This is a genomic window from Roseinatronobacter sp. (assembly GCF_051859525.1).
Taxonomy (GTDB): Bacteria; Pseudomonadota; Alphaproteobacteria; order Rhodobacterales; family Rhodobacteraceae; genus Roseinatronobacter.
Map to the genome: position 1 here is coordinate 196,674 of NZ_JBHYFM010000002.1, position 99,313 is coordinate 295,986.

The 99,313-nt window shown below is 59.0% G+C and carries 97 protein-coding genes (1 of these 97 running past the window's edge); 47 read left to right on the top strand and 50 right to left on the bottom strand.

What is annotated here, in order from left to right:
- On the bottom strand, positions 1–496 hold the beginning of the coding sequence (gene dsbD / locus ACTIE1_RS03875; RefSeq protein ID WP_439561772.1) for a protein-disulfide reductase DsbD. 1,286 nt of this gene lie to the left of the window's left edge; 496 of the gene's 1,782 nt are visible here — the first part of the coding sequence; it begins with the start codon at positions 494–496; its stop codon lies beyond the left edge, outside the window.
- A gap of 90 nt (positions 497–586) precedes the next feature.
- Between dsbD and ACTIE1_RS03880 the strand changes: the two genes are divergently transcribed.
- Positions 587–1,252: a winged helix-turn-helix domain-containing protein gene (locus ACTIE1_RS03880; protein ID WP_439561773.1), complete on the top strand. Its 666-nt coding sequence runs from the start codon at positions 587–589 to the stop codon at positions 1,250–1,252.
- A complete protein-coding gene (locus tag ACTIE1_RS03885) occupies positions 1,249–2,610 on the top strand; it encodes an ATP-binding protein (RefSeq protein WP_439561774.1) in 1,362 nt (453 codons plus the stop codon). Before ACTIE1_RS03880 ends, ACTIE1_RS03885 begins: the two co-directional genes overlap by 4 nt.
- A gap of 64 nt (positions 2,611–2,674) precedes the next feature.
- On the opposite strand, the gene xylA is transcribed toward ACTIE1_RS03885, so the two are convergent.
- From xylA to xylF, 5 genes are all read right to left on the bottom strand, one after another.
- Positions 2,675–3,976: a xylose isomerase gene (xylA, locus tag ACTIE1_RS03890; RefSeq protein WP_439561775.1), complete on the bottom strand. Its 1,302-nt coding sequence runs from the start codon at positions 3,974–3,976 to the stop codon at positions 2,675–2,677.
- A complete protein-coding gene (gene xylB, locus ACTIE1_RS03895) occupies positions 3,973–5,412 on the bottom strand; it encodes a xylulokinase (protein WP_439561776.1) in 1,440 nt (479 codons plus the stop codon). Before xylB ends, xylA begins: the two co-directional genes overlap by 4 nt.
- A complete protein-coding gene (locus tag ACTIE1_RS03900) occupies positions 5,412–6,158 on the bottom strand; it encodes an ATP-binding cassette domain-containing protein (protein WP_439561777.1) in 747 nt (248 codons plus the stop codon). The genes xylB and ACTIE1_RS03900 overlap by 1 nt, the downstream gene beginning before the upstream one ends.
- Before the next feature lie 3 nt (positions 6,159–6,161).
- Positions 6,162–7,475 (bottom strand): sugar ABC transporter permease, encoded by a 1,314-nt coding sequence (locus ACTIE1_RS03905; RefSeq protein WP_439561778.1) that lies wholly within the window; start codon positions 7,473–7,475, stop codon positions 6,162–6,164.
- A gap of 128 nt (positions 7,476–7,603) precedes the next feature.
- Positions 7,604–8,629: a D-xylose ABC transporter substrate-binding protein gene (xylF, locus tag ACTIE1_RS03910; RefSeq protein ID WP_439561779.1), complete on the bottom strand. Its 1,026-nt coding sequence runs from the start codon at positions 8,627–8,629 to the stop codon at positions 7,604–7,606.
- Positions 8,630–8,859: 230 nt separating this feature from the next.
- Here xylF and ACTIE1_RS03915 point away from each other — a divergent pair, with 230 nt between their 5' ends.
- Together ACTIE1_RS03915 and ACTIE1_RS03920 are read left to right on the top strand one after the other, a co-directional pair.
- Positions 8,860–10,161: an ROK family protein gene (locus tag ACTIE1_RS03915; RefSeq protein ID WP_439561780.1), complete on the top strand. Its 1,302-nt coding sequence runs from the start codon at positions 8,860–8,862 to the stop codon at positions 10,159–10,161.
- On the top strand, positions 10,158–11,645 hold the full coding sequence (locus ACTIE1_RS03920) for a CRTAC1 family protein (RefSeq protein ID WP_439561781.1): 1,488 nt from the start codon (positions 10,158–10,160) through the stop codon (positions 11,643–11,645). The genes ACTIE1_RS03915 and ACTIE1_RS03920 overlap by 4 nt, the downstream gene beginning before the upstream one ends.
- A 273-nt stretch (positions 11,646–11,918) precedes the next feature.
- On the opposite strand, the gene ACTIE1_RS03925 is transcribed toward ACTIE1_RS03920, so the two are convergent.
- From ACTIE1_RS03925 to ACTIE1_RS03975, 11 genes are all read right to left on the bottom strand, one after another.
- Positions 11,919–13,250 (bottom strand): cytochrome-c peroxidase, encoded by a 1,332-nt coding sequence (locus ACTIE1_RS03925; RefSeq protein ID WP_439561782.1) that lies wholly within the window; start codon positions 13,248–13,250, stop codon positions 11,919–11,921.
- Between the two features lie 71 nt (positions 13,251–13,321).
- Entirely contained in the window at positions 13,322–14,464 is a 1,143-nt protein-coding gene (locus ACTIE1_RS03930; protein ID WP_439561783.1) for a Gfo/Idh/MocA family protein, read from the bottom strand.
- Positions 14,461–15,522, bottom strand: coding sequence for a sugar phosphate isomerase/epimerase family protein (locus ACTIE1_RS03935; protein WP_439561784.1), 1,062 nt, complete (start codon positions 15,520–15,522; stop codon positions 14,461–14,463). The genes ACTIE1_RS03930 and ACTIE1_RS03935 overlap by 4 nt, the downstream gene beginning before the upstream one ends.
- 50 nt (positions 15,523–15,572) lie before the next feature.
- The gene (locus tag ACTIE1_RS03940) at positions 15,573–17,165 is read right to left on the bottom strand and encodes a glycoside hydrolase family 43 protein (RefSeq protein ID WP_439561785.1); all 1,593 of its coding nucleotides are present in this window, start codon (positions 17,163–17,165) and stop codon (positions 15,573–15,575) included.
- A complete protein-coding gene (mgrA, locus tag ACTIE1_RS03945; RefSeq protein ID WP_439561786.1) occupies positions 17,162–18,211 on the bottom strand; it encodes an L-glyceraldehyde 3-phosphate reductase in 1,050 nt (349 codons plus the stop codon). The genes ACTIE1_RS03940 and mgrA overlap by 4 nt, the downstream gene beginning before the upstream one ends.
- Positions 18,208–19,329, bottom strand: a complete 1,122-nt coding sequence (locus ACTIE1_RS03950; protein ID WP_439561787.1) for a Gfo/Idh/MocA family protein — start codon at positions 19,327–19,329, stop codon at positions 18,208–18,210. The genes mgrA and ACTIE1_RS03950 overlap by 4 nt, the downstream gene beginning before the upstream one ends.
- Positions 19,330–19,339: 10 nt before the next feature.
- A complete protein-coding gene (locus ACTIE1_RS03955) occupies positions 19,340–20,089 on the bottom strand; it encodes a sugar phosphate isomerase/epimerase family protein (RefSeq protein ID WP_439561788.1) in 750 nt (249 codons plus the stop codon).
- A gap of 33 nt (positions 20,090–20,122) precedes the next feature.
- A complete protein-coding gene (locus ACTIE1_RS03960; RefSeq protein WP_439561789.1) occupies positions 20,123–21,208 on the bottom strand; it encodes an ABC transporter ATP-binding protein in 1,086 nt (361 codons plus the stop codon).
- A gap of 4 nt (positions 21,209–21,212) precedes the next feature.
- On the bottom strand, positions 21,213–22,100 hold the full coding sequence (locus ACTIE1_RS03965; protein WP_439561790.1) for a carbohydrate ABC transporter permease: 888 nt from the start codon (positions 22,098–22,100) through the stop codon (positions 21,213–21,215).
- A complete protein-coding gene (locus ACTIE1_RS03970) occupies positions 22,097–23,008 on the bottom strand; it encodes a carbohydrate ABC transporter permease (protein WP_439561791.1) in 912 nt (303 codons plus the stop codon). Before ACTIE1_RS03970 ends, ACTIE1_RS03965 begins: the two co-directional genes overlap by 4 nt.
- A 73-nt stretch (positions 23,009–23,081) precedes the next feature.
- Positions 23,082–24,317 (bottom strand): ABC transporter substrate-binding protein, encoded by a 1,236-nt coding sequence (locus tag ACTIE1_RS03975; RefSeq protein ID WP_439561792.1) that lies wholly within the window; start codon positions 24,315–24,317, stop codon positions 23,082–23,084.
- Between the two features lie 218 nt (positions 24,318–24,535).
- Here ACTIE1_RS03975 and ACTIE1_RS03980 point away from each other — a divergent pair, with 218 nt between their 5' ends.
- Positions 24,536–25,639, top strand: a complete 1,104-nt coding sequence (locus tag ACTIE1_RS03980; protein ID WP_439561793.1) for a LacI family DNA-binding transcriptional regulator — start codon at positions 24,536–24,538, stop codon at positions 25,637–25,639.
- On the opposite strand, the gene ACTIE1_RS03985 is transcribed toward ACTIE1_RS03980, so the two are convergent.
- Positions 25,602–26,519, bottom strand: coding sequence for a LysR family transcriptional regulator (locus tag ACTIE1_RS03985; RefSeq protein WP_439561794.1), 918 nt, complete (start codon positions 26,517–26,519; stop codon positions 25,602–25,604). The two genes, ACTIE1_RS03980 and ACTIE1_RS03985, sit on opposite strands and share 38 nt — an antisense overlap.
- Positions 26,520–26,665: 146 nt before the next feature.
- Here ACTIE1_RS03985 and chvE point away from each other — a divergent pair, with 146 nt between their 5' ends.
- From chvE to ACTIE1_RS04015, 6 genes are all read left to right on the top strand, one after another.
- Positions 26,666–27,715 carry a multiple monosaccharide ABC transporter substrate-binding protein gene (gene chvE, locus ACTIE1_RS03990; protein ID WP_439561795.1) on the top strand — a complete coding sequence of 350 codons (1,050 nt, stop codon included), beginning with the start codon at positions 26,666–26,668 and terminating at the stop codon, positions 27,713–27,715.
- A gap of 85 nt (positions 27,716–27,800) precedes the next feature.
- Positions 27,801–29,333, top strand: a complete 1,533-nt coding sequence (mmsA, locus tag ACTIE1_RS03995; protein ID WP_439563268.1) for a multiple monosaccharide ABC transporter ATP-binding protein — start codon at positions 27,801–27,803, stop codon at positions 29,331–29,333.
- A 1-nt stretch (position 29,334) separates the two neighbouring features.
- Positions 29,335–30,564 carry a multiple monosaccharide ABC transporter permease gene (mmsB, locus tag ACTIE1_RS04000; protein WP_439563269.1) on the top strand — a complete coding sequence of 410 codons (1,230 nt, stop codon included), beginning with the start codon at positions 29,335–29,337 and terminating at the stop codon, positions 30,562–30,564.
- A gap of 19 nt (positions 30,565–30,583) precedes the next feature.
- Positions 30,584–32,326, top strand: coding sequence for an L-arabinonate dehydratase (gene araD, locus ACTIE1_RS04005; RefSeq protein WP_439561798.1), 1,743 nt, complete (start codon positions 30,584–30,586; stop codon positions 32,324–32,326).
- Complete coding sequence (locus ACTIE1_RS04010; RefSeq protein ID WP_439561799.1) at positions 32,326–33,240, top strand: Gfo/Idh/MocA family protein; 915 nt, start codon at positions 32,326–32,328, stop codon at positions 33,238–33,240. Before araD ends, ACTIE1_RS04010 begins: the two co-directional genes overlap by 1 nt.
- Before the next feature lie 10 nt (positions 33,241–33,250).
- On the top strand, positions 33,251–34,168 hold the full coding sequence (locus ACTIE1_RS04015) for a dihydrodipicolinate synthase family protein (protein ID WP_439561800.1): 918 nt from the start codon (positions 33,251–33,253) through the stop codon (positions 34,166–34,168).
- 84 nt (positions 34,169–34,252) lie between these two features.
- On the opposite strand, the gene ACTIE1_RS04020 is transcribed toward ACTIE1_RS04015, so the two are convergent.
- Together ACTIE1_RS04020 and motA are read right to left on the bottom strand one after the other, a co-directional pair.
- The gene (locus ACTIE1_RS04020) at positions 34,253–34,678 is read right to left on the bottom strand and encodes a flagellar FliJ family protein (RefSeq protein WP_439561801.1); all 426 of its coding nucleotides are present in this window, start codon (positions 34,676–34,678) and stop codon (positions 34,253–34,255) included.
- 249 nt (positions 34,679–34,927) lie between these two features.
- Entirely contained in the window at positions 34,928–35,794 is an 867-nt protein-coding gene (gene motA / locus ACTIE1_RS04025; protein ID WP_439561802.1) for a flagellar motor stator protein MotA, read from the bottom strand.
- 129 nt (positions 35,795–35,923) lie between these two features.
- Here motA and ACTIE1_RS04030 point away from each other — a divergent pair, with 129 nt between their 5' ends.
- From ACTIE1_RS04030 to ACTIE1_RS04060, 7 genes are all read left to right on the top strand, one after another.
- A complete protein-coding gene (locus ACTIE1_RS04030) occupies positions 35,924–36,961 on the top strand; it encodes a hypothetical protein (protein WP_439561803.1) in 1,038 nt (345 codons plus the stop codon).
- 319 nt (positions 36,962–37,280) lie between these two features.
- Complete coding sequence (locus tag ACTIE1_RS04035) at positions 37,281–37,727, top strand: MucR family transcriptional regulator (RefSeq protein WP_439561804.1); 447 nt, start codon at positions 37,281–37,283, stop codon at positions 37,725–37,727.
- 95 nt (positions 37,728–37,822) lie between these two features.
- On the top strand, positions 37,823–38,845 hold the full coding sequence (locus ACTIE1_RS04040) for a flagellar motor protein MotB (RefSeq protein WP_439561805.1): 1,023 nt from the start codon (positions 37,823–37,825) through the stop codon (positions 38,843–38,845).
- A gap of 537 nt (positions 38,846–39,382) precedes the next feature.
- Complete coding sequence (locus tag ACTIE1_RS04045) at positions 39,383–40,072, top strand: hypothetical protein (protein ID WP_439561806.1); 690 nt, start codon at positions 39,383–39,385, stop codon at positions 40,070–40,072.
- A gap of 110 nt (positions 40,073–40,182) precedes the next feature.
- On the top strand, positions 40,183–40,923 hold the full coding sequence (locus tag ACTIE1_RS04050; RefSeq protein WP_439561807.1) for a sigma-70 family RNA polymerase sigma factor: 741 nt from the start codon (positions 40,183–40,185) through the stop codon (positions 40,921–40,923).
- A 232-nt stretch (positions 40,924–41,155) separates the two neighbouring features.
- The gene (locus ACTIE1_RS04055) at positions 41,156–42,172 is read left to right on the top strand and encodes a flagellar hook-length control protein FliK (RefSeq protein WP_439561808.1); all 1,017 of its coding nucleotides are present in this window, start codon (positions 41,156–41,158) and stop codon (positions 42,170–42,172) included.
- Between the two features lie 8 nt (positions 42,173–42,180).
- On the top strand, positions 42,181–42,849 hold the full coding sequence (locus tag ACTIE1_RS04060) for a flagellar hook assembly protein FlgD (RefSeq protein ID WP_439561809.1): 669 nt from the start codon (positions 42,181–42,183) through the stop codon (positions 42,847–42,849).
- A gap of 25 nt (positions 42,850–42,874) precedes the next feature.
- On the opposite strand, the gene ACTIE1_RS04065 is transcribed toward ACTIE1_RS04060, so the two are convergent.
- The 5 genes from ACTIE1_RS04065 to ACTIE1_RS04085 all read right to left on the bottom strand — a co-directional run bounded on the left by ACTIE1_RS04065 (position 42,875) and on the right by ACTIE1_RS04085 (position 46,586).
- Entirely contained in the window at positions 42,875–43,360 is a 486-nt protein-coding gene (locus ACTIE1_RS04065; RefSeq protein WP_439563270.1) for a hypothetical protein, read from the bottom strand.
- Between the two features lie 67 nt (positions 43,361–43,427).
- On the bottom strand, positions 43,428–44,150 hold the full coding sequence (locus ACTIE1_RS04070; protein WP_439561811.1) for a flagellar basal body L-ring protein FlgH: 723 nt from the start codon (positions 44,148–44,150) through the stop codon (positions 43,428–43,430).
- An 86-nt stretch (positions 44,151–44,236) separates the two neighbouring features.
- The gene (flgA, locus tag ACTIE1_RS04075) at positions 44,237–44,965 is read right to left on the bottom strand and encodes a flagellar basal body P-ring formation chaperone FlgA (protein ID WP_439561812.1); all 729 of its coding nucleotides are present in this window, start codon (positions 44,963–44,965) and stop codon (positions 44,237–44,239) included.
- Between the two features lie 4 nt (positions 44,966–44,969).
- Positions 44,970–45,755, bottom strand: a complete 786-nt coding sequence (flgG, locus tag ACTIE1_RS04080) for a flagellar basal-body rod protein FlgG (protein WP_439561813.1) — start codon at positions 45,753–45,755, stop codon at positions 44,970–44,972.
- Positions 45,756–45,833: 78 nt separating this feature from the next.
- A complete protein-coding gene (locus tag ACTIE1_RS04085; RefSeq protein ID WP_439561814.1) occupies positions 45,834–46,586 on the bottom strand; it encodes a flagellar hook-basal body complex protein in 753 nt (250 codons plus the stop codon).
- Between the two features lie 119 nt (positions 46,587–46,705).
- On the opposite strand from ACTIE1_RS04085, the gene ACTIE1_RS04090 reads away from it, so the two are divergent.
- The 4 genes from ACTIE1_RS04090 (at position 46,706) to ACTIE1_RS04105 (ending at position 52,598) form a co-directional block, all read left to right on the top strand.
- Complete coding sequence (locus tag ACTIE1_RS04090) at positions 46,706–48,652, top strand: hypothetical protein (RefSeq protein WP_439561815.1); 1,947 nt, start codon at positions 46,706–46,708, stop codon at positions 48,650–48,652.
- A 116-nt stretch (positions 48,653–48,768) separates the two neighbouring features.
- Positions 48,769–50,058: a flagellar hook protein FlgE gene (locus ACTIE1_RS04095; protein WP_439561816.1), complete on the top strand. Its 1,290-nt coding sequence runs from the start codon at positions 48,769–48,771 to the stop codon at positions 50,056–50,058.
- A 21-nt stretch (positions 50,059–50,079) separates the two neighbouring features.
- Positions 50,080–51,495 carry a flagellar hook-associated protein FlgK gene (gene flgK, locus ACTIE1_RS04100; RefSeq protein ID WP_439561817.1) on the top strand — a complete coding sequence of 472 codons (1,416 nt, stop codon included), beginning with the start codon at positions 50,080–50,082 and terminating at the stop codon, positions 51,493–51,495.
- 17 nt (positions 51,496–51,512) lie between these two features.
- Entirely contained in the window at positions 51,513–52,598 is a 1,086-nt protein-coding gene (locus ACTIE1_RS04105) for a flagellin (protein WP_439561818.1), read from the top strand.
- Here the strand turns inward: ACTIE1_RS04105 and ACTIE1_RS04110 are convergent.
- A complete protein-coding gene (locus tag ACTIE1_RS04110; RefSeq protein WP_439563271.1) occupies positions 52,555–53,493 on the bottom strand; it encodes a response regulator transcription factor in 939 nt (312 codons plus the stop codon). The genes ACTIE1_RS04105 and ACTIE1_RS04110 overlap by 44 nt on opposite strands.
- An 81-nt stretch (positions 53,494–53,574) precedes the next feature.
- On the opposite strand from ACTIE1_RS04110, the gene ACTIE1_RS04115 reads away from it, so the two are divergent.
- The 7 genes from ACTIE1_RS04115 to ACTIE1_RS04145 all read left to right on the top strand — a co-directional run bounded on the left by ACTIE1_RS04115 (position 53,575) and on the right by ACTIE1_RS04145 (position 58,212).
- Positions 53,575–54,660: a flagellar basal body P-ring protein FlgI gene (locus tag ACTIE1_RS04115; RefSeq protein WP_439561887.1), complete on the top strand. Its 1,086-nt coding sequence runs from the start codon at positions 53,575–53,577 to the stop codon at positions 54,658–54,660.
- Positions 54,660–54,959, top strand: a complete 300-nt coding sequence (locus ACTIE1_RS04120) for a rod-binding protein (RefSeq protein WP_439561820.1) — start codon at positions 54,660–54,662, stop codon at positions 54,957–54,959. The genes ACTIE1_RS04115 and ACTIE1_RS04120 overlap by 1 nt, the downstream gene beginning before the upstream one ends.
- Entirely contained in the window at positions 54,956–55,354 is a 399-nt protein-coding gene (locus ACTIE1_RS04125; RefSeq protein WP_439561821.1) for a hypothetical protein, read from the top strand. Before ACTIE1_RS04120 ends, ACTIE1_RS04125 begins: the two co-directional genes overlap by 4 nt.
- Before the next feature lie 125 nt (positions 55,355–55,479).
- Positions 55,480–56,313 carry a flagellin N-terminal helical domain-containing protein gene (locus ACTIE1_RS04130; RefSeq protein ID WP_439561822.1) on the top strand — a complete coding sequence of 278 codons (834 nt, stop codon included), beginning with the start codon at positions 55,480–55,482 and terminating at the stop codon, positions 56,311–56,313.
- Positions 56,314–56,451: 138 nt separating this feature from the next.
- Positions 56,452–56,907, top strand: a complete 456-nt coding sequence (locus ACTIE1_RS04135) for a flagellar biosynthesis regulator FlaF (protein WP_439563272.1) — start codon at positions 56,452–56,454, stop codon at positions 56,905–56,907.
- Positions 56,908–56,911: 4 nt separating this feature from the next.
- Positions 56,912–57,385 carry a flagellar biosynthesis repressor FlbT gene (locus ACTIE1_RS04140; RefSeq protein WP_439561824.1) on the top strand — a complete coding sequence of 158 codons (474 nt, stop codon included), beginning with the start codon at positions 56,912–56,914 and terminating at the stop codon, positions 57,383–57,385.
- Complete coding sequence (locus tag ACTIE1_RS04145) at positions 57,382–58,212, top strand: DUF1217 domain-containing protein (protein WP_439563273.1); 831 nt, start codon at positions 57,382–57,384, stop codon at positions 58,210–58,212. The genes ACTIE1_RS04140 and ACTIE1_RS04145 overlap by 4 nt, the downstream gene beginning before the upstream one ends.
- A gap of 13 nt (positions 58,213–58,225) precedes the next feature.
- Here ACTIE1_RS04145 and ACTIE1_RS04150 read toward each other — a convergent pair whose 3' ends face one another.
- Genes ACTIE1_RS04150 through fliF form a run of 5 tightly spaced genes read right to left on the bottom strand, consistent with a single transcriptional unit; the run spans position 58,226 to position 62,941 of the window.
- A complete protein-coding gene (locus tag ACTIE1_RS04150) occupies positions 58,226–59,278 on the bottom strand; it encodes a flagellar motor switch protein FliG (protein ID WP_439561826.1) in 1,053 nt (350 codons plus the stop codon).
- 45 nt (positions 59,279–59,323) lie between these two features.
- On the bottom strand, positions 59,324–60,154 hold the full coding sequence (gene fliP, locus ACTIE1_RS04155; RefSeq protein WP_439561827.1) for a flagellar type III secretion system pore protein FliP: 831 nt from the start codon (positions 60,152–60,154) through the stop codon (positions 59,324–59,326).
- A 6-nt stretch (positions 60,155–60,160) separates the two neighbouring features.
- Entirely contained in the window at positions 60,161–60,574 is a 414-nt protein-coding gene (locus ACTIE1_RS04160; protein ID WP_439561828.1) for a FliM/FliN family flagellar motor switch protein, read from the bottom strand.
- A 2-nt stretch (positions 60,575–60,576) separates the two neighbouring features.
- Entirely contained in the window at positions 60,577–61,233 is a 657-nt protein-coding gene (locus ACTIE1_RS04165; protein WP_439561829.1) for a FliH/SctL family protein, read from the bottom strand.
- A 4-nt stretch (positions 61,234–61,237) separates the two neighbouring features.
- Positions 61,238–62,941, bottom strand: coding sequence for a flagellar basal-body MS-ring/collar protein FliF (fliF, locus tag ACTIE1_RS04170; RefSeq protein WP_439561830.1), 1,704 nt, complete (start codon positions 62,939–62,941; stop codon positions 61,238–61,240).
- 110 nt (positions 62,942–63,051) lie between these two features.
- Between fliF and ACTIE1_RS04175 the strand changes: the two genes are divergently transcribed.
- The 4 genes from ACTIE1_RS04175 to ACTIE1_RS04190 all read left to right on the top strand — a co-directional run bounded on the left by ACTIE1_RS04175 (position 63,052) and on the right by ACTIE1_RS04190 (position 65,648).
- Positions 63,052–63,624, top strand: a complete 573-nt coding sequence (locus ACTIE1_RS04175) for a flagellar basal body-associated FliL family protein (RefSeq protein WP_439561831.1) — start codon at positions 63,052–63,054, stop codon at positions 63,622–63,624.
- Positions 63,621–64,607 carry a flagellar motor switch protein FliM gene (locus ACTIE1_RS04180; RefSeq protein WP_439561832.1) on the top strand — a complete coding sequence of 329 codons (987 nt, stop codon included), beginning with the start codon at positions 63,621–63,623 and terminating at the stop codon, positions 64,605–64,607. The genes ACTIE1_RS04175 and ACTIE1_RS04180 overlap by 4 nt, the downstream gene beginning before the upstream one ends.
- A complete protein-coding gene (locus tag ACTIE1_RS04185) occupies positions 64,591–65,001 on the top strand; it encodes a flagellar motor switch protein (RefSeq protein ID WP_439561833.1) in 411 nt (136 codons plus the stop codon). Before ACTIE1_RS04180 ends, ACTIE1_RS04185 begins: the two co-directional genes overlap by 17 nt.
- Before the next feature lie 101 nt (positions 65,002–65,102).
- Entirely contained in the window at positions 65,103–65,648 is a 546-nt protein-coding gene (locus ACTIE1_RS04190) for a MotE family protein (protein ID WP_439561834.1), read from the top strand.
- Positions 65,649–65,682: 34 nt separating this feature from the next.
- Here ACTIE1_RS04190 and flhB read toward each other — a convergent pair whose 3' ends face one another.
- The 8 genes from flhB to ACTIE1_RS04230 all read right to left on the bottom strand — a co-directional run bounded on the left by flhB (position 65,683) and on the right by ACTIE1_RS04230 (position 72,170).
- Complete coding sequence (gene flhB / locus ACTIE1_RS04195) at positions 65,683–66,804, bottom strand: flagellar biosynthesis protein FlhB (RefSeq protein WP_439561835.1); 1,122 nt, start codon at positions 66,802–66,804, stop codon at positions 65,683–65,685.
- Between the two features lie 9 nt (positions 66,805–66,813).
- On the bottom strand, positions 66,814–67,623 hold the full coding sequence (locus tag ACTIE1_RS04200; protein ID WP_439561836.1) for a flagellar biosynthetic protein FliR: 810 nt from the start codon (positions 67,621–67,623) through the stop codon (positions 66,814–66,816).
- The gene (gene flhA, locus ACTIE1_RS04205; RefSeq protein WP_439561837.1) at positions 67,571–69,670 is read right to left on the bottom strand and encodes a flagellar biosynthesis protein FlhA; all 2,100 of its coding nucleotides are present in this window, start codon (positions 69,668–69,670) and stop codon (positions 67,571–67,573) included. Before flhA ends, ACTIE1_RS04200 begins: the two co-directional genes overlap by 53 nt.
- An 11-nt stretch (positions 69,671–69,681) precedes the next feature.
- Positions 69,682–70,416 (bottom strand): lytic transglycosylase domain-containing protein, encoded by a 735-nt coding sequence (locus tag ACTIE1_RS04210; protein WP_439561838.1) that lies wholly within the window; start codon positions 70,414–70,416, stop codon positions 69,682–69,684.
- Between the two features lie 209 nt (positions 70,417–70,625).
- Positions 70,626–70,895 carry a flagellar biosynthetic protein FliQ gene (locus tag ACTIE1_RS04215; protein ID WP_439561839.1) on the bottom strand — a complete coding sequence of 90 codons (270 nt, stop codon included), beginning with the start codon at positions 70,893–70,895 and terminating at the stop codon, positions 70,626–70,628.
- A 120-nt stretch (positions 70,896–71,015) separates the two neighbouring features.
- On the bottom strand, positions 71,016–71,342 hold the full coding sequence (locus ACTIE1_RS04220) for a flagellar hook-basal body complex protein FliE (RefSeq protein ID WP_439561840.1): 327 nt from the start codon (positions 71,340–71,342) through the stop codon (positions 71,016–71,018).
- A gap of 9 nt (positions 71,343–71,351) precedes the next feature.
- On the bottom strand, positions 71,352–71,762 hold the full coding sequence (gene flgC, locus ACTIE1_RS04225) for a flagellar basal body rod protein FlgC (RefSeq protein ID WP_439561841.1): 411 nt from the start codon (positions 71,760–71,762) through the stop codon (positions 71,352–71,354).
- A 12-nt stretch (positions 71,763–71,774) separates the two neighbouring features.
- Complete coding sequence (locus ACTIE1_RS04230; RefSeq protein ID WP_439561842.1) at positions 71,775–72,170, bottom strand: flagellar basal body protein; 396 nt, start codon at positions 72,168–72,170, stop codon at positions 71,775–71,777.
- A 67-nt stretch (positions 72,171–72,237) separates the two neighbouring features.
- Here ACTIE1_RS04230 and ACTIE1_RS04235 point away from each other — a divergent pair, with 67 nt between their 5' ends.
- The 9 genes from ACTIE1_RS04235 to ACTIE1_RS04275 all read left to right on the top strand — a co-directional run bounded on the left by ACTIE1_RS04235 (position 72,238) and on the right by ACTIE1_RS04275 (position 83,029).
- Positions 72,238–73,587 (top strand): FliI/YscN family ATPase, encoded by a 1,350-nt coding sequence (locus tag ACTIE1_RS04235; protein ID WP_439561843.1) that lies wholly within the window; start codon positions 72,238–72,240, stop codon positions 73,585–73,587.
- 206 nt (positions 73,588–73,793) lie between these two features.
- Positions 73,794–74,687: a LysR family transcriptional regulator gene (locus ACTIE1_RS04240; protein ID WP_439561844.1), complete on the top strand. Its 894-nt coding sequence runs from the start codon at positions 73,794–73,796 to the stop codon at positions 74,685–74,687.
- Positions 74,688–74,784: 97 nt separating this feature from the next.
- Entirely contained in the window at positions 74,785–75,798 is a 1,014-nt protein-coding gene (locus ACTIE1_RS04245; protein ID WP_439561845.1) for an ABC transporter ATP-binding protein, read from the top strand.
- Positions 75,788–76,816 carry an ABC transporter ATP-binding protein gene (locus ACTIE1_RS04250; protein ID WP_439563274.1) on the top strand — a complete coding sequence of 343 codons (1,029 nt, stop codon included), beginning with the start codon at positions 75,788–75,790 and terminating at the stop codon, positions 76,814–76,816. Before ACTIE1_RS04245 ends, ACTIE1_RS04250 begins: the two co-directional genes overlap by 11 nt.
- Positions 76,810–77,754: a nickel ABC transporter permease gene (gene nikB, locus ACTIE1_RS04255; RefSeq protein ID WP_439561847.1), complete on the top strand. Its 945-nt coding sequence runs from the start codon at positions 76,810–76,812 to the stop codon at positions 77,752–77,754. The genes ACTIE1_RS04250 and nikB overlap by 7 nt, the downstream gene beginning before the upstream one ends.
- A gap of 38 nt (positions 77,755–77,792) precedes the next feature.
- Positions 77,793–79,328 carry an ABC transporter substrate-binding protein gene (locus ACTIE1_RS04260; RefSeq protein ID WP_439561848.1) on the top strand — a complete coding sequence of 512 codons (1,536 nt, stop codon included), beginning with the start codon at positions 77,793–77,795 and terminating at the stop codon, positions 79,326–79,328.
- Between the two features lie 109 nt (positions 79,329–79,437).
- Complete coding sequence (locus ACTIE1_RS04265; protein ID WP_439561888.1) at positions 79,438–80,256, top strand: ABC transporter permease; 819 nt, start codon at positions 79,438–79,440, stop codon at positions 80,254–80,256.
- A gap of 36 nt (positions 80,257–80,292) precedes the next feature.
- Positions 80,293–81,840 carry a gamma-glutamyltransferase gene (locus ACTIE1_RS04270; RefSeq protein WP_439563275.1) on the top strand — a complete coding sequence of 516 codons (1,548 nt, stop codon included), beginning with the start codon at positions 80,293–80,295 and terminating at the stop codon, positions 81,838–81,840.
- Positions 81,841–82,090: 250 nt separating this feature from the next.
- Entirely contained in the window at positions 82,091–83,029 is a 939-nt protein-coding gene (locus ACTIE1_RS04275; protein ID WP_439561850.1) for a DMT family transporter, read from the top strand.
- 94 nt (positions 83,030–83,123) lie between these two features.
- On the opposite strand, the gene ACTIE1_RS04280 is transcribed toward ACTIE1_RS04275, so the two are convergent.
- From ACTIE1_RS04280 to ACTIE1_RS04305, 6 genes are read right to left on the bottom strand one after another with little or no spacing between them, the layout of a single operon-like run.
- Positions 83,124–83,801, bottom strand: coding sequence for an RraA family protein (locus ACTIE1_RS04280; protein ID WP_439561851.1), 678 nt, complete (start codon positions 83,799–83,801; stop codon positions 83,124–83,126).
- A gap of 27 nt (positions 83,802–83,828) precedes the next feature.
- A complete protein-coding gene (locus tag ACTIE1_RS04285; protein ID WP_439561852.1) occupies positions 83,829–84,692 on the bottom strand; it encodes an ABC transporter permease in 864 nt (287 codons plus the stop codon).
- Complete coding sequence (locus ACTIE1_RS04290; RefSeq protein WP_439561853.1) at positions 84,685–85,617, bottom strand: ABC transporter permease; 933 nt, start codon at positions 85,615–85,617, stop codon at positions 84,685–84,687. The genes ACTIE1_RS04285 and ACTIE1_RS04290 overlap by 8 nt, the downstream gene beginning before the upstream one ends.
- Positions 85,614–87,293 carry a dipeptide ABC transporter ATP-binding protein gene (locus ACTIE1_RS04295; RefSeq protein WP_439561854.1) on the bottom strand — a complete coding sequence of 560 codons (1,680 nt, stop codon included), beginning with the start codon at positions 87,291–87,293 and terminating at the stop codon, positions 85,614–85,616. The genes ACTIE1_RS04290 and ACTIE1_RS04295 overlap by 4 nt, the downstream gene beginning before the upstream one ends.
- A gap of 3 nt (positions 87,294–87,296) precedes the next feature.
- Entirely contained in the window at positions 87,297–88,868 is a 1,572-nt protein-coding gene (locus tag ACTIE1_RS04300; protein WP_439563276.1) for an ABC transporter substrate-binding protein, read from the bottom strand.
- Between the two features lie 48 nt (positions 88,869–88,916).
- Complete coding sequence (locus ACTIE1_RS04305) at positions 88,917–89,807, bottom strand: carbon-nitrogen hydrolase family protein (RefSeq protein WP_439561856.1); 891 nt, start codon at positions 89,805–89,807, stop codon at positions 88,917–88,919.
- A 131-nt stretch (positions 89,808–89,938) separates the two neighbouring features.
- Between ACTIE1_RS04305 and ACTIE1_RS04310 the strand changes: the two genes are divergently transcribed.
- Positions 89,939–90,832 carry a LysR family transcriptional regulator gene (locus ACTIE1_RS04310; RefSeq protein ID WP_439561857.1) on the top strand — a complete coding sequence of 298 codons (894 nt, stop codon included), beginning with the start codon at positions 89,939–89,941 and terminating at the stop codon, positions 90,830–90,832.
- 172 nt (positions 90,833–91,004) lie between these two features.
- Positions 91,005–91,358 carry a hypothetical protein gene (locus ACTIE1_RS04315; protein WP_439561858.1) on the top strand — a complete coding sequence of 118 codons (354 nt, stop codon included), beginning with the start codon at positions 91,005–91,007 and terminating at the stop codon, positions 91,356–91,358.
- On the opposite strand, the gene ACTIE1_RS04320 is transcribed toward ACTIE1_RS04315, so the two are convergent.
- Complete coding sequence (locus ACTIE1_RS04320) at positions 91,355–91,999, bottom strand: Crp/Fnr family transcriptional regulator (protein WP_439561859.1); 645 nt, start codon at positions 91,997–91,999, stop codon at positions 91,355–91,357. The genes ACTIE1_RS04315 and ACTIE1_RS04320 overlap by 4 nt on opposite strands.
- 276 nt (positions 92,000–92,275) lie before the next feature.
- Positions 92,276–92,797, bottom strand: a complete 522-nt coding sequence (locus tag ACTIE1_RS04325) for a CIA30 family protein (protein WP_439561860.1) — start codon at positions 92,795–92,797, stop codon at positions 92,276–92,278.
- 663 nt (positions 92,798–93,460) lie between these two features.
- On the opposite strand from ACTIE1_RS04325, the gene ACTIE1_RS04330 reads away from it, so the two are divergent.
- Positions 93,461–93,826: a DUF4399 domain-containing protein gene (locus ACTIE1_RS04330; RefSeq protein ID WP_439563277.1), complete on the top strand. Its 366-nt coding sequence runs from the start codon at positions 93,461–93,463 to the stop codon at positions 93,824–93,826.
- Between the two features lie 154 nt (positions 93,827–93,980).
- Here the strand turns inward: ACTIE1_RS04330 and ACTIE1_RS04335 are convergent, their stop codons facing one another.
- Entirely contained in the window at positions 93,981–94,652 is a 672-nt protein-coding gene (locus ACTIE1_RS04335) for an SGNH/GDSL hydrolase family protein (protein ID WP_439561862.1), read from the bottom strand.
- Between the two features lie 296 nt (positions 94,653–94,948).
- Here ACTIE1_RS04335 and ACTIE1_RS04340 point away from each other — a divergent pair, with 296 nt between their 5' ends.
- The gene (locus tag ACTIE1_RS04340) at positions 94,949–95,041 is read left to right on the top strand and encodes an SEC-C metal-binding domain-containing protein (protein WP_439561889.1); all 93 of its coding nucleotides are present in this window, start codon (positions 94,949–94,951) and stop codon (positions 95,039–95,041) included.
- Positions 95,042–95,265: 224 nt separating this feature from the next.
- Here ACTIE1_RS04340 and ACTIE1_RS04345 read toward each other — a convergent pair whose 3' ends face one another.
- Positions 95,266–97,068 (bottom strand): PHA/PHB synthase family protein, encoded by a 1,803-nt coding sequence (locus ACTIE1_RS04345; protein ID WP_439561863.1) that lies wholly within the window; start codon positions 97,066–97,068, stop codon positions 95,266–95,268.
- 3 nt (positions 97,069–97,071) lie between these two features.
- The gene (gene ftsH, locus ACTIE1_RS04350) at positions 97,072–98,907 is read right to left on the bottom strand and encodes an ATP-dependent zinc metalloprotease FtsH (RefSeq protein WP_439563278.1); all 1,836 of its coding nucleotides are present in this window, start codon (positions 98,905–98,907) and stop codon (positions 97,072–97,074) included.
- Between the two features lie 209 nt (positions 98,908–99,116).
- Here ftsH and ACTIE1_RS04355 point away from each other — a divergent pair.
- The coding region (locus ACTIE1_RS04355) for a hypothetical protein (RefSeq protein WP_439563279.1) at positions 99,117–99,313 on the top strand (197 nt) is incomplete at its 3' end.

The window sequence follows — 99,313 nt, forward strand, 5'->3', positions numbered from 1 at the left end:
GCTGCGGGCCTGCGCCAATGGTCGCGGGGGCGGCGGATGCGGCGGCGTCAAGGCTGATCGTCCGGCTTTGCGGGGCATAGCAGATCCCGCCATCCTGACAGCCCTGCCATGTCACGACAAGTGTGCCTGCCACAGGGGGCAGATCAATGCTTATGTCATCGCGGTAGATATAGACTGTCCCGAAGGTAAGATCGTCGGTCAATTCGGCCTGCGGCAGGTCAAGGGCAACTGGGCCATCGGGCGCATCCACCTGCAACTTGTCCTGATACAGGTAATATCCGGGCGTCACCTGCCATGTCAGCGTCACCCGCCCGTCAGGGTCCGACTCATGATGCAAGACAAACGCCTGATCGGGTGGCAGCGGCGCATCGCCCGCGGGCGTTGACCACTGAACGCCCTGACCTGCGGCAAGGGTCGCAAGCATCATCAGCACGATGACTGACATGGCAAGGCGGGCAAGGCGCATAAACACGCAAGAGGGGGTAATTCTGATCATTTTGTCCTTTCACGCGTTCCAGCTTAAGACAGGCTTAAGGCTGCCGCCGCAGCACTGGCCAGTCCGGTAAAACCCCTATAGGCATCACATATGCGTATCCTGATTGTTGAAGATGATGAAACCCTTGCTGACGGTCTGGCCGCCGGATTGCTGCTGAACGGGTTTTCCACTGAAGTTACAACAACTTGCGCAGATGCCGATTTTGCATTCCAGCAAGGCGGGTTTGCCGCTGTGGTGCTGGATTTGATGTTACCGGACGAATCAGGGCTGGATTTACTGGCCCGATGGCGTAAGGCAGGCCATCACATACCAGTGATCCTGCTGACCGCGCTGGATGCAGTGGCCGACAGGATCGCGGGGCTGGATCGCGGGGCAGATGACTATCTGGGCAAACCGTTTGATCTGGATGAACTGGCCGCGCGGTTGCGTGCCATCGGACGCAGGGGCGAAGGACGCGCCGACCCGCTGGCACGCTATGGCGCGCTGTCGCTTGATCCTGCGCAACAAACGGCATGGTGGGGGGACCAACAGATTACCCTGTCGCGGCGCGAATATGCCCTGCTTGCCGCATTGATGGACCGGCCCGGCGCGATTGTCGCGCGCGCCACGCTGGAAGAACGGCTGTATGGCTGGCAGGATGGCGTCGAAAGCAACGCGTTGGAAGTGCATGTGCACAAGCTGCGCGCCAAACTGGGGCCGCAAGTTATTCGCACTGTGCGTGGTGTGGGCTATCAGTTGCAAAAGGGGACACCATGACTTCCCTAAGAATGCGCCTGTTTGCGCTGCTTCTGCTGGCCACAGGGCTGATCTGGCTGTCGGCAGTCGTCTGGTTGCAATATTCGACCAAGGCACAGATTGAACGTGTGCTGGATTCGAGGCTGGCCGAAGCAGGGCATATGGTGTCGTCATTGCTGTCGGATCAGGGGCTGGCGCATGCGGTCAGCCTTGACGCCGAAGGCAGCCTTAGCCTGCCGGATTTTCGTGTCATCGACGGGGGCATTGAACGCCAGTTGCATTGTCAGGTCTGGTCCATGCGCGGCACCTTGCTGGGGCAATCGGGCGGCGGCCCTGCACAACGGCTGGCACAATCCGAACCGGGGTTCAGCGCATCTGAAATGGATGGCGGCAAATGGCGCGTCTATACGGTCGTCAATGACGCGCTTGGCGTGGAAATTGTTGTCGGCGAAAGCTATGCCATGCGCGAAAATCTTGTCGCTGATGTGCGCGCCGGACTGATCTGGCCAATACTTGTGATTGCGCCGCTGCTGGCGGCGGCCATCTGGCTAAGTGCGGGCCGCGGGTTGCGCCCGTTGCAGGTATTCGCAACCGCGCTGACCGCGCGAAGTGATGACAACCTTGCCCCTGTTGCCGCAACCCCGTTGCCGCCGGAAATGCGCCCTGTGGGCACCGCGCTTGACGGGTTGCTGGCGCGGCTGGCGCAGGCCCGAAAACGAGAGCGCGATTTCATCGCCTATGCCGCACATGAACTGAAAACGCCCCTTGCTGGCATCAAGACCCAAGCGCAGGTCGCGCGATCGGCCCCGTCGGGTGTGGTTCAGGACAATGCGCTGGACAAACTGACCGGCGCTGTGGACAGAACCGGCCGGCTGGTGGGCCAGTTGCTTGATCTGGCCCGTGCCGAGGATGAGGGCGCCGTAAGCGCGGGGTCCGAACATCTGGACAATATCGCCCGCAGGGTCTGTGATGAGGTTCAGGAACTGGCACAGCGCAAGGGGGTGACATTGCACCTGACGGGCCGTGCCGGGGAAATTTGCGCTGATCCTGTTCAGTTGGGGGTCGCATTGCGCAATGTGCTGGAAAACGCGCTGCATGCCGCACCCGCAGGCAGTGTGGTGACTGTTCTGGTGTCCGATACCGGCGTGGAGGTGCGCGATCAGGGTGCAGGCATTTCACCCGCAGACCTGCCGTATGTGACACAGCGTTTTTTCACCGGCGCGGGCGCGCGCGAAAAGGGCAGCGGTCTGGGTCTTGCCATTGCGGCAGCGGCGCTGAACAAACTGGGCTGGACGCTGGAATTTCATCCGGCACACCCCAAAGGGCAGATCGTGCGGCTGCTGCGTTGCGAAACCAGCACAGGGCAGGACGGTCGCTGACTCAATAGGCCGTCTTCACGCACAATGCGGGCTTGCCCTGTTGCAGGGCAAGCCGCTTGGGTGCTTACATGAACCGGTTAACCAGATTTTCCAGCTTTTCCTGCTTGCCCGAACAGGGTTGCGGGTCAATGCCGCGGGCCAGAACGTCCGCCGTTATGCTGTCCAGATCGCTGGTCAACAACGCCTGCGCTTCGGGTTTGGCCCAGCCCGCGTAACGTGCGGCGCGTGCGGATTCCAGCCTGCCGTCTTCCAGCATTGCGGCAGCCGCCTTCAGCCCGCGTGCGCAGACATCCATTGCGCCTGCATGTGACAGGATCAGGTCTTCGGGGTCCAGTGATTGCCGGCGCAGTTTGGAATCGAAATTCGTGCCACCGGATGTGAACCCGCCCGCGCGCAGGATTTCGTAATAGGCCAGCGCGATTTCTGGCACGTTATTGGGGAACTGGTCCGTGTCCCAGCCGGATTGATAATCGTTGCGGTTCATGTCGATGGACCCGAAAATCCCAAGGCTGGACGCCAGCGCCAGCTCATGCTCGAAACTATGACCGGCCAGAATGGCGTGGCCCTGCTCGATATTGAGTTTAACCTCTTTTTCCAGCCCGAAACGCTTCAGGAAGCCATAGACTGTGGCCACATCATAATCATACTGGTGCTTGGTGGGTTCCTGCGGTTTCGGCTCGATCAGGATGGCCCCTTTGAAACCGATCTTGTGCTTGTAATCGACCACCATCGACAGGAAGCGGCCCATATGGTCCAGTTCCTTGCCAAGGTCGGTGTTCAGCAGGGTTTCATACCCTTCGCGCCCGCCCCAAAGCACATAGTTTTCGCCCCCCAGACGCTGCGTGGCATCCATGCAGGTTTTCACTGTCGCCGCAGAGAAGGCGAACACATCGGGGTCAGGGTTGGTTGCGGCGCCTGACATAAAACGACGATGGCTGAACAGATTTGCCGTCCCCCACAACAGTTTCGGCCCGCCCGCTTCCATCTTGGCGGCGAAGTAATCTGTCATTTCTTCCAGATTGCGCGTGGTTTGCGCGAAACTGTCGCCTTCGGGGCGCATATCCGCGTCATGGAAACAGTAATAGGGCGCATTCAGGATACGGAACATTTCAAACGCCACATCCGCCTTCAGCTTGGCGTTTTGCATGCTGTCGCCAAACCATGGCCGCAGGAATGTCTGCCCGCCAAACGGGTCGCCCCCCTGCCATGCGAAGCTGTGCCAATAGCAGATGGCAAAACGCAGATGGTCCTCCATCCGGCGGCCCAGCACGATTTCATCAGGGTTATAGTGGCGGAATGCGAAATCATTGTCGCTGTCCGGCCCCTGATAGGTGATTTGCGGGATACCTTTGAAAAAATCGGTCATGTCAGATCCTTTATTGCAGTTTGCGCCTTGCGGTAGCGGGCATAGCCGTCCTGAAAGGCCTGTGTTTTACCGGATACGGGGTCGAAACTGCGGGCAATGGGCGGCAACGGCATGGCCTCTGCGCCGGCCCCTGTGGCCGCCATCAACCCCAGCCGCGCGGCCCCGAGGGCGGCACCATAATCGCCCGCTTGCGGCACATGGATTGGCAGGTCCAGCGCGGTCGCAAGGGCTGAAAGCCAGTATTCGGACCGCGCCCCCCCGCCAGCAGCCAGCAGCGTGTCCAGCCGTGTGCCCGTCGCCGCAAGGGCCTGCTGGCAATCCACCAACGCGTAAACCACGCCCTCCATTACGGCGCGGGTCGCGGCCATGCGGTCGGTTGCGTGGTCCAGCCCGATGAATGCCCCGCGAATGCCCGCATCGTTCAACGGCGTACGCTCGCCGCCCAAATAGGGCAGAAACAACGCGCGACCGGGGGCCTGCAAGTCGCCCAGATCGGCCGTCAGGTCAGCGGCGCTTGCGCCTGCGATCCCTGCAAACCAGTTCAGCGCATCGGTCGCGGCCAGAATGACGCCCATCTGGTGCCATGTGTCCGGCAGCGCGTGGCAGAACGTATGCACAGCCGTTTCGGGCGCGGGCGCATAGCCATCGGTGGCCGCAAACAACACACCCGACGTGCCAAGGCTGACAAAACCCTGCCCGCCCCGTGCAATGCCCAGCCCGATGGCGGTCGCGGCATTGTCGCCTGCGCCACCTGCCACCGGAATACCCGCGCGCAGCCCGAATTCCTGCCCAAGCTGGGACCGCAACCCGCCTGATGGCGCGGACCCTTCGACAAGTGCAGGCATATGGTCGCGCGTCAGGCCGGTTGCGGCAAGCAAATCTTCGGACCAGTCGCGCGCCCCCACATCCAGCCAGCTGGTGCCCGCCGCATCCGACATTTCGGCGACATGCGCGCCTGTCAACCACAAGCGCAGATAGTCTTTTGGCAACAAAACCTTGGCCACTTGCGCAAACAGGTCGGGTTCTTCCTCGGCCATCCAGACAAGTTTGGGGGCAGTAAAACCCGGAAAGACGATATTGCCGCTGATCGCGCGGAATTGCGGGTCGGCATCCAGCTGCGCGGCCTGCGCATGGGCGCGGGTGTCGTTCCACAATATGCACGGGCGCAACACCTTGTCGGCGCGGTCCAGCACAGTTGCACCATGCATGTGCCCCGACAGGCCAATGCCCCCAACCGCGCCCAGATCCACCTTGGCCGACAAGGCGCGCAAGACTGTTCCCGCCGCCGCGATCCAGTCTGCGGGGTCTTGCTCGGACCAGCCGGGGGCGGGGCGCGCGACGCTTAAGGGCGCCGTGGCTTCGGCCAGCACCGCGCCGCCGTCATCTATGACCAGCCCTTTCAGACTGGAGGTGCCAAGATCAAGTCCCAGATACATCACGCCGCCTTTTCTGCCTTCTTGCCCATGATAATCATCGACAGGATGTCATCCTCGGTCACATCCTCGACCCGTTCGGTCCCGATAAGCTGGCCGTTCTTCATGACGCTGACGCGGTCGCACAGGTCCATCATTTCGCGGGTGTCATGGCTGATCAGGAAAATACCAAGGCCCTGGGCCTTCAACTCCATGATCAGGTCGGCCACCATCTTGGTTTCATGCACCCCCAGCGCGGCAGTGGGTTCGTCCATGATCAGGATACGGGCATTGAAATAGACCGCGCGCGCAATCGCCACAGACTGGCGCTGCCCCCCTGACAGGGCGCTGACGGGTTCCGCGATTTTCTTGAAATTCGGGTTCAGCCGCGCCATGATCTTGGTGGTTTCGGCCTCCATGCGGCTGTCATCCAGAAACCCGAACATGGTGCGCAATTCGCGCCCCAGAAACAGGTTTGCGGGCGCAGGCAGGTTGTCGGCCAGCGCAAGCGTCTGGTGAATGGTTTCGATATTATAGGCGCGCGCATCGCGGGGGCTGTTGATCGTGGCGCGTTCGCCATCGATCCAGATTTCCCCGCTATCGGCCTTATAGGCCCCCGACAGGATCTTGATCAGCGTGGATTTGCCTGCGCCGTTATGGCCCAGCAGCCCCACAACCTCGCCGGGGTAAAGGTCGATTGATACATTATCGACCGCCTGAACCCCGCCAAATGCGATCGAGATATTCCGAATATCTACAAGTGGCGTCATGGCCTAGCCCTTTCCTGTGCGGCGGCGATAGATGATGTCGATCAGCACGGCCAGAACCAGCACGCTGCCCACAACGATGTTTTGCAGCGGTGCATCAACACCGACCATTGCCATGCCCGATTGCAGTGACTGCATGATCAGCGCGCCAAGGATGGCCCCGTAAATCGTGCCAATGCCGCCCGCCAGTGCGGTGCCGCCAATCACGGCAGCGGCGATCACGCGCAATTCGTCCAGTGTGCCGATGTCGTTGGAATGGTTGGTCAGCCGCGCCGAGGCCACGACCGCGGAAATCGCACAAAGCGCACCCATGATGGCAAACACCTTGACCGTCAGCATGCGCGTATTGATGCCCGACAATTCAGCCGCTTGCGGGTTGCCCCCGGTGGCAAAGATATAGCGCCCCAATGCCGTGCGCCGTGCGATGACGGTCATGACCACCGCGACGACAATCAGCAACAGCACCGAAATCGGCAGGCCATAGGCGGCGGTGAACCCCTCGGGCATGGTTTCCCCCCGCGCGGCGAAATCACGTTGCAGCCGTGCAGCCGGCACCTGATAGGAATTCAACACCGCGATCAGGCCCAGAATGGCCCCTGCAATAACTGCGCCAAGGGCAATTTCCGCCCAAAGCGGCTTTACCGGAAACTCATGGCGCAGTTTGTCGCGCCGTTTCGCCCAAAGTGCGGCCAGCGCGGCCAATGTGGCGACAATGCCCACCACCCATGACCAGAATTCGCCCATCGTGCCGTTAATGCCCCCGAACATCTGGAATGTCTGGTCCAGCGGGCCGATGGTCTGCCCGTTGGTCAGGTACCACGCGGTATTGCGCCAGACCAGCAGGCCGCCCAGCGTGACAATGAAGGCAGGTATCAGCAGATACCCCGTCAACCACCCCTGAAATGCGCCAATCAGTCCGCCCGTCAGAATGCCCGCCGCGATCGCCAGCCACGGAATAAGCGGGTGCCCCAGTGGCAGTCCCAACAGTTGCGGTAGCCACGCGGTTTGCATCATCGCCATGACCGCCGAACAGGTTGCCAGCAGCGCCCCTACCGACAAATCAATGTGGCGTGTGACAATCACGAACACCATGCCAGTGGCCATGATGGCCACGCTGACGGTCTGGATGGTCAGGTTGAATATGTTGCGCGGCGTCAGAAAACGCCCGTCGGTCAGGACATTGAAGACAATGGCCACCAGAATAAAGGCGCCAATCATGCCCAGCAGGCGGGTGTCCAGTTCCAACGCGTCAATCAGACTTTTCTTATTGGCGCTTTGCCCGCCGGATTGTGTGCGGTTGGGGGTGTCGGGGGTACTCATGGGGGAATGTCCTGAATGTCGTGGCCATGCGCAATGCACAGGCGAAGGACCAATAGGGCGCGCGGGCGCGGCTATCGAGAGTGGGGCGGCAGATATGCCGCCCCGTGCCGGTTTTCGTGGCGATTACCTTAGTTACAAGGCGCAGGTCCGCCGCTGACGCCCTGACACAGGGCTTCAAGGCTGATCCAGCCCGCATCGACAACCAGCGACAGGTTGTCGGCAGTCACCGGAACGGGTTCAAGGAACATGGACACCATTTCGGTCCCTGCGGGCGAGGTCCACATTTCAGCACCTTCAATATCAGTCATCGCAGTGCCTGCGGCCAGTTCAACAGCGATTTCTGCCGCAGCACGACCCAGATCGCGCGCATCCTTCCAAACCGAAACAGTTTGCGTGCCCTGCGCGATGCGGTTCAGCGCCGCGTGGTCGCCATCCTGCCCCGATACGGGAATGCCGTCCATGCCTTGCGCCGTCAGTGCCGCAACAACGCCACCGGCAGTACCGTCATTAGAGGCCACGACCGCATCGACATTGTTGTCCTGTGCCGTCAGAATCTGTTCCATGTTGCGCTGTGCATTCGCGGGCAGCCATGCATCGGTATAGGCTTCGCCAACGATGGTAATGTCGCCTGCGTCAATCGCGGCTTGCAGGACTTCCTGCTGGCCACCGCGCAGGAAATCTGCGTTCGGGTCGGTGGGCGAACCTTTGATCATGACGTAATTGCCGCTTGGTGCCTGCTCCAGCACCGCGCGCGCCTGCATGCGCCCCACTTCGACATTGTCGAAGGTCAGATAGAATGCGCGGTCATCCTCGATCAGGCGGTCATAGGCAACAACGGGGATACCTTCATCGGCAGCGGCCTGAACAGCCGGGCCAATAGCGGCCGCGTCCTGCGCCAGCACGATCAGGGCATTGGCGCCCTGCGCCAGCAAGCTTTCGATATCCGACAACTGCTTGGACGAGGATGATTGCGCATCCGCGGAAATATAGGTGGCGCCCGCAGCGTCCAATGCCGCGCGAATCGCGGCCTCATCCGTCTGCCAACGCTCTTCCTGGAAGTTGGACCAGCTGACACCGACAGTCAGCGACTGGGCCAGTGCGGATGTGCTGAAACCAAGGGTTGCGACGATTGCCGCAGTCATAATTTTTTTCATGCGTTCCTCCCTGAACAAATCACGGCACGCAACATCAGGGCGCGTCCGGACGTCGAAATAATGGCCGTATATTTTTCGCCTGTCAAATAAAATCAGGTGATTTGCGTCAGGATTCCTGACTATTTCCCGCATATTTTTGAATTTCTCCCGCTTTTTCCAGATGCCTTTCGCCATATTCGGTGTTATTAATTTATCCTGTGAAGTTATTGCTGCGCTGGGGAGGGCAAAGTATGACGCCGCATCTTGTCGGGACAATCGCATCTGATGCGGAAGATCAGGGTGGTTGCGGGCCGGTTCTGGCCAATATTGCGCCCGTGCCACGCCCGCTGCGTCAAACGCTGTTCGACTACACGCGCGCCCATGGGAAAACCAGCCGCGCCGATATGGTGCGCGCCCTTGGTGTCAGCGCGGCGTCCATCAGCGCAGTCACCGCCGAACTGATTGCCGAAGGGTTCCTGCGCGAAACCACCCCCGCGCCTGTGCCCGACCCCGACCAACCGCGCACAGGGCGTGGCCGCCCGCCCGTGGAACTGGAAGTGGTGGCCGAAGCCTATCATGTTGTCGGCATGAAGCTGGGTGACCAGCGCCACACGGCCGTTCTAAGTGATTTTGCCGGTCGCAGGATCGCCGAAGCCAATGTGCCCACCCGCCCGAACCGCAAAAGCCCCGCCATACTGGTGGCCGAAGCGCGCGCGCTTATGGACAAACTGCTGTCGTCCCAAGGCATGGCTCTGCGCGATATCGACTCTATCGGCGTGGGTATGGCGGGCATGGTGGAACACGCGACAGGCAATGTCCCATGGTCGCCCATGCTGGATTCGCCCGGAACCGCCCTGAGCACGCAGTTTCAGGACGCGTTCGGTGTGCCCACATATCTGGACAATGACGCCAATTTGCTGACGTTGGCCGAATTGTGGTTCGGGGGCGGGCGCCGGAAATCGGATTTTGCGGTTGTCACCATTGAACATGGGGTCGGGATGGGGCTGGTGCTGTTCAACCAGCTTTATCGGGGTGCGCGCGGGGTAGGGCTGGAACTCGGGCATACCAAGGTGCAACTGGACGGGGCTTTGTGCCGCTGCGGCAAACGCGGCTGTCTGGAAGCCTATGTCGCCGATTACGCCCTTGCGCGCGAAGCGGCCACGGCGCTGGACCAGCATGCCAGCCTGTCCGAAAGCCCGCTTGCCCTGCTGGAAGACCTGTTTTCCGAAGCACGCCGCGGCAATGAGGCGGCGTTGTCCATTTTCCGGCGTGCGGGGCGGTATCTGGCGCTTGGGCTGTCAAATGTCGTGCAGATGTTTGACCCCGAAGTGGTTATTCTGTCCGGCGGGCGCATGCAATATGACTACCTGTACGCCCGCGAGGTGATGGCCGAGATGCAGGCCATGACGCTGATTGGTGCCCGCCCGCCTGCCCGCGTCGAGATTCACGCATGGGGTGATCTGGTCTGGGCGCAAGGGGCGGTTGCATTGGCCTTGGGGGCCTTGACTGAGAACCTGCTGGGCGGTGCTGCCACGCGCGGCAGTGCTGCATGAAGGGCGCGCTTTTGGCGGCCTTTGTCATGGCCACACCCGCCCTGTCACAGACACCGCAATTCGCGGACCTGAGCGACGCCATCCCCGAACACCATTATAGCGGCGGGTGGGAACATTTTGTGGGCGGCGGTGTGGCGGCCTTTGATTGCAGTGGGAACGGGCTGCCCGATCTGTTTCTGGCGGGCGGCGAAGGGCCTGCCCTGTTATTGCGTAACACGGGCGGCATGGTGTTCGCACCGCAGGACACCGGCCTACAGGGTGTGACGGGGGCCTATCCGCTGGATATTGACGGCGATGGCGTACTGGATCTGTTCGTCTTGCGGGTCGGGCCGAATGTGGTGCTGCGCGGGCTTGGGGATTGCCAGTTTGAAGATGCGACCGACGCGCTGGGCATTGATGCAGGCGCGGGCTGGTCCACCGCGTTCAGCGCATGGTGGGATGCAGGCGCGGACCGGCCCAGTATGTTTGTCGGCAATTATGTGGACCGTGACGACCCCACAGGCCCCTTCTTTGCCTGTGATGACAACCAGATATTGCGCCCCGATGGAACGGGCTGGACATCCGCTGCATTCGGTCCGGGGTTCTGCCCGCTTTCTGCCCTGGCCGCACGCGATGCCCGCGACCGCATGACGCTGCGCCTGTCCAATGACAGGCACTATTATGTGCGCGGCGGATATGAACAGATGTGGGACATAGAAGACGGGCGGTTTCTGGGGGCCGCAGATGGCTGGCCGGACCTGATGCTGTGGGGCATGGGCATTGCAAGCCGCGATATAACGGGCAACGGGTTGGCGGATGTATACCTGACATCGATGGCCGACCAGATGCTGCAACTGGCCCAACCGGATGGCACCTACCGCGCCGCCCCCTTCAGTCTGGGCCACACCGCACACCGCCCGTTTGCCGGCGATGACGGGCGCCCGTCAACGGGCTGGCATGCGCAATGGGGCGATGTGACCAACAACACGCGCGCGGACTTGTTCGTGGCCAAGGGCAATGTGGACCAGATGCCCGATCTGGCCATGGCCGACCCCAACAACCTGCTGCTGCAAGGGCCGGATGGCACATTTACGGAAGCTGCGCATCTGGCGGGGCTGGCAGATCCGGCACGCTCACGCGGGGGGGCGCTGGTTGATCTGGACGGCGACGGGCGGCTTGATCTTGTGGTTATTAACCGCCGCGCACCCGCGCGGTTGTATCGCAATGTCACTGACGGGGTTGGCAACTGGCTGGCGGTTGATTTGCGGCAGGACGGCGCGAACCGCTTCGCCATTGGTGCCCGCGTGACGGTGGACACAGCAACGGGCCGCCAATGGCAGGATGTCACAATCGGCGGCGGGCATGCAGGCGGGCAACTGGTGCCGCTGCATTTCGGGCTGGGGGAGGCTGTGGTCGCGGATGTGCACATCATCTGGCCCGACGGGCACGAGAGCCGGCACAGCGTTGACACGGTCAATCAGGTGCTGACATTGCGGCCCGAGTAGCGCTGGGTCTTGTCAGACGGTCCTTAAGGGGGGCTGATACTGGAGTGAAACGCACGTTGGGAACTTTCCAAGGCGCGGAATCGAGGGCGCAGCCCGCCGCGCTATCGGTGGGCCGTCCCGCGGCCTGCCGATTTGGCTGATGAGCTTCCCGCCTTGAAAGCCGGAGTATGCCGCTGGCATAAAGTGAACTTCTATCACGCCGGATCGGCAGACCCCGGCCCACCGATAGCGCGGGCTTAATCCAAGTGCGAATGACCACAACAGCCCCCCGCATCACGGATTGGGCACATCCAGCCCGCTGGGCACGAAAGGCGGCACGCCCAGCCGCCCAGCCAGTGCCTGCGCATCGCTAAGACTGTCCAGAAAGGCCACGATATCGGCAATGTCGTCATCACTCAGCGCGATGGGCGGGGTTTGCACGGCATCCGCGATGGCCCCCAGTTCAGCGGGGTCATCCATGATCTGCCAGTCATCTACGGGCAAATCCGGCAAGATAACCTGCGCGCGGTCATAGCGGGGCAAGGCCGCCACAGGGTCGGCATGATCGCGGATGAAACCCGCAAGCGTCGCATGCGACCCCGCATGCCCATAGGGCGCCGTATGCGCCACATTGCGCAAGGACGGCGTGCGGAATGCGAACGCATCCTCATCACGCCCTGTCACGCGCATGCGTCCGGTGTCGCGGCGGTGCGATTCAAACCGCGCGGCCTTGCCCGGTCCCAGTTGCGGCACGCCGCGCGCATGAAACCCGTGATCCGTCTGGAACGGGCCGGAATGGCAACTGGCGCAAGTCGCGCTGCCATAAAACAGCCCCATCCCGCGCGCGGCATCATCGGCCAGATCGCCCTGACCGCGCAGATAGGCGTCAAAGGGACTGGTATCGGACCGGAATTCGACCGCCACAAACGCCGCAATCGCATCGGATATATGGGTAAATGCAATATCATCGGGGGCAGAAATACCCTCATGCGTGGCAATGAACCGTTCGGCATAGTCTGGAATGTCACGCACCCGCTGCGCAATAAGATCCCACGCACCACCTGCGCCGGTAATGCGACCCTGACGCACGGCCTGCGCGATCTCGTTCTCGCTGTAATGCCCTGCCATCTCATCGGGGCTAAGCACCGGAAACATGTTCTGCGCCGACAATAGCGAGGCAAACCCCGCCATCATGTCCCCTTCAAGGGGCGTGCGCAGGCCGCTGTCGCGGTTCGGGTCAACCTCGATGCGGCCATCATGGAACATACGGGTGAATTCATGCGCACCAAGGTTCCACAGCGCAGGCGAATTGCGGGGAATTCGCTGTTCGGGCATATTGTCCGGATCGGCCACGCGCGCGGGACCAAGGCCCCTGCCCCCGTCGCCCAACCCCAGCGACACCCCGTCAGATGTGCCGAAGGCGGGGTGGTGGCATGTGGCGCAGGCCACTTCACGGTTGCCCGACAGGATGGGGTCATAGAATAAATGCCAGCCCAGCCGCACCAGTTCGGGCGGATGGCTGGCAAAATCAGCGTCACTTACCGCCGCCGGCAAGGGCAAGTCTGCCAGTGCGCTGCCGCAGCCCAGCCCCGCCACGGCCACCAGTCCCGAAACGACCCTGCGCATTCTGCCCCCCATCCCCGTTGGTGCCGCACACAATGGCGCATCAACGGGGGCGGCGGCAAGGGGCAACGCGATCACCCTTGCGGGACAACCTGTGTCCATGCCCCGTCTGCCTGTGACGACCGTAAACAGGCATCAATGAAACGCATGCCCGACAGCCCGTCCGCAATTCCCGGCAAAACACCACCGGCAGCGGTGTCGCCCGCAGCATGGGCGCGAATGGCGTCGGCGGCTTCGCGGTAAAGCGTGGCAAACCCTTCCAGATAGCCTTCGGGGTGGCCTGCGGGGGTGCGCGTTGTGGCAAGACCCGCATCCGTGGCCCCCGCGCCTGCGCGCGTCAGTATCTGTGTGGGCTGGCCGAAGCGGGTGAATGTCATCTGGTTGGGGTTTTCCTGCGCCCAGTCCAGCCCGCCCTTGTCTCCATGAATGCGCAGCCGCAGCGCGTTTTCATTGCCAACGGCCACTTGCGATGCCCAAAGCATGCCCTTCGCCCCGCTGGCATAACGCAGCATCACATGGGCGTTGTCATCCACCGCACGCCCGTCCACAAAACTGGACAGATCGGCGGCCAGTGCGTCTGGCGTCTGGCCGGTGACGAACTCGGCCAGTTGCCACGCATGGGTGCCGATGTCGCCAATCGCCCCACCCGCGCCGGAACGTGCAGGATCAGTGCGCCATTCGGCCTGTTTGCCGGTTGCCGACTCAGTCAGCCAGTCCTGCACATATTCGACATGCACCAGCCGCAAACGCCCTAGTTCCCCGCGCGCCACCATATCGCGGGCCTGCCGGATCAGCGGATAGCCCGAATAATTATGTGTCAGCACAAACAGCTTGCCCGATTGTGCAAGCGCCTGTTCCAGTTCCAGCGCATCTTCCAGTCTGGACGCCAGCGGCTTGTCGCAAATCACATGGATACCCGCACGCAAAAAGGCCAGCGCGGCGGGGACATGCATATGATTGGGCGTGACGATTGCAACTGCGTCAATGCCATCCTCGCGCGCGGATTCCGCCTGCGCCATCTGCGCGAAGCTGTCATAGCTGCGATCCGGCGCAATACCCAAGGCCTGCGCGGACGCATGCGCGCGCGCAGGGTCCGATGACAGCGCGCCCGCGACCAGATCCCATTGCCCGTCAATGCGCGATGCAATGCGGTGAACGCCCCCAATGAACGCGCCTTCGCCGCCGCCCACCATGCCCAGTTTCAAACGCGCACTCATTGGTTGATCCCCAGCATGGCGCGGATTTGCGCGATATCGGTTTTTGCCCCTGCAAAATCATCGAATGCCTTGTCGGTGACATCAATAATATGCTGCGCGATAAAGGGTGCCCCTTCGGCAGCACCCTGTTCGGGGGATTTCAGGCAGCATTCCCATTCCAGCACGGCCCAGCTGTCGTAATCATATTGCGCCAGTTTGGAAAAGATCGCGGCGAAATCGACCTGCCCATCGCCAAGGCTGCGGAAACGGCCTGCGCGGTTCAGCCATGGCTGATAGCCGGAATAGACGCCTTGTCGTCCGTCAGGGTTGAATTCCGCATCCTTGACATGAAATGCGCAGATGCGGTCGTGATACAGATCGATGAACGCCAGATAATCCATTTGCTGCAACAGGAAATGTGACGGGTCATAGTTGATGCGCGCGCGGGTGTGGCCGTCCAGCGCGTCAAGGAACATTTCCCATGTGGCCCCGTCGAATACATCTTCGCCAGGGTGGATTTCATAGCCGATATCCACGCCCTGTTCGTCATAGACATCAAGGATCGGACGCCAGCGTCGGGCCAGTTCGGAAAACGCCTCTTCAATCAGGCCGGCGGGGCGCTGTGGCCACGGGTACAGGAACGGAAACGCCAGCGATCCGGTAAAACTGACGGATGTATCCAGTCCCAGATGGCGGCTTGCGCGCGCGGCTTTCTTGACCTGATCGACGGCCCATTCCTGCCGTGCTGCTGGCTTGCCATGCAGCGCTGCGGGGGCAAACCCGTCAAATGCGGCATCAAAGACGGGGTTCACCGCCACAAGCTGGCCTTGCAAATGCGTGGATAGTTCAGTGATTTCCACGCCTGCCTCGGCGCAGATTCCGGCGATTTCATCGCAGTAATCCTTGCTGTCGGCAGCGCGGTCCAGATCGAACAGATGCGGGACAAATGTCGGGATCTGCACGCCTTTGTAGCCCAGTGATGCAGCCCATCTGGTGATGTTTTCCAATGAATTGAACGGCGCGTCCTCGCCTGCGAATTGCGCCAGAAACAGCGCGGGGCCTTTGATCTTTGTGGGCATGATCTTTCCTCGTCTTTCGTGATGTGTCCAAAGGGCCGCAATCGGGGCCGCTATGCTTCGGGGATGTAGTCGAAACTGCGATACAGCGCCGGTTGCGCGCGTCCGGTGATGTCAAATGCGGCCATACCGACAAAGGCACCGGTGAAAGAGCCATGCTCCCCGCGTCCGCCTTCGTCGGAAATGACGGATGCATCCAGCGCAGGCCCAAGGGCCACCCAGTCGCCACCCTGATGCCAGTAGAATTGCTGCACCGCGCGGCTGACCTTGACCGCCAGCCACACAGGCCCATCCTTCAACGCCACCGGATCGCAGGGCCAGTGCAGCGCGCCATCGGGCCAGTCACCGGCGCAGGACATGATTGTCAGACACCGGCCCAGTTCTTCGTCCCATGTCACGGCGGCGAAATGGAACTTGCTGCGATTGTAGTAGGTGACCAGCCCCGCCGCCTGCTGGTAGGTATCGGGCGCAAATTCGGCCAGTTCGGTTTCTGCGCGGTATTGCAGGTGTTCCTGCCTGCGCGCGACAAGCGATTGTTCAAACCAGCTGCCAATGCTTTCGCGGGCGTGCAGGCACAGCCCATCGCCGGTCAGGGTGAACAGGCGTTCCGGCTGCGGGCTGCGCAGCCACTGGAATTCCGGCGGCAGGTCCGGTTCGTCAAACCTGCGGTGTATCGCGGCCGCAGGCCTTGGGTCCACATCGACAGGGGCGGGCACATCCAGCGCGGGCACCGGCCCGCCATGCGCCAGATACAACCAGCCATCATCGGCCCAGATACATTTCTGAATCGCGGTTTCACGCCCCAAGGGGGAAAACCGCCCCGGCAACGGACGCGAGCATAGATGCGTGTGATACACGTCGCCCTGCGGGGTTTCCACGATCTGGCCATGGCCTGCGCGTTGCAAGGGCGCATCGGGGTGGTCCTTGGACGTGATCAGATGCGTGTCGGGGTGCAATTCATACGGGCCGTCAATTTGCGTGGCCCGCGCCATTGTGACCGCATGGCCATAGCCTGTGCCCCCTTCGGCGGTGGTCAGGTAATAATAGCCCCCCCGCTTGAACAGATGCGGCCCTTCGACCAGCCCCAACGCGCTGCCCGGAAAAATGTTGCGCACCGGACCTGTCAGCCCGTGTTCGGAGTGCCATTCCTGCAACAGGATTCCGTCGAAGGCGGGGCTTTTGGGCTGCCCGCCAACGGACCGGCCACGATGGTTCCATTGCATGTTCACAAACCATTTGCGCCCGTCATCATCATGGAACAGCGACGGGTCAAACCCTGATGAATTCACATAGATCGGGTCCGACCACGGCCCCGAAATGTCGGGTGCCGTGACGATGTAGTTATGTGCGTCCTTGAAATTGCCGTCCAGTCGTTTGACATCGGTATAGACCAGCCAGAACAGCCCGTCCGCATAGGACAGGCAGGGCGCCCAGATGCCACAACTGTCGGGATTGCCGCGCATGTCCAACTGGCTGGCGCGCGTCAATGGCCTGCACGCCAGATCCCAGTTCACCAGATCGGTGGAATGATGGATCTGCACACCGGGGAACCATTCAAAGGTCGATGTGGCGATGAAGTAATCATCGCCCACGCGGCAAATCGACGGATCGGGGTTGAAACCGGGCAGAATAGGGTTGCGGATCATGGGGTTGCGTCCTTGTCCAGTTCTGATGATTGCGCCCAAAGGTTGATGTTCTCCTCATCGGCCCAGCGGTCAATCTGCGCCAGTTCCGCATCGGTAAAGTCCAGATTGCCCACCGCACCCGCGCAATCCACCACCTGCGACGGGCTGGAGGCCCCGATCAGCGCGGTGGTAATGCCGCCACCGCGCAGCACCCATGCGATGGCCATTTGCGCCAGTGTCTGGCCACGGGTGGCTGCAATGTCGTTCAGCTTGCGGATATTTTCGATCGCGCGTTCACTGATCATGCCAGTGGCCAGCGATTTGCCCTGACTGGCGCGGCTGCCTTCGGGAATGCCGTTCAGGTATTTGGTGGTCAGCATGCCTTGTGCAAGGGGTGTGAACGCGATGGATCCGATACCCAGATCCTGCAATGTGGTTTTCAACCCGTCGCGTTCCACCCAGCGGTTCAGCATGTTGTAGCTTGGCTGGTGGATCACGCAAGGCGTGCCCAGATCCTTCAGAATGGCCACCGCCTGACGGGTGCGTTCGGAATTATAGCTGGATATGCCCGCATAAAGCGCGCGCCCCGAGCGCACGATGTAATCCAGCGCGCCCATGGTTTCTTCCAGTGGCGTGTCGGGATCAAAACGATGGGAATAGAAAATATCCACATACTCCAGCCCCATACGTTTCAACGACGCATCGCAGGATGATACCAGATATTTGCGGCTGCCCCATTCGCCATAAGGCCCCGGCCACATACGGTAGCCTGCCTTGGTGGAAATCACCAACTCATCCCGGTAGGGCGCGAAATCCGTGCGCAGGATTTCCCCGAAGGCGGATTCCGCAGCCCCCGAACGCGGGCCATAATTGTTGGCCAGATCGAAATGCGTGATGCCATGGTCAAATGCTGTCTGGCAAATGCTGCGTTTCACCTCATGCGGGGTGTCATCGCCGAAATTGTGCCACAGCCCCAGTGACACAGCCGGCAGCATCAACCCGGACGCGCCGCAGCGGCGGTATTGCATCCGCGTATAGCGGTCGTCATTGGCGCAATACACACTCATGCCAGCAACGCCTGCGCACCTTCGGGCGACAGGGCCTCGGGGCGGTCGCACGTGGTGGTGATGTCCAGAACCTGCCCGGCCTCGGCCGCGTTCAGGATTGCCGTCATCACATCCACCACATGCAACGAGAATTCCAGCGAACACCGATGCGCGCGCCCCTCCACAATGCCCAGCGCCATATCCGCCAGCCCTGCGGCGCGGTAATTGGCATTTGCGCCGTCATTGGCGCGCCCGAACGGGTGGTCCCATGCCACCCCTGCCGATGTGAACACGGCCTTGGACGTCATGCGCACCTCGCCGCCGAAGAAATTGGGATCGGGCACATGCAGCGTGCCATCCGCGCCATAAAGTTCCATTGGCGCATGCCCGTGCTGCCACACGTCCCAACTGGCGCAATAGGTGACCTGCGCGCCTGAGTGGAACTGCAAGATTGCATGGATGGTGGTCGGCGTTTCCACGGCAATCTTCTCGCCATGGCGGGGCTGGGACGTGATGGTGCGTTCGGCCTGCGCGCTCATGCTCATGGCGGTCACACGCGCGACTGGACCCAGAAGCTGCACAAGGTTGGAAATATAATATGGCCCAAGATCCAGGATCGGCCCGCCGCCGGGCTTGAAGAAGAAATCCGGATTGGGGTGCCACATTTCCATGCCGGGGCTTTGCACGAAACAGGTGCCGGAACTGACCTTGCCCACGCGCCCCGAATCCACCAGATGGCGTGCCAGTTGATGTGCGCCGCCCATGAATGTGTCGGGCGCAGAGCCTACGCGCAGGCCCTTCTGCGCGGCTTTTTCCGCCAGTTTCTGCCCTTCTTCCAGTGACAGGACGAACGGCTTTTCGGAATAGACATGTTTTCCCGCGTCCAGAATTTGCATGGACACGTCGAAATGTGCGGCAGGCACGGTCAGGTTTACGATGATATCAATATCATCTGCCGCCAGAAGCCCGTCAACGGTTTCGGCACGCAGGCCGAATTCGGCAGCGCGCGCCTTGGCTGCATCTGCATTCAGATCGGCGCAGGCCCGCATTTCAATGCCGCGAAACAGCGGCGCAAGGCGCATATACGCGGCCGAGATGTTGCCGCAGCCCAAAACGCCGATACCCAGTGTTTTTGTCATGCTTTGCCCCTTAGAATTGGCGGAAATTTGTGATCGAACGGCGCGCGAAACGGTCCAGATCATTGGGGTTGTCATGTTCCATCACGAACAGACTGACACCTGCGTTGCGCAATGCAGCCATGATGGCAGGCCAGTCCATGGTGCCATGGCCCACATCGGCCCAGCCGTCCTCGTCCTCGCATTGCCCGTCGGGGGCGATGTCCTTGACATGGGCGGCGGTGATGCGCGCCCCGTGTTTGGCGATCCAGTCCAGCGGGTCCCCGCCGCCGCGCACAATCCATGCAATATCGGCTTCCCATTCCATGGATGGTGCCCCGTCCAGCAGCAGCGCCATGGGAATTTCACCGCTGTCCAGTGGCATGAATTCCCAATGATGGTTATGCCAGCCAAAACGCAGGCCCGCATTCTGCACACGTTTGGCCGCCGTGTCCAGCCGGGCCGCCAGATCGCGCCATGCCTGCGCATCAACGCCGCTGCGATAGGCGTCGTCGGGGGCGGGGCAATATAGCTGCTGAACACCCAGCGCCTTGGCATTGGCGATAGTCTTGTCGAACTGGTCCTCGAAACTGGCCAGCGGGAAGAAATGCGCGGACGGCATGCTTAGCCCGCGCGCATCAAGCGCCGCGCGGAAGGCAGGCGCATCATCATAGACGCCGCCAAATCCTTCGACTTGCGTGTAGCCCAGCGCCGCAAGCTGGTCCAACACCCCGTCCCACGGGGTGAAATTGCGCGCGGAATAAAGCTGGAATGAAACATCCATTGTGTTTTCCTTCTTGGATTTGTGTTTGAAATGCTACAGGCGCATTTCACTTTTCTTGTCGAACATGGACAGGCGCGCAGGGTCAAACCCGATTGGCACCGTGTCGCCAATGTCCACTTTGGCCTGTCCGTCCATCCGGAACCGCAAGTCCTGCTGACCAACCTTGGCCCAGACCTGCGTATCCGACCCCATAGGTTCGACCATGTCGACATACGCATCCAGATGCACCGGTTGCGATTGTGCCATCGTGCCGGAATGCACATGTTCCGGACGCAGCCCCAGCCAGACGCGGCCGGATGTGGGGCCATTGCCGAATTCATAGCCCTGGACCGCGAACGCCATGCCGCGGCCAGTGTCAAACTGCAATGACCCCGCGTCCAGATCCCCCTCGATCAGGTTCATCGCGGGCGAGCCTATGAACCCTGCCACATATTTGTTCACGGGCCGGTTGTAGATTTCCGCGGGCGGGGCAAGCTGCATGATCTGCCCGCCCTTCATAATCGCAATGCGGTCGGCCAGCGTCATTGCCTCGACCTGATCATGGGTCACATAGATCATGGTGTTTTTCAATGTATGGTGCAGGCGCTTGATCTCGACCCGCAAATCGGCGCGCAGTTTCGCATCCAGATTGGACAACGGTTCGTCAAACAAAAACACATCCACATCCCGCACCAGCGCCCGCCCGATGGCGACACGCTGGCGCTGTCCGCCCGACAGCGCGCCGGGCTTGCGTTTCAGCAGGGGTTCGATCTGCAACACCTCGGCGGCGCGCGCGATGCGTTTGGCGATTTCGTCCTTGGGCACGCGGGCGTTTTTCAGTCCAAAGGCCAGATTCCCCTCGACCGTCATTTGCGGATACAGCGCATAGCTTTGGAACACCATGCCAATGCCGCGTTTCGACGGTTCTTCCCATGTCACGTTATGGCCCTGAATGTGGATTTCCCCGTCGGTCACATCCAGCAGCCCCGCGATGCAGTTCAGCAGCGTGGACTTGCCGCAACCGGACGATCCCAGCAACACCAGAAACTCCCCCTGCCCCACCTGAAGGTTCAGATCTTCCAGCACAGTGACAGCGCCAAAGGCAAGTTTCAGGTCCTTGATTTCGATAGAATGTTTCATGTCATTAACCCTTGACTGCGCCGGCTGCGATGCCGCGAACGAATAACCTGCCCGAGAAGAAATAGACTGCCAGCGGCACCAGCCCCGTCAGCAGCGTTGCCGCCATGTTGACGTTATATTCCTTCACCCCCTGCACCGAATTGACGATGTTGTTCAGCTGCACCGTCATCGGGTAGTTTTCGGGCCGCGTGTAGACCACGCCGAACAGGAAGTCGTTCCAGATGCCGGTCACCTGAATAATGCCCGACACCACGAAAATCGGCAGCGACATGGGGATCACGATGCGAAAGAAAATACCCCAGAAGCCGGCACCATCAACACGCGCGGCCTTGAACAGTTCTTCCGGCAGGGCGACGAAATAGTTACGGAACAACAGCACGTTGATTGGCATGGCGAAAACTGTATGCACCAGCACCAGCCCCCATAGCGACCCGAACAGCCCCAGTTCGCGCAAGATGATGACCAATGGATACAGCAGCACCTGATAGGGAATAAACGCGCCCAGCAACAGGATGCCGAAAAACACTTCCGACCCTTTGAACCGCCAGCAGGCCAGCACATACCCCGTCAGCGCCGCAACCGATACCGACAGGATCAGCGACGGGATCAGGATGCGAATGGAGTTCCAGAACCCGCGTGACAACCCGTCACAGTTAATGCCGGTACAGGCCTGTGACCATGCCTTGACCCAAGGCTGGAACGTGATTTCGACCGGTGCCGAGAAGATATTGCCGACACGGATTTCGGCCATATCCTTCAATGATGTGACAATCATCACATAAAGGGGCAGCAGGTAATACAGGCTAAAGACGATAAGGGCGCCATACAGCATGATATTGCGCGGTGAAAATACCTTCTTGGGCTTCGCGCCACGAGGGGTAACAGCGGTCATTGGCGCTTCTCCCGATATTGCATATAGGCCCAGGGGATCAGGATTATCGCGACAGTGACCAACATCATGGTCGATGCGGCGAAACCCTGTCCCAGATTCTGGCGGGTGAACAGCGTGTCATAGACGTATTTCGCGGGCACCTCTGACGCGATGCCCGGCCCGCCCGATGTCATGGCGACGACCAGATCATACAGTTTCACAATCCCGCTGGTAACCAGAACCAGCGCCGTCACGAAAACGGGTTTCATCATGGGAATGATCACGACGATATAGGTTTTCCAGACCGGAATCCCGTCCACGCGGGTGGCTTTCCAGATGTCTTCGTCGATGCCGCGCAAGCCTGCCAGCATGATGACCATAATCAGCCCCGTTCCCTGCCATAGCCCCGCAATCAGCAAACCGAAGATCACCAGATCGGGGTTATACAACGGGTCGAAGTTGAAATTGGTAAAGCCCATTCCGCGAATGATCGACTGAATGCCGAATTCGGGGTTCAATATCCATTGCCAGGCCAGACCTGTCACAATGAAGGACAATGCGAAAGGATACAGGAAGATCGTGCGGAACGTATCCTCAAAGCGGATCTTGCGATCAAGCAGCGCCGCCAGAAGGAACCCCAGACACATTGTCAGAACCAGCGAAACAATGCCGTATATGGCAAGGTTTTCGATGGAGACCAACCATCTGCGGGTGTTCCACAGGCGTTCATACTGGTCAAATCCAACCCAGTTCAGCCGTGGCAGCAGGCGCGAGTCGGTGAAGGAATGCACAACCGTCCAGATTGTGCCCCCCACGAAAACCCCAAGGCCCACAAGCACCATTGGAATGGCCGCAAGCTTGGATGAAAGATTGCGCAGCAGGCGGATTGGCGGGCGTACGCCATCACGAGCGCGTCTTGCGCTTGACATCTTGATCCTCCGGTATCGGGAAATGCATTTGAATAACCGGGGCACCCTGCGTCAGGGAGCCCCGGCCATTTCATCAATCCGCGCGCGCGATTATTTCCGCATACAGGCGCTGGGCATCTTCGGCGGAATAGCTGGGATCATTCCAGAATTCGACCATCAGATCCTCGATCTGGCCTTGCGTATCGGGCGAAAAGGTCTGGTTCGCATCGGGCAGGATGTTACCTGTCGCCAGAATTTCCAGCCCACGCTGCATGCAGTCGTTCGCCGCTTCCAGATCGACATCGCCACGCACCGGAAGCGACCCTTTTTTCAGGTTGAAGGCAACCTGCGCTTCTTGCGAAATCATCATCGAGGCAAGCTCCAGCTGGGCGGCTTGCACTTCGGGGTTGTTGATCAGCGGGAAATAGAACGCATCACCGCCGGTCGAAATGATTTCGTTCATACCCAGACCGGGCAGGCAGGAATAATCCTCGCCCGCGACAAGGCCAGCGACCTGAAATTCGCCCTGCGCCCAGTCGCCCATGATCTGCCCGCCAGCCTGACCGGAAATCACCATATTGGTGGCCTGGTTCCAGTCCTGCACATTGGACCGCGCGGAAAATGCACGCGCCTGCGCCGCTGCTTCAAATACGCGGGCAAATTCGGGGCCTGCGGCCACTTCGGCGTTCTGGTCGATATGCACGGCCTTCCATGCGTCGGTCCCGGCCAGCGCGATGGCCATCACGCCAAATGCACCGGTTGCCTGCCAGGGCTGTCCGCCCATGGCCAGCGGGATCTTGCCTGCCTCTTCCAGTGCGGGCGCGGCTTCGATGAATTCTTCCCAATTGGTGGGAACCGGCACGCCTGCATCTTCATAGGCCTTATGGCTTAGCCACAGCCACTGCCAGGAATGGATATTGATCGGCACGCAATAGATGCGCCCGTCAATGGTGCAGCTGTCCAGCAGCGATGTGGGGTTCACAAAATCGCGCCAGCCCTCGGCCTCGGCCAGATCGGTCAGGTCCAGCATCAAGCCCGCCTCGACCAGTTCTTCGGCCTGACGACCGTGGTTGAACTGGGTCGCGCCCATCGGGTCACCGCCAGTGATGCGCCCGATCATAATGGGGCGCGCGGTGCCGCCTGCGCCGGCAATCGCGCCATCAACCCAAGTGTGGTCGGTGTTTTCATTAAACAGGCGCGCGAATTCGGCGACAGCGGCCGCCTCGCCGCCGGATGTCCACCAATGCGTCACCTCCAGATCGACGGCAAGGGCAGTTGTCCCTACGGAAATCAGGCTGGTTGATGCCAGCAATGCAAATGTTTTTTTCATGCGTTCCTCCCTGAACGGCATAAGCCACGTATGTCACGGTGCCGCGCGGAAATTTTCAAGAATGTCTTGCCCGCGCTATGTAATCGATTACATTAAGTCTTGCAAAACAACTCCTCCGAAGGTGAATCACTATGTAATCGATTACAACACCTTCAATCAGTCGAAACTATCTGTCAAGAAATTTGTACTCACACTTCCAGCAAGGGTCCGGACCACGGATGCAAAAGCCCCCGCCAAAGATCAAGGACGTCGCCCATGTTGCAGGGGTGTCAACCGCCACCGTCAGCCGCGCCCTGACCCAACCCGACCGCCTGAGCGAGGCCACGCGCGCCAGGGTTTTCGACGCGATCGAAGTGACCGGCTACCGCGTGAATGCGGCCGCGCGGAATTTGCGCACGCGCCGTGCGGGGGCGGTTCTGGTGCTGGTCCCCAATCTGGGCAACCCGTTCTTTTCAGCGATCCTGTCCAGCATGAACGACGTGTTGTCCGCGAACGGATATTCCGTTCTGGTATTCGACAGCCAGCAACCCGGCGCGTCCGAACAGGCCGTCGCCGATTGTTTTCTGAATGGCAGCGTGGATGGCATGATCACCCTTGACGGGGACATGTCCGCCACGACCGCAAGGGCCTTGCGCGGGGCAAACATGATGCGCAACGTAGTGTTTTGTTGCGAATGGTCCGACCAATGGCCACTGCCCTCGATTCGCAGCAATAATGGTCTGGGGGCAAGGCTGGCGGTTGACCATCTGGTGGCGCAGGGCCATCAGCGCATCGCGCATGTTGCCGGACCGCAGGACAATATTCTGGCGCAGGTGCGCAAGTCGGCGTTTTTGCAGCGATGCGCCACGCATGGGTTGGACATCCGGCAGGATTGGGTTGTTCCGGGCGACTTCTCGTTGGGGGCGGGCGCACAGGCGGCTGACAGGATTCTGGCCATGACCCCGCGGCCGACAGGAATTTTCTGCGCATCAGATGCGATGGCCCTTAGTTTCGTTGCGCGATGCAAACAACGCGGGGTCAATGTGCCCGATGACATATCTGTCGTAGGGTTTGATGATATTGAAATGGCGGCATTCGCGGAACCCGGACTGACGACCATTCGTCAGGACCGCGCAGGGCTTGGCCGGTTGGCCGCGCAGGAACTGCTGGCGCGTTTGCGCGGCGAACAGAAAACCGAAGGCGCCCATATCATCTATGCGCCGGTCACCCTGATTGAACGGGCCACAACGGCCAGCCCGCCGGTTGCTGGCCTTGTGAATGGCCATGCAAACCCCGAAACACCACCTATAGAATGTCCAGAACCCGATGATAAACCCGCATGACGGCGGCTGTGCTGGCATGGTGTTTGTGCCGGATGATGAAATACGGTTCCACGTTGATGTCCTGCGCAATGTCCAGCACGGCCAGACGCGCGCCAATACCGTTCGCGCCCAGCAGTTCGGCGACTTCCTGCGCTTGTGGTGTAATGGCATTCCCCGCCGACAGCATGGTCAGGGCAACCAGCAGGGATGAACTGTTCGACACAATGTCGGGCAAGGCCAGACCGGCTGTGCGAAAGGTGTTTTCGACCGCCTGCCGGATCGGGGCGCCGCGTTCCTGCATAACCCATTCATATTGACGCAAATCCGCCAGCGCACAGGCCTTGCGGCCCGCAAGCGGGTGTTGCTTGTTGGCCAGCAGGACAACGCGCTCCGTGCGGGCGGGGTTCAGGTCCAGATCGGTGGCATCATAGCCCGGTGGTAATCGCGCGATGATGAAATCGAAATGGCGTTCTTCAAGACCACGGACCAGATCTGCCGATGGTGCGACATGGATTGTCACATCCAGATTGCGGGTTTGTTCGCGGATATGGGCAATCGCAGGCACCACATAGCCCACAGCAGGCCCGGTCACGGCACCTATGCGCACGCGCCCCGACTGCCCTGACTGGATCATGCCCATTTCCTGTTCCAGCCCTTCGAATTCGGACAGGATCATGCTTATCCGCCGCAAAAACGAACGTCCCGTTTCCGTAGGCGTCATTCCGCGCGGCAGGCGTTCAAATATCGGCGCGCCGATATCTGCCTCGACTTCAGCCAGTATGCGCGAGGCCGCGGGCTGAGAAATCGCCATCTGGTCCGCCGCGATTTGCAGCTTGCCAGTTTCCGCAATCCGCAAAAGCAGTTTCAGGTGACCGGGTTTGAGGCGGGACAGGGACAGCATAGTTAAATGCATATCAGGAGTGATATGGGTAATTCAATTAATATGATTTGATGGCAATGCCTCGTGTCCTTAACATATCCAAGCCGGTGCCAATGGTCGGCGGCAATCCCGACCGCATCGCAGCATTTCTCTGGGAGGAGTAGATAATGACTTATAAACTTGTGACCGCATCCGTGGTCGGAATGACGCTGGCCACTGGCGCAATGGCCGAAGGGCTTATCGGCATTGCCATGCCCACACAATCATCCGCGCGCTGGATCGCAGATGGCGATGCAATGGTCGGCCTGTTCGAGGACGCGGGCTATTCGACCATTTTGCAATATGCCGAAGACGATATTCCAAACCAGCTGGCCCAGATTGAAAACATGATCACCAACGGGGTGGATGTGCTGGTCATTGCAGCGATCGACGGCACAACCTTGTCCAACGCACTGGAAAACGCCCATTTCGCGGGGATTGACATCATCGCCTATGACCGGCTGATCCGCGACAGCGAACATGTCAGCTATTACGCGACCTTCGACAATTTCCAGGTTGGCGTTCAGCAGGCAGAATCGCTGATCTCGGGGCTGGAATCACGCTTCGGGTCGGGGCCCTGGAATGTGGAACTGTTCGGCGGTTCGCCCGACGACAACAACGCGTTTTTCTTCTATAACGGTGCCATGTCGGTGATCCAGCCACTGATCGATGACGGCACGGTAAACATTGTGTCCGGCCAGATGGGCATGGACCGTGTTGGTACGCTGCGCTGGGACGGGGCGGTTGCGCAGGCACGCATGGATAACCTGCTTTCCGCACATTATACCGATGCCGAAGTACATGGTGTTCTGTCGCCCTATGACGGGTTGTCGATTGGCATCCTCTCCTCGCTCAAGGGGGTCGGTTATGGATCGGGTGATCTGGAAATGCCGATTGTGACAGGGCAGGATGCCGAAATTCCGTCCATAAAATCCATTCTGGCAGGCGAGCAGTATTCGACCGTGTTCAAGGACACACGCGAACTAGCGCGGGTGACAGTTGGCATGGTTGATGCCCTGCTTGGCGGGGGCGAGCCGGAAATCAACGACACTGAAACCTATGATAACGGGGTCAAGGTCGTGCCCAGCTTCCTGTTGGAGCCGGTTTCGGTAGACGCCTCGAACTGGGAAGAAGTCCTGATCGGGTCGGGCTACTACACCGAAGAGCAGCTGCGCTAACGCCAGTTTCCCAATCACGGAACACGCGCATGCCTTGGGGCAATCATCAAGGCATGCGCATCACCGCAACAAAGGGCGGGGCAGTATGAAGCCGCTTCTAGAAATGCGCGGGATTTCCAAATCCTTTCCCGGCGTCAAGGCGCTGGACAATGTGACCTTGTCGGTTGCCGAAGGGGAAATCCATGCAATCGTCGGCGAAAACGGCGCGGGCAAATCAACCCTGATGAAGGTGCTGTCAGGCGTCTATCCGGTAGGCAGTTACGACGGCGAAATCCACTATGACGGCGCGCTGGCTGAATTCCGGTCCATTCAGGACAGCGAAGCGCGCGGGATCATCATCATCCATCAGGAACTTGCCTTGGTGCCACTGCTGTCGATTGCCGAGAACCTGTTTCTGGGCAATGAGATCAGCCAGAACGGCTATATCCAATGGCATGAAACCACGCGCCGCACGCGCGAATTGCTGGCGCGCGTGGGTCTTAGCGATGCGCCGAACATGCTGGTGGAAAAGCTGGGCGTGGGCAAACAGCAACTGGTCGAGATTGCGAAAGCCCTGGCCAAGGATGTGCGCCTGCTGATCCTTGATGAGCCGACCGCAGCCCTGTCGGAATCCGACAGTGATGCGCTGCTGGATCTGATGCTGGAACTGAAATCGCGCGGAATGACGCAGATCATCATCAGCCATAAACTGAATGAAATCCGCAAGGTGGCTGACAGTATCACGGTTATCCGCGATGGCAGCACCGTGTCCAGCCTGCGGGCGGACACAGACGAAATTACCGAGGACCGCATTGTGCGCGATATGGTCGGGCGTGACATGGCGCAGCGCTACCCCCCGCGCGAACGCCGTGCGGGGCCTGTGTTGCTGGATGTGGCGAACTGGTCCGTGCGCCACCCCGATTTCCCCGAACGCATGGCCATCAAGGATGTGTCCTTCAATGTCCGCGAGGGCGAGGTTGTGGGCATTGCGGGGCTGATGGGGGCGGGCCGCACGGAACTGGCCATGAGCATTTTTGGCCAGTCCTATGGCCGCGATATTCAGGGCGAGGTGCGCATGCGCGGCGCCCCCGTCAAGCTGAACACCGTCAGCGCGGCCATTGCGGCAGGGCTGGCCTATGTCACCGAAGACCGCAAGTCGCTGGGGCTGATTCTGGAAGACAGTATCCAGCGCAATATTACACTGGCCAACCTGAACGCTGTGGCCAGCAACGGTCTGCTGAACGAGGCGAGAGAGGCACAGGTGGCCGAAGGCTATCGCAAAAGCATGAACATCCGCACGCCGGGCGTGCACCAGCGCGTCATGAACCTGTCAGGCGGGAACCAGCAAAAGGTGGTTCTGTCAAAATGGCTGTTTTCCGGCCCAGAGGTATTGATCCTTGATGAACCGACACGCGGCATCGATGTGGGTGCGAAATTTGAAATTTACGGCCTGATCAATGAATTGTCCGCACAAGGCAAAGGGGTCGTCATGATCTCCTCGGAAATGCCGGAACTGCTGGGCATGTGCGACAGGATTTACGTCATGAATGAAGGGGCCATCATGGGCGAACTGGCGGCAGATGACGCCAGTCAGGAACGCATCATGTCCATGATTGTCACCAGATCGGAGAAAGTCTGATATGCAACAGGCAAATGCACAAGCAGGAACAGCGCAATCCATGCGCGAATATCTGGTAAACCACCTGCGCGAATATGGTCTTTTGTTCGCATTGATCGCAGTCATGGTGTTTTTCCAGATCACCACCAACGGCACGCTGATGCGGCCCGTGAATATTACCAACCTGCTGCTACAAAACAGTTATATCGTCATTATGGCGCTTGGAATGCTGATTGTTATCGTGTCCGGCAATATCGACTTGTCGGTGGGGTCGGTCATGGGCTTCATCGGGGCGCTGGCGGCGGTGCTGATTGTGTCGATGGGCCTGCCGCTGATGCTGGCGATTGTCATCTGCCTGATTACCGGCGGGCTGATCGGGGCGGCACAGGGATACTGGATCGCCTATTGGAAAATACCGTCCTTCATTGTGACGCTGGCAGGCATGCTGGTGTTTCGCGGGCTGTCACTGTGGTTGCTGCAAGGCCAGTCTGTCGGCCCCTTCCCGCGTGAATTTCAGGTCATCGCCACAGGTTTTGTTGCAGACCCGTTTCCGGCGACATGGGGCCAGTCGCTGGCGGTGCTGTTTGGCGAACGAAACGTCAATATTCTGGCCCTGCTGACGGGCGTGGTTGCGGCGGCGGTCATTGTCTGGATGGGCGTAAAAAAACGCGCGCGTAACAGAAGTTTTGGCGTGGTGGACGAGCCGTTCGCCTTCTTCGTTGTCCGCAATGTCATCGTAGCCGCCGCATTGGTGTTCATCACATACAAATTGTCCAGTTTTCGCGGGCTGCCGAATGTGTTGCTGACCATGGGCGTGCTGACGATTATCTATGCCTTCCTGACCGAAAACACCGTCATTGGCCGCCAGATTTACGCGGTTGGCGGCAATGAAAAGGCCGCGAAACTTTCGGGCATCAAGACCGAGCGGCTGACCTTTCTGGCCTTCGTCAATATGGGTGTTCTGGCGGCGGCCGCAGGGCTGGTTTTCGCCGCGCGCCTGAATACCGCAACGCCCAAGGCGGGGTTCGCACTGGAACTTGACGTGATTGCGGCCGCCTTCATCGGGGGGGCGTCCATGTCGGGCGGGGTCGGCAAGATTGTGGGCGCCGTGGTGGGCGCATTCCTGATGGGGGTGTTGAACAACGGCATGTCGATCATGGGCATTGGCATTGATTATCAACAAATGATCAAGGGCTTGGTGCTGCTGGCTGCCGTCATCTTCGATGTCTACAACAAAAGCAAACGTGTATAATTCGGGCAAGAGGTAGGATATGACTTTCACACCGGCAAAATGGCCCCGAAAACTGCGGTCACAGGAATGGTTCGGGGGCACAGGGCGCGATGCGATTTATCATCGGGGCTGGATGAAAAACCAGGGCATCCCGCATGACATGTTCGATGGCCGCCCCGTTATTGCCATTCTGAACACGTGGTCGGAACTGACGCCGTGCAATGCCCATCTGGCCGATCTGGCCCAGAAGGTGCGCGCGGGCATTTACGAGGCGGGCGGCCTGCCGGTCGAAGTGCCTGCCTTCTCGGCGTCGGAATCGGGGTTCCGCCCCACGGCGATGATGTTTCGCAACCTTGCCGCCATGTCCATCGAGGAACAGATGCGCGGTCTGCCCATGGATGGCTGCGTGTTGCTGGCGGGCTGCGACAAGACCACGCCCAGCTTGCTGATGGCGGCCGCATCCACCGACCTGCCATCGATCCTTGTCAGTGGCGGGCCAATGCTGAACGGGCATTTCCGCGGCGAACGCGTTGGGTCGGGCACGCATTTGTGGAAATTCTCCGAGGCAGTGAAGGCCGGCGAAATGACCCCGGAGGAGTTTTTGGAAGCGGAAGCGTCCATGTCACGCTCGCCGGGGTCGTGCAACACCATGGGCACCGCGTCCACCATGGCATCGATGGCCGAGGCGTTGGGCATGGCGCTGTCGGGCAATGCCGCCATTCCGGCCGTGGATGCGCGCCGCCGTGTCATGGCACAACTGTCGGGACGGCGCATTGTCCAGATGGTCAAGGATGATCTGAAACCGTCCGATATTCTGACCAAACAGGCGTTTGAAAACGCCATCCGCACCAATGCCGCAATCGGCGGGTCCACCAATGCGGTGATCCATATGATGGCGGTTGCGGGGCGTGTGGGCATCGACCTGAGCCTTGATGACTGGGACCGCTGCGGCCGCGGTGTACCCACCATTGTCAACCTGATGCCATCAGGCAAATACCTGATGGAGGAGTTTTTCTATGCCGGTGGCCTGCCGGTTGTGCTGCGCCGTCTTGGCGAGGCTGGAATGCTGCACAAGGACGCGCTGACAGTGTCGGGCGGACCGATCTGGGATGAATTGCAACATGTGGTGAACCACAACCCCGATGTTATCCTGCCTGTTGAGCATGCCCTGACACAAGAAGGCGGCATTGTCGTGCTGCGCGGCAATCTTGCGCCCAAAGGTGCCGTGCTGAAACCCTCTGCCGCATCGGGGCATTTGTTGCAGCACCGTGGCCGCGCGGTGGTGTTTGAAGATATCGACGATTACAAGGCCCGCATCAATGACCCCGATCTGGACATTGACGAGCATTGCATCATGGTGCTTAAAAACTGCGGCCCCAAGGGCTACCCCGGCATGGCCGAGGTGGGCAATATGGGCCTGCCGCCGAAGATATTGAAGAAAGGCATCACCGATATGGTGCGCATATCGGATGCGCGCATGTCGGGCACGGCCTATGGGACAGTCGTTTTGCACACTTCGCCGGAAGCGGCGGCAGGCGGGCCGCTGGCGGTGGTGAAAAGCGGCGACATGATCGAATTGGACGTCGCAGCACGCCGCCTGCATCTGGACATAAGCGATGCCGAACTGGCCGCACGGCTGGAAGGGTGGACCCCGCCCGTGCCCCTGCCCGCATCCGGCTATGCATGGCTGCATGCTCACCATGTCGAAGGGGCCGACACAGGCGCCGATCTTGATTTCCTGAAAGGGTGCCGTGGCGCCCCCGTCGGAAGGGACAGTCACTGATGAAAATTGCCCTTGTCGGAATTGGAAAAATTGCCCTTGACCAGCATGTGCCCGCATTGCGCGCATCCCCCGATTGGGAACTGGCCGCAACAGTGTCGCGCAATGGCAGCGTCGACGGGGTCGAGGCATGGACCGATCTGGACGCCATGCTGGCCGCGCGCAGTGATATTCGTGTCATCTCGCTGTGTGTGCCGCCTGCCCCGCGTTTCGATCTGGCCGCGAAAGCCTTGCGGGCGGGACGCTATGTCATGCTGGAAAAACCCCCCGGCGCCACACTGTCGGAATGCGCGACCTTGCAGGCCATCGCCCAAACCGCCCGCCTTGGGGTGTTCGCCACATGGCACAGCCGCGAGGCCGCGATGGTGGCCCCAGCAAAAGCATGGCTGGCAGACAAAACCGTGACGTCAGGACGCATTACATGGCGCGAGGATGTGCGCAAATGGCACCCCGGTCAGGACTGGGTGTTTGATGCAGGCGGCATGGGCGTGTTCGACCCGGGCATAAACGCGCTGTCCATCCTGACCGAAATCCTGCCCTGTGCTGTGCATCTGCGCGCCGCCACGCTGGAAGTGCCGCAAAACCGCCAGATGCCGATTGCCGCACAACTGGCGTTCAGTAACAATATCAGTGCCGATTTCGACTGGCGCCAGACCGGCCCGCAAACATGGTCGATGAGTCTTGAAACCGATCAGGGCACGCTGGAATTGCATGATGGGGGCGCGCGTATGCTGCTGGATGGCACGCCCTGCAACCCGCCCGCAGATGCGCTGTCGGGCGAATATCCGCGCCTTTATCAACGCATGGCGCAGCTTGTTCACGCAGGCGAGTCCGACATGGACATGCGCCCCCTGACGCTGGTGGCTGATGCGTTCATGGCTGGCACGCGTGTCCCTGTCGACCCATTCCATTTCTAAGGACATCCCGATGAAAACCCCACTGAAGGGCATTCTGCCCGTCGCACCCACCCCGTTTCTGGATGATGGCACCCTGGACCATGACGGCATGCGCCGTGTGCTGGACTGCATGATTGATCAAGGTGTTGATGCAATCTGCATTCTGGCGAATTACTCCGAACAGTTTGTCCTGTCCGATGACGAACGCACCGCCATGATGCGCGTCTCGCTGGAACATGTTGCAGGGCGCGTGCCGGTTATTGTCACCATCAGCCATTTTTCCACCGATCTGGTGGTGGCACGCGCGCGGGCGGCACAATCCATGGGCGCTGCCATGGTCATGATGATGCCCCCCTATCACGGTGTCGGGCTGGTCCCCGCCGAGGGGATGATATTTGAACATTTCAAGGCCGTGTCCGACGCCATCACCATCCCCATCATGGTGCAGGACGCACCCTTGTCAGGGTGTCAGCTGTCGGTGCCGTTTCTGGCCCGCATGGCGCGCGAACTGGAACAGGTCAGCTATTTCAAGCTGGAAATGCCGTTTGCGGCCGACAAGCTGGCGGCATTGATTGAAACGGGCGGCAAGGATATTGTCGGCCCCTTCGATGGCGAAGAAGCCGTCACCTTGCTGGCCGATCTGGACGCGGGCTGCACTGGCACCATGACATCGGCACTGTTGCCCGAACATATCCGGCCCATCGTCACGCAGTATCTGGACGGCGCGGTTGATGCGGCGCTGGCACAATGGAAACTGTGCCTGCCGCTGATCAACCATGAAAACCGTCAATGCGGGCTGCGTGCAGCCAAGACTGTCATGAAACACGGCGGCGTCATCCGGTCCGACCATGTGCGCCACCCGCTGAAACCGCTAAGCGACCGCACCGAAGACCGCCTGCTGCAGTTGTCGCGCGAACTGGACCTGATCGCCCTGCGCTGGGGCAAGTAAGGGTCAGTTTTTGGCGCGCATACCCCGACCGGTCAGGTCCAAAGGGCACTCAACCAGCGCGCGGCTTACGCCGAAGCAATGCCCTTAGGGCGTTTTCCTGACATGGCGCATCAAGGACAAGATGTCATTCTCGACGGTTTCTTTCTTGTCCTTGATGTGCTGCTGGTGCTTTTCCGCGCGCTCTCGGGCAAGCGAGATGGTTTTGATGTTGCGGAATTTGTCGGCAACAACCGTTTCCAGCGCTTCAAGCCGTGGCATAATCTGCGCCAGGGCCTTGTCGATTTGCGCGACTTCGTTTCGGACAGCGCGGATATATGCCCCGACATAGGGTGCAGCTTCCAGACTGACCAAGTGCCCCTCGTGTTTCAACGCGTCCAGCATACGATTACGGGTATCGTTCAGTTGCGCGACATGGCTTCTGATGGTCGCCAGTTCGTGAGCATCGGCCAACATTTCGTGCCGACGCAAGCGCTCCAGAATAGTCAGGGTTTTGATGCGCTTAATCATCATCCAGCTTCAGCAGCGGTGGTTTCTCCTGCGCTGGAAGTTCTGTATATTCCAATAATCCCGTGCGCATTCTTGCCAGAATTTCCGCGGGAAAAGCGTTGTAGCTTCCGGCGCTACTGGTCGGAAAAGATATCTGCGGCGGCCCAAGCGGACCTGCATGTGCCGCCTTATCCGGCCAGACGGTTTCAGCGTGCACGCCCGAAGCTGACATGACCAACAGACACGCGGTCGCAAGGCTAAGATATCGCGGCATCATAGTGTGGGCAGTTCCTTCTGAGCGGCCTCAACCATGTAGAAATCAGGCTGCTTGGTACTGGGAATGTTGCCGCGCCCGATTTCCACACAGATATTCGGGGGGTGGTTGGCAACCAATGCGACGAAAATATCACGGATGATCAGATAGAACGCGCCATCCTCATCTTCGATTTGCCTTAGCCTGCCGGAAATGGGCTGCACCATACAATAGGCCAGGAAAACACCAAGAAATGTGCCGACAAGCGCGCCGCCAATCATCGTACCCAGCACTTCGGGCGGCTGGTCAATCGAGGACATGGTTTTAATAACCCCGAGTACCGCGGCAACAATCCCGATTGCAGGAAGCCCATCTGCCATTGTCTGGATCGCAGCGGCCGAGGCGAGCGTCTCCCGGTGGTGCTTCTTGATCTTGCGATTGATGACATCTTCAGTCTGATACTTGTCGTCAAACTGCATAGAGAGCATTCGAAAACTGTCGGTGATCAATTCAGTTGCAAAATGGTCGTTCAAGATTGTCGGGTATCGCAAGAAGATACTGCTTTCCTTAGGGTTTTCCACATGCTCGTCCAGCGCGATGATACCTTTTGCTTTATACAGTCGCGCAAGTTCATACATCAGGTTTAGTAATTCTTCGTAATGGCTGGCTTTGAACTTTGGCCCTTTTACCACCTTCACCAAGCCCCGAAGTGACGAGCGCAGTACATTTGTGGAATTGGCAATAATGAATGCCCCAATGGAGGCACCGCCGATCATCAACCCCTCGAATGGCAGCGCGTACAAGACGATGTCCATCTTGCCGCCCGACAACATGAACCCTCCGAAAACCAGACCGAAGACCATTGCAAGTCCCAGAAAGATCATCATCACACATTCGCCCCATATTTCGCGGAACTGGCCCGCCCATCATTCTAAAGTTCCTGATATGTATAATTGACATTGCCACAAGAATAAACAAGAATAGTTTTAAGCGAATACAGAAAAAGGGTGGCATTCATGAACAGGGTGGACACATTTGTCTATCTGCTCGAAGAAGATACGGTGCAGGCCCTGCTGCCGGACTGGCCGGCACAGATGCAAGTGGCGCTGTGCCTTACCTCTGACGGGGGCTGCGATATGGCTGTCCACCACGCAAGCGAAATTGGTTGCGTACTGGACCGAGTTGCAAAGCTGCATGGCGGAACCAGTGCCAACCTGTGTGTCGCGCCGCAGATTGACGGGTATCAGACACGCAAGGTTCTATTTTCAGAAGAACAGCAACTATTTGCTTTGGTCGCAGAAAATCCTGACCTGACCGAGTTGGCTGCGAACTATTCACGCAGATTTCATGGGATATGTGAAAGCACTGCGCCCGAAACGGTGGTGAGGGATTCGGGTAATCCGGCGCTGGCCGACACTCCCCCGTCGATCGAACCCACCAAGGAGTCATTGACTGCCTTGCCGTCTGGTTATGACAAACCCCAGCCAGAAAACCGCCCTGAATGTATGTTTCTTGAAGCTGCATTACAAACCACAGGCACCGCGACCCGCGTAATCCTTCAGCCCGCGGCGATAACAGGAAGCGAAACACCAGTTCTGGCAGAACACATCGCGTTTCGTGATGATTTCGAACGTTTTGTATTGCCTCTGGACGTGCTGGACGGCTGGTCGCCGGGTCAGGCCAGAATGATTGATATTTCGGATGATCTGTTGCCCGAAGCTATGGTTTTGCGGTTTCAGGACGTGCAACACCATTGTTCGGCTACAGTAACGGCACGCGGTGTATTCCTTTCACCCGGTGCACCGGTTGGTTTGACCCCAACAGCTTTTGTCGCAGCAAGCCAATCACCTGCGCCGCGCTCGGCAAGGCGGATGGTGAAATCACTCACTTTTGCAGGTGGTGTATTGTGTGCATTTTTCGTGGCATCAGGGCATCTTGCGACCGCGCGGGACAATGAGTTCGGCCATGTTAGGTCGCATGTCCATGACGCAAGTAAGGCTGATTCAGCGCTGGACCTGATTTCGGCCATGGCGCAGCAGGACTTTGACATGTAGTCCTTGCAATACCCTTGTATACTGGTGCAAGTTCCCACAAAATATACATATATTTTTGATGATGCTCTTGCTTGTTTTTGTATGTCGTGCTTAAATATAAACATTATAATTTTGTACCAGAAATTTCCTTGAATAAGCGAGAAATCGCTCTACTTGAACTTGCACGGAATATGAGCAGTTGCCCAAGTAGTGTTTGTATGTAAGTCTATTCTTGCGTTTGTCGAAGAATTCGATGTCCCGTGAACTTCAGACCAGCTGTCTCACAACTGATGGGCGTTGGTTCATGTGCACGGAGTAGAGTTTATTAGAGAGTGTCCCAATGACAAAACCAGACCCTGCAACCGACATTCTAGCAGCCGTAGCAGCTGCCTACGCGGCAAGAACTGACGTGACGGCAGATGATATCGTTGCACTTGTGGGCAAGTTGCGCCGTGAATTCAGCGCCTTGGACACGATTGCACCAGACGATAAATCAAAAACCCGCGAGGCGACACGCATATCGCCAGCGATCCCCATTGAGAAGGCGGTAACGCATGACAAGGTGTATTGCCTGTGTTGCGGCAAGGGCTTCAAAATGCTCAAGCGCCACCTTGGTGCCGAGCATGGCCTGACAGAGGCCGCTTACCGCGCCATGTTCGACTTGCCAGAAGATATGCCGCTGGTCGCACCCAGCTATTCTGACCGCAAAGCCAGTTATGCCCGAAGGGTCGGATTCGGGAAATACGACCGTCGCGAAACGCAGTCAGAGCGTTCAGGTGTCGAATAGGGCCAGATTTCTGGCTTAGCGATGGATCGTCGCGATCTGGCTGCATGTCTGTGGCTGGATTGCACCGATGATCAAGTCAAATTGGGCATGTGCGAATGGCAGAGCAGCAGATCATCATCAAGAAAAGCGATGAAGACGACGGTCACAACCACCACAATGGTGGCTGGAAGGTCGCCTATGCAGACTTTATGACAGCGATGATGGCCTTTTTTCTTTTGCTCTGGATCATTTCCGCAGCAGACGAAAAGCAACTTCAAGGTCTGGCCGAGCACTTCACGCCAACAGAAACGAACCTGCTTCGCGGGGGAGAGGGGTTTCTGAAAGGTCAGGTTTTTGGCCCTGATGGTGTCTATAGTGGCCTTGAAGGCGACAGCTTTCAGGTAAATCCGCCCAGCTTTGGCCAAGAAGAGCCGAGATCGCATCCGGATGAAGGCGCGCGGGAAATTGAACCGCGTATCGTGGTCGAGTATATCTTTGCATCTTCGCAAGAAGATATTTCCGAACAGGATCATGTAACCGCTACATCAAATTTGACTTATGACACAGGAAACGACCCTGCATGGCTTGCTTCGCTGGCCGATCGCACAGAAAAACTTGATGCCGTAGCCGAGGATATCACAGAGGCGGTCGAAGCAAATGCCGCGCTTGTCGAACTTGACTACGATCTTAGGGTCGACAGAACACAGGACGGGCTACTGGTTCAAATTCTGGACCAGGAAGCCCGGCCGATGTTTGCGTCTGGTAGCGCCCGGATCAGTGACACCACCCGCGAACTATTACGAGTTATCGGCCTTTCAGTTGCTGACCTGCCATATCCGATCATGATTACGGGGCATACAGACGCGGTTCCTTTCACAAATGATGTGGATTACGGAAATTGGGAATTGTCGGCCGACAGGGCAAATGCCGCGCGCCGCGCCCTTGTCTCAGCCGGAGTCGCGGCCGAACGGATCGCACGCGTTTCTGGCGTCGCCTATACAAAGCCCCTGAATGCCGCCGTACCGACTGCACCGGAAAACCGCAGACTTACGGTCCTTCTAAGCTACCCGAACCCCGCAGCGGAGGGGGCCCCGCTTGAGGGTGTTTCGATAAACCGTGCAGATCGCTTGCCGCAGTAGCATTTTCCGGACACAGCCACCTCGATTCTTACTTCCCCTTCCGGTTGTGTTGTGTCGGAATTCCGTTGATCCGACAACGCAGATTCGACGGGATTGACACCTTATCCACAATGCCGGTACGCTGCCGCAAGGCAAGGCAGGACGACCGAACAGGTGCCATTTCCGAACACTTTTGAAACCACCTATGGTATCATTCTGACCAGAACTCCCAACAATTAGACAAAAACAGCACACATGTGAAATAACAGCATGTATTGCGAAACAAACCATAGTTATTGTTGACCTCGTTATCAATCTAAGGTTGTATAACCTTGGAATCGGACCAAAGTCGTATGCATGTGAATGGAATAACGGGACACGCAACGTCGACTCAGGGACTTCGATTGCTCGATGTTGAACATGCTGGCTCCATAGCCTTCAGGACAACAAATCCGCCACTTGCTTTTGCGAGCCAAGAAAAGTGAGAAACAAATGCGATCTGGCCGAATACTAGAGTTAATCTGGCAGGGTGACATTCTGCCTGCCAAAGGGGCTAACGTGCGCCGCATACAGCGTTCGCTTGCTGCCTTGTTGCCGCTACGGACCGTTTTCGTCTCGGCTGCATATGGCGTGGATCGCAGCTATATACTGGCCGAAGAAACCGAACTGTTGCCTGAAATATCCTTGGGGGATGTTCTGGTGCAAGAATTACCGGTCGAAGTGCCAGCGGGCGCGCTTGTCGTTTTCAACGATTCTGACATGCTTTCGGGCATTCTGCCAGATGAAGAGTTGTCTTATGACCTTGGGATAATGGTGGTCGAAGTACTTCTGGGCGTTATTCGCAGCGGGGTTTTCCCGATGGAACGGGAAACCAGCGCACTTTATACGATGGCAGCTTCTTATTTTAGCATGATTGGTGGGTCTGGCTTTATGCATTTGGGATTGGTGCCTTCGCAGTTTCGCGCGGGTCTGGCTGCTGGGTTGTGCGCGTATTGGACGGGCACCCGCTCCGCACGTTGCGATACAAGTCGCCTGTTTCTTGAACCGGACTTTCTGAGCTGCCCGCATCTGCTTGGGTATCTCAGAAATCTTGATGGCAACTTTGTTGTGCCCGACAATGTTCCTGCCGGATTGATGCAATTTCCCGGCGGGCGTTGTGATTATGACGCCTGGTTGGCCGATATACGGCAGGCGGTTACGGCCAAGCTTGACTCTCAGATCATGCCAACCCGAAGGGCGTCTGCCTAACTTCTCAAATACGGGCATGAATATGCTATTTTAATCATGCTTTAACCATCTAATTCTTTGAAATTGAAAATTTCTATGTATTCTTGTATTTGAAAAATACAGGTGTCAGTATGGCGACTACGCTTCATGCAGCGATGAAGGAGCCCCTTTTGACGGTTGATCTGGAACGCGAAGCGATCCGGCGATGGCAAGACGAAGGGGACCGGCATGCACTTGAACTATTGCTGCGCAGCCACGCGCGGCAGGCATGGTCACAGGCGCTTCGATTTGCGGACGACCCTATCGATCTGGATGATCTTGTCGCCGAGGGCATGGTCGGATTGATGCGTGCTGCAGACAGCTTTGATCGAAAACTGGAACTGCGCTTTTCCACCTATGCCGCCTTCTGGGTTATGAACAGCGTCTATACGGCATTGTCGCGCATCAGAACTGTAATCGATATGCCTGTACGCACCTACTTTAACGCACGCATGGGACGTCTGGGCCATGATGATGCAGGATTGTCGCTTTTGGCAATGCAGGGAACGATACCAATTGAATCGAGTCGTGAGGGGTTGTCGCTTTCTGAAAAACTACCCTGCGAAAGTATGACCCCCGCCGAGCAGGCCGAAATAAGGTCGGCGCAATCATTTCTGTGCCGGCTGCTGGCCGAAGCACTGGCGGAACTTGATCCGGTTGAACAAACAATAATCTCTCGTCGCAGGCTTGCTGTTGATCCGGAATGCGCGCAGGCGGTTGCGTCCGATCTTCAGCTATCGGTCCAGAAGCTTCGGCAAATAGAAACGCGCGCATTGAACCGGTTGCGCCGCTCCTTGCTGGAGCGCGGTTTCAATCGCGCTATGCTGAATTGAGAGATCCCGAATGATACCCCCCGCAATCGTTGCCCCCATATTCCTGGCTTCGCCACCTTCGTCAGAAACAGGACAAGGCAGCGGCCTTTCCAGGCTACTGTTTTCCAACAACCCCTCGCCTGCGCAAAGCCCGCCTGCTGTTCAGTTCGCTGAACTTCTTGGCGCTGCCAGAAATAAAATTGCCCAGCGTGCGCAAGCCGACCCAGACCGACAGGCGACAGCGGGCAACGCTATGGCTCAACAACCGGGCCTTGCCCAACTTGCATCAGAAATTGATGACCTCGTCGCCCGCCTGCTATCAGAACCGGGGGGGCAGACCACCCCAGAAGCGGTGGAACAGTTTCTGAATATCCTGCATGGGGCCGTACTTGCGAACGGTCGCGATGCGATTGAAGCGCTTCTGGAAAATCTGGCGGAACTGGGCGAGGAAGGCGTGGTTCAGCTTGAACTCGCTGCCCATAATCCGGCAACCCTGATAACACTGCTTGCAGAACTGGCGCATATCCCGCACTTTGAAACTGTGGTGTCAGCGGGCCAACCCTATCAGGTTATTTCCCCTAAACCATTGCAACGGCACGCCGATTTATCGCCGCTCCTATCGAAACCAGACGGCATTCCTGCTGGCAAGAATGTCATTTTTGGCGCAACTGTTCCCCGCCCGATCATCCAGAATGCGGGGCCGCTTGACGTGCGCGCACTGGTCATGGGGGCAATCGTCACTGCATCGACAAGCGCAGAACGGGAAACGCCCCCCCTGCCCGTCATACCATCCGAGATACGCGCCATTCCGGCTGGCATGAACGCAGCATTACGGTCAGCCGAACCTGCGGTTCCACAAACCTCCGGGTTTGCGCGTAATCTTGTACAACAGATACGTTCCGCAAATATTTCCGAGGGCAACACCAGAATTGCGCTTGCACCGCGCGGCCTTGGCGAGATTGAAATCGACTTACGACCCGATGAGGCTGGCAAGTTGCGCATTGTCCTTCGCGCAGAAAATCCTGCCGTCCTGCAGGCACTTCGGGGCGATCGTGACGGTTTGCTTCTTGCGCTGTCAGAAGGAGGGACAGGTGTAGATGATGCCGAGTTGGAGTTTGAGGATTTCAGTCGCAAGCAGCAGCAGACAAACGAAGCGTGGGAAAGTCTGCCCGCCCTTGAACCGGATCCTGACGCGGATCAGGAACCGCAGACGGCCGCGCCCCCGCATACTGGCCCCATTGGGGCGGGTGCTGTGGATATACTGACTTAAGGAACTCAATGATGGACATCGCCCAAACCACGACCACTGATCCGCGTGCTGCAAGTGGCGCAAGCGCTGCACAAAGCAAGCTTGATGCGGATTACCAAAGTTTTCTGACCCTGTTAATTGCACAAGTGTCGAACCAGAACCCGCTAGAGCCAATGGATTCTTCTGTCTTCGTGTCGCAACTTGCGCAGTTGACACAGGTTGAACAGTCGATCGTCACAAACAGGAACCTGGAGCGCATCGACAACAGGCTTGGCAATGTTGAGGCGCTATCAGATGTGCAGTTGATCGGACGCGATGTCAGCATACCCACGGATCGTGTCGAATTGCGCGATGGCACGGCGGCGTTTGGCTATTCCCTCTCTCGCGCTGCCGCGAATGTACGGGTATTGATCAAGGCCGAAGATGGGACAATCGTGCGTGAACTTGGCAACCAGCCAAGCGCCCCCCAGACGACGCATCGCGTGGCATGGGACGGGTTGGATTTTGCGGGGCTACCCCTTCCTGATGGCGTGTTTCAGATCGAGGTCGATGCCAAAGACCCTGATGGCGCAGCGATAGCATATGACACAAACGCAACCACGCGTGTCGAAGAGCTGACGTTTCGCGGCGGTCATTCAATGCTGATCCTTCGCAATGGGACCGAGGTATATGCCGGCAGTGTAACCTCTGTGCGCTAGGAGTTGCCCCGTTGTCTGCCCCCCCTCAAAGGCCGATGTCGTGCTTGTACAGCATGAGGGTTAGCAAATCATCGACCCCCACGAACGTATTCTGAAGCTGTGAACGAATCTTGTTCGACAAGGCTGCGGAGTCGATTGCAGGCCCGGTAAGCACCGTGGTTCCGGAAGCTGCCTTCATGGCATCCAGGATTTCCGCACGAAGCCGCGAAGAATACTCTGGGCGCTGGTATAGGGCCAGATATCTGGCGTCCGAAACGGCCACAGCGAAATCGGCAACAACCATTGTGACGCTTTTTTGCCGTTGTATTGGCAAGGTGATCGTTTCGATCCGGACCAGATACGGCGCGGATGTCATGCCAGCTGTTCCATACGGCTTGGCGGGTTGTGCCATGCCCCGATCTGTCTGAATGCGCCCCATCTGCGGATCATTTACAAACCAGAAGCCCGCTCCATATCCGATGCCCCCAAAGCAGCCAATGGCCAATGTCGCAATGATGAAAAGCCGCGTCATATATCAGGTCTGTTTTTCTGATTTCGATACCCGTTCTGCGCATCAGTCCGAAGGGGCCAATCCGGCATCAATACGGCAAAATGACATCTAGTACATCTTCGCCATAGCCGCGTTGCTGTTGGCGCGACAACTGGCCCCGACCACCATAGGTGATCCGCGCCTCTGCCACCTTCTCATAGGGGATGGTGTTGTTCATGCGGATGTCTTGGGGTCTGATAATTCCTGCAATACGCAACTCGCGCAATTCCTGATTTACCTTGACCTCCTGGCGTCCGGCAACAACAAGGTTGCCATTCGGAAGCCGCTGCACAACCAAGGCAGCAAGCTTCAGGTCAATCGCTTCGCGACGCACAATCGATCCAGCCCCCGACGCCTCAAAGCTGGACCCGAAATCGACGATATCACCGGTCGGAAGGTTGTCGAGGCCCAGCAGCGTCGGAAAGCCCGCAGTGCCAGAACCTGATCTGTTGCGCTGGGTGGCGTTGCGAAGCTGTGCGCGATCATCGATACGTATCTCGATGGTCAGAATATCGCCAACCTGCAAAGCACGCTGATCTGCGAAAAATCCGCTTGAGCCGCGCTCCCAAAGCGACGCAGCCTCGGCGCGATGGAATGTGCGGGGCTGTTCGGGCGGTGGCATAGGCACTTGTACGAAATTTGCCTCGGGGATCGAACCGGGGACCACCGACATCTCTGATACCTGCGGATCACGATTGAAGGCGTCGCGCGGATCACCACAGCCCGCCAAAGCAAGTGTGGCGGCAAGCGCAAAGATAATCTGGCGCGGCATCTGCCCCGCTTTGGGCTGCATCCCTGCGCGGTGTCGCGTTGAAGGGAGCTTGCACCAGATATGCGGGGGACGCCACGCCTCTATGTTCATCGACTGACCTCGACTATACCGTCTGCGCTGGCAATACCGGATACAGTGGCGTTGCTGACCAGATTAACGATCCGCACGTCTTGTCCGCGATGTGCATTTGCCAGCGCGCGTCCGGGGGACGACAGTTCCAGCGCGCCATCAAGATAACGGATTGTGACCAGATCACCGCGATTGACGACAAGCGGTTCCATCACCGACTGCGTCATCACGGGCCGCCCTTCCGTCAGCAAGCTGCGGACCTGCATCCCCGTCAAATCGGCTGGGTCGATAACGGCATATGCGCCAAGACGCGCTGCGGGCAGGTCAATTACACCCAGATCGGTTTCATCAATAATGTCACCTGGCATCATCCGACGCAGTGGGACGGGGACAGAAACTGTCAGTGTCGCCATGCCACTTATGCGGCGCGTTTCGCCCGAATGGGTAACAACATTGGCAATGTATCTGCCGGTTGCGGCATCCATCCACCACGCAGAGATAATCACTGCCTTTTCAGGTGCGCCTGGCTGGATTGAGATGTCGAACCTGCCGCGCGCGGGCATCGCCGCCCCCACGCTTTCGCGCGCCTTCTCGTCAACCAGCACGCTGATCGGGACGGCCTGCGCCATTGACGCGCTGATGACAGACAGGAACAAGGCAAACCCGAACATGCCCTTATCAATGCACAGGCGCTTTAGCGGGATGGCCCGAATGTTCTGCCAGAAGATTGCTGTTCCCAAAGTCATTGCGCTATCGGATCTGGTTTGTGGTGGACATCATCTGGTCTGCGGTCGAGATCGCCTTGGAATTCATTTCATAAGCGCGCTGTGCCGAGATCAGGTCGGTGATCTGCTGGATGATGTTGACATTCGAGCTTTCCAGATACCCTTGCCGGATAATCCCCACGCCGGGTTCACCCGGATTGGCTTGAAGCGCCTCGCCTGATGCGGTTGTTGCTTGCAACAGGTTGTTGCCAAGCGCCCGCATTCCTGCCTCGTTCACGAATGTCGCCATAGTGATCCGCCCCAGATCAACGGGGTTTGGATCATTCTCGACATAGGCCATGATTGTGCCTGTTTCGCCTACTGCCACGTTGACCGTGTTTTCCGGAAGGACGATACCGGGATCAAGTTCGTAACCCTGAAGCGTTACGATCTGCCCTTCTGGCGAGAGCTGGAAGGCCCCGTCGCGTGTGAAGGCCTGCCCCCCATCCGGCAGGTTCACAGTGAAAAAACCGCGCCCGTCGATTGCAAGGTCGAGTTGGTTTTCCGTTGGAATCAAGCCGCCTTGGGTGTTCAGGCGGATTGTGCCTGCTGTCTGAACGCCAAGGCCGATATCAACGCCGGTGGGGCGCAACGTGCCGCCATCCGAGGTTTCTGACCCCTCGCGGCGCTGCGTTTCATAGATCAGGTCCTGAAACGCGGCCCGACTACTCTTGAAGCCTGTTGTATTCGCATTGGCAATATTATTCGATATGACATCGACATTGGTTTGCTGTGCCAGCATGCCCGTCGCCGCAATTCCAAGTGCCTTCATTTCTGCTTACCCCCTTGTCCGACAAATGCGGTCTGTCATGCGCGCCTGTTGCGCCGGTATCCGTCTGGCGCGCAGCCCCTACCCGTTCGGGCGCCCAACCCTACGCAGCACATCGCGCCGCAGTTCATCCTCGCCATTCATCAACTGAACAGCGCGCTCATAGGCTTTCTGAATTGACATCATGCGCGTCATCTCAACGATGGGCTGAATATTGCTGCCCTCGACCGCGCCCTGAACAACCTCGGTTGCCTCATCAGGGACGGGCGGGCGGATGCCATCAATATCGGGGGGCACGAACATGCCGTTGCCAATCCGTTCATAGGCCGGAAGGTCCGGCACCTCGAATACCCCAAGCTGTGCGATCTGACCATTTGCAAGGCTGGAAATCGCGCCCGTCCGGGAAATGGACAGATCCGTGCCCGCATCGGGCGGCAGGGCAATAGGGTTGCCAGCCATGTCAAGGACTCGCGCGCCAGACATTGTGACCAATGCACCTTGGGCGTCCTGTGCAAAATGGCCGTCCCGCCCATAGGCCCTTTGGCCTTGCGGGGTTTCATAGGCAAACCATCCATTCCCCTTCAGCGCCACATCAAGGGGGTTGCCGGTGTAGGACATGCCACCCTGCTGCGTATCGATATAGGAACCTTTATCGATCAGAAAGTTGGTGTCGCCCGTTGCGGCAGTATCATCGCGGTGCAGGTAGGATGAAAACACCACCCGCTCGCCCTTGAAGCCCGCGGTATTGGCATTTGCCATATTATTCGCGGTGACATTCAGTTGCCGCTCAAGCGCGGTCGCTAGTGACAACGAAATGTAAGTAGAATTGTCCACGGCATAGCCCCGTTACTGCATCCATGATTAAATAAGCATATTTCAAGATTAAATCAAACACTGTTGTTGATTTTTTGAAAATTATACATGACTATTCAAAAAGCAGGCAGGAAAAGAACGTGAAATATTCATCTGATCATTCCCTTCTTCCCACGCATCACGCTTTGGACTGGGCTGATTTCGGCCTTACTCTGCGCGTTCTTGGTATCGCTGCGGTTGTTACTGGGGCATTGGTCTGGCCCGTCGCCACCTTGCCGCACGACGGAATCGGACGCCACCAGCCGCAGCCAGATGCAGGGCTGCAACAGCTCGATGCGGCCATACCGGCGCTTGCACCGTTTCTGGCGCAGTTCGACACGCATCGTTTTTTTGAGGATCGCGATGCGCTGACAGTCGCGTATTATGATTTGCAAGAAGGGCTTGACGATGCGACGCGCCCGTCCCCGTATGAAGCAGACATACTTCTTGGGCTTGCAGCGCTTCACCTGTCGCACCGGATGTTGCCCGAAGCACAATCGTTTCTGGATGCGGTGCCCGATGTCGCGCATCCTCGACATCAGGGCGATGTGAAGCTATCGACCCAACAGCTGGGGCGGCGCGCTGCCCTTGTCGCGGCGGTGAAAGGGTTTGATACCACGCCGCCACCAACGCTTGAAGAATGGCCTGACGCGCCACTATTCAAGGCGCTGCACCTGATTGGCAGCGGGGCCCATGATGCTGCCGCCCCATATCTAGCCGATGCGCTTATGATCCTTGATGAGTATCCACCAGCCCTGATCGATGGGACATTGCTGCATCTGTTCAAGGCGGCAGTTGAAAGCGGAAGATGGGATGTTGCGCGAAACCTTGCGACCCGCATGGAAGGGCGCAAGAATAGCACGCAAGATGCTGGCTACCGCTATCTTTTGGGACGCGCCGCAAGCGCGGCTGGCGATCCTGTCGCGGCCTTTGACAATTACGCGGTCGCGGCCGAAGCACAGGATATATGGGCGCAACGGGCGCGGTTGGCCCTGATTGATCTGGGGCGCAGTACAGGCACACTGACACCCACGGATGCACGACAACTGCTAATGCAGACCCGCACCCTATGGACGGGTGGCCCCTTGGGGTTGGAGACCCTGAAACGCCTGGCCGCACTGGAGCTGTCTGCACGTGACAAGATGGCGGCGCTGACGGTCCTGGCAGATATTTCACGACTGCATCCCGATACGCCGGAAGCAGAGGCCGCGTCTGTGCAGACCAGCGCGCTGATCGACGCCATCTACCAGCGCGGCTTTGCCGGTGACATGCCGATGGCAGATTTCTTCACGGCGCATCGTCGTATCCTACACGATTTCCGCTTCCACACGGGATTCGACGCATATGCTGAACAGTTTGCCGAACATCTGGCTGACTATGGCGCAAGCGGACTGGCAGCTATGGAGTTCGCTTCGATCCGGACCCGGATGGACAGGCGCGCGGACGAATTGGCGCGTGACCCACAATCAGACGCCGCTGAGATTACCGCCCTGCTTAGGACGCGTGACCGCGTGCGCCTGAAACATGCTGCGGCGCTTTTCGACGGCGGGCAGCTGGCTGAAGCGGAACGGCTTCTGGAAAGGCTGAACGCCGCGCCCGACAGCGATTTGCGCGATCAATACAACCTTCTGCAAGCAAAACTCTTCGCCGCGACCCAAAGGCCCGACGATGTGCTACGCACACAAATGGCCGAACCGACAGCGGAATATCTGCGCCTGCGCGCCGAAGCGGCTTTCGCGTTGGGCGAATGGGCACGCGCACACGCGTCCTACGAGGCGCTTTTGCGTCAGGCAGGCCAACACGTCCAAATGCATGACCGGATTAACCTGCTGCTTAGCGCGCATCGCAGCGGCGATCAGGCGCGTGCGCGAGAGGTGATCCGCAGTTTTCCGGATCTTGAAGAACACCTTGCAGCACTTGCCGAGGGGCTGACCGCCGAATTTCCCGATGTATTGCCGCTGCGCGACGATGCAGCGCGCCAAAGGATACAAAGCGCGGATATCGCCCTGCAACAGCTTCAGGCCGCAGGCGGGGGCGGCATCCCCTGATTCCGCCATTCTGAAACTTGCCGACCCTTTAACCGCACTGAAAACCCTGCCGCCTATATCTGAAAGATTCCGCTTTCCACAGGAACGGCGGCAAAACGCAAGAAGGACGCTTTAACATGAGCATTTCCAACGCAATGCAGACAGGTGTTAGCGGATTGCGCGCCAATTCCACCGCTGTCGGCCGCATCTCTGACAATATCGCGAATGCAAATACTGATGGCTATCGGCGCAGCTTCGCGCAGATGGTCACAACGACGACAACCAGCAACGGCACCGGACTTGCGCCAGCAGGTGTGCGGGCAGTGCAGGGAACCAACGTGTCGCTGGACGGGGCGCTACGGCCAACGGGACTGGCGACCGACCTTGCCATCGGCGGATCAGGTTTCTTCGTTGTGTCACGCAATCCGAATGAACTGGTCGAGTCGAACTACCGCATGACGCGCGCGGGGTCGTTCCTGCCCGACGAAAACGGGTATCTGCGCAACGCCGCCGGTTATTATCTGGCCGGCTTCCCCTATGACGAAAACGGCAGCCTTGGCACGGTTGACCGCAACCGCTTCGGTGATCTGCAAACCGTGAAAATCGGCGATGTGCAAATGGTCGGCTCCGCGACGACGGCAATAACGGTCGGTGGCAACGTGCCCGCACAGCAAACCGGGCTGGCCACGCCGGGCGACCCTTTCCTGTCGTCTGCGGAGTACTTCACTCCGCTGGGCGTATCAGAGCGTCTTCAGTTTTCATGGCAACCAACGGCCACACCCAACCAATGGGAAGTCACTGTCAGTGATTCCGGGGGCACTGCTTTCGGGACTGTTGAGGTAGAGTTCAATGCCTCTGGCACAGAGGCAGGCTCGCCAGCAGCGTATAATATTCCGGGGGCGTTTCCCGGCTTTGACACTGCAACAGGTCAAGCAACCCTTGATGTTGGAACCCCGGGAAACCCGCAGCTTGTGACCATAGATTTCGGTGCGCCGGATTCTTTTACCGGCATGACGCAATTCGCCGGAGATTACACGCCGCTTAAGATCGGAGCAGACGGATCGGGCACAGGATCGCTTGTCCGCACCGAGATTGACGAGCGTGGCGATGTCTACGGGGTGTTCGACAATGGCAAGCGTAAGGCGCTTTACAACATCCCCCTGGCCGAGGTGCCGAACCCCGACGGTTTGACAACAACAGATGGCAATGCCTTCTTGTTGTCGCGTTCGTCCGGCCCCATGCGCCTTAGCGGGGCGGGGACCGGGTCAGCCGGGACAATAACGGCTGGCGCGCTCGAAAGCTCTAACGTCGAGGTGGCGCAGGAACTGACCGACCTGATTCAGACGCAGCGCGCATATTCTTCCAATGCAAAAATTGTCACCACAGTGGACGAAATGCTGGATGAAACCATGCGGCTGAAGCGCTGACAGTCATAGGGGGCATGTGCCATGAGCATCACAAGCGCTTTTGTTAGCAGTCGCAGCGGTTTGACCGCCACCGCTGCCCGGTCGGAGGTGACAGCCAACAACATAGCCAATGCCGATCGTGCAGGCTATGCGCGTCGCGGGCTATTGCTGACAAGTGGCCCCAATGGCAGCGGCGTTCAGGTTGCAGGATTGCGGCGCGATGTCGATGGCGCAATGGACCGGATGCACCGCCAAGAGGTGTCGCGCACCTCGACGCAAGATGCGGTGGCCGACGGGCTGAAGGTCTACGCCGCGCTTCTGGGGGCACCGGGCGACCCGCTGTCAATACCGGGGCGGATAACGGCATTGCAATCGCGTCTGGACGAATTGTCGAATGATCCGGCACAGCCAGCATTGCAGCGCGCAGCGCTTGATGCGGCGGCCGCTGTAGCAACTGAATTGAACAGTACGTCAGCCACATTGACGGAAACTGCCGCGAATACCAGTGCGGGCATCAAGAACGATGTCGAAGTATTAAACCGCCTTCTCTCTGAAACATCAGAGCTTAGCCAGAAAATTGCTTTGGGGGCCGATGGAACGCGCGATAGTGCAATGCTCGAGGATTCACTGGCACAGCGTTTGGACCAAATCTCCGAGATTGTGGACCTGCGCACCTTGCGTAATGCCGATGGCAGCATCTCGGTCTATACCGCAGGGGGTGCGCCGCTGGTGGAAGGGCGCATCATCCATCCTGTCACGTTCTCCGAGGGCGATGGAAAACTCTTTGCCGGAGCCGCTGAAATCACACCGGACAACCCTACGGCACGGGGGTTCGAGGAAGGCCGACTGGCCGGGCGAATACATCTGCTGAACGATATCCTTCCACGCATGCAGGTTCAACTTGACGAAGCCGCACGCATGCTTGTGGTGTCCTTCACGGATGCAGATACGACGTTGACGCCGGGCGAACCCGGCCTGTTCACGGATAGCGGCGCTGCGTTTGACCCGATGGCGGCTTCGGGTCTGGCTGCGCGCATCGCGATCAACGAGGCGGTGCGCGGGCCGGACGGGGATACCCTTTGGCGCATGCGTGACGGCATGGAAGCACCCGTCCCGGGCCCCGAAAGCGACAGCCAGCTGGTAGAGCGTATGATCAGCGCCTTCAATGTCGTTCAGACCCTTTCGCCAGAGGCAGGACTGGGCGCGCAAGCGCGATTGACTGATTTCATACCCGCCATGACCGCCGATCAGCAGGTCGCGCGCAGCTCGGCACAGGGCCGCGCAGAGGCGTTGCGCGCGGGTGCACAAGCGCTTGAAACCGCCCGTCTTGGGTTTCAGGGCGTGAATATCGACGATGAATTGCAACAACTGGCCTCGATTGAACAAAGCTATGCCGCGAATGCGGTCATGATGCGTACACTTGGCGAGATGCTGGATACATTGCTGAATGCCGTCTGATTACAAAGGGTAGCAACATGATCGGAACTGTCCGCACGATGTCAACGCTTGACGCGCTTTCAACCCAGCGCAGGGTCGCCGCCGATCTGGATATGCGCTTGTCAAAAGCAGCGACCGAGGCATCGACCGGTCAGAAAGCAGACATCTATCAGGCGCTTGGATTGCGCGCCTCCGAGGCGCTGGTACTGCGTGCCGGTATGGCACGAAACGAAACATTCATCGCCTCGAACGAGATGCTTTCAAGCAGGCTGGAACTGACCGCACTGACACTAAGCCAGACACGCGAGACAGCACAGGGGTTTCTGGATCTTGCGGTCAGCAATATCGGCGGGCCGACCCAGACAGCGGGGGAATTGCAGCACGCTGCCAAGCTGGCGCTGGAGCGCTTGACCGGCCAGATCAACACAACCTTTCGCGGTGTGCCGGTTTTTGCTGGCACCGACAGTGGCCAGCCCCCGTTGCAACACTGGGATGCGGTCAATCCCGCCACCGGACTTTCCCCGAATGATGTGCTGGGAATGACCGTTGGCATGGGGTTGGCAGATGCCGCGGATGCGACTGACAAAGTCGGACAGCTTGCCGATATCTTCGCCAGCGCCCCGACCGTCCTGCCCGCAGACCTGCGTTTTGAAAACACGTTCTTCAACGGGACACCACAGCTTGCCCTTGACGGAACAGCATCGCCGCGGGTCACGGCGCGTATCGATGAATCAACCACGCTGCAACACGGTGTTCAGGCGAATGATCCTGCCTTTACCGACCTTCTGCGCGGGCTTTCCATGCTTGCATCATTGGATGTCAGCACCATCACCGACCCGGATACATATCAGGTCTGGGTCGGCGCGGCGGCAAACGCAATTTCGTCAGGCATTTCGGGGCTAATCGAGGCGGAATCACGCTTGGGTAGCCAGCAACAGACCGTCGAACAAGTCCTGGGGACGCAGCGAGACCGGCAGTCCCTTTTCAACAGTCAGGTTCTGACGCTGGAAGGGGTTGACCCCTATGAGGCAGCAACGCGTTTGTCCCAGCTGCAAACACAGCTTGAAGCAACCTATGCAATTACTGCGCGGCTGTCTCGATTGTCATTCCTGAACTATATGTAAGCGCGCCGCTATCGGCAGGCGCCGGAAGCAAGGTATCGCCAGTTTCGTAACCTGCCTGCTCAGGGGCGGAAATCTTATAGCCGCGTCCATGCACTGTTTCGATGTATCCATGCCCCGATACTGCGGCCGCAGCGATCTTCTTGCGGATCCTGCAAATATAGACATCGATAACCTTGTCGAAGGGCTGGTCTTCGGACAAACCATAAACAGCTTCATAAATCGCGGCTTTCGAAATGACCTTGCTGGCGCTCAGCGCAAGATACTGGAATATCGCATGTTCACGCCCTGACAGGAAAACCCGCTGTCCTGCCACCTCCGGATCGCGCCCGTCAAAATAGGCCGTGACTTCGCCAATGTTCAGGCTTGGGGCTGCGTGGCCATGAGCGCGCCGCGTGATCGAATTGATACGCGCGCGCAACTCTATCGCTCTCAGTGGGATAACCAGATCGTCATCAGCCCCACAGTCAAGTGTTCCCGCTGCCGCGCGCGTGTTACGAAAATCGCGCAGGATAATGATAGGATTGCGGCATCCGGCACCGCGCAACCTTGTAATCTGACCAATGACCAAGGCGCTATCAGCCAAAAGAAACGGGCGCGAGCTGTGCCCTTCAAGGGTCAGCATACCAAGGTCACCCTCGAAAAACGCGTCAGAAATACGCACAGGCACTATTTGCGCGGCCCCCAACTCGGCCATAAGTCCGCCGATACGCTCATCACGAGGCTCATAGACATAGATATGCATCATTAGGGTCCTTTGCTGCCCAGCCGCGAAAGGTATGCATGAAGCAAGTTGCAGCGCAGTTCTACGCAATATAGACGATTTATACATGAAAAAATCAAGTATAGAAATATTATATACTTGATAAATCCTTCGCATAACTGTTTTATTGTTCATGTACGGCCCGAACTCTGTGGCTGAGAAGCAGGAACTGCCATGTTGTCGAATTTGCGTTTATCATCCTTCCTTGGGGCTCCAATGCTTGGCGTGCTGGTCTGGTTTGGGTTGGGCGCGGGGTTGGCGCACGCGGATGTGCGCATAAAGGACATCGCTTCTTTCGAGGGGGTGCGTGAAAATCAGCTTGTCGGGTATGGTCTGGTTGTCGGCCTTGACGGGACGGGGGACCGGTTGCGCAACAGCCCGTTCACGCAGCGCTCCCTAGAGGGAATGCTGGAACGCCTTGGCGTTGGCAACCTGTCAACCGAAACGATGCGCACAGCCAACACCGCCGCCGTGATTGTCACGGCAAATCTGCCGCCTTTTGCCCGCCGGGGGTCCACGATTGATGTCGTCGTCTCCTCCTTGGGCGATGCAGACTCCTTGCGGGGGGGCACGCTGATCGTCACGCCTCTGGCAGGTGCCGATGGGGCGGTTTATGCAGTTGCGCAAGGACCGATTGCTGTTGCGGGCTATGCCGCGCAGGGCCTGAATGCAAGCATAGTCGAAGGGGTGCCGACAGTTGCCAGAATCGAGAATGGCGCAACCGTAGAAAATGAGGTCGGCTTGTCCTTTAATTCGCTGCACAGTGTAAGGATTGCGCTGCGCACACCAGATTTCACCACCGCAGCACGCGTTCAAGATGTTATAAACCGTGCCATCGGACCAAACACAGCGGTTGCACTTGATCCGGGCACGATTGAGGTCCGGCCGCATGGAAAGTCCGACATCTTTGGCCTGATGGCAGAGATCGAGGGGTTGCGCATTCAGCCCGACGGCATTGCAAAGGTCGTGATCGACGCGCGGTCGGGAACGATTGTCATTGGCGCAGACGTCCGGATTGCGCGGGTCGCGGTCAGTCAGGGCGGGCTGACCGTAATTGTCCGAGAAGATATCGAGGTCAGCCAGCCCGCGCCATTTTCCATCGGTGAAACCGTTGTCGTGCCACAAACGAATGTGCAGGTTCAGGAACGAGAGACGCAGTTCACGGTTCTGGAGGGCGATGTCAGCCTGCAACGGCTGGTCGATGGCCTGAACGCCATCGGACTGGGCGCCACGCAGACCATCTCGATCTTGCAGGCAATCAAGGCCGCTGGCGCGCTTTATGCAGATCTGGAGATCATCTGATGGAGGTCGCGAACCCCGCCTCGCCCGGTTTTGTGCACGCCGCACGCGCTGCGGCCCCGACGACTGACGAAGCCCGCGCCGCGCATGAGTTTGAGACAGTGTTCCTGTCGCAAGCAGTCGAGGAGATGATGCGGGGCATATCAGCAGGCGAATTTGGCGGCGGTCATGGCGAAGAGATGTGGCGCAGCTTTATGGCGCGCGCCCTTGCCGAAGAAATCGCCGCGCATGGCAGTATCGGAATCGCACGCAGTGTTGAGGCAGGCATTGCAGCCTATAGCACCGGAAAGGCCAGCAAATGACAAACGACCCCGAACGCGACACGATCAAGGCCCTGACACAGCTTTTGCAACGCGAGAATGCGGCCATTCGAAAGGGTGATCTGGTGCAAATCGACACTGAAATGTCCCGCAAGGCAAAGCTTGGTGCGGCCCTTGATGCGGCCTCGGATGCTATCGCGGACAAACTTTCTGCCGACCCGACAGATGATTCGCTGGTCACGCAGATCACGGCCCTGCGCGCAGAGATAGAGGCAAACGAGACATTGCTGGCTAGCATGACGCAGGCAACAGGCAGTCTGGTCGCCGAACTTGCGCGCATCCGCGACCGGCATGGATTGCGCGGCATCTACAGCGCGACAGGCACCCAGCGCGCGGGAGAACCTATTGCTGTGCAACGTTTTGACCGTTCTGTGTGAAATGTTAACCGCGCCGTAACCCGTGCGGCCAATCTCCTGATACGGCCAAGGCCGAAGCAGGCCAAAATGCCAGTTTTCGTCAGAAAGACGAACATCATACTCAAGACCCTAGAAAGGGAAATGACATGACTTCGATCCTTACGAACAACTCCGCAATGAATGCACTGACCACATTGCGCAACATCAACAACAACCTTGGCACCACACAGGACCGCATCAGCACGGGCCTGAAAGTGGCATCAGGCAAGGACAACGCGGCCTATTTCTCGATCTCGTCCACGATGAAGGGCGACAGCGGGATGATCAAGTCCATCGACGAAGGGCTTGCCCTGACGAAAAACGCCGTATCGACCGCGCGCTTGGGTGCTGAAACTGTCGCCGATCTGGCGCGCGAATTTGTCGAGCGTGTTGCCTTCGCGCAGGGTTCCGGTGTTGACCTGGAGAAAGTGCAGCTTGAACTCGATGCACTGGCAGAGAATATCGAAGCAATCGTAAGCCAGTCTACCTTCAATGGTGCCAGTCTGGTGCAGGATGGCGACGGTAACATAACCGCTGTAACGGGGATTTCCCGTGACGCTACCGGCGCTTTTGGCGACCTGACTACGATCACAATCGAAGCCCAAGATCTTGAAGCGATTCAAACTGCACTGGCCGCGATTGATGTATCGGCTGGTGGTGCTGACCTCGAAGATCTTCTTAGCGACGCTGAAGAACAACTGAAAGCAGCGGTAGATGCCGCGACATCTTTTGGTGTGTCAGAAAAAGCGATTGAGACGCAACAGACATTCCTTGGCGAACTCTCCAATCGTCTGGACAGCGGCATCGGCAGCATGATCGACGCGGATATGGAAGAAGAAGCCGCCCGCCTGCAAGCGCTGCAAGTCCAGCAGCAGCTGGCGACACAAGCGCTTTCCATCGCAAACCAAGGGCCGCAGAACATTCTGAGCCTGTTTCGCTGAGGGCGCTGAGCTGACCTGAGGTCAGACATACAGGCAAATGCGGGGGCCGACCCATTCGGCCCCCGCCCCCACCCGCTATGCACCCGTTTGACAGGCATTCCCATATTCACCGCTTCCCGGTCAGAAGACCGGGACCGTATGAAAGCAGAACGCATGAGCATTGCCGCCTATAAATCCACCATCCGTCAAAGTGAATCGCCCCGCCAGATCGAGCGGCGCATCCTGTCGCGCCTGACCGGCACGCTGGAGGCGCATGTGGGCTATGACACTGCGACCAGCTTCGAACGCGTCCAGATCCTGTCCAACGGGCTGCGCGCCGCGCTGGCCGAGAACCAGACATTCTGGAACGAACTGAAATATGACCTTGCACAGCCCGAAAATGGCTTGTCACCCGACTTGCGCGCAGGCCTTTTGTCCATCGCGCTGTGGATAGACCGGCAGACCAGCGCAGTCATGGGCGGGCAAGCTGGCGTGCGTGCACTGGCCGACATAAACCGAAGCATCATCACCGGTCTCTCCGCGTCCAGACCAGACCAGCCATCCGCCGAAACAGATGCCGCCCGCCCGCTTCAAACCGTGCCGCAGGAGGGGTAATGCAATGGCCCTGAAACTGACCCTGAAACCCGATGAACGTATTATCGTCAACGGCTGTGCCATGCGCAATTCCTCGCGCCGCCATGTGCTGACCATTGAAACCCATGCTGATGTGATCCGCGGCCATGACCTGCTGGATTCCGATGGCATAGTGACACCTGTGCGCCGTGTCTATTTTCTGATCCAGACCGCGTTGACGCGTGCCGACCTGCGCGAGGATCTGGTAACCCCGATCCAGAAACAGCTTGCAGTTCTGGCCACGGTATTTGGTGGCAGCAGTTGCGGTCAGATCTTTGAGGCAGCGAATTTTGTCAGCATCGGCGATTACTACAAAGCCCTAAGTGCGCTGCGTCCTGTCTTGCGGCATGAAGAAGAGATTATGTCCCGACAGAACGCAACCAATCCAAAGCACGCGGCTTTGTCTGCGCATATGCCTGTGCAAGGTTCATCGCCACAACCACTGGCCGCGCGGTCATGACTGGCGCGATGGGGCTTTCGACCCATCTTGGCTTGCGTATTGCCGATGCCACCCGCGAAGCACGAATAACAGCCATACGCGACAGCGCTGAACATAGCCGCGCCATTGACGCCTTCAAAGAACGCATTGCCGATGTCAGGAATGTCAGCGATCTGATGGAGGATCGCGACCTATACGTCTTTGTCATGAAGGCGTTTGATCTGGAAAACCAGATCTTTGGCAAAGCAATGATCCGCAAGGTACTGGAGAGTGATCCGACCAAACCGGACGCTTTGGTCCGGCGCCTGACGGACCCGCGCTTTCTGGAATTGCACAAGGGTCTTGGCTTTGGCCCTGATGGAAAAGGCAACGACTCGGTTTCTGACAAAACATGGCAAGACAGTATTGTTGCACGTTATGTCGAGCGGCAGTTTATTGACGGACAAGCCACCCAAAGCGAAGGCGTCGCCAACGTGCTTGAATTCCGGCAAAACGCGCCACGCGTCAACACATGGTTCGATGTTCTGAAAGATCCGGTCATGGCGCAATTCATGCGCACAGCACTTGGCCTGCCAGAGGCGTCGGTGCGCCTTGACATCGACCGGCAGGCAGCGCTTTTTGACAGGAAGTTCGACCTTGAAAAGCTGCAAGACCCCAAAGAGCGAACACGGCTGGAACGCCTTTATACCATCATCACTGACGCGCGCGACACATCCCGCATAGGCCGGAACGCCGCTGTCCAGATCATGTCCGGCGTCATCAATTCCGCCGCGGGCGAGGGGCGTTTTGTGCCGATTACCCTGGATATTGCCGCAATCGGGACCCTGCCGCGACATCCATACCGCTAGTGTTCGCCAGCGCCTAGTCGATAAATTCCTCTTCGTCCTCTGCGCTGGGCATCCGGATGACTTCCTGTGCGACAAGGGCACGGGCACAATCGACGATCGCGGACTGGGCCGCGCGCACTTCCCGGCCCCGAACCGGCCCCATCGTGTTCATTTCGTCCAGCAGCATGTCCCGCGAACGGATGGGCAAGGCCGCAAGAAAGTGGTCGCGCATCTCTGTCGTAGCGCCGCGCAGGGCCATCGGCAGAACATTGCCTTGCAGCGCCCGCATAACGCGCGCAAGCGATTGCAGATCAAGCCTTAGCAGATCGTCGAATGTAAACATCTTCTGACGAATGGTACCAAAATCTTCCGGCATGCGCTGTTCCAGCTTATGCGACAGCGCCTCGAATGTGTCACGATCCAGCTTGTTGAAAAGATCGGCCATGCGCTTTTGCATTTCGGTTGACCCTTGCTGGGTTGAATTCGCAATCAGATCGCGTTGCAGCGACTCTTCGATGTGGCGCATTGTCTCAGCGGGAACGGCCTTCATGCGGATCATGCGCTCGACAACAGTATGCATACGCTCCAACGGCAACTGCGCCAGTGATCGCGCTGCAATTTCGGTTGGTAGTTTCGATAGAATTACCGCTGCTGTTTGCTCATGCTCGCGATTCAAATACTCGCCGATCACCGCCTCGTGCATGGTGCCCAGCTTCGTCCATAGATCGCGCTCCTGCAAGGGGCCTCGAATATCCTTTAGGATCGAATTGACCTGATCAGGCGGCAGGAAGCTGCGCAGCATGTTTTCAGCGATGGCCAGAGATCCGACAACACCGGCCCCGGTGGCGACCGTCTCCGAAAACTCGGTGATGACCTCCTCAACCCACGGGGCCGGGATGACGCCAAGACCAGACACCGCGCGCGTGATTTTCTGAATGTCGTTATCATCGAGTTGTTTCATCAACTCTGATCCGCGTGCCTCGCCCAGACACAAAAACAGGATCGCAGCTTTCTCCGGACCATGCAGCTTGCGGCCGGTGCGTGCATCCTGTTTGGTGCTGCCGGGATCAATCTTGGTGTATGGCATCACAATGTTCCTTTTCGGGACATGGGGGGTATTGGCGCACAGTTCCTACCCGCCAAGCGGCAGGTAGCTTTCCATCAAACTGCCAGCCAGCATGAACCAGCCGTCAATCAGGACGAAAAAGATGATCTTGAAAGGCAATGAGATCAGGACAGGGGGCAACATCATCATGCCCGCACTCATAAGGATTGATGCAACGATCAAGTCGATTGCGATGAACGGCAGATAAATCAGAAATCCAATAGCAAAGGCGCGGCGCAACTCGGAAATCATGAATGCGGGCACCAGTTCCCGCCAGCCCGCCTCCTCGGGGGACTGTGGTTCCGGCGTCATGTCTGAACTGGTGCCACCGTCAGCACGCGCAGCCAGATCGCGGAACAAGGCAAGGTCTTTGGGGCGTGTATTGGCAAACATGAAACGCTTGAACGGTTCCCCGACACGCTCCAGCGCCTGTTCCTCGGTGATGGAATTGTTCAGAAGCGGGCGCAGCCCCCCTTCCCATGCTTCCTCGAATACAGGTTGCATAACAAAGAATGTCATGAATAACGCCATGCTGGCCAAAACAATATTTGGCGGTGTCTGGTTCAGACCAAGGGCGGATCGCAGTATCGAGAATACGATCACAAAGCGTGTGAAACACGTCATGATCATAAGCAGGCCGGGCGCCACGCTAAGGACTGTCATCAAGGCGATGAATTGCAGGATACGCCCGCTTAGCGTTGCGCGTTCATCAGATCCCACCGGTGCGTCTGTGAATGCACCCGACAGCGCCCCCAGCAAGCCACCTGCATCTTGTGCAAACAATGGCCCCGCCGATAGGCCAAACAACAACCCCAAGGCAGTTGATGTTAGACGCTTGGAAGCAGTGAACCGATACATTTGCGCCTATGTGTCCAGCACATAGTCTTTGACAATCTCGGCCAGCGCGATGCCGATTTTGTCACCGTCGAGTTTGACCAGATCGCCGCGCGCCACCAGCCTGTCATTGATGACCAGATCAACGGCTTCTCCGATCCTGCGGTCCAGTTCGATGACCGACCCGCGCGACAATTTCAACAGTTGCGAAATCGGCATCCGCGTATGCCCCAGTATGACCTGAACCCGCAGATCGACATTCAGCATCGCATCAATATTGCGGCCTTGCTGCTGTTTGGGGGCCGTGTGCATTTCGGCTTGTGTAGTGGCACCCTCGGCCGCATTCAGGCTCGGGAAGGCCTCGGACAGCGGCGCAGGACGTGTTTGGCCCTCTGTTGCATCAGGTACTTGCGGGTTTGCTGCGGGGTCGTCTTGTTCGGCCATGCTCAACGCTCCGAAAGGGGGATGGGGGCTGCGGGTCGGGCTTCGCGCAGCGTGCGCAAAATCCGGTCGCAGATTGAGGAGAAACTGTATTCCAGAAAGCCGCTATCCCATTCGACGCGCGCTTCACCATCTTCCAGCCCGTCATTGGCTTGTAGTTCGACGCGCCCTTGCAGCCCGTTCTCAGCGATCGCGGTGCTAAGATCGTCGTGAAGCAGTTCCAGCGCTTCGGGTGACACGCAAATGCGCAGTGAAACACTGCCCAGCCCCAGACTGAGTGCCCGGCGCACTTGCGCGAGGGCGCGATCATGTGCGCGATGGCGCAGAAGCTCCGGGAATACCTGTTCGCAGACGGTCAGCGTGAAATCCAGTATCTGTGCTTCAAGGACCTGACAATGGTCGTCACTGGCCTGCGCCAATTTGCGGATCTGCGGCCCCAACGCATCTAATGCTTCTACGCGGCGCGCATGATCTGCGTTTGCAGCATCCGCCAGCCCCTCGGCATGGCCTGCGCGCCGGCCATCAGAAAAGGCTGCGGCGCGCGCGGCCTCGACGGCATCAAGCAGTTCCGCTGGTGTGTGACAGGCGCGCGCGTCGCGGCGCGCCTGACGCGCTTCATGCTCCAATTCAAGGTCGAAATCGCGGTCAAATATCATGCTCATTTCTTCAAACCTCTTCTGCCAACCAGCTTTGGATTGCACGAAGCGACTCGGACGGTTCCTGCTCGACCAGTTGCCCCAGCGCCTTGATCCGTCCAGAACGAACCCCATCCGATACCGAGGCCAAGGTCATATATTCGCTGTTCTGGTCGGCCTGTTCAGGATAAAAAACCGAAACATCCTGCCGTGAAACTGCGTCTGTCGGTCCGGAAAGTGCGGGCGCTCCGGCGGCTGATCCTGCTTGCGCCAAGGCCCCTTGAGTGCCCACTGCGCCCAAGACTGGCACGCCATCTTCGGGCCAGATGCGCCGCATAATCGGTGTCAGGCCAAAGATCAGGAAAACCGCGACAACGGCGAACGCAAAAATGCTGCGCAGGATTGTCATCAGGTTAGCGGCAACCACTTGCATGATCGACATGCCCAATGGCGCACCAACATCAAGCGAGTAGTCAATAAAGCGTAGACTGTCGACTGAAACCGTATCGCCGCGCGCTGCATCAAAGCCTATCGCCGCGCGTACAAGCTGCGCAAGCCTTTCCAATTCTTCTGGCGGGCGTTCGGAATATGTGACGCTACCATTGTCGGCGACTTCATAAATGCCATTGACCAGAACAGCGACCGACAGGCGCGTCACCTCGCCCGGTTCGCGTACAGTCTCGCTCTGGGTTGAGCCGATCTCGTAGTTGATGATCTCGTCAGTGCGTGCGCTGCTGTTTCTTGATTGTGGGCCAAGCCCTGCGTCTGCGAGTTCGGCAGGAAGGTTGTTCGCCACACCAATATCGTCACCTGTGGAATTCCGGTCGTCGCGGGTTTCTTCGCGGGTCTCGGTTGACCTGACAACCTGCTGCTCCGGATCGAAGCTCTGGCTCCGAATGACCTGCCGTTCATTGCTCAGCTCGACATTGACCTGAACGCGCGCATTTCCTGCGCCGACCCGTGCGGACAGGATTTCAGTGATGTTACGGGCCAACTGTTCCTGCATGGCCGTGCCTGACGCCCCGATGGAAACCTCGCCGGTTCCATCCTCTGACAGGATTGTCTGGCCGCTTGCCGTGAGCACTGTAACGCGATTGGCAGAAAGGTCCGGCACGGCAGAAGCGACAAGTGCCCTGATCGCAAGCGCCTGGCTACGGCCGATATTTTGTGTTGCACGCCCCCGAACAATAACCGAGGCACTGGGTTCCGGCCTGTTGCGCGAGAAGGCTTCGCGTTCCGGCAGCACAAGATGGACGCGGGCGGCATCGATTCCGTCGATTGTCTGGATGGATCGCGCAAGCTCGCCCTCCAGCGCGCGCAGACGGCTGACCTGCTGCATGAAACTGTTCATGCCCAGCCCGCTGGAATTATCGAAAATCTCCCATCCCGGCGCGCCCTCGTCAGGAAGGCCCTGCTGGGCCAGTGCCATCCGGGCACGCGCTACGTCTTCTTGGGGAACCAGCACCACCGCCCCGCCCCCGCCCAACTGAACATTGAAGCCATCTTGCTCCAACGCGGCCACAACACGACTTGCGCCAGCAAGCGACAAGTCGCTGTAAAGTGGCGCAAACGTTGGCTTCATGACAGCAGCAAGGCCGAAGAATAGCGCAAGAACAAGGCCAACCCCCGTCGCCCCAAGCGCAAGAAGCCGGTTCCGCCCCAGTGACAGAAGATTGTTGATGATCGGCTGCAATGTCGAAATCCGGTATTGCTGATTTACTGGAACATTACACACCACGCCACATGTATAGCAAGTATAGTTTTTTAATTGTTGCCATTTATTCGTGTTTATTTCATATTCAGCAAGAATTAAAAACTGTCTTTATCGGACTTGCGGGTTAGCACATGATCAAAACGAAAACCTCCCCCGGTAATTCTGCGGCCCCTGAAGTTGGAGGGGGCGCGCCCAAGATCTGGCTGCAGCGCAGGAGCGTTGCAATTCTTGGCGTGGCGGTGCTTTCGGCAATTGCGCTTGGTGGCGGGCTATTGATTGCCTTCAAGCACTCGCTTTTGCCGACATTCTTGAACGATGCTGGCATCGAAAATGTTACCGCATCGGCATCAACAGATGAAGCCAACCCGCTTCCGGCGGGTGCCAATCTTTTGGTCATGCCCTTTGAGGAAATGATTGTGAATATCACTGCGACCTCTGAAACTGGCCGTCTGACCAGCCGGTTCATGAAGGTTGATCTGGCGCTGGTTTATGACCAGGCTCAGGATGAGCAGGGGCTGGTGGAGTCGCGGCATATCTACATGCGGGACGCGTTTCAGGATTATTTGCGCCAACTCACAGACCGTGACATCGAGGGCACACTTGGCCTTGTCACCCTCAAGTCGGAACTGTTGCGACGTGCACGCGCAATCGCAGGCAGCAATGCCCCGCATGAACTGGTCATCCTTGGGCTGGTGGTGCAATGACGCGGGCGCATCCGGAAACGGCATCGCACGGCAAGACGGCGAAGGTGCAGGAAGAGATTATCCACGCAGCGTTGCATAGGTATGAACGGCTTCCTGTATTTGAAGTGATTATGGCGCGCATGGCGCAAGCGCTTGGACCGGCACTGCGTGCAGCGTTGCACACAAAGGTGGAAGTGTCCTTGCATGCGGTAGAATATCTTGCTTGCGGCGAAGCGCTTGATCAAGCGCCTGCCCCCGGACTTGTTGCGGTGGTTACTGCAAAGCCATGGTCTGGCGTGCTTGCGGTAACATTAGAACCGGCACTTCTGTTTGCCGCGCTAGAGGTCATGCTTGGCGCACCAGATGACGGGAAAGTGGGCGCTGAAACAAAGCCCGGATCCACCTTGACCACATGGCAACCGCGGGCGTTCACCTCGATTGAAAAGCGCCTTGGCGGCACCCTGATTGGTTTGGTCATGCACGAATTAGCAACTGCGTTTGCGCCAGTTGATGCCGTCACATTCGAAACGGGGCCGATTGAAAGCGGTCCGCATGATATTATGCTGGCACCAACCGCTTCCGGATGCGTAAGAGTTATGTTTGGCGTCAATCTGGATGGGTGCAGCGGGAAGCTTTGCCTGATTGTCCCCCATCGGACACTGGATGGACTGCGCACAACACTGTCAAAACCCTGCGCATCAGGCCAGCTGGACGAGGATCCCGGCTGGGGCGCGTTGCTGTCGCAATCGTTGAATGACACCCCTGTTACCCTGACAGCGATCCTACATGAACACATGTTGCCACTTGCCGATGTGCTGGACTGGCAGCGTGGTCAGGTGCTGGATCTGGGGATTGATGCCGCGCAGGACATCACAGTGGCCGTCAGTGGCAAAGACATGTTCCGCGCAGCCATCGGTCGTCGCAAAAATGGCGCTGTCGCGCTACGCGTCACCGCACAACTTGATAGGAAACAGAAGGAAGGCGCATATGGCCCTGATAATTGATCTGGTTATTCTGCTGCTGCTTGCAGGCACTTTAGGATACGCATTCCTTGTTGATCGCCGGGTGCGCGCGCTTATGTCGGCGCTGCGCGGACTGGAGCCGGTGGTTGGCCAGTTTTCCGCTGCTGTTGATCGAAGTGAAAATTCGGTGAAATCGATGCAGATCGACACGCCTGTTTTCTCGACCGCCCGTCGCGAGAAAGAACCGCGTCTGACCCGCCCCGGAGCATCGGCCGTTGCAGCGGCCCTGTCGGCAGCCAATGGCGCGGCTGGTTCGGATAAAAAAGACCTGCCAGACCGAACTGCACCTGAAATGCCGCCCGGCATGGCGCGCGTCAATGGCAAGGCAGATCTGGTGCGCGGCTTCTTCGAAACAGTCCGGAGCCGGAACGCATGATACCAACGCGTCCACTGCGTGTCGTCTTAGGGGGGCTTGTAATTGCCGGTTTGGGCAAGTTGTCCTTGGCAACATTCGAACACGTTCAGTCAGGCGCGCCCATGCCACGGACAGAGAATGCAGCGTCATTCTTCGTTGCAACAGCCTCTGCCGAGACAGAGAATGAACCTGATGGCGCTGACGCCCGGCACCCGGAGCTGGCAATGCTCGAAGGTGACATGCCAGAAGACTTGTTTGCGGCCATCAAGGCAGAGCGGGAATTGCTGGACGCACAGCGCGTTGCGCTGGCAGAGCGGTCAGCGGAAATTGATCTTGCGCATGCAATGCTTGCGACAGAGACAGCGCGCCTTGCCGACCTGAAACTTGAAGTTGAGGCCTTGTTAGAGCGCGCAAGTCTGGAGCATGTTGCCGATGTGGAGCGGCTTGTGGCGCTATATTCCAACATGAAGCCGCGCGATGCTGCCGCCATCATGAATGATCTGGATCTTGAAGTGATGGTCACGGTCTTGGGAACGATGCCGGAACGTAACGCCGCACCCATTCTTGCCGCAATAAACCCTGTCCGTGCGCGCGCCTTGTCCCTGATCCTGCTGGAGCGCGCGAAGTTTCCAGGCGACCGCCGCTTGAACGAGATTCGTCTGGACTGATCCCCGGCATCCACTGAGAATCAGAACTGTCGCCTCAGTCCACGTCCCGCAACTGCGACCCGACCGGCGGTTTACGCCGGATATTGCGGCGCAAGTCCATGATATAGCCGATGATCTCTGCGACTGCCTGCCAATGCTCTATCGGGATAGCGCTGTCGATCTCGACCAACGCATGAAGTGTCCGCGCAAGTGGGCGGTTTTCGACGATGGCCACATCATTTTCACGGGCTATGCGCCGAATTTGTGCGGCCATCAACCCGGTCCCCTTCGCCACACAGACCGGGGCCTGATCCACACCTGGCACGTATTTCAATGCGACCGCATAATGGGTCGGGTTGGTCAGCACAAGCGTAGCGGTCGGCACGGCTGTCGCAATGCGCTGGCGGGCGCGCTTGCGCCGAATTTCACTGCGTTTGGCCTTGATATGCGGGTCACCTTCACTGTCCTTATGCTCGTCGCGCAACTCACGCATGCTCATGCGCTGTTTCTTGATCCATTGCGCGCGTTTCCACAGGATGTCGATCACCGCAATGACGACCAGAAATAGCGTTGCTGCGATCAACAGGCGCAGCACAGCCTGCCGCACATAGGTCAGAAAGCTCTCGGGAATTGCGTTGGGCGATTGCCAGATCGCGGTGACAGCACCATGCGCGATGAAAACGGCAAGCGTGCCCACCACAAGAACCTTGGCGACGTTTTTTAAAAACTCAACCAGTGTGTCCGCTGAAAACAGGCGCTTTATTCCGGCAATGGGCGATATCTTGGATGTTTTGGGTTTGATCCTCTCAAGGGCGACCACCGTTTCGCCCTGTATCAACACGCCGAAAAGGGCCGCCAGAACCATAACCGCAACCACCGGTCCCACCGCGACCGCTATGCCGCGCGAAAGCTGGCCAGAGACCGCACCAATATCGGCGAGTCCGGCGGCGCCCTCTCCTATCTCGATCTGGCCCGCCAATTCCAACAGGCCCCGCAATACCCCCGCCAGATTGGGCAGAACCTGCGGCAACAGAAACACGGTGATGACCAGAAGCGCGAACACTGACATCAGGTTTCCGGTTTCCCGCGATGCGGGCACATCGCCCTTGTCACGCGCCTTGCGAAGCTTGCGCTCGGTTGGTTCTTCGGTTTTGCTGCTTTGCTCTTCCTCGCTCATCACACCCGCCTAAAAGGTGAAACTGCTTAGCCAATCGGCAAAGCGCTGCATGAAACCGTCAAGCATTGTGGGTGCTGCGACCACCAGCACAAACAGCCCCGCGCCGATCAGGACAGGCGTTGCGACGAAAAAAACCGGTAGGGCCGGCATCATCCTGTTTGCCAGCCCCATGCCAAGGTTCAGAACAAGTCCCATGACGTGAAATGGCACAGTCAGGGCGAAGCCTATGTAAAAACTCGCCGCAACCGCTTTGATTGCCTGCCCTGCCAGATCACCGGGCATTATCTGACCAGGTGGAAATACGCTGTAACTCATCATCAAGGCGTCGATCATCAGGTGGTGCAGATCGGTAGCAAAAATAAGCGCTACGCCCGCCATCATCAGGGCATCCGCGATCATGGTAGAGCCTTGAAACGCCCCGGTTTCGGGCGCAAACGCATTGGAAAGCCCGGATACCAGACCAATCTGGTAACCCGAAAACTGCAAGGCTGACATGACAATGCGGGCCACCGTGCCAATCCAGACACCCAGCGTGATCTCTATTGCAAGGATTGGTAACAGCATCTGCGGACTGTCCAGAAGCTGCGCATCGACCGGGGTTGCGGGCGCAAGCGCGGCCGAAAGGGCAAGCGCCAGAAGCAGTCGAAACCGCAGGGCAATCATCCGCTCACCAAAACCCGGAATGAATGCAAGCGCACTTCCCATCCGCGCGAAAACCAGCGCGACCGCCAGAAACTGCGAGGTCAGAAAGGTGTCCAGTTCCACCCTAGCCGCCAATCGTGGCGACAGTGCGAAGGGACGCCTTTCGGTGGATTTCATTATGAGAAATGACCGGCGTCATCGGGCTGACACGCTCTATCATAGACCGGACAAAGCTGCGCACTTCGGGGCTGACCATCAACGCGGGCCATTCGTCAGCCTGCGCGAACCGCTGAAGCTCCTTGCGCGCCTCCAGAACAAATTCCTGGACACGCTGGGGCGACATCAGAAAGTTCCGCTCATCCCCATTCACGCGCACAGCTGCGTTGAATTCACTCTCCCATGCGGGGGACATGGTGATAACGGACACAAAGCCCGCCTGATCAGCCATAGCCTGACATATCTGGTTCGATAGCCGCCGCCGCACATGTTCGGTGATCGTGACAACATTGGCGCTGTTGCGGCTTGCCTCAGCGATTGCCTCGACAATCAGCGGAAGATTTCGGATCGAGACCCGTTCCGTCAGTAGCGCCTGCAAGACATGCTGAACAAGGATCGCAGGCGCGCTGGTCGAGATTTCGCCAACCAGTTTCTGATATTCCCGCGCAAGCCCGTCAATCAGCGTCTGCGTTGCACCATAGCTTAGCAGTTCGGGCATGTGCTGCTTGATCACTTCGGTCAGGTGGGTGGTCACCACGCTTTCGGGATCGACAACCGTGCAGCCAAGGGTTTCTGCCTCGGATGCGCACTCGGCATCGACCCAGATCGCCTCTAGGCCGAAAGTCGGGTCAGTCGTGCGTGCGCCCGGCAGGTCCATCGGTGCATCGCCGGGGTTCAGGACCATCATCTGGCGGGGGCGCACTTCGCCGCGCGCAGCCTGCACGCCCTGAACCAGAATGGCATAGCCGTTTGACGGCAGCGAAGGTTCATCCTTGATCCGCACCGCAGGCAACACAAAGCCGAAGTCGCGGGCAAAAAGCTGGCGCAGGCTTTTAATCTTGCCGGGCAGCGCGGCTTCAGGGCTACTGATCAGGGGCACAAGTGCAGTTCCCAGTTCCAACCGCAGGTCATCCAGACGCAAAGTCTCGGTGATGTCATCACGGCTGGTTTCTGCGGCAGCGGCTTCAGCGTCCTTTGTCGCGCGTATCTCCGCGCCAGCGGCGGCAATACCCTGCCGTTGCATGAACAGCCCCATACCCGCCAGCATCACAGCCATCGCAAGGAACACGCCAAACGGAAATCCGGGCAGAAATCCGATACCCAGCAACAGGCCAGCCGCCATATAGAGGGCTTTGGGAAAGCGGCCCAACTGTTGCAGCACCGCCTCGTTCGCGGCCCCGACGGTGCCGCCCTTGGTCACGATCAGGCCCGCCGCCAGCGACACGATCAGTGCGGGGATCTGCGTCACCAACCCGTCGCCAATGGTCAGCACGGTATAGGCATTTGCTGCGGCACCCACCCCCATACCATGTTGAATGACCCCGATCAGAATACCGCCAATTACGTTGATCAGCGTGATGATGATGCCCGCAACCGCATCACCGCGCACAAATTTGGATGCACCGTCCATCGCGCCGAAGAAGCCGCTTTCATCTTCCAGTTCCTTGCGGCGCCTGCGCGCCTCTGCCTCGTCGATCAGCCCTGCGCCAAGGTCTGCGTCAACCGCCATCTGCTTGCCCGGCATGGCATCCAGCGAAAACCGCGCAGACACTTCTGCAATCCGCGTAGAGCCTTTGGTGATGACAACAAAATTGATCACGACAAGGATTGTGAAAACCACCAGCCCGATGACGAAATTGCCGGACACAATAAAACGCGAGAACCCCTCGATCACACCACCCGCAGCCCCCGGCCCAGTGTGCCCTTCGCTAAGGATCAGGCGCGTAGAGGCCACGTTGAGCGACAGACGCAACATCGTCACCACCAAAAGAAGCGTTGGAAAGCTGTTGAATTCCAGTGGTCGCGGTATCCACAACGCGACCATCAAAATCAGCACCGAAAGCGATAGCGACACGGCCAGCCCGAAATCCAGTATCACTGGCGGCAATGGCACAAACAGCATTCCAAGAACCAGTGTCACGCCAATCGCGAAAGCAATATCGCGATTGGCAAAGCCAAAGGCGACCATACGATCGTTTCGTTCCTGTCGGGAAGGAGAGAATGCCATTCTGCGCTCCGTCAGAAATGTTGCTGGAACTGGGGCAGGACCGGTTCCAGCCGTTCGCGGCTATAGATTCCGTAGGCACCGCCCGCATCGCCCGGTTGCGTGGACCAATAGCCGTGGTCCCAAGGCGTCGCTTGGGGGGCGGGCGGATCATAGGATGAATGTTGTGCATGTGCTTGCGGCGCCACCGGCGGTCGCGACTGCGTTGACGCAACCGCGCCAGCGGCAGTGTGAAACACGTCAATACGGTCATTGGCAACCGCGACATTGCGCCGAAGCGACGCAAGATAGATCGCCGCAAGATCCGGGGTGCGCGAATGATAGGCCCCCGCCGCGCGCATCCAGTCACCCGTTTCGGCATATAGGCCGCGCAGAAAACGTGCGGCATAATCCACATTGATGGCCGGATCAAAGCCCTGTTCCAGGTTTGCAAACGCATTGGGATGCCAGCGCAGGTTTATCTGCATGCAACCGACATCAATCGACTGTACACCGCTTTGCTGCCGTTCACGCACCCAGGTCATCGCGGCCTCACGGGTGTCAAACAAACGCCCCTCACCTGCGGCATTCACCGCCCAGGGCCAGACGGTCAGCCGCCCGCCGCGCGATGTGCCTGCCTCTTGCAGGCCGATCCCAAGCAGCAGATTGTTGGGAATGCCGTAACGCTGCTGGGCGCGAAGAATTTCCGCGATGCATTTCCCGAAGGGGTCGTTGGGGGTAACAGATGGCAGGACAGCGGGTCGGGACATGCCTGCGGGCTCTGGCCTCGCGCTATTGGCAAGGGGGCGGCGCGTTGGCTGCGCAGGGTGCATTCCTGTTCGATCCGGCAGCGCGGCGGCTCTGCGTGAGGTTTCAGGGGGAGCGCTATAGTAGAAGTCTGACCAATCCGCAGTTGCCACAGATGTGCTGCCACCACAGCAAAGCGTCAGCGCAGTTGCGAAAGTGACGGCCCTGCGCATCACATCGCCCCGCTTGAGATCAAATCGAAAACCCTGTCCGAAAGCCGTCGCAGCGTCGCATAGATAAACGGGCTTGCGGCCAGAAGCCCCAGAAATATCATTACAATCTTGGGCACAAAGGTCAGCGTCATTTCCTGAATCTGCGTCAAAGCCTGAAAGAACGCGATGACAAGACCCACACCCAAGGCCAACGCCAGAATAGGCCCAGAGCCCAGCAGCACAGTGATAAACATCTCGGACAGGATCGCGTAGGTATCTGTGGCATCCATCCCGCGCGATTCCTCTTGTTCCTGTTGCGCTGCGCAACCAGCCCGCCAAGACCCTTCCAGCAGATCGGGCAAACCAACTCATGCGCGTTCTGGCCCAGCGCGCCAATCATGTCGCACGCGTCAAATCGGCATGCGCAGCACTTCCTGATACGCTTCCACAAACTTGTCGCGCAGTGCGACCACGGTTTTTACGGTTGATTCAAGCGCCAGCGTTGCCTCGACCACTTCTTGCCGTCCGATCTCGCCGCGCAGGCCCTGCTGCGCCGCCATATCCCCTTCGCGAATCGTTGCGATCGCATCCTGAGAGGCGTTGCGCACCAGCTCGCTGAAACTTCCGGCTTCTGGTCTGGGCGCCGCAGGAAGCGCGGCCCCGCTTAAGCCTTGCGCGTTGCGATAGGCATCGCGCACACCGTTCGCAACAAAGGACATTGAAGAATTCTCGATCATCTGCGGTCCTTATCGAAGCAGGTCCAGGATCTGCCCACGCATCTGGCGACCTGCCTCGAACATGTTCAGATTGGCTTCATAGCTGCGCGATGCTTCGCGCATGTTGCTCATCTCAAGCAGCGGGTTGACGTTGGCTGTCTTTACATAACCCATCGCATCGGCTGCCGGATGCGATGGGTCATATTCGCGTCCGAATGGCGCAAGATCACGGCCCAACTCACTTATACGGACCATTGAAGCACCGCTGTTGCGGTCCACCATTTCCTCAAAGGCCAGCGTCTTGCGTTGATAGGGGTCCGCACCGGGCCGCGTTCCGGTCGAGCCTGCGTTGGCGACGTTTTCGGCAACAACCTTCAACCGCTCGCCCTGCGCACGCATACCGCTGGCCGCGACCTTCCCGATAGAGCTTAAGGGATCCATCCAGCGCCCTCCTTACCGTTGACCAACAACAGCAAGGGTCAGCAGCTGATGCCCCTTGCCATAAAGAAGCGTTGCAAGCTGATGAGTGCCACTAAGCTCACTGGATCTAAGCGTCTGCTGTTCCAGCACGACCGAATTGCCGCTTATGCTTGTTTCCCAAGCTGCATCGTCGGTTGAAACGCGCACGCCCCCGGCATGCCCTCCGCCCGTGATATGTGCGCTATGCGTGGCTTTGACCCCGCCATGCCGCGCACCGTCAACAAGCTCCGCAAAGGGGCTGATATCGCGCGCCTTGAAACCGGGGGTGTCGGCATTGGCGATATTCTCGGCCACCACCTGCTGCCCTGCTGAAACCCACTGCATCCGCTGCGATGCGAGCTGGAAGAAAGACATGGAGTTTAGTTTCATTTCGGTTTCCTTTTAAGGATAAACATGAAATAACATGAACAAAACTTCCTGACTAGTGGATTTATACATGAACACTATATTTTCTGGTCTGTCAGGGGCAGCAAGACATATCGAGGGCGCGCGCATTGCGGGCAGGGTCAGCGGCGTGCTGGGCCTGACCCTAACGGCCCAAGGTGTAGAGCGTGCGCTGGGAATCGGCGCGCGCTGTATTGTTCAGGGTGCGCGCGGCCCTGTTCTTGGTGAAGTTGTCGCAGTCGATGCGCGGGGCGTCCATGTGTTGCCTTTCGGAACATGGGACGGCGTCGTGGTGGGTGATCTTGTCGAAAGCAGCCCGCGCGGCGATATCGTGCGCCCTGACAAAGGGTGGATTGGTCGTGTGATGGACGCGCTCGCCAACCCCATAGACGGGCGCGGCCCGCTGCATGAAGGCACAGTCGCGCGCCCGATAAAACGTGCGCCGCCGCCACCGTTTGACCGCCGCCGCGTCGGCGCGCGCATTGATACAGGTATAAAGGCGCTAGATATTTTCACCCCCCTGTGCCGTGGCCAGCGTATGGGGGTTTTCGCCGGATCAGGGGTCGGAAAATCGTCACTGATGGCGATGCTGGCGCAGGGGGCAGATGCTGATGTTATTGTCGTCGGTCTGGTAGGCGAGCGTGGTCGCGAAGTGCGGGATTTCATCGAAAGTGACCTTGGTCCCGAGGCAATGACACGTTGTGTCTTGGTCGTTTCAACCGGGAATGAGCCGCCCTTGATGCGCCGTCAGGCTGCGTGGACCGCGACCGCAGTTGCCGAGCATTTCCGCGATGCTGGCCTTCAGGTGCTGCTGCTGATCGACAGCGTCACACGTTTCGCCATGGCGCAGCGTGAAATCGGGCTGGCAGCAGGTGAACCACCCACCGCCAAGGGGTATCCGCCGACCGTGTTTGCCGAACTGCCGCGACTTCTGGAACGCACCGGACCGGGCACCGAACAAGCTGGCGATATAACCGGTATCTATACTGTGCTTGTCGATGGCGATGACATGAACGACCCCATCGCGGATACAGTTCGCGGAATTCTGGACGGGCATGTAGTTCTTGACCGCCAGATCGCAGAACGTGGCCGCTTTCCGGCGATCCACCTGCTAAAAAGTGTGTCCAGAATGCTGCCTGACTGCCATGCAAGCGCTGAATACGCGGTTCTTGCCGCTGCGCGCCGTTTGCTTGCCAAATACTCTGACATGGAAGAGTTGATCCGCATGGGCGCCTATAAAGCGGGGGGCGACCCCGATATTGATGCTGCAATCCGGTTTGCCGACCCCGCAGAAAACTTTCTGTGCCAAAGAAAGCATGAACAGATGCCAGCGGATCAATCCTTTGCTGAACTTTACAAGCTGTTGGGCGAAGCGGGCGTAGAGGTTCCGCTGACGGGTTGAAACCGCGACGTTGATCCTTGTCACCACCAAGACGCATGGGCATTGATGATTGAAGTTGGTGAAAATCACAAACCTGAGGAACCATACTTACGGATATCCGCCCGCGCGGCGGGTGTTATTGGTCTCGCCAAACTGTCTGAGGGCCGGTATCATTGATGCTTCGCGCATGGCCGTATTGATATGAGAAGGGGACAACGGGACACCGGATGCAAATTCGAGAACTGGAAGCCTTTCGCGCCATTCTGGAAACCGGCACCGTGTCCCAGGCGGCACGCAGCCTTGGCGTCAGCCAGCCTGCCGTCAGCCGGATGCTCAGTCGTCTGGAGCGGGATGTGGGTTTCGAATTGTTCCACCGGATCAACGGGCGACTTGTGGCAACCCGTCCGGCGCTGGCGCTAAGCAAGGACATCTTCGGCACCCTTGAAAACATAGAGAACCTGCGCAAGATCACCCATGCACTGCGAGAGGGGCGCATGGGCGAGGTCAAGCTGGGCTGCGCACCAAGCCTGGTCAACCGCCTCGTGCCAAGTGCGCTGGAACGCTTTTTGCAGGACATGCCCGACACCCGCGTTATTGTCGAGCCGCGCCCCAGCAAGATCGTTGTTGATATGCTGACCAGCCACCAGTTGGAACTGGGGCTTCTGTTTCTGCCCATTGAGCACCCCGGGCTGGACATTACGCCGATACGGCCCTTCTCTACTGTGTGCGTGCTGCACGAGGATCATCCGCTCGCCCGTCATCAGACGTTGTCGCCGCAGGAACTGACACGCGAGCGGTTGGTTCTGCTTGCGCGCTCGGACCCGGCGCGCTTTGCCATCGATCACGCGTTTCGCAATGCCCGCAAGGCGCAGCGCATCGCCGCCGAGACACCGAACGTCACACTGGCGGTCAACCTTGCTGCACGAAACCTTGGCATTGCAATCGTCAACGAGTTGATGGCCCGCGACGCGGCCCCAAGCGGCACAGTAATCGTGCCTTTCCGACCCGAGCTGGTTCACCAGATGGCCCTGATGCGACCTGCGAACCTGACACTCAGCGCCGAGGCCGCGCGCCTGTCCGAGTGCCTTCAGGACGTGGTTGAAAGCGTTCCCCTCGATTGAAGTTGCACCGCTTCGGGCATGGTTCCATGCATGGCGGTAATAGTCTTGTGCGCTTTGGCGCAACCATGACAGCTTGGCGGAAACAAGGACCGCCAAGATGCCTGAAGCTTTCGTCATGACCAGCATGAATGACACTCCGGACCCGTCCGAACCGATGTCGGGTGCGGTGCTGAACGTGCGCGACCTTGCGGTCCATTATAAGACCGATGATGGCACGGTGCCCGCCGTGAACGGCGTTTCGTTCGATCTTATGCCAGGTGAAACCTATGCCATCGTCGGCGAATCCGGCAGCGGCAAATCAACTGTTGCGCTGGCGCTGCTGGCGTTGGCGCCTGTCGTCGGGGGGGGCGTCCGTCTGGCCGGACGCGACATCGCGGCAATGGGCCGGACCGAGTTGCGCCGCCTGCGCGGGCGCGAAATCGCGATGATTTTTCAGGAGCCGATGACCTCTCTCAACCCTGTGCTGACGCTGGGGTACCAGTTGGTCGAAACCATTCGCCTGCATCAGCCGCTGGACAAGTCGGCAGCGCGGCAGCGCGCAGCCGAGATGCTGGCAAAGGTCGGCATTTCCGATCCTGCGCGGCGGCTGGACCAGCACCCGCACGAATTGTCCGGTGGCATGCGTCAACGCGTGATGATTGCCATGGCCCTGTCGTGCAACCCCCGCGTTCTGGTCGCGGACGAGCCGACGACCGCGCTGGATGTGACAGTGCAGGCGCAGATCCTGTCGCTGCTGGATCAACTGCGCGCGGAACTGGGGACCGCAATCCTTCTGATCACGCATGACATTGGCGTGGTCGCCGAAACCGCAGACCGGATCGGTGTCATGTATGCGGGCCAACTGATCGAACAGGCCACTGCACGCGACCTGTTTGAAACGCCGCTGCACCCCTACACGCGCGGGCTTCTGGCATCTGTGCCAAGGGTTGATCTGCCGCCAGCAGGCGGGCCGCTGGCGGCACTGGCCGGCACCCCGCCACGGCCCGGAAACGCGCCCCCCGGCTGCCCCTTCCGACCGCGTTGCGCCGATGCGATGGAGCATTGCACAACAATGCCCCCCGAAGTGTTGCGCGGCCGCCATTCTGTAAGGTGCTGGCTTCATGCACGCTGAAACCGACAACGCCATGCTTTTGAAAGTCGAGGGACTGAGTCAGCGCTTCGCAGTCGCGCACGATGTTTTGGGGCGTCCGTCACAATGGCTGGATGCGGTTGATCGCGTCAGCCTCGATCTGCGCCGCGGCGAAACGCTGGGCATCGTTGGTGAATCCGGTTGCGGCAAGTCGACGCTCGCGCGCTCGATCCTGCATTTGACGCCGCCTGCATCGGGGCGCGTGGTCTTCGACGGGGTCGATCTGGGCACGGCAGACACGGCCACCCTGCGCCGGATGCGCGGGCGCATGCAGGTTGTTATGCAAGACCCGTTCAGCGCGCTGAACCCGCGCCGCAGTATCGGCTCCAGCATTGGCGATGGCATTGTCGGGCGGGGGCGCCGCAAGCGCGTCCGTGACTTGCTGGAAAAGGTGGGGCTGTCGGGCGACGATTATGGCCGCTTCCCGAACGAGTTCTCTGGCGGTCAGCGCCAGCGCATCTGCATCGCCCGCGCGCTTGGCCCCGGCCCCGAACTTCTGGTCGCCGACGAGGCAGTTTCAGCCCTTGATGTCTCGGTTCAGGCACAGATCCTTAATCTTCTGGCGGGGCTGCGACAGGATTTCGGACTGAGCTTTTTGTTCATCTCGCACAACCTGTCGGTGGTGCGTGCGTTTTGCGACCGTGTTGCGGTCATGTATCTGGGGCGCATCGTTGAAACCGGCCCGACCGAACAGATATTCAATGACCCCGTCCACCCCTATACCCGCGCGCTGATTGCCGCTGTGCCAATTCCGGTGCCCGGCCGCGCGAATGGCGCGCGTGTCGAACTTCTGCCGGGCGATGTGCCAAGCCCGCTTGACCCGCCCAGCGGCTGCCGTTTCCGCACGCGCTGCCCGCATGCCAACGCGGGCTGCGCCGCGACCGCGCCGCCACTTGCCCCGATCGCTTCCGGACGCGAAGTCGCCTGCCTGCGCGTGCCTGTCCTGCGGCGCGGGCCGGTCTGGACCACCCCAACTGCCCCAGAGGCCGCTTCATGCTGAAATTTGTCATCCGTCGCCTGTTGCAGCTGATTCCGGTGCTGCTGATCCTGTCAATTCTGGTCTTCTCGCTGGTCCATATGGTGCCCGGCAGTCCGATTGATGTGCTTATGGGCGACGGGCGCGACCCGGTGGTGGAAGCTGCGTTAATGGCACGCTATGGTCTGGATCAGCCCCTGCCCGTGCAATACTGGACCTGGCTTACCAATCTGCTGCGCGGGGATTTCGGTGTGTCGATTTATTCGCGCGAACCGATCCTGAACATGATCATGGCGCGGTTTCCCAACACATTGCTTCTGGCCTTCGCCAGTGCCATCGTCGCGCTGGTCATCAGCCTTCCTGCGGGCATCATTGCCGCACTCTATCAGAACCGTCTGCCGGATTTCGGCGCAATGGGCATCGCCCTTGCCGGTATCTCGATCCCGAATTTCTGGTTCGGTATCCTTCTGGTGCTGTTCTTCTCGCAATATCTTGGCTGGTTGCCGTCCATGGGCTACGTCAGCCCCGCTGACGATTTTGGCGCGGCAATGCGGCACCTGATCCTGCCTGCAATCACGTTGGGCACCGCAATGGCCGCGAACCTGACGCGCCTGATCCGCGCCGAGGTCATCGAACAGCTTAGTCAGGATTATGTGCGCACCGCCCGCGCCAAGGGTCTGGGCGAACGGATGATCGTCGGCGTGCATGTCCTGAAGAATGCAATGATCCCGACCGTCACCATCATCGGCATTCAGTTCGGTGGCCTGCTCGAAGGTGCTGTGCTGACAGAAGTGATCTTCGCATGGCCCGGCATCGGACGCCTTGCCGTCGATGCGGTCTATGAGCGGGACTACGCGCTGATTCAGGGCGTGGTTCTGATAGCGGCGGTTGTCTACGTGCTGATCAACCTGCTTGTCGACGTAAGCTACCGCTACCTCGACCCGCGCGTGAAGCTCAGCTGACAAGAAAAGAACCAATAACCAACCAAGGAGGGAATACAATGAAACGAACAGGATTGCTTACCGCCACGGCGCTGTGCGTCACACTCGCCAGTGGCGCGCTTTGGGCTGACGAGCCACGTCGCGGCGGCACGCTGACCATCGGTGTCAGTTCCACCACCGTGACGAATGGCATTGATCCCCATGTGATCCTTGGCGACAACACCGTCTGGGCACTTAGCCAGATTGGCGAAGGGCTTTTGCATTTTGACGCCAACATGAACATCGTGCCATGGCTGGCCCACAGCTATTCGATTTCGGATGACGGGCTTGTCTATACATTCGAGCTGGAACAGGGCGTGAAGTTCCACAATGGCCGCGAAATGGTCGCCGAGGACGTGAAATTCAGTCTTGAACGTATTCTGGACCCCGAAACCGGATCGCGCCGGCGCCAGAATCTGGAAATCATCGACCGCATCGAAGTTGTCGACGACCAGACGGTCGAGGTGCATCTGCAAAGCGCCTTCGCGCCATTCCTGGCCAATATGGTTGGCGTATGGGCAGCTGTTATCCCGTCCGAGAGTGTGAACGATGACGGGACAATCACCCATCCGGTCGGGACTGGCCCGTTCCGGTTCAACAACTATGACATGGGCGAGAACCTGACCCTTGACCGGTTTGACGATTACTGGCGCGACGATGTGCCTTTTGTTGATAGCGTCGTCATGACGCCTGTCAGTGACGATGCCGCGCGCATGGTCGCGCTGCGCACAGGTGCCGTTGATCTGATCACGTCGGTTCCCGCACAGCTACTGCCCAGCCTGATGGCGAATGAAGACCGCGGGTTTGAACTCTTGATCTCGCCGGGGACCAGCTGGCGCATGGCCTCGATGAACACGACCCGTGCGCCCTTTGATGATGTGCGCGTGCGGCAGGCTGTCGATCTGGCGCTTGATCGCGAAGAACTGATGCTGGCGCGCACCTTCGGTTTCGGACATGTCGACAACCAGATATGGGACGAAGGCAGTGTCTGGCGGATGGAAGCCACCCTGCCCCAGCGCGACCTTGACCGCGTAAGCGAACTTCTGGAAGAAGCCGGCCATGGTGACGGGCTGGACATCACGATCGAGGCGCGCTCGCTCTATCTCGACGATGCCCAGCTTGTGCAAAGTCAACTGAATGAGGCAGGATTCAACGCCTCTATTGTTGTGTCGGACTGGGCGGCGCTGGCCGAACGGATGCGGTCGAACAACTTCGACATGGTCGTTGCTGCGGCGGGTTGGTACGCAGACCCTGATGGCCGCTACGCACGCTTCTATACGCCCGAAGGTCCGGCAAATTTCTACGCTGGCGGCTATGACAATCCGGAAGTGACCGAACTTCTGGACGAGGCGCGGCGTCTGAATGACAATGACCAGCGCCGCGCACTCTACCAGCAGGTGTTCGACATCCTGCAGCAGGACGTGCCGAACCCGATCCTGTATTTCGCCCCGAACACCATGGCCTGGAGCCATGACGTGCGCGACTTCCGCACTGACCGGCAGGGCGGCTTCTCGAACGCGGAAACCGGCTTGAAGTATGTCTGGCTCGACCGCTGAGTCCTTCCGGGGGACGGCTTGCCGCCCCCCGTACCTATTTGATGCAACCTTTGATCGAGACCGGCCCTGAATGTCACTTAGTCCAGAACTTCGAACCCTCCTGCGGCGGATGTGGCGCAGCAAGCTGGCCATGATCGGGCTGGTACTGGTCGGCTTCGTCATCGCCTTCTCACTTCTTCTGCCGCTTTTGCTGCCGTTCGATCCGGTCCAGATGAACGTGCGCAACGCATTGCAGCCACCGGGCGGCGCGCATCTGTTGGGCACCGATCACTTCGGGCGCGATCTTCTGACGCGGCTGGCGTATGGCGGCATCATCTCGCTTCAGGTGGGCTTTGCGGTGACGATCCTCTCGGTCGTTGTCGGGGTGGGGCTGGGCGCGCTGTCGGGGTTCGTTGGCGGCGCGACTGACACGGTTATCATGCGCCTGATGGATGCGCTTATGGCCTTTCCGGGCCTGCTGCTGGCGATTGCGCTTGTCGCGGTCTTCGGGGGCACGATGGGCGCCATCGTTCTGGCACTGACGATTGTGGGTGTGCCCCGTTTTGCCCGTGTGGTGCGCGCGACAGTCATGCAACGCAAGGAGGCTGACTATGTTCTGGCAGCGGTCGCCCTTGGCAAACGGCCATGGAAAATTCTTGTGCAAGATATCCTGCCGAACTGTTCGGGACCGATCATCGTTCAGGCAACACTCAAGTTTCCCGGCGCGATCCTTGGCGAGGCCGGCCTTAGCTTTCTTGGGCTTGGACTGCCGCCGCCCGCGCCGTCCTGGGGCCGGATGCTACAGGAATCACGCGCCTTCATGGAGGTGGCGCCGGGTGCCGCGATCCTGTCGGGGTTGGCAATATTCATAACGGTTCTGGGCTTCAACCTGCTGGGCGATGGTATTCGCGACATATTGGACCCAAGGGCCAAACATGCCCGCAGTTGAACGCTGTGCGGGTGACAATCTTTATGGAAGGACACCATGAACATGCGGGCGCAATGTGACGCGGGCGGCATCGTTTCGGCCGGAACCCCCTATGCAGCTGACGCTGGCGCGACGGTCCTGCGCAACGGCGGCACCGCCGCTGATGCAGCCGTTGCAACCGCGCTTGCGCTGGCGGTCAGCGATCCGGCAAATTGCAGTTTTTTCGGGCGCGGGCAATTCCTGTGGCGCGATTCCGAGGGGCGCGTGGACGCGGTGGATGGCACCACCATCGTGCCGCTGGCGGTGACCAAAGCCTCTGTCGAGGGGTTTTCCGGCGCTGCGATCCCCGGCCTGCCGCAGGCGCTGGCGGCACTGCACGCCCGTCATGGACGCCTGCCCCTTGCGCAAGTTGTCGAACCCGCGATCCGGCTGGCAGAGGCGGGCTTCACCCCGACCCAGAAATTGCGCAACGTCTGGGCAGGTCGGCTGGACGCACTTTCACGTCATCCGGCTGCATCAAGCTATTTATGTGAGAACGGACGCGTGCCCGCGCATTTCACACACCCCCGTCTGGCTGCCCTGTTGCGTGATTTCGCGCGCCTTGGCGGTGATGTGCTGACACATCAAGGGCGGGCCAAGGCGCTGGCAGGCGATATTCGCGCGCAGGGCGGGTGGTGGCACCCCCGCGACCTGACCGCCAGCGCCGCCCGCGACGGAGAGGTGATTACCGGACGTTTCCGCGATTGCGAGGTGACATCCATCGGTCGACAGGGCTGGGGTCATACACTGATCCAGATGCTTGCGATACTGGACGCGCTGCCGCGCTTCGGCCCTCAAATGACACCGGACGAAGCCCGCAGGCTTGTGCTGGTCATTCGCCGCGCCCTGACAGACCGGCCACAGCATCTGGGCACACTGGAGCCGCGTCCGGAAGGCGTGGAGCTTGCGCGCCTGTCATCGGCAGCGCATGCCGCGCGCTGTGCCGATGCCATTGTGCAAGAGATGGCTGACCTGCCCCCGCCCATCGACCTGAACCCTGAAACACTGGCGACCCCGACCGCAACGCTGGATCAGGACACAACGCATGCTTCGGTGCTTGATGCACAGGGGAACTGCGTGTCTTTCACCTGCTCCATTGGGCCGCATTTCGGGCAGGCCGTGACCGACAGCACACATGGTGTGCTGCTGGCGCGCAGCTACCAGATGGAAACCCGCCCTGACCCCGGCGCGCGCGATGTCACCGAGATGTGCCCGACGGTTGTCACCCGTGACGGAAAACTACTGCTTGCTTTAGGTGCTGCGGGAAGTGAACGCATTCCGGGCGCGGTTATGCAAGTGATCGTCAATGTTGTTGACCGGAACCTCGCCCTTCCACAGGCAGTGGCCTTCCCGCGTGTGACCCTGAAAGGGTCCACGCCGCGTGCGCATCGACATGCAGGGGCAGCGGTTATCGGTGCGCTTCATGCATGGGGTACCCCGCCGGAACTGTCGGGCGACGGGCATGTCAACCATCTTGGGATCGTGCATGCCGTCGGAGTGTCGCCCGAAGGCGACCAAGTTGGTGCAGCCGATCCAGCTTGGGACGGGGCAGTGCGGCACGCATAAGGCGCGGCCACCGTTGCCAGCTGGGGGCAGTCCGCATGCCATGCCGGTTTAGCAGCCACGAAAAGAAAAGGGTTGCGACAAGGATCATCAAGGGCGAATGCGGGTTGCAGCTTGAACCTTGTGCATTAAAATGCCTGCTGGAAGTTAGGAACGCCACTTGCACGGCCTGCCGTGTTCCAGTGCCCCGGCATTGGCCGTGGCCGGATACCACCAACGCCGCGCAACAGGCAAAAAACCACAGAAAGAGCTTATGGAAACGTCACCATGGCGCGGTATTGCATTTAAGTGCCTGAGCGTGCTGCTGTTCATCATCATGGGCGCGCTGATCAAGGTGACCGGCGCAGCGGAGCAGCCGGTTCCGCCGGGCCAGCAGGTTTTCTTCCGGTCTGTCTTTGCCCTGCCGCTGATCTTCGGCTGGTTGCTGTTGCAAGGCAAAGGGCAACTGCGCAAAGGGTTACGGACGGACCGGCCCATTGGCCATTTCTTTCGCGGGATCATCGGGACGACCTCGATGGCGCTAAGTTTCTGGGCATTATCGCTGTTGCCACTGGCGGAAGTTACGGCGATCTTCTTCGCCGCGCCTTTGCTGATCGTGATTTTTGCAGGCATGTTTCTGGGCGAAGATGTGCGCCTGTTTCGCCTGTCGATGGTGGGACTTGGTTTGACAGGGGTGGTGATTGTCATGTCGCCGCAACTGACAGGTGCCGCTGTGTCCGACCATTTGCGTGTTCTGGGCGCGGTCGTGGCCCTTGGAAGTGCCGTCTTTTCCGCGCTGGCGCATATCTTCATCCGCAAGCTGTCGCAGACTGAATCCACCACATCGATTGTGTTCTGGTTTACGATAACGTCTGCATTGCTAAGTTTGCTGACAATCCCTTTTGGCTGGGTGATGCCGCAGGGCATGACGCTGGTGTTGCTGATCACAATCGGGCTGGTTGGCGGGTTGGGGCAGATTTGCCTGACATCGGCCTACCGGCATGCGGACGCGTCTGTCGTGGCACCGTTTGAATATAGCTCAATCCTTATCGCGGTTTTCATCGGCTGGAGTGTTTTCGGCGAAGTGCCAACCACAACCGTGATCGTCGGGGCAGCCGTCATTATGCTTGCAGGTATCCTGATCATCTGGCGAGAGCATAAACTGGGACTGGAGCGAAGCAAGGCGCGCAAATCCTCCAGCTTGCAAGGATAGGCGCAATACTGGCGGGCGGCGTGATTGAACAACCGCCCCACCAAACCCGCGCTGGTGTGACACGCGTGAACCAAGCCAGCGAACCACCCCGTGCTTAACTGGCTGGCCCCATCAATGCCTTGGCCACACGGTCACGCGCGCCGGACAAATCGCCGATGCGGGTCACACCCTTGCGCAGCAGATCCTGACGTTCAGCGCCGCGGTTTTGCCTGTTGATCGCCTCGGTCGCGGTTTCAACCACTTCATGCGGGCGCAGAACGACAATGCCGCTTTCATCCGCCAGAATCGCATCACCGGGCAGAACGACAGTCCCGCCGCAGGAAACCGGAATATTCAGCGCCCCGCCGATATTGGCCATGCGCGTGGTAATGGGCGAAATGCCCCGCGACCACAGCGGCAGGCCGGCCTCAATAATCTCCGAAGGGTCCGTGCAAGGGCCGTCTACAATGACCCCCGCAACGCCTGCGGCCAGCGCGGCCAATGCGACCCCCCCGCCGATACAGGCGAAGCGCTGGTCCTGCAGCCGGTCGATAACCAGAATATCGCCCGCGCGCATGTCCGACAGCGCATAATGCAACATGGACGAATCCAATGACGGCAGCGCCAGTGTTACCGCCGTCCCGCAAATCCGCTGGCGGGGGTGAAGGGGGCGCAGCGCGACATCCATGAACCCGATATGACGAAAATGTCCGATGGTCGCGGTTTCTGCCTGTGCCAGCAGGTCCAGATCGGCCTGCGGTAGCTGCGGGGGCATTTCATGTGCGGTATACATACCGGTTCCTTGTTTCTGATAGTGGGGTCATGCGATCTGGCGACCGCGCAATGTGGGGTCCAGCCGGTCGCGCAGCCAGTCCCCCACCAGCGAGATGGACAGCGCCAGCAGGAAGATCAGCGTGCCGGGCAGCAGTGTCAGCCACCATGCGTTCAGCAACCTGTCGCGCCCCTCGCTCATGATCTGGCCAAGGCTTGTCATGGGGGGCTGAACCCCAAGCCCCAGAAAACTAAGCGCGGTTTCCAGCAGAATTGTCAGTGGCAGGTTCACCGTGAACTGCACCAGTATGACATTGAACACATTGGGCAGGATATGGCGCAGGTAAATGCGCGCAGCCCCTGCCCCAAGAACCCGCTGCGCGGTAACATAGCCTTGGGTTTTGGCCGACAGCGTGGCCGCGCGCACCAGCCGCGCATAGGCTTCCCAGCCGGTGAACCCGATCAGCAGCACCAGAAGGGTGAAACTGTTGTCAAACATCGCCAGAACGAACAGCGCCACCACAATGATGGGCAGGGACAACTGCACATCCACCGCGGTCATGATGGCAGCTTCGGTATAGCCGCGGCGCGCGGCCGCAATCAGCCCCAGCAACGACCCGAATATGGTGCCGATCAGCGTGCCCACAACAGCCACCAGAAGCGTGATCTGCGCCCCCACTGCCAGCCGCGCGACCAGATCACGCCCGCGCGCGTCCGTTCCCAGAATATAATCGGACCCGCTGCCGAACAGGCCGGGGGCTTCCAGCCGGTGCATCAGGGCGGTTTCGCGGAAACCGTATGGGGTCAGCCATGTGCCAAACAGGGCAAACAGCACGAACAACAGCAAAAACCCCATCGACAAGCGCACAACAAAGGGAATGCGCGCGGCTGATAATGCAGTTTGCTCAGTCATTTTTGCCCCCTCTCATGCGTGGGTCAAGCGCCAGATACAGCAGGTCAACCAGCAGGTTGGTTACGGTCATGACCAGCGCAATCATCAACACGATGAATTGCAGCACCGCGATATCGCGGGTTTCCACTGACCGGATCAGCAACTGCCCCACACCCGGCCAGCTGAACACCTGTTCGGTCACCACGGCACCCGCAACAATCCCCCCAAGGCTAAGGCCCAGCATCGTGACCACGGGAATGGCCGCATTGGGGGCGGCATGGCGCAGCAACCGGCGCCTGAAGGGCACGCCGCGCGCGGCAAGCGCTGTCATGAAGGGTTTGTTCAGCGTTTCCAGCAAGGATGATCGCGTGAACCGTGCAAAAGACCCCATTGTGGCCAGTCCCAATGTCGCCGCCGGTGCCAGCAACTGGCCCAGACTGCGCGTGGCCCCCGACCCGCCGAAATAGACCCCGAACACCAAGGCCCCCGTCAGCACCACCAACAGCCCGAAAAAGAAATTCGGCATTGCAAAGGCAAAGACCGAAAAGGACATCACCAGCCGGTCAATGGCTGAATTATGCCGCAACGCTGCGATAGTGCCCAGTGTCATGCCCAGCGCCACAGAAATGCCCAAGGCCGTCAATCCCAGCAGCAATGTTGCAGGCAGCCTGTCCATGAACAGCGACGGCGCACTGCGTCCGGTATGGATGGAATAGCCGAAATTCCCCTGAAACATGCCGCCGATATAGGCCATGTATTGTGTCCATAGCGGTTGGTCCAACCCCAGACGCTGGCGGTATTCCTCGATCACGGCGGGGGGTGCATCTGGCGGGGCCAGTGCCACGGCGGGGTCGCCCGACAGGCGGATGAACAAGAAAACCAGCGTCACAGCCACCAGAAGCGTGATGATCGCGCGCAAGGTCTTGAACAGGATAATGCGTGTCATGGGGTCACCCCGCCCGTGCTTGTGGCTGCTTGCCCAGCCGGTGCCAGCACCCCGGACAGGGCAAAATTCTGCCTGTCAGGCATCGCGTCCAGCAAGTGGCGCGTATATTCGGCGCTCGGGGCGTCGAATATACGCGCCATCGGCCCTTGTTCGACGATGCCACCCGCGCGCATGACCGTAACATCGTCACAAATGGCACTTGCCACGCGCAAATCATGGGTAACAAACAGAATGGCAAATCCCAGCCGGTCCTGAAGGTCACGGAACAGGGCCAGTATCTGCGCCTGAATGGACACATCCAGCGCGGAAACCGCTTCATCCGCGATCAGGATTTCGGGTTCGGGCGCAAGGGCGCGCGCAATACAGATCCTCTGGCGCTGCCCGCCGGAAAATTCATGCGGATAGCGGGCATAGGCTGCGGGCGTCAAACCGACCAGTTCAAGAAGCTCGCGCGCACGGGCGCGCGCATCGCTGCGTCCGGCGCCGTGAATTTGCGCGGCTTCGGCTATGGTGTCACCGATGCGCTGGCGGGGGTTCAGTGCGGTATAGGGGTCTTGCAGCACAATCTGGATACGCTGCCGGATGCTGCGGGGCAATGTGCCGCCCCATTGCGCGGTATCCTGCCCGTCAATATGCACACTGCCACTGTCAAAACGCTCCAGATGCAGCAAACACCGCACGAAAGAGGATTTTCCAGACCCGCTTTCGCCGACAATGCCATGCGTCTGCCCGCGCCGTAATTGCAACGATACATCGCGCACGGCCTGCACACGGGTATGGCCCAACAAACCGGCGGGTTTATGATAGGTCAGGGAAATGTCGCGCGCTTCCAGCACAACCGGCGGGGCAGCGGGGCAAGGCACTGGCGCGGTTTGGGGCCTGCGTTGGGGCAGCGCACCCAGCAGCTTGCGGCTATAAGGGTGCTGCGGGTCCGAGAAAAAGGCGTCCCGGCTGCCCTGTTCCACGATGCGCCCGTGCTGCATAACGATGACATGATCGGCAATATCGGCGACCACGCCCAGATCATGGGTAATGAACAACAGCCCCGATCCTTGGGCTTGTTGCAACCCTTTCAGCAGCCGCAGGATTTCGGCTTGCGTGGTGACATCCAGTGCAGTGGTGGGTTCATCAGCAATGATCAGTTTGGGGTCATGGGCCAGCGCAATGGCTATGACAATGCGCTGCGCCTGCCCGCCTGACAACTCATGCGGATAGGATTTTGCAATGCGTTCCGGATCTGGCAGGCGCACGGCCTCCAGCAACTGATGCAGGCGCGCGCGACGCTGGGCGCGGTCACGCATGCCATGCACTGCCAGCACTTCGTCAATCTGTGCCCCCACACGCATGATCGGGTCCAGACTGGCAACCGGTTCCTGAAAAATCATGCCAATCTCGCGCCCGCGCAGGGTCTGCATGTGATGACCCTGATCCAGATCCAGCGCGCGACCACAGAATGTGACCTGCCCTGAATGGCGGGTCAGCGCCGGTGGCACCATGCCCATGATGGCCTGACCGGTGATCGATTTGCCCGACCCGCTTTCGCCGACCAGACAAACGCATTCCCCCGCCTGCACTGTCAGGGATATGTCCTGCACCGCAAAATCGCGGTCACTGCCATGGGGCAGCGCGATGCTAAGATCGCGCAGCCCAAGGACGGGGTGTCCTGCCTGTGTCATCGATCACTCGGTCAGGGTGACGTAGCGTTCATCGAACACGGTGACCTGCGTGCTGCCGGGATCGAATTCCAGCCCGTCGCGCATGGCAAATGTCTGCACATTGCGCCACAGATACATAGCTGGCATCACATCTTCCCATTCGGCCAGCAGGTCCATATAGGCCGCATACCGTTCATCGAATTCCTGCGCGCGGGCGAAACGCTGGCCTGCCTCAAGGAACCCTTCGGTCGGTTCCCATGTGCGGTGGCTTGCAATCACACGGTTGGACCCCGGACCCCAATCCAGCCACAGCGGGCGATACGGGTCGCCGGTGAATTCCGACGACATGGACATGTTCAGCAGGTGGAAGGGGCGTTCATAGGCCAGCGCGAAATTGTCCAGAATGCGGATTTCCACGTTTATGCCCAGATCGGCCCATTCTTCGACCATGAATTCGGCGGCAGTTTCATAATTGGGGAAGAACCCGCGCACGATATGCCAGCGCAGCGTTTCCCCGTCATAGCCGCTGCGCGCCAGATATTCGGCAGCGCGTTCGGGGTCATAGCCATAGGTCGCCTGCCGGTCGGGATCATGGTAGTCGCCATATTCAGGAAAGTTGAAGGGCGTGGGCGCATAGGTGGCATCATCCCACAGCGCGCGCGCCAATGTGTCCATATCCACGGCCATGACCATGGCCTTGCGCAAATCGGCATCCATGATGGGGTTGTCTTCCATGCCGTCAATATCCAGCGTGTTGAACGCGAACATCGGATAATTGCCCACCTGTGACACCAGCAGGTTCACGCCGTCGGTATTTTCCACGACGTCAAGCTGGTCGGTGGGAATGCTGACAATCAGATCGAATTCGCCGGACACAAGCCCTGCATAGCGCGTGGAATATTCCGAAATCACATTCCAGCTGATCGAGCTGAACATGGGATCACTGCCCCAATACCCGTCAAAGGCTTCGGCTGTCAGTCGGGTAGAAGGGTCAAAATCGACCACGCGGTAAGGGCCGGTTCCGATCGGGTTCTGGCCGAATTCTTCGGTGCCCACAGACTCGTAGTAGTCTTTTGGCAGGACAAACCCGATGGGGGTTGTCAGCCGCGCGATGAAGGTTGCGTCGGGGAATTCGGTTTCCAATTCCACAGTGTAATCGTCAACCGCTTCCACGCGGACCAGTCCGCTGGCGAAACTTGCGCCGCGCGGTGCCATGGGCGCATCCCCCCACAGGCGTTCGGCCGACAGCGAGAACGCCACGTCTGCGGCGGTCATGGGATCCCCATTGTGGAACGTGACCCCTTCGCGAATGGTCAATGTCCACACGGTATCCGATGTGCGTTCCCATGACGTGGCCAGACCAGGGATCAACTCGTTCCCGTCGGGGTCCTCGAAGTAGTTGCGCTGCACCAATGTCTCGAAGATATTGGAATGCACACGCCCGCCCGTGGTGGAAATCCCGATCACAGGGTCCATGGTGGGCCACAGGTTGTCGACCGCGAAATTCAGCGTCGGGCGATCTTGGGCTGCACCCAAAGCGGGGATGCTGACACTTAGTGCCAGCGCGGAAGCGAAGCAAAATCTTTTGAACAGCATGTTCAGGTCCTTCCTGTCAGGTTGGGGGGATGTTGGTTTTTCTTGTTATTATCGGTCGGTCTGCGCATCCGGCTGCGGCAGTTCGGGTTTCGCATAAGGGCGCGTGTTTTGCAGTGCGGGGATCATTTGTCTGGCGCGGGTTACCGCGGTCATGTCCAGATCAATGACAACAACGCCGTTTTCCTGTTTCATATCCGCCAGTATTTCACCCCATGGGTCGATCACCAGTGAATGGCCCCATGTCTGGCGCCCATCGGCATGGTGCCCGTTTTGCGCCGCCGCCACAACAAAGCACCCGTTTTCAATGGCCCGCGCGCGCAGCAGAATTTCCCAATGCGCCTTGCCCGTGCTCATCGCGAAGGCAGATGGCACAAACAGGACTGTCGCACCCGCCTGCGCATAATCGCGGTAAAGATGTGGAAATCTAAGATCGTAACATATGGACAGGCCAAACAAACCCCAAGGCGTTGACGCCAGCGCGGCCTGTTGGCCGGGGGCATAGCGGTCGGATTCCCGTCGCGGGGGTTCACCCGGAAGATTGACGTCAAACAGATGGATCTTGTCATATTGCGACACAATGCTGCCGTCAGGGGCGATCATGTGCCCCCGATTGCGAAACCGTTCATCCGGCGGGTCCAGAACAGGGGTGGACCCGGTTTGCACCCAAATGCCGTAATCGCGTGCAGTATCGCGGCAGGCCGCCAGATAGGGGTCGTTGCCTTCGGTCGTCACTGATTGGCGCGCAGATGCCCTGTCGCGGTTCATCAGCCCCGCAGCTTCGGGCAGCGCCAGAAGCTGCGCGCCCTGATTTGCGGCCTGACGGGCAATATCGTGCAATGCGGCAATATTGTCAGCATGGGTGTTGGAAGACGTCATTTGCGCCATCGCCAGTCGAAGCTGGGTCGGGCTGATCGTGTCCATTGGGGGTGGGCTGGTCATGTGACTGCTTTCCTTCGACGGCGTTGCGGGTGCGGTCTGGTCTGCCTTGAAATCAGCGTAACAAGCTTGAATGAAATAAAAAAGTTCAATAAAGTCTGATTACCCAAGTTTTATTTGTGCATTGAGGTGCCATGCGCGATCGATTACCCCCCTTGCGGGCCATGCGTGTTCTGGAAGCGGTCTGGAAACACGGCTCCATCGCGGCGGCGGCAGAAAACCTGAATGTCACGCAATCAGCCATCGGACACCAGTTGCGCCAGATCGAGGAATGGTCGGGCGTCCGGTTGATGATCCGCGAGGGGCGGCGAATTCAACTAACCGATGCGGGCGAAAGTCTGGCACTGGTCGTACATCGCGGGTTCAGCAGCATCCGCCATGAGGTGGACCGCCTGACCATGCGCGAACGCCTGCCCGTGACATTGGCCGCCATGCCGCTGGTTGCGCAAAACTGGTTGTTGCCAAACCTGCCGCAATTCCATGAACGCCACCCCAATGTTGCCCTGCATCTGGCAACCATCCAGTCCGACCAGCCCATGACCCCCGAACCGGATGTGACGATCCTGTTCTCACTTAGCGGTGATTTGCCCGCCGGCGCAAAACCCCTGGTCACCGGCAAGGCGATTCCGGTCTGCGCGCCGGACTATCTGGCGCGACACCCGATGCAAAGCGACGCGGACATTCTGACCGCGCGATTGCTGCAGGACGAAGATTCGCGCATGTGGGCCGACTGGGCGAAAGCCGCGCAATGCGCTGCGCCTGAACCGCCAACCAAAGGGCTGCTGTATCTGGCGGGGTCGAACCTGTTGACAGACGCGGCGCTGGCCGGACAGGGTGTAGCCATTTGCCGCGAAGCGCTGATCGCAGGCCATTTGCGCGATGGCCGCCTGATTACACTGTCCCGGACCGCGATTGATGCCGATGCCTGTTATTTTTATACCCTGTCGAATGCGGGACGAAAGCAAAGCACGGTGTCGCAGGTGGTGTCTTGGTTGGGGAGTTTGGCGCAACGCCAGCCCCTACGGTGACCCGCGCACAAGGGTGTCGGCCGGTACTGAACAAAGCCCGCCACCTGCGATTGTCATAGGGAATTGATGGGGCTGAACGGCCTGCATAATTTCTGTCTTGTATGTCGCAGTTAATAGATTTCGTTTTCCATTTGTTGAAAACTGGGGGCACACCGGTTGCAACGAAGGCTTCATGCGCAAATTTTCCCTGATCAATGTGAGCTTCGCGCTTGTCGCGCGCGATATCGCAACGACGTTGCAGCAATTCGATATGGGCGTTCCCCAGATCAGCCCTGCCGCCGAGGACGCGGTGAACTGGCTGGCCCAGCGCGGTCAGGGCGATCTGGTCGGGCTGGCAATCATTCAGGCCAGCCCCGAAGAGTTTGTCAGAAGTGAACTATATCCGTTGCTTGACGCCGCAGGCAGCAAGGTCATTTTGCTTGTGGACTCGCTTGAAGCGGCGGCACGCTCTTCGTTTCCGTCACTTGTCTTGCCCTTCTTCACAGAAGATCTGGAGGCATTGGTGCAGCAGATCGCAGACGATTAAAGCAATGGGCGCTCTGGCACAGCCTCGTAATCGATCATGGAAATTTCGGCAAGCTGATCAAGGTCGCGGACACGCAGCTGTCCGCCCTCCCATTGGACATAGGGGCGCAATCGCGCAAGGGTTTTGTTGGTATGCACCAGCGACAGGCCCAAGGCATCGGCCATATCCCGCTGGCGGAACGGAAAAACGACCGTATCATCCCTGCCAAGCCCGACTGCTTTTAGCCGCATGAAAATCTTGGCAAACGCCCATGCCATCCGTTCCGTGGCATTGCGCTGGCCCAGTGTGGTGATGGTTTCACATAAGAAATGCTCTTCGACAGCCGCGATCCATACCAGCGAGTAGGCCCGCTTCGGGCTTTCCCGAAACAACTCGGGCAAGCGCGACTTCTTGAATTTGCACAGCACCATTTTTTCTGCTGCAATCGCTGTGGATGAGGCCTCGCCGCTCAGAACACCCTGAAGGCCAATAGTATCACCAGGAAAGATGAAATTCACCAACTGCCTGTCGCCATTCGCCAGATGACGATAACGTGCGCCTTGTCCGTGACGCACCGTATAGAAGAAATCCAGCGCATCGCCTTCTGAGAAAAGGATATCGCCGCGTTCAAACGTGTCCTCGCCCGCCCAGAACGCCTGCATGAAATCAAGTTCATGGGCTGTGAATGGGTTGAAGATGTCTTTCTTCCTTAAAAAACAAGTCTGACAAGGACTTTTCGCTGCGCACATTGCATGTATTCCGTCAATTGTTGTTGCCGCTAATCTGCACGGCGGTCGGAAAATAATCCACCCCCGTTAAATCGGGGGTATCAGCGGTAAGCGATAGAATGACCTTGCCGCAGACGCGCGGCATGACACCCCGAAGGGGTATGCTGATCGCGGGTTGGTCCATGCACGGCAAGGCGTGACCGGTTCGGCTTAACGAAAGAACCGTATGCCGGCGATGGCGATATCCGCGTCAAACGCCCGACCGATGGCCACAATCCCGATCCGGCGCAGCTGCGACAGATCGAGTGCGGCATCAATCCGGTGCGCAGTGAAATCAGCGAAAGGCAGTTGGATGGTTTGCCATTCGGGGACCGGCCGGAAACTGGCGCGGTAGGATTGCCATGGTCGTGTCACATCGCGCGTGCGCAGGTGCAGGTTGTAATCCTTATCATTGCCGGTGATGTCCATCTCGATCCCTGCCCAAGTCCGCGCATCGATCGTGCCGCCGCGCGGGTCAAGGTCGAGGGCGATCTGGACAAACCCGCCGTTATTTTCCAAGCTGACTTGTCCCCGCATGCGCAGCGCGGGGCGGTCACGGACTATCTCGCGGGTCATTGCCCCGCGCGAGATACCGCCCATGACGCGGTCCGACACGAATTCCCACGCGGCCCCGTTCACGGCGCGAGGATGGGGGGCGGAAAGGTCATCGATCAGAGTATCAGGGGGTGTCATTGCAGGGCTGTCCTTGTTTGTCGCGGGGATCCCGCCTTGAACTATGCGCGCAAGCGGTTTCGCAACTCGGCCCGATTTTGACTCATGTCCGGTGTAATAGTGCTTGAATCCGTTTCAAACAATCAAGCCCCGATCTTGCAGGCGAACCGCGGGACATTCCCGGCCTGCCGCCCAGCGCGAAACCGGTGAGCACGCACCAACAGCCGGTGGCGGCCCCGTGGCAAGACAGTCGCGTTCAATGCACGCAATGTTGCCCATTGCCGTTCTGGCAACAGAAGCTGACGGTGACGCCCCCCCTCAACCAGCTTACACCAGAGCTAGATGTCTAGAGCATGTCGCGCTCATTCGCATTCACCCGACATGCTCTAACTTACTGGTTTTGCATGTTCGAGAAGCTCAAAACCGGTTCCCGCTTTTGAGCAACATGCACCAAGGGCGAATGCGGATACCTAGTCCGATCAGATGCAGATACCCGCCGGAATGTGAACAGCCGTCTGGGTTGAAAAAGCTTGATCTGATAGCTGCGAAGCGCAATCCTGAAAATTGCAGCATTCCGCTGCATCAGGGAGGAAAGCTATGTTTAGACTATCCGGGGCCCTAGCTGGCCTTATGTTCGTTGCAAGCCCCGCATTCGCAGATACACATTCCCATAACCATGATGACATGGCCCGCACACCCGCTCCGGAAGGCGCAGAGGTATATTTCATTACTCCAGCCGACGGTGCCGTTGTTTCGAACCCGGTCACGATCCAGTTCGGTGCGCGCGGTATTGGCATTGCACCTGCAGGCGTAGATTGGCCCGATACCGGCCATCACCACCTGTTGATCAATGTCGACCCGACCGAAGTTGATATGGAGTTCGGCCTGCCTGCAGATGATCAGTATCGTCATTTTGGCGGGGGACAAACCGAAGTGACGCTGGACCTGCCCGCGGGCACACATACCATGTTCTTGCTGTTGGGTGATCACAACCATGTTCCGCATGATCCCCCCATCCTGTCGGAAGTCATCACCATCACTGTAGAGTGAAGCCGGCACTCCGGTCAGGTCCGTGCAATGATCCTGCCCCGTTGCTGCGGGATTTCTTTTGGAATGCATAGCCTGCGCGTGTGTGGATGGACGCAATACGTCCCTCCTCGGTTTTGTCATGCGTGACGCGTGTCGTGGCGGACATAGCGGGGCTTCAGCTCTCGGCGATTATTCTTGTGGCGATAAACCGGCCGATCACGGCAGAGCCCGTGCTGTTCGGATGGGTGCGATCAGGGGCAAGAAGGTGCGAGGCAGTTGCGTCAATCACGTCTTCGATGTCCATGAAATAAACCCCCGGTTTTGCTGCAGCATAACGGGCGATGCGCTGTTCCATAGTGACCAGCCAAGGATGACACCCTGCGAACGACCGTGAGGCTGGTGCCTCATAGTATCCGGCCCAGATCACTTGCGCCCCCTGATTGCGGGCGCGACTGATCAGATCGGGAATAGCCCCGGTCATGGCATCCGGTCCGATCAGCTGGTCAATAACACCATCGCAGCGCTGGCATCCGCAAGCCCTTGCCAGATCATTCGCCCCGCCATTCATGACGACCCAGGACCAGGACCCGGAAGTTAGCTGGTCCGGTATGCTAAGCCCGCCAAGACTGGCAAGGCGCCCAGACTGCAATTGCGCCCCCAATCTGGCGCGGCTCGTGACATCACGGTTCAGTTCCATCTCTATCACACGCCCCACATCCTGCCCCGAACTCCGGTTCCAGGCGAAAACGGAATCACCGATGACCAGAATATCACCCGCCTGCTGGCGCGGCGCGACACCGCAAGCGGCGAGAGCGCTGAACAAGGCGGCAATCAGAAACAGACGCATGAACAGACCTTTTGCTGACTTGATCGAAAGCCTACGGCTTCGCGACATCCAAGGCCAAATCACATTGCCGTTGCAGTGGGACTTGGCCTGTCGGGTGATGGCTTTCATTGAGGATGTCTGTGAACAGCAGGAAATTCATTGGCAATGCTATTCCCGCTTCGGCTTGAAAGAATGTACCCGACGGATCGGGGGCAATCGTGACGCGCCACATTCATGAGGCTGGCGGACGGCATACGTAAAAGTCGAACCATAAGCCTTGGGCACTGGCTATGCCCAATATTTTACCAAGCTGCATGATGTCGCCCCACCGCATAGGGAAACAAGGCCGCAACGATGCGTGCGCCTGCGGGTCGGGCCGGAAATACAAGCTGTGCTGTGGCCGACATTGAAAGAGGCAAGCTGGGCCGGGATTTCCTGCGTGCTGGAAGGTCGAGGAAATCAGCGCGCGACGCAACTACCCCAAGCCATGCGGCGTCCGACACAGTTCCGGCACAGTCCGCGGCGCATGGCGAGAGCGAGCACTAAAATACGTTGCGCGATGAGGTGGCGTTTCCGACTAACTGTGGTGAACCGCGCATGCAGGGATAAACCACCCAACAGCTTCTGGGCGGCATCATGGCTGGAAAACAAAGCTTCCGGGCGCGGGCATAAGCGGGGAATAGCCTTTGTCGGGCGCACCCATTTGCGGCGCAGGCCCCGCGCCACCAGTTCGCGATGCAAGCCATTCGGCCCATTCGGGCCACCATGAACCGGCCTTCGGCGCATTTTGCGCCAACCACGCATCAGGGCCAGTGTATAATGCCCCTTCGGGCCTATGCGACAGGCGATAGTGGCGAGATTTATGGCCCGGCTCGCTAAGGATGCCGCCGTTATGCCCGCCTTTGGTCAACACGAATGTCAGGTCGCAATCGGTAAAAAGCTGCGTTTTATATACGGACTGCCACGGCGCGATATGGTCGGTTTCCGTGCCGATCACGAACATGGGCGCGGTGATGTTTTTCAGCGCGATCACACGCCCTTCAACCGCGAAACGCCCCGCCGTCAGCCGGTTCTCCAGAAACAATGCGCGCAGATATTCTGAGTGCATTCTGGCAGGCATCCGCGTGGTATCGGCGTTCCAGACGCCAATATCGCTGGGCAGGTCATCACGTCCCAGAAAATAGCGTTGCACATTGCGCGTATAGATCAGATCCTCTGACCGTATTGCTACAAAGGCGCGGGCCATTTGCGGGCGGTCAAGATAGCCCTGTTCCCACATCAGATCCTCGAGAAACGCAATCTGGCTTTCGTCCAGAAACATCAGCAGTTCGCCCGCTTCCACGAAATCCACCTGCGCGGCCATCAGCGTGATGGACCCAAGCCGCCTGTCACCATCGCGCGCCATCGTGGCCGCAGTGATCGCCAGCATCGTGCCGCCCAGACAATAGCCCACCGCATGCACCGGCTGATCAGGCACAATCGCGCAAATAGCGTCAAGCGCAGCCAGAACACCGCGCTTGCGGTAGTCTTCCAATGACAATTCCGCCTGCGCAGCTGTCGGGTTACACCAGGAAATCATGAAGACCGTGAACCCCTGCCCCACCAGATAGCGCACCATCGAATTATGCGGCGAAAGGTCAAGAATATAGTATTTCATGATCCACGCGGGCACAATCAGGATGGGCTCTGCCTGCACTTGTTCGGTCTGCGGGGCATATTGGATCAACTCGAACAGGTCATTGCGAAACACCACTTCGCCGGGGGTGCAGGCCAGTTCCTTACCGATTTCAAAGCCTTCGGGGGCAGGATCGCGATGGCCGCTGAGTGTCTTGAGCATGTCGTGCGAAAATCTGGTCATGCCTTCGGTGAAGTTGCGGCCAGCTGTGTCGCGCGTGGCCTGGATAATTTCGGGATTGAGCCATGGAAAATTGGAGGGCGATACGAGATCAAGGGACTGGCGGGCCAAAAAACGCGCGCGTTCGGCATCTTCACGGCGCAGGCCGCGCATGGGTTCCGTCGCGTGATCCCACCAGTCCTGCATCGCCAGAAACCACTGATGCCAAATCTGGAACGGCTGTTTCTGCCAGTCGGGATGCGTGAAACGGTGGTCATAGGATTTGGGCGCGAAAGCCGGGCCTGCATCACGGTCAGTGACGCTGGCCAACAGCTTCATTGCGTTTTGCTGCGCATGTTCGACAAGTTCAAGCTGACGGCCAGGTGAGCGCGCCATATGCTGCGCCCAATCGCTCCAGGCCTCGATAAAGGCATGGTTTGACACTCCGCCGCTCAGCTTTGCCATGACGCCCCGCGCGGCGCGGTCAAAATTCTGATGTGATGGCTTGGGTTCGGACGACACAGGGGCCGTCACTGCCGGTAGCCGCGCCATGGCTGACGGGTCAAGTTTGCTTTTGGATGGCTTTGCTCGGCGGGGCGGCATGAGTTACGTCCTTTTTCTGGCGAGCGGCATGATCTTGCTGTCAGGGTCCAGGCAGTGGCGAATAGCGGACAGATCAAGCGTTTCTTCCGCTTCCAGCCGCGCGACAAGGCGGGTGATCTGGTCGCGATGCTCTTCGATCAGGGCAGTTGCCTTGGCTTCGGCGTCTTGCAAAAGGCCTATCACGGCCTGATCGACCCGTGTAGCGGTTTCGTCCGAATAGCTGCGCGGTTGCGCGATTTGTTGGCCGAGGAAGGGATGATCTTCGCTGTCACGCAGGTCCACAGGGCCAATGTCGCTATGCATCCCCCAGCGTGCAACCATCGAGCGCGCCAGCGCTGTTGCACGGCGGATATCGTCATCTGCACCCGAACTGACGGAACCAAGCAGCAACTTCTCTGCCGCCCGCCCGGCCAGCAGCGTGACAAGTTGCGCGCGCAAATAGGATTCAGGCAGGGTGTGACGGTCATGGGCGGGCAGCATATGGGTGCTGCCAAGACTGCGCCCGCGCGGGATGATCGTGACCTTGTAGATCGGATCACTGCCCGGGTTGTAAAAGGCCGCCGCCGTATGGCCCGCCTCATGGACAGCCAGCCGGTGGCGTTCATCAGGCTGGATCGCCAATGTGCGCACAGTGCCCATCATCACCTTGTCGCGCGCCTCGTCCAGATCGGCATGGGTGATGTCGCCGGCATGACGGCGCGCGGCCGTAATCGCGGCTTCATTCAGCAGGTTTTTCAGATCCGCCCCGGAAAAACCCGGCGTGCCCGCCGCGACCTGATCCAGATCGACATCGCTGTGCAGGGGCAGGCCCCTGATATGCACATTCAGGATTGCGCGCCGCGCGTCCTTGTCGGGCAGCGACAGGGTCACATGACGGTCAAACCGCCCCGGACGTAGAAGCGCAGGGTCAAGCACATCAGGGCGATTGGTGGCGGCCAGCACCACCACGGCCTCGCGCGCGCTGAACCCGTCAAGTTCGGCCAGTATCTGGTTCAGCGTCTGCTCTCTTTCGTCATGGCCCCCGCCCAGTCCTGTGCCGCGCGTGCGCCCTATACTGTCCAATTCGTCGATAAAGATGATCGCAGGCGCATGCTGCCGTGCGGCTTCAAACATCTTGCGGACGCGCCCGGCACCAACACCGACGAACATTTCCACAAACTCCGATCCCGAGGTCGAGAAGAACGGCACATCCGCTTCGCCTGCAAATGCGCGCGCCAGAAGCGTCTTGCCAGTGCCGGGCGGACCCATCATCAGCACCCCATGCGGCACCGTGGCCCCCACGCGCTGGAAACGGTCGGGGTCGCGCAGGAATTCCACGAGTTCCGACACTTCGCGCTTGGCTTCGTCCTGACCTGCGACATCGGCAAATGTGACCTTGCTGGTCAGCTTCGCGGGTTTCGACGACCGACCGCTTAGGAAATCGCCCATCCCGCCACCCAATCCACCGCCCAGACGACCACCCAAGCCGCCCATCATCCGACGGCTGAGCCAGAAATAGAACCCAAGGATCAGGATCCATGGCAGAAACCAGATCAAGGCCGAAGGGGCGCGCGGGGCTTGGGCCGTCACGATGACGCCCATGTCTTCAAGCAAGGGCAATAGCGTCGGATCAGGTTGCGCTGGTGTGATGGCCCGCACACGGCTGACGCCATCGCTTCTTTGGTCGTGCAGCCATGCAACAATGGCCGTTTCCTCCAGCGTCACCTCGCGCACGTCGCCATTGCGGATCAGGGCTTTTATTTCACTGTATGAGATGGTCGCCGTGGCACCGGGCGCGGTCGGTTGTTGCGTCAGCATGAATGTCAACGCAACCAAGCCCAATACAAAAAGCCAGAGCATTCGCGCTAGTGCCGGTTTGTCAGGCTGTTCAGGCGGCGGTGGCATTCTAGGGGTGTTCATGACGCCTCCTCAGTGCAAAGGCCTTTGGGTTTCATGTATTGGAACCAAGCAGGCGTGAAATATCTTGCAACCCAGAATAGCAATTGACGGGGGGAGCGTCCTTGCGTTGCATCAAGTTGTTTCATTTCGCAGGACCCACAAGCCTGACTATGGCAACCGACATGCGCCGCTACGGTCAGTCAATCTTGCCACTGTGGTCAACGTCCGCCTCCACCAACAGCTCGAACCCGGCGAGTTTCTCCGACGGGTTCGAGGGGGAGCGCCAGTTCTTTTCACAACGGGATCCCGGTCAGGGCTTCTGCCGTTCGGCCCCGCAAAAACAGAAATCAGGGGATTTCACGTCAGG

What these genes read in the sequence shown, in the direction of transcription:
- ACTIE1_RS03880 (WP_439561773.1), top strand. Translation starts at nt 587, where the DNA reads ATGCGTATCCTGATTGTTGAAGATGATGAAACCCTTGCTGACGGTCTG.
- ACTIE1_RS03885 (WP_439561774.1), top strand. Translation starts at nt 1,249, where the DNA reads ATGACTTCCCTAAGAATGCGCCTGTTTGCGCTGCTTCTGCTGGCCACA.
- xylA (WP_439561775.1), bottom strand. Translation starts at nt 3,976, where the DNA reads ATGACCGATTTTTTCAAAGGTATCCCGCAAATCACCTATCAGGGGCCG.
- xylB (WP_439561776.1), bottom strand. Translation starts at nt 5,412, where the DNA reads ATGTATCTGGGACTTGATCTTGGCACCTCCAGTCTGAAAGGGCTGGTC.
- ACTIE1_RS03900 (WP_439561777.1), bottom strand. Translation starts at nt 6,158, where the DNA reads ATGACGCCACTTGTAGATATTCGGAATATCTCGATCGCATTTGGCGGG.
- ACTIE1_RS03905 (WP_439561778.1), bottom strand. Translation starts at nt 7,475, where the DNA reads ATGAGTACCCCCGACACCCCCAACCGCACACAATCCGGCGGGCAAAGC.
- xylF (WP_439561779.1), bottom strand. Translation starts at nt 8,629, where the DNA reads ATGAAAAAAATTATGACTGCGGCAATCGTCGCAACCCTTGGTTTCAGC.
- ACTIE1_RS03915 (WP_439561780.1), top strand. Translation starts at nt 8,860, where the DNA reads ATGACGCCGCATCTTGTCGGGACAATCGCATCTGATGCGGAAGATCAG.
- ACTIE1_RS03920 (WP_439561781.1), top strand. Translation starts at nt 10,158, where the DNA reads ATGAAGGGCGCGCTTTTGGCGGCCTTTGTCATGGCCACACCCGCCCTG.
- ACTIE1_RS03925 (WP_439561782.1), bottom strand. Translation starts at nt 13,250, where the DNA reads ATGCGCAGGGTCGTTTCGGGACTGGTGGCCGTGGCGGGGCTGGGCTGC.
- ACTIE1_RS03930 (WP_439561783.1), bottom strand. Translation starts at nt 14,464, where the DNA reads ATGAGTGCGCGTTTGAAACTGGGCATGGTGGGCGGCGGCGAAGGCGCG.
- ACTIE1_RS03935 (WP_439561784.1), bottom strand. Translation starts at nt 15,522, where the DNA reads ATGCCCACAAAGATCAAAGGCCCCGCGCTGTTTCTGGCGCAATTCGCA.
- ACTIE1_RS03940 (WP_439561785.1), bottom strand. Translation starts at nt 17,165, where the DNA reads ATGATCCGCAACCCTATTCTGCCCGGTTTCAACCCCGATCCGTCGATT.
- mgrA (WP_439561786.1), bottom strand. Translation starts at nt 18,211, where the DNA reads ATGAGTGTGTATTGCGCCAATGACGACCGCTATACGCGGATGCAATAC.
- ACTIE1_RS03950 (WP_439561787.1), bottom strand. Translation starts at nt 19,329, where the DNA reads ATGACAAAAACACTGGGTATCGGCGTTTTGGGCTGCGGCAACATCTCG.
- ACTIE1_RS03955 (WP_439561788.1), bottom strand. Translation starts at nt 20,089, where the DNA reads ATGGATGTTTCATTCCAGCTTTATTCCGCGCGCAATTTCACCCCGTGG.
- ACTIE1_RS03960 (WP_439561789.1), bottom strand. Translation starts at nt 21,208, where the DNA reads ATGAAACATTCTATCGAAATCAAGGACCTGAAACTTGCCTTTGGCGCT.
- ACTIE1_RS03965 (WP_439561790.1), bottom strand. Translation starts at nt 22,100, where the DNA reads ATGACCGCTGTTACCCCTCGTGGCGCGAAGCCCAAGAAGGTATTTTCA.
- ACTIE1_RS03970 (WP_439561791.1), bottom strand. Translation starts at nt 23,008, where the DNA reads ATGTCAAGCGCAAGACGCGCTCGTGATGGCGTACGCCCGCCAATCCGC.
- ACTIE1_RS03975 (WP_439561792.1), bottom strand. Translation starts at nt 24,317, where the DNA reads ATGAAAAAAACATTTGCATTGCTGGCATCAACCAGCCTGATTTCCGTA.
- ACTIE1_RS03980 (WP_439561793.1), top strand. Translation starts at nt 24,536, where the DNA reads ATGCAAAAGCCCCCGCCAAAGATCAAGGACGTCGCCCATGTTGCAGGG.
- ACTIE1_RS03985 (WP_439561794.1), bottom strand. Translation starts at nt 26,519, where the DNA reads ATGCTGTCCCTGTCCCGCCTCAAACCCGGTCACCTGAAACTGCTTTTG.
- chvE (WP_439561795.1), top strand. Translation starts at nt 26,666, where the DNA reads ATGACTTATAAACTTGTGACCGCATCCGTGGTCGGAATGACGCTGGCC.
- mmsA (WP_439563268.1), top strand. Translation starts at nt 27,801, where the DNA reads ATGAAGCCGCTTCTAGAAATGCGCGGGATTTCCAAATCCTTTCCCGGC.
- mmsB (WP_439563269.1), top strand. Translation starts at nt 29,335, where the DNA reads ATGCAACAGGCAAATGCACAAGCAGGAACAGCGCAATCCATGCGCGAA.
- araD (WP_439561798.1), top strand. Translation starts at nt 30,584, where the DNA reads ATGACTTTCACACCGGCAAAATGGCCCCGAAAACTGCGGTCACAGGAA.
- ACTIE1_RS04010 (WP_439561799.1), top strand. Translation starts at nt 32,326, where the DNA reads ATGAAAATTGCCCTTGTCGGAATTGGAAAAATTGCCCTTGACCAGCAT.
- ACTIE1_RS04015 (WP_439561800.1), top strand. Translation starts at nt 33,251, where the DNA reads ATGAAAACCCCACTGAAGGGCATTCTGCCCGTCGCACCCACCCCGTTT.
- ACTIE1_RS04020 (WP_439561801.1), bottom strand. Translation starts at nt 34,678, where the DNA reads ATGATGATTAAGCGCATCAAAACCCTGACTATTCTGGAGCGCTTGCGT.
- motA (WP_439561802.1), bottom strand. Translation starts at nt 35,794, where the DNA reads ATGATGATCTTTCTGGGACTTGCAATGGTCTTCGGTCTGGTTTTCGGA.
- ACTIE1_RS04030 (WP_439561803.1), top strand. Translation starts at nt 35,924, where the DNA reads ATGAACAGGGTGGACACATTTGTCTATCTGCTCGAAGAAGATACGGTG.
- ACTIE1_RS04035 (WP_439561804.1), top strand. Translation starts at nt 37,281, where the DNA reads ATGACAAAACCAGACCCTGCAACCGACATTCTAGCAGCCGTAGCAGCT.
- ACTIE1_RS04040 (WP_439561805.1), top strand. Translation starts at nt 37,823, where the DNA reads ATGGCAGAGCAGCAGATCATCATCAAGAAAAGCGATGAAGACGACGGT.
- ACTIE1_RS04050 (WP_439561807.1), top strand. Translation starts at nt 40,183, where the DNA reads ATGGCGACTACGCTTCATGCAGCGATGAAGGAGCCCCTTTTGACGGTT.
- ACTIE1_RS04055 (WP_439561808.1), top strand. Translation starts at nt 41,156, where the DNA reads ATGGCTCAACAACCGGGCCTTGCCCAACTTGCATCAGAAATTGATGAC.
- ACTIE1_RS04060 (WP_439561809.1), top strand. Translation starts at nt 42,181, where the DNA reads ATGATGGACATCGCCCAAACCACGACCACTGATCCGCGTGCTGCAAGT.
- ACTIE1_RS04065 (WP_439563270.1), bottom strand. Translation starts at nt 43,360, where the DNA reads ATGACGCGGCTTTTCATCATTGCGACATTGGCCATTGGCTGCTTTGGG.
- ACTIE1_RS04070 (WP_439561811.1), bottom strand. Translation starts at nt 44,150, where the DNA reads ATGCCGCGCCAGATTATCTTTGCGCTTGCCGCCACACTTGCTTTGGCG.
- flgA (WP_439561812.1), bottom strand. Translation starts at nt 44,965, where the DNA reads ATGACTTTGGGAACAGCAATCTTCTGGCAGAACATTCGGGCCATCCCG.
- flgG (WP_439561813.1), bottom strand. Translation starts at nt 45,755, where the DNA reads ATGAAGGCACTTGGAATTGCGGCGACGGGCATGCTGGCACAGCAAACC.
- ACTIE1_RS04095 (WP_439561816.1), top strand. Translation starts at nt 48,769, where the DNA reads ATGAGCATTTCCAACGCAATGCAGACAGGTGTTAGCGGATTGCGCGCC.
- flgK (WP_439561817.1), top strand. Translation starts at nt 50,080, where the DNA reads ATGAGCATCACAAGCGCTTTTGTTAGCAGTCGCAGCGGTTTGACCGCC.
- ACTIE1_RS04105 (WP_439561818.1), top strand. Translation starts at nt 51,513, where the DNA reads ATGATCGGAACTGTCCGCACGATGTCAACGCTTGACGCGCTTTCAACC.
- ACTIE1_RS04110 (WP_439563271.1), bottom strand. Translation starts at nt 53,493, where the DNA reads ATGAACAATAAAACAGTTATGCGAAGGATTTATCAAGTATATAATATT.
- ACTIE1_RS04115 (WP_439561887.1), top strand. Translation starts at nt 53,575, where the DNA reads ATGCTTGGCGTGCTGGTCTGGTTTGGGTTGGGCGCGGGGTTGGCGCAC.
- ACTIE1_RS04120 (WP_439561820.1), top strand. Translation starts at nt 54,660, where the DNA reads ATGGAGGTCGCGAACCCCGCCTCGCCCGGTTTTGTGCACGCCGCACGC.
- ACTIE1_RS04125 (WP_439561821.1), top strand. Translation starts at nt 54,956, where the DNA reads ATGACAAACGACCCCGAACGCGACACGATCAAGGCCCTGACACAGCTT.
- ACTIE1_RS04130 (WP_439561822.1), top strand. Translation starts at nt 55,480, where the DNA reads ATGACTTCGATCCTTACGAACAACTCCGCAATGAATGCACTGACCACA.
- ACTIE1_RS04135 (WP_439563272.1), top strand. Translation starts at nt 56,452, where the DNA reads ATGAAAGCAGAACGCATGAGCATTGCCGCCTATAAATCCACCATCCGT.
- ACTIE1_RS04140 (WP_439561824.1), top strand. Translation starts at nt 56,912, where the DNA reads ATGGCCCTGAAACTGACCCTGAAACCCGATGAACGTATTATCGTCAAC.
- ACTIE1_RS04145 (WP_439563273.1), top strand. Translation starts at nt 57,382, where the DNA reads ATGACTGGCGCGATGGGGCTTTCGACCCATCTTGGCTTGCGTATTGCC.
- ACTIE1_RS04150 (WP_439561826.1), bottom strand. Translation starts at nt 59,278, where the DNA reads ATGCCATACACCAAGATTGATCCCGGCAGCACCAAACAGGATGCACGC.
- fliP (WP_439561827.1), bottom strand. Translation starts at nt 60,154, where the DNA reads ATGTATCGGTTCACTGCTTCCAAGCGTCTAACATCAACTGCCTTGGGG.
- ACTIE1_RS04160 (WP_439561828.1), bottom strand. Translation starts at nt 60,574, where the DNA reads ATGGCCGAACAAGACGACCCCGCAGCAAACCCGCAAGTACCTGATGCA.
- ACTIE1_RS04165 (WP_439561829.1), bottom strand. Translation starts at nt 61,233, where the DNA reads ATGAGCATGATATTTGACCGCGATTTCGACCTTGAATTGGAGCATGAA.
- ACTIE1_RS04175 (WP_439561831.1), top strand. Translation starts at nt 63,052, where the DNA reads ATGATCAAAACGAAAACCTCCCCCGGTAATTCTGCGGCCCCTGAAGTT.
- ACTIE1_RS04180 (WP_439561832.1), top strand. Translation starts at nt 63,621, where the DNA reads ATGACGCGGGCGCATCCGGAAACGGCATCGCACGGCAAGACGGCGAAG.
- ACTIE1_RS04185 (WP_439561833.1), top strand. Translation starts at nt 64,591, where the DNA reads ATGGCCCTGATAATTGATCTGGTTATTCTGCTGCTGCTTGCAGGCACT.
- ACTIE1_RS04190 (WP_439561834.1), top strand. Translation starts at nt 65,103, where the DNA reads ATGCCACGGACAGAGAATGCAGCGTCATTCTTCGTTGCAACAGCCTCT.
- flhB (WP_439561835.1), bottom strand. Translation starts at nt 66,804, where the DNA reads ATGAGCGAGGAAGAGCAAAGCAGCAAAACCGAAGAACCAACCGAGCGC.
- ACTIE1_RS04200 (WP_439561836.1), bottom strand. Translation starts at nt 67,623, where the DNA reads ATGAAATCCACCGAAAGGCGTCCCTTCGCACTGTCGCCACGATTGGCG.
- flhA (WP_439561837.1), bottom strand. Translation starts at nt 69,670, where the DNA reads ATGGCATTCTCTCCTTCCCGACAGGAACGAAACGATCGTATGGTCGCC.
- ACTIE1_RS04210 (WP_439561838.1), bottom strand. Translation starts at nt 70,416, where the DNA reads ATGTCCCGACCCGCTGTCCTGCCATCTGTTACCCCCAACGACCCCTTC.
- ACTIE1_RS04215 (WP_439561839.1), bottom strand. Translation starts at nt 70,895, where the DNA reads ATGGATGCCACAGATACCTACGCGATCCTGTCCGAGATGTTTATCACT.
- ACTIE1_RS04220 (WP_439561840.1), bottom strand. Translation starts at nt 71,342, where the DNA reads ATGATCGAGAATTCTTCAATGTCCTTTGTTGCGAACGGTGTGCGCGAT.
- flgC (WP_439561841.1), bottom strand. Translation starts at nt 71,762, where the DNA reads ATGGATCCCTTAAGCTCTATCGGGAAGGTCGCGGCCAGCGGTATGCGT.
- ACTIE1_RS04230 (WP_439561842.1), bottom strand. Translation starts at nt 72,170, where the DNA reads ATGAAACTAAACTCCATGTCTTTCTTCCAGCTCGCATCGCAGCGGATG.
- ACTIE1_RS04235 (WP_439561843.1), top strand. Translation starts at nt 72,238, where the DNA reads ATGAACACTATATTTTCTGGTCTGTCAGGGGCAGCAAGACATATCGAG.
- ACTIE1_RS04240 (WP_439561844.1), top strand. Translation starts at nt 73,794, where the DNA reads ATGCAAATTCGAGAACTGGAAGCCTTTCGCGCCATTCTGGAAACCGGC.
- ACTIE1_RS04245 (WP_439561845.1), top strand. Translation starts at nt 74,785, where the DNA reads ATGCCTGAAGCTTTCGTCATGACCAGCATGAATGACACTCCGGACCCG.
- ACTIE1_RS04250 (WP_439563274.1), top strand. Translation starts at nt 75,788, where the DNA reads ATGCACGCTGAAACCGACAACGCCATGCTTTTGAAAGTCGAGGGACTG.
- nikB (WP_439561847.1), top strand. Translation starts at nt 76,810, where the DNA reads ATGCTGAAATTTGTCATCCGTCGCCTGTTGCAGCTGATTCCGGTGCTG.
- ACTIE1_RS04260 (WP_439561848.1), top strand. Translation starts at nt 77,793, where the DNA reads ATGAAACGAACAGGATTGCTTACCGCCACGGCGCTGTGCGTCACACTC.
- ACTIE1_RS04265 (WP_439561888.1), top strand. Translation starts at nt 79,438, where the DNA reads ATGTGGCGCAGCAAGCTGGCCATGATCGGGCTGGTACTGGTCGGCTTC.
- ACTIE1_RS04270 (WP_439563275.1), top strand. Translation starts at nt 80,293, where the DNA reads ATGAACATGCGGGCGCAATGTGACGCGGGCGGCATCGTTTCGGCCGGA.
- ACTIE1_RS04275 (WP_439561850.1), top strand. Translation starts at nt 82,091, where the DNA reads ATGGAAACGTCACCATGGCGCGGTATTGCATTTAAGTGCCTGAGCGTG.
- ACTIE1_RS04280 (WP_439561851.1), bottom strand. Translation starts at nt 83,801, where the DNA reads ATGTATACCGCACATGAAATGCCCCCGCAGCTACCGCAGGCCGATCTG.
- ACTIE1_RS04285 (WP_439561852.1), bottom strand. Translation starts at nt 84,692, where the DNA reads ATGACTGAGCAAACTGCATTATCAGCCGCGCGCATTCCCTTTGTTGTG.
- ACTIE1_RS04290 (WP_439561853.1), bottom strand. Translation starts at nt 85,617, where the DNA reads ATGACACGCATTATCCTGTTCAAGACCTTGCGCGCGATCATCACGCTT.
- ACTIE1_RS04295 (WP_439561854.1), bottom strand. Translation starts at nt 87,293, where the DNA reads ATGACACAGGCAGGACACCCCGTCCTTGGGCTGCGCGATCTTAGCATC.
- ACTIE1_RS04300 (WP_439563276.1), bottom strand. Translation starts at nt 88,868, where the DNA reads ATGCTGTTCAAAAGATTTTGCTTCGCTTCCGCGCTGGCACTAAGTGTC.
- ACTIE1_RS04305 (WP_439561856.1), bottom strand. Translation starts at nt 89,807, where the DNA reads ATGACCAGCCCACCCCCAATGGACACGATCAGCCCGACCCAGCTTCGA.
- ACTIE1_RS04310 (WP_439561857.1), top strand. Translation starts at nt 89,939, where the DNA reads ATGCGCGATCGATTACCCCCCTTGCGGGCCATGCGTGTTCTGGAAGCG.
- ACTIE1_RS04315 (WP_439561858.1), top strand. Translation starts at nt 91,005, where the DNA reads ATGCGCAAATTTTCCCTGATCAATGTGAGCTTCGCGCTTGTCGCGCGC.
- ACTIE1_RS04320 (WP_439561859.1), bottom strand. Translation starts at nt 91,999, where the DNA reads ATGCAGGCGTTCTGGGCGGGCGAGGACACGTTTGAACGCGGCGATATC.
- ACTIE1_RS04325 (WP_439561860.1), bottom strand. Translation starts at nt 92,797, where the DNA reads ATGACACCCCCTGATACTCTGATCGATGACCTTTCCGCCCCCCATCCT.
- ACTIE1_RS04330 (WP_439563277.1), top strand. Translation starts at nt 93,461, where the DNA reads ATGGCCCGCACACCCGCTCCGGAAGGCGCAGAGGTATATTTCATTACT.
- ACTIE1_RS04335 (WP_439561862.1), bottom strand. Translation starts at nt 94,652, where the DNA reads ATGCGTCTGTTTCTGATTGCCGCCTTGTTCAGCGCTCTCGCCGCTTGC.
- ACTIE1_RS04340 (WP_439561889.1), top strand. Translation starts at nt 94,949, where the DNA reads ATGTCGCCCCACCGCATAGGGAAACAAGGCCGCAACGATGCGTGCGCC.
- ACTIE1_RS04345 (WP_439561863.1), bottom strand. Translation starts at nt 97,068, where the DNA reads ATGCCGCCCCGCCGAGCAAAGCCATCCAAAAGCAAACTTGACCCGTCA.
- ftsH (WP_439563278.1), bottom strand. Translation starts at nt 98,907, where the DNA reads ATGCTCTGGCTTTTTGTATTGGGCTTGGTTGCGTTGACATTCATGCTG.